Annotated in this window: 88 protein-coding genes, 8 tRNA genes, 30 pseudogenes and 2 CRISPR repeat arrays (2 of these 128 only partly in view); of the genes and pseudogenes, 50 read left to right on the top strand and 76 right to left on the bottom strand. The window is 64.4% G+C overall.

The genetic code is table 11. The features are described 5' to 3' along the window. The 6 genes and pseudogenes from ACFQJD_RS18750 to ACFQJD_RS18725 form a co-directional block, all read right to left on the bottom strand. Positions 1–695, bottom strand: the 5' portion of a protein-coding gene (locus tag ACFQJD_RS18750) for an FkbM family methyltransferase (protein WP_379800278.1). Its footprint begins 7 nt before the window's first position; only the first 695 of its 702 coding nucleotides appear in the window; it begins with the start codon at positions 693–695; the stop codon falls past the left edge of the window. Between the two features lie 519 nt (positions 696–1214). After that, positions 1215–1288: transfer RNA gene (locus ACFQJD_RS18745), tRNA-Phe, on the bottom strand. A 57-nt stretch (positions 1289–1345) separates the two neighbouring features. Next, the gene (locus ACFQJD_RS18740) at positions 1346–1921 is read right to left on the bottom strand and encodes a hypothetical protein (protein WP_379800276.1); all 576 of its coding nucleotides are present in this window, start codon (positions 1919–1921) and stop codon (positions 1346–1348) included. A gap of 67 nt (positions 1922–1988) precedes the next feature. Further along, positions 1989–2540: a DUF7504 family protein gene (locus ACFQJD_RS18735; protein ID WP_379800274.1), complete on the bottom strand. Its 552-nt coding sequence runs from the start codon at positions 2538–2540 to the stop codon at positions 1989–1991. A 61-nt stretch (positions 2541–2601) separates the two neighbouring features. Continuing rightward, positions 2602–4360 (bottom strand): annotated as a pseudogene (locus tag ACFQJD_RS18730) (acyl-CoA dehydrogenase family protein). 322 nt (positions 4361–4682) lie between these two features. Then, positions 4683–4755, bottom strand: a tRNA-Val gene (locus tag ACFQJD_RS18725). 90 nt (positions 4756–4845) lie between these two features. Between ACFQJD_RS18725 and ACFQJD_RS18720 the strand changes: the two are divergent. Together ACFQJD_RS18720 and ACFQJD_RS18715 are read left to right on the top strand one after the other, a co-directional pair. Beyond that, positions 4846–5363: pseudogene (locus tag ACFQJD_RS18720) on the top strand (DUF192 domain-containing protein). 40 nt (positions 5364–5403) lie between these two features. Continuing rightward, a complete protein-coding gene (locus ACFQJD_RS18715; protein WP_379800272.1) occupies positions 5404–5673 on the top strand; it encodes a DUF7538 family protein in 270 nt (89 codons plus the stop codon). Positions 5674–5691: 18 nt separating this feature from the next. Here the strand turns inward: ACFQJD_RS18715 and ACFQJD_RS18710 are convergent, their stop codons facing one another. Then, a complete protein-coding gene (locus ACFQJD_RS18710; RefSeq protein ID WP_379800270.1) occupies positions 5692–6789 on the bottom strand; it encodes a sensor histidine kinase in 1098 nt (365 codons plus the stop codon). Between the two features lie 89 nt (positions 6790–6878). Here ACFQJD_RS18710 and ACFQJD_RS18705 point away from each other — a divergent pair. Next, positions 6879–8797 (top strand): annotated as a pseudogene (locus ACFQJD_RS18705) (ABC transporter ATP-binding protein). A 33-nt stretch (positions 8798–8830) separates the two neighbouring features. After that, on the top strand, positions 8831–9562 hold the full coding sequence (locus ACFQJD_RS18700; RefSeq protein ID WP_379800268.1) for a creatininase family protein: 732 nt from the start codon (positions 8831–8833) through the stop codon (positions 9560–9562). On the opposite strand, the gene ACFQJD_RS18695 is transcribed toward ACFQJD_RS18700, so the two are convergent. The 3 genes from ACFQJD_RS18695 to ACFQJD_RS18685 all read right to left on the bottom strand — a co-directional run bounded on the left by ACFQJD_RS18695 (position 9563) and on the right by ACFQJD_RS18685 (position 10754). Further along, complete coding sequence (locus tag ACFQJD_RS18695; protein ID WP_379800266.1) at positions 9563–9967, bottom strand: DUF5790 family protein; 405 nt, start codon at positions 9965–9967, stop codon at positions 9563–9565. It lies immediately after the preceding gene. A 72-nt stretch (positions 9968–10039) separates the two neighbouring features. Then, a complete protein-coding gene (locus tag ACFQJD_RS18690) occupies positions 10040–10375 on the bottom strand; it encodes a dihydroneopterin aldolase family protein (protein WP_379800264.1) in 336 nt (111 codons plus the stop codon). A 52-nt stretch (positions 10376–10427) separates the two neighbouring features. After that, on the bottom strand, positions 10428–10754 hold the full coding sequence (locus tag ACFQJD_RS18685) for a hypothetical protein (protein WP_379800262.1): 327 nt from the start codon (positions 10752–10754) through the stop codon (positions 10428–10430). Between the two features lie 99 nt (positions 10755–10853). On the opposite strand from ACFQJD_RS18685, the gene azf reads away from it, so the two are divergent. From azf to ACFQJD_RS18640, 9 genes are all read left to right on the top strand, one after another. Further along, positions 10854–11639 (top strand): NAD-dependent glucose-6-phosphate dehydrogenase Azf, encoded by a 786-nt coding sequence (gene azf / locus ACFQJD_RS18680; RefSeq protein ID WP_379800260.1) that lies wholly within the window; start codon positions 10854–10856, stop codon positions 11637–11639. A 2702-nt stretch (positions 11640–14341) separates the two neighbouring features. After that, positions 14342–14797 carry a hypothetical protein gene (locus tag ACFQJD_RS18675; RefSeq protein WP_379800258.1) on the top strand — a complete coding sequence of 152 codons (456 nt, stop codon included), beginning with the start codon at positions 14342–14344 and terminating at the stop codon, positions 14795–14797. A 375-nt stretch (positions 14798–15172) separates the two neighbouring features. Continuing rightward, a complete protein-coding gene (locus tag ACFQJD_RS18670; protein ID WP_379800256.1) occupies positions 15173–15694 on the top strand; it encodes a hypothetical protein in 522 nt (173 codons plus the stop codon). Continuing rightward, entirely contained in the window at positions 15687–16010 is a 324-nt protein-coding gene (locus ACFQJD_RS18665) for a hypothetical protein (protein ID WP_379800254.1), read from the top strand. Before ACFQJD_RS18670 ends, ACFQJD_RS18665 begins: the two co-directional genes overlap by 8 nt. Continuing rightward, on the top strand, positions 15994–16260 hold the full coding sequence (locus tag ACFQJD_RS18660; RefSeq protein ID WP_379800252.1) for a hypothetical protein: 267 nt from the start codon (positions 15994–15996) through the stop codon (positions 16258–16260). The genes ACFQJD_RS18665 and ACFQJD_RS18660 overlap by 17 nt, the downstream gene beginning before the upstream one ends. 283 nt (positions 16261–16543) lie before the next feature. After that, entirely contained in the window at positions 16544–16735 is a 192-nt protein-coding gene (locus tag ACFQJD_RS18655) for a hypothetical protein (RefSeq protein ID WP_379800250.1), read from the top strand. A gap of 22 nt (positions 16736–16757) precedes the next feature. After that, the gene (locus ACFQJD_RS18650; protein WP_379800248.1) at positions 16758–18341 is read left to right on the top strand and encodes a hypothetical protein; all 1584 of its coding nucleotides are present in this window, start codon (positions 16758–16760) and stop codon (positions 18339–18341) included. A gap of 101 nt (positions 18342–18442) precedes the next feature. Beyond that, complete coding sequence (locus tag ACFQJD_RS18645) at positions 18443–18805, top strand: hypothetical protein (protein WP_379800246.1); 363 nt, start codon at positions 18443–18445, stop codon at positions 18803–18805. Positions 18806–18998: 193 nt separating this feature from the next. Further along, on the top strand, positions 18999–20123 hold the full coding sequence (locus ACFQJD_RS18640) for a hypothetical protein (RefSeq protein ID WP_379800244.1): 1125 nt from the start codon (positions 18999–19001) through the stop codon (positions 20121–20123). Between the two features lie 792 nt (positions 20124–20915). Here ACFQJD_RS18640 and ACFQJD_RS18635 read toward each other — a convergent pair. The 3 genes from ACFQJD_RS18635 to ACFQJD_RS18625 are packed head-to-tail and all read right to left on the bottom strand — an operon-like array spanning position 20916 to position 21954. Then, the gene (locus tag ACFQJD_RS18635; protein WP_379800243.1) at positions 20916–21278 is read right to left on the bottom strand and encodes a DUF2085 domain-containing protein; all 363 of its coding nucleotides are present in this window, start codon (positions 21276–21278) and stop codon (positions 20916–20918) included. After that, entirely contained in the window at positions 21279–21728 is a 450-nt protein-coding gene (locus ACFQJD_RS18630) for a zinc-ribbon domain-containing protein (protein ID WP_379800241.1), read from the bottom strand. After that, on the bottom strand, positions 21721–21954 hold the full coding sequence (locus tag ACFQJD_RS18625; protein WP_379800239.1) for a zinc-ribbon domain-containing protein: 234 nt from the start codon (positions 21952–21954) through the stop codon (positions 21721–21723). The genes ACFQJD_RS18630 and ACFQJD_RS18625 overlap by 8 nt, the downstream gene beginning before the upstream one ends. Before the next feature lie 432 nt (positions 21955–22386). Between ACFQJD_RS18625 and ACFQJD_RS18620 the strand changes: the two genes are divergently transcribed. Then, positions 22387–22650: a hypothetical protein gene (locus ACFQJD_RS18620; RefSeq protein ID WP_379800237.1), complete on the top strand. Its 264-nt coding sequence runs from the start codon at positions 22387–22389 to the stop codon at positions 22648–22650. A 1569-nt stretch (positions 22651–24219) separates the two neighbouring features. Here ACFQJD_RS18620 and ACFQJD_RS18615 read toward each other — a convergent pair. Continuing rightward, the gene (locus tag ACFQJD_RS18615; protein WP_379800234.1) at positions 24220–25260 is read right to left on the bottom strand and encodes a tyrosine-type recombinase/integrase; all 1041 of its coding nucleotides are present in this window, start codon (positions 25258–25260) and stop codon (positions 24220–24222) included. Positions 25261–25376: 116 nt separating this feature from the next. On the opposite strand from ACFQJD_RS18615, the pseudogene ACFQJD_RS18610 reads away from it, so the two are divergent. Beyond that, positions 25377–25490 (top strand): annotated as a pseudogene (locus ACFQJD_RS18610) (NAD(P)-dependent oxidoreductase); the annotation flags it as partial. 15 nt (positions 25491–25505) lie between these two features. Here the strand turns inward: ACFQJD_RS18610 and ACFQJD_RS18605 are convergent. The 3 genes from ACFQJD_RS18605 to ACFQJD_RS18595 all read right to left on the bottom strand — a co-directional run bounded on the left by ACFQJD_RS18605 (position 25506) and on the right by ACFQJD_RS18595 (position 28101). Then, positions 25506–26885, bottom strand: a complete 1380-nt coding sequence (locus ACFQJD_RS18605) for a PAS domain S-box protein (protein ID WP_379800232.1) — start codon at positions 26883–26885, stop codon at positions 25506–25508. 48 nt (positions 26886–26933) lie between these two features. Further along, the gene (locus ACFQJD_RS18600; protein ID WP_379800230.1) at positions 26934–27548 is read right to left on the bottom strand and encodes a DUF309 domain-containing protein; all 615 of its coding nucleotides are present in this window, start codon (positions 27546–27548) and stop codon (positions 26934–26936) included. Between the two features lie 480 nt (positions 27549–28028). Further along, positions 28029–28101, bottom strand: a tRNA-Arg gene (locus ACFQJD_RS18595). 157 nt (positions 28102–28258) lie between these two features. Between ACFQJD_RS18595 and ACFQJD_RS18590 the strand changes: the two genes are divergently transcribed. From ACFQJD_RS18590 to ACFQJD_RS18575, 4 genes and pseudogenes are all read left to right on the top strand, one after another. Further along, complete coding sequence (locus ACFQJD_RS18590; RefSeq protein WP_379800228.1) at positions 28259–28726, top strand: hypothetical protein; 468 nt, start codon at positions 28259–28261, stop codon at positions 28724–28726. Positions 28727–28856: 130 nt separating this feature from the next. Beyond that, a pseudogene (locus ACFQJD_RS18585) lies at positions 28857–30280 on the top strand (single-stranded DNA binding protein). A gap of 54 nt (positions 30281–30334) precedes the next feature. Next, positions 30335–30766 carry a histone gene (locus ACFQJD_RS18580; RefSeq protein WP_379800226.1) on the top strand — a complete coding sequence of 144 codons (432 nt, stop codon included), beginning with the start codon at positions 30335–30337 and terminating at the stop codon, positions 30764–30766. Further along, positions 30767–31778, top strand: a pseudogene (locus ACFQJD_RS18575) (histone deacetylase family protein). Here ACFQJD_RS18575 and cca read toward each other — a convergent pair. Further along, positions 31757–33106, bottom strand: a complete 1350-nt coding sequence (gene cca, locus ACFQJD_RS18570; protein ID WP_379800224.1) for a CCA tRNA nucleotidyltransferase — start codon at positions 33104–33106, stop codon at positions 31757–31759. The pseudogene ACFQJD_RS18575 and the gene cca overlap by 22 nt on opposite strands. A 110-nt stretch (positions 33107–33216) precedes the next feature. Between cca and ACFQJD_RS18565 the strand changes: the two genes are divergently transcribed. The 3 genes and pseudogenes from ACFQJD_RS18565 to ACFQJD_RS18555 all read left to right on the top strand — a co-directional run bounded on the left by ACFQJD_RS18565 (position 33217) and on the right by ACFQJD_RS18555 (position 36108). Further along, positions 33217–33289: transfer RNA gene (locus tag ACFQJD_RS18565), tRNA-Asn, on the top strand. 338 nt (positions 33290–33627) lie between these two features. Continuing rightward, positions 33628–33702 (top strand) — tRNA-Ile (locus ACFQJD_RS18560). Positions 33703–34252: 550 nt separating this feature from the next. Beyond that, positions 34253–36108, top strand: a pseudogene (locus ACFQJD_RS18555) (SLC13 family permease). An 87-nt stretch (positions 36109–36195) separates the two neighbouring features. Here the strand turns inward: ACFQJD_RS18555 and ACFQJD_RS18550 are convergent. From ACFQJD_RS18550 to ACFQJD_RS18540, 3 genes are all read right to left on the bottom strand, one after another. Continuing rightward, positions 36196–37317, bottom strand: a complete 1122-nt coding sequence (locus ACFQJD_RS18550) for a DUF3604 domain-containing protein (RefSeq protein ID WP_379800222.1) — start codon at positions 37315–37317, stop codon at positions 36196–36198. Positions 37318–37354: 37 nt separating this feature from the next. Then, positions 37355–37885, bottom strand: a complete 531-nt coding sequence (locus ACFQJD_RS18545; RefSeq protein WP_379800220.1) for a hypothetical protein — start codon at positions 37883–37885, stop codon at positions 37355–37357. Between the two features lie 339 nt (positions 37886–38224). Further along, on the bottom strand, positions 38225–39364 hold the full coding sequence (locus ACFQJD_RS18540) for a site-2 protease family protein (protein ID WP_379800218.1): 1140 nt from the start codon (positions 39362–39364) through the stop codon (positions 38225–38227). Positions 39365–39514: 150 nt separating this feature from the next. Further along, a CRISPR array of direct repeats spans positions 39515–39870; the repeat unit is 30 nt. 115 nt (positions 39871–39985) lie between these two features. Between ACFQJD_RS18540 and ACFQJD_RS18535 the strand changes: the two genes are divergently transcribed. Next, on the top strand, positions 39986–40231 hold the full coding sequence (locus tag ACFQJD_RS18535) for a hypothetical protein (RefSeq protein ID WP_379800216.1): 246 nt from the start codon (positions 39986–39988) through the stop codon (positions 40229–40231). A 15-nt stretch (positions 40232–40246) separates the two neighbouring features. On the opposite strand, the gene ACFQJD_RS18530 is transcribed toward ACFQJD_RS18535, so the two are convergent. The 8 genes and pseudogenes from ACFQJD_RS18530 to ACFQJD_RS18495 form a co-directional block, all read right to left on the bottom strand. Beyond that, entirely contained in the window at positions 40247–40675 is a 429-nt protein-coding gene (locus ACFQJD_RS18530; protein ID WP_379800215.1) for a type II toxin-antitoxin system VapC family toxin, read from the bottom strand. Next, positions 40675–40932 carry an AbrB/MazE/SpoVT family DNA-binding domain-containing protein gene (locus ACFQJD_RS18525; protein ID WP_379800213.1) on the bottom strand — a complete coding sequence of 86 codons (258 nt, stop codon included), beginning with the start codon at positions 40930–40932 and terminating at the stop codon, positions 40675–40677. The genes ACFQJD_RS18530 and ACFQJD_RS18525 overlap by 1 nt, the downstream gene beginning before the upstream one ends. A 120-nt stretch (positions 40933–41052) precedes the next feature. Further along, positions 41053–45097: direct repeats of the CRISPR family, unit length 30 nt; unit sequence GCTTCAACCCCACAAGGGTCCATCTGTAAC. Positions 45098–45281: 184 nt separating this feature from the next. Further along, positions 45282–48890: a hypothetical protein gene (locus ACFQJD_RS18520; protein WP_379800212.1), complete on the bottom strand. Its 3609-nt coding sequence runs from the start codon at positions 48888–48890 to the stop codon at positions 45282–45284. A 163-nt stretch (positions 48891–49053) separates the two neighbouring features. Continuing rightward, positions 49054–49126: transfer RNA gene (locus ACFQJD_RS18515), tRNA-Pro, on the bottom strand. A 143-nt stretch (positions 49127–49269) separates the two neighbouring features. Then, positions 49270–51116: pseudogene (locus tag ACFQJD_RS18510) on the bottom strand (SLC13 family permease). A gap of 124 nt (positions 51117–51240) precedes the next feature. Next, a complete protein-coding gene (locus ACFQJD_RS18505; RefSeq protein ID WP_379800210.1) occupies positions 51241–51837 on the bottom strand; it encodes a uracil-DNA glycosylase in 597 nt (198 codons plus the stop codon). A 24-nt stretch (positions 51838–51861) separates the two neighbouring features. Continuing rightward, on the bottom strand, positions 51862–52428 hold the full coding sequence (locus tag ACFQJD_RS18500; protein WP_379800208.1) for a DUF99 family protein: 567 nt from the start codon (positions 52426–52428) through the stop codon (positions 51862–51864). Continuing rightward, complete coding sequence (locus ACFQJD_RS18495) at positions 52425–52601, bottom strand: DUF5786 family protein (RefSeq protein WP_379800206.1); 177 nt, start codon at positions 52599–52601, stop codon at positions 52425–52427. The genes ACFQJD_RS18500 and ACFQJD_RS18495 overlap by 4 nt, the downstream gene beginning before the upstream one ends. Positions 52602–52684: 83 nt before the next feature. Between ACFQJD_RS18495 and ACFQJD_RS18490 the strand changes: the two genes are divergently transcribed. After that, a complete protein-coding gene (locus ACFQJD_RS18490) occupies positions 52685–53305 on the top strand; it encodes an MBL fold metallo-hydrolase (RefSeq protein ID WP_379800203.1) in 621 nt (206 codons plus the stop codon). On the opposite strand, the gene ACFQJD_RS18485 is transcribed toward ACFQJD_RS18490, so the two are convergent. Then, entirely contained in the window at positions 53302–53451 is a 150-nt protein-coding gene (locus tag ACFQJD_RS18485) for a 50S ribosomal protein L40e (protein WP_379800201.1), read from the bottom strand. The two genes, ACFQJD_RS18490 and ACFQJD_RS18485, sit on opposite strands and share 4 nt — an antisense overlap. Before the next feature lie 91 nt (positions 53452–53542). Between ACFQJD_RS18485 and ACFQJD_RS18480 the strand changes: the two are divergent. After that, positions 53543–53990: pseudogene (locus tag ACFQJD_RS18480) on the top strand (TRAM domain-containing protein). Between the two features lie 54 nt (positions 53991–54044). On the opposite strand, the pseudogene ACFQJD_RS18475 reads toward ACFQJD_RS18480, so the two are convergent. Next, positions 54045–54215 (bottom strand): annotated as a pseudogene (locus tag ACFQJD_RS18475) (cupin domain-containing protein); the annotation flags it as partial. Next, positions 54149–54421, bottom strand: coding sequence for a hypothetical protein (locus ACFQJD_RS18470; protein WP_379800199.1), 273 nt, complete (start codon positions 54419–54421; stop codon positions 54149–54151). The gene ACFQJD_RS18470 and the pseudogene ACFQJD_RS18475, both read right to left, overlap by 67 nt. A gap of 84 nt (positions 54422–54505) precedes the next feature. Here ACFQJD_RS18470 and ACFQJD_RS18465 point away from each other — a divergent pair, with 84 nt between their 5' ends. Further along, on the top strand, positions 54506–55675 hold the full coding sequence (locus tag ACFQJD_RS18465; protein ID WP_379800197.1) for a CBS domain-containing protein: 1170 nt from the start codon (positions 54506–54508) through the stop codon (positions 55673–55675). A 665-nt stretch (positions 55676–56340) separates the two neighbouring features. Here ACFQJD_RS18465 and ACFQJD_RS18460 read toward each other — a convergent pair. From ACFQJD_RS18460 to ACFQJD_RS18445, 4 genes are all read right to left on the bottom strand, one after another. Beyond that, complete coding sequence (locus ACFQJD_RS18460) at positions 56341–57024, bottom strand: metallophosphoesterase (RefSeq protein WP_379800195.1); 684 nt, start codon at positions 57022–57024, stop codon at positions 56341–56343. 395 nt (positions 57025–57419) lie between these two features. Further along, complete coding sequence (locus ACFQJD_RS18455; protein WP_379800193.1) at positions 57420–57698, bottom strand: hypothetical protein; 279 nt, start codon at positions 57696–57698, stop codon at positions 57420–57422. Positions 57699–57704: 6 nt separating this feature from the next. After that, the gene (locus tag ACFQJD_RS18450) at positions 57705–58493 is read right to left on the bottom strand and encodes a type IV pilin (RefSeq protein WP_379800192.1); all 789 of its coding nucleotides are present in this window, start codon (positions 58491–58493) and stop codon (positions 57705–57707) included. 180 nt (positions 58494–58673) lie between these two features. Next, positions 58674–58745, bottom strand: a tRNA-His gene (locus ACFQJD_RS18445). Between the two features lie 110 nt (positions 58746–58855). Here ACFQJD_RS18445 and ACFQJD_RS18440 point away from each other — a divergent pair. Further along, positions 58856–59368: a DUF5814 domain-containing protein gene (locus ACFQJD_RS18440; RefSeq protein ID WP_379800190.1), complete on the top strand. Its 513-nt coding sequence runs from the start codon at positions 58856–58858 to the stop codon at positions 59366–59368. Here the strand turns inward: ACFQJD_RS18440 and ACFQJD_RS18435 are convergent. The 3 genes and pseudogenes from ACFQJD_RS18435 to ACFQJD_RS18425 all read right to left on the bottom strand — a co-directional run. Next, positions 59310–59713, bottom strand: a pseudogene (locus ACFQJD_RS18435) (ribbon-helix-helix protein, CopG family); the annotation flags it as partial. The gene ACFQJD_RS18440 and the pseudogene ACFQJD_RS18435 sit on opposite strands and share 59 nt — an antisense overlap. 63 nt (positions 59714–59776) lie before the next feature. Continuing rightward, positions 59777–60370 (bottom strand): RPA family protein, encoded by a 594-nt coding sequence (locus ACFQJD_RS18430; protein ID WP_379800188.1) that lies wholly within the window; start codon positions 60368–60370, stop codon positions 59777–59779. Further along, positions 60371–61300 carry a replication factor A gene (locus ACFQJD_RS18425; protein ID WP_379800186.1) on the bottom strand — a complete coding sequence of 310 codons (930 nt, stop codon included), beginning with the start codon at positions 61298–61300 and terminating at the stop codon, positions 60371–60373. 142 nt (positions 61301–61442) lie between these two features. On the opposite strand from ACFQJD_RS18425, the gene ACFQJD_RS18420 reads away from it, so the two are divergent. Further along, positions 61443–61724 carry a DUF7091 family protein gene (locus ACFQJD_RS18420; RefSeq protein ID WP_379800184.1) on the top strand — a complete coding sequence of 94 codons (282 nt, stop codon included), beginning with the start codon at positions 61443–61445 and terminating at the stop codon, positions 61722–61724. A gap of 29 nt (positions 61725–61753) precedes the next feature. Further along, a pseudogene (locus tag ACFQJD_RS18415) lies at positions 61754–62765 on the top strand (mannose-1-phosphate guanylyltransferase); the annotation flags it as partial. Positions 62766–62783: 18 nt separating this feature from the next. On the opposite strand, the gene ACFQJD_RS18410 reads toward ACFQJD_RS18415, so the two are convergent. Next, positions 62784–63254 (bottom strand): Tfx family DNA-binding protein, encoded by a 471-nt coding sequence (locus ACFQJD_RS18410; RefSeq protein WP_379800586.1) that lies wholly within the window; start codon positions 63252–63254, stop codon positions 62784–62786. A gap of 83 nt (positions 63255–63337) precedes the next feature. Here ACFQJD_RS18410 and ACFQJD_RS18405 point away from each other — a divergent pair, with 83 nt between their 5' ends. The 6 genes and pseudogenes from ACFQJD_RS18405 to ACFQJD_RS18380 all read left to right on the top strand — a co-directional run bounded on the left by ACFQJD_RS18405 (position 63338) and on the right by ACFQJD_RS18380 (position 70809). Then, complete coding sequence (locus ACFQJD_RS18405; protein WP_379800182.1) at positions 63338–65389, top strand: DEAD/DEAH box helicase; 2052 nt, start codon at positions 63338–63340, stop codon at positions 65387–65389. A gap of 104 nt (positions 65390–65493) precedes the next feature. Next, positions 65494–66181, top strand: a pseudogene (hisH, locus tag ACFQJD_RS18400) (imidazole glycerol phosphate synthase subunit HisH). A 40-nt stretch (positions 66182–66221) separates the two neighbouring features. Next, positions 66222–67026 (top strand): annotated as a pseudogene (gene pheA / locus ACFQJD_RS18395) (prephenate dehydratase). A gap of 159 nt (positions 67027–67185) precedes the next feature. Further along, positions 67186–67509, top strand: coding sequence for an Hsp20/alpha crystallin family protein (locus ACFQJD_RS18390; protein WP_379800180.1), 324 nt, complete (start codon positions 67186–67188; stop codon positions 67507–67509). A gap of 119 nt (positions 67510–67628) precedes the next feature. Further along, positions 67629–70493: a leucine--tRNA ligase gene (gene leuS, locus ACFQJD_RS18385; protein ID WP_379800178.1), complete on the top strand. Its 2865-nt coding sequence runs from the start codon at positions 67629–67631 to the stop codon at positions 70491–70493. 100 nt (positions 70494–70593) lie between these two features. After that, complete coding sequence (locus tag ACFQJD_RS18380; RefSeq protein ID WP_379800176.1) at positions 70594–70809, top strand: DUF7535 family protein; 216 nt, start codon at positions 70594–70596, stop codon at positions 70807–70809. On the opposite strand, the gene ACFQJD_RS18375 is transcribed toward ACFQJD_RS18380, so the two are convergent. Both ACFQJD_RS18375 and ACFQJD_RS18370 read right to left on the bottom strand, forming a co-directional pair. Next, the gene (locus tag ACFQJD_RS18375) at positions 70806–71795 is read right to left on the bottom strand and encodes an ornithine cyclodeaminase family protein (RefSeq protein ID WP_379800174.1); all 990 of its coding nucleotides are present in this window, start codon (positions 71793–71795) and stop codon (positions 70806–70808) included. The genes ACFQJD_RS18380 and ACFQJD_RS18375 overlap by 4 nt on opposite strands. Positions 71796–71864: 69 nt before the next feature. Next, positions 71865–72200 carry a hypothetical protein gene (locus ACFQJD_RS18370; protein WP_379800172.1) on the bottom strand — a complete coding sequence of 112 codons (336 nt, stop codon included), beginning with the start codon at positions 72198–72200 and terminating at the stop codon, positions 71865–71867. A 143-nt stretch (positions 72201–72343) separates the two neighbouring features. Between ACFQJD_RS18370 and ACFQJD_RS18365 the strand changes: the two genes are divergently transcribed. Then, a complete protein-coding gene (locus ACFQJD_RS18365) occupies positions 72344–72550 on the top strand; it encodes a hypothetical protein (protein WP_379800170.1) in 207 nt (68 codons plus the stop codon). A 309-nt stretch (positions 72551–72859) separates the two neighbouring features. Here the strand turns inward: ACFQJD_RS18365 and thsB are convergent, their stop codons facing one another. The 3 genes from thsB to ACFQJD_RS18350 all read right to left on the bottom strand — a co-directional run bounded on the left by thsB (position 72860) and on the right by ACFQJD_RS18350 (position 75379). Next, the gene (gene thsB / locus ACFQJD_RS18360) at positions 72860–74533 is read right to left on the bottom strand and encodes a thermosome subunit beta (RefSeq protein ID WP_379800168.1); all 1674 of its coding nucleotides are present in this window, start codon (positions 74531–74533) and stop codon (positions 72860–72862) included. Positions 74534–74714: 181 nt separating this feature from the next. Beyond that, positions 74715–75113, bottom strand: coding sequence for a DUF7383 domain-containing protein (locus ACFQJD_RS18355; RefSeq protein ID WP_379800166.1), 399 nt, complete (start codon positions 75111–75113; stop codon positions 74715–74717). An 86-nt stretch (positions 75114–75199) separates the two neighbouring features. After that, the gene (locus ACFQJD_RS18350; protein WP_379800164.1) at positions 75200–75379 is read right to left on the bottom strand and encodes a hypothetical protein; all 180 of its coding nucleotides are present in this window, start codon (positions 75377–75379) and stop codon (positions 75200–75202) included. Between the two features lie 127 nt (positions 75380–75506). Between ACFQJD_RS18350 and ACFQJD_RS18345 the strand changes: the two genes are divergently transcribed. Continuing rightward, positions 75507–75878, top strand: a complete 372-nt coding sequence (locus tag ACFQJD_RS18345; protein ID WP_379800162.1) for a universal stress protein — start codon at positions 75507–75509, stop codon at positions 75876–75878. Positions 75879–76065: 187 nt separating this feature from the next. Here ACFQJD_RS18345 and ACFQJD_RS18340 read toward each other — a convergent pair. The 5 genes and pseudogenes from ACFQJD_RS18340 to citZ all read right to left on the bottom strand — a co-directional run bounded on the left by ACFQJD_RS18340 (position 76066) and on the right by citZ (position 79677). Then, a tRNA-Ser gene (locus tag ACFQJD_RS18340) sits at positions 76066–76147 on the bottom strand. Between the two features lie 232 nt (positions 76148–76379). Beyond that, a pseudogene (locus ACFQJD_RS18335) lies at positions 76380–76759 on the bottom strand (Rid family detoxifying hydrolase). A 25-nt stretch (positions 76760–76784) separates the two neighbouring features. Then, positions 76785–78041 carry a threonine ammonia-lyase gene (gene ilvA, locus ACFQJD_RS18330; protein ID WP_379800160.1) on the bottom strand — a complete coding sequence of 419 codons (1257 nt, stop codon included), beginning with the start codon at positions 78039–78041 and terminating at the stop codon, positions 76785–76787. Positions 78042–78115: 74 nt separating this feature from the next. Continuing rightward, positions 78116–78503: pseudogene (locus ACFQJD_RS18325) on the bottom strand (gamma-glutamylcyclotransferase). 37 nt (positions 78504–78540) lie between these two features. Further along, the gene (citZ, locus tag ACFQJD_RS18320; RefSeq protein ID WP_379800158.1) at positions 78541–79677 is read right to left on the bottom strand and encodes a citrate synthase; all 1137 of its coding nucleotides are present in this window, start codon (positions 79675–79677) and stop codon (positions 78541–78543) included. Positions 79678–79808: 131 nt separating this feature from the next. Here citZ and ACFQJD_RS18315 point away from each other — a divergent pair. Next, positions 79809–80999, top strand: a pseudogene (locus ACFQJD_RS18315) (potassium channel family protein); the annotation flags it as partial. Positions 81000–81004: 5 nt separating this feature from the next. Here ACFQJD_RS18315 and ACFQJD_RS18310 read toward each other — a convergent pair. Next, positions 81005–81319, bottom strand: a pseudogene (locus ACFQJD_RS18310) (hypothetical protein); the annotation flags it as partial. 513 nt (positions 81320–81832) lie between these two features. Between ACFQJD_RS18310 and ACFQJD_RS18305 the strand changes: the two are divergent. Together ACFQJD_RS18305 and ACFQJD_RS18300 are read left to right on the top strand one after the other, a co-directional pair. Beyond that, positions 81833–82108, top strand: coding sequence for a PadR family transcriptional regulator (locus tag ACFQJD_RS18305; protein ID WP_379800155.1), 276 nt, complete (start codon positions 81833–81835; stop codon positions 82106–82108). Between the two features lie 67 nt (positions 82109–82175). Further along, positions 82176–82310 (top strand): hypothetical protein, encoded by a 135-nt coding sequence (locus ACFQJD_RS18300; RefSeq protein WP_379800153.1) that lies wholly within the window; start codon positions 82176–82178, stop codon positions 82308–82310. A gap of 67 nt (positions 82311–82377) precedes the next feature. On the opposite strand, the gene ACFQJD_RS18295 is transcribed toward ACFQJD_RS18300, so the two are convergent. Continuing rightward, positions 82378–82515: a hypothetical protein gene (locus ACFQJD_RS18295; protein WP_379800151.1), complete on the bottom strand. Its 138-nt coding sequence runs from the start codon at positions 82513–82515 to the stop codon at positions 82378–82380. A 110-nt stretch (positions 82516–82625) separates the two neighbouring features. On the opposite strand from ACFQJD_RS18295, the gene ACFQJD_RS18290 reads away from it, so the two are divergent. Together ACFQJD_RS18290 and ACFQJD_RS18285 are read left to right on the top strand one after the other, a co-directional pair. Continuing rightward, on the top strand, positions 82626–83582 hold the full coding sequence (locus ACFQJD_RS18290; protein ID WP_379800149.1) for a succinylglutamate desuccinylase/aspartoacylase family protein: 957 nt from the start codon (positions 82626–82628) through the stop codon (positions 83580–83582). Continuing rightward, positions 83582–84652, top strand: a complete 1071-nt coding sequence (locus tag ACFQJD_RS18285; RefSeq protein ID WP_379800147.1) for a pyridoxal-phosphate dependent enzyme — start codon at positions 83582–83584, stop codon at positions 84650–84652. Before ACFQJD_RS18290 ends, ACFQJD_RS18285 begins: the two co-directional genes overlap by 1 nt. Here the strand turns inward: ACFQJD_RS18285 and ACFQJD_RS18280 are convergent. Both ACFQJD_RS18280 and ACFQJD_RS18275 read right to left on the bottom strand, forming a co-directional pair. After that, entirely contained in the window at positions 84649–84867 is a 219-nt protein-coding gene (locus ACFQJD_RS18280; protein WP_379800145.1) for a DUF7511 domain-containing protein, read from the bottom strand. The genes ACFQJD_RS18285 and ACFQJD_RS18280 overlap by 4 nt on opposite strands. 108 nt (positions 84868–84975) lie before the next feature. Beyond that, a pseudogene (locus ACFQJD_RS18275) lies at positions 84976–86243 on the bottom strand (exodeoxyribonuclease VII large subunit). 130 nt (positions 86244–86373) lie between these two features. Here ACFQJD_RS18275 and ACFQJD_RS18270 point away from each other — a divergent pair. Continuing rightward, on the top strand, positions 86374–86937 hold the full coding sequence (locus ACFQJD_RS18270; protein WP_379800143.1) for a pyridoxamine 5'-phosphate oxidase family protein: 564 nt from the start codon (positions 86374–86376) through the stop codon (positions 86935–86937). Then, the gene (locus tag ACFQJD_RS18265; protein WP_379800141.1) at positions 86895–87866 is read left to right on the top strand and encodes a transcriptional regulator; all 972 of its coding nucleotides are present in this window, start codon (positions 86895–86897) and stop codon (positions 87864–87866) included. The genes ACFQJD_RS18270 and ACFQJD_RS18265 overlap by 43 nt, the downstream gene beginning before the upstream one ends. A gap of 6 nt (positions 87867–87872) precedes the next feature. Here the strand turns inward: ACFQJD_RS18265 and ACFQJD_RS18260 are convergent, their stop codons facing one another. The 5 genes and pseudogenes from ACFQJD_RS18260 to ACFQJD_RS18240 all read right to left on the bottom strand — a co-directional run bounded on the left by ACFQJD_RS18260 (position 87873) and on the right by ACFQJD_RS18240 (position 91640). Continuing rightward, positions 87873–88121 (bottom strand): glutaredoxin family protein, encoded by a 249-nt coding sequence (locus tag ACFQJD_RS18260; protein ID WP_379800140.1) that lies wholly within the window; start codon positions 88119–88121, stop codon positions 87873–87875. Positions 88122–88205: 84 nt separating this feature from the next. Beyond that, positions 88206–89606: an NCS2 family permease gene (locus ACFQJD_RS18255; RefSeq protein ID WP_379800137.1), complete on the bottom strand. Its 1401-nt coding sequence runs from the start codon at positions 89604–89606 to the stop codon at positions 88206–88208. Positions 89607–89718: 112 nt separating this feature from the next. Next, positions 89719–90430, bottom strand: a pseudogene (locus ACFQJD_RS18250) (phosphoribosyltransferase family protein). Between the two features lie 72 nt (positions 90431–90502). Further along, complete coding sequence (gene pyrE / locus ACFQJD_RS18245; RefSeq protein WP_379800135.1) at positions 90503–91024, bottom strand: orotate phosphoribosyltransferase; 522 nt, start codon at positions 91022–91024, stop codon at positions 90503–90505. 74 nt (positions 91025–91098) lie between these two features. Beyond that, positions 91099–91640, bottom strand: a pseudogene (locus ACFQJD_RS18240) (CDP-2,3-bis-(O-geranylgeranyl)-sn-glycerol synthase). Between the two features lie 112 nt (positions 91641–91752). Here ACFQJD_RS18240 and ACFQJD_RS18235 point away from each other — a divergent pair. Further along, positions 91753–92589, top strand: a complete 837-nt coding sequence (locus ACFQJD_RS18235; RefSeq protein ID WP_379800132.1) for a proline dehydrogenase family protein — start codon at positions 91753–91755, stop codon at positions 92587–92589. Between the two features lie 57 nt (positions 92590–92646). Further along, positions 92647–93254: pseudogene (locus ACFQJD_RS18230) on the top strand (DUF502 domain-containing protein). Between the two features lie 28 nt (positions 93255–93282). On the opposite strand, the pseudogene ACFQJD_RS18225 reads toward ACFQJD_RS18230, so the two are convergent. The 3 genes and pseudogenes from ACFQJD_RS18225 to ACFQJD_RS18215 form a co-directional block, all read right to left on the bottom strand. Beyond that, positions 93283–94217 (bottom strand): annotated as a pseudogene (locus ACFQJD_RS18225) (branched-chain amino acid transaminase). 62 nt (positions 94218–94279) lie between these two features. Then, positions 94280–94956 (bottom strand): annotated as a pseudogene (ribB, locus tag ACFQJD_RS18220) (3,4-dihydroxy-2-butanone-4-phosphate synthase). Positions 94957–94958: 2 nt separating this feature from the next. Beyond that, positions 94959–95663 (bottom strand): DUF120 domain-containing protein, encoded by a 705-nt coding sequence (locus ACFQJD_RS18215; protein ID WP_379800130.1) that lies wholly within the window; start codon positions 95661–95663, stop codon positions 94959–94961. A gap of 170 nt (positions 95664–95833) precedes the next feature. On the opposite strand from ACFQJD_RS18215, the gene argS reads away from it, so the two are divergent. Beyond that, positions 95834–97582 carry an arginine--tRNA ligase gene (gene argS / locus ACFQJD_RS18210; RefSeq protein WP_379800128.1) on the top strand — a complete coding sequence of 583 codons (1749 nt, stop codon included), beginning with the start codon at positions 95834–95836 and terminating at the stop codon, positions 97580–97582. Here argS and ACFQJD_RS18205 read toward each other — a convergent pair. Continuing rightward, positions 97574–97708: a hypothetical protein gene (locus tag ACFQJD_RS18205; RefSeq protein ID WP_379800126.1), complete on the bottom strand. Its 135-nt coding sequence runs from the start codon at positions 97706–97708 to the stop codon at positions 97574–97576. The two genes, argS and ACFQJD_RS18205, sit on opposite strands and share 9 nt — an antisense overlap. A 38-nt stretch (positions 97709–97746) precedes the next feature. Continuing rightward, entirely contained in the window at positions 97747–98790 is a 1044-nt protein-coding gene (gene minD, locus ACFQJD_RS18200; protein ID WP_379800124.1) for a cell division ATPase MinD, read from the bottom strand. A 107-nt stretch (positions 98791–98897) separates the two neighbouring features. Here minD and prf1 point away from each other — a divergent pair. After that, positions 98898–100141, top strand: a pseudogene (prf1, locus tag ACFQJD_RS18195) (peptide chain release factor aRF-1). Here prf1 and ACFQJD_RS18190 read toward each other — a convergent pair. Continuing rightward, positions 100138–100487, bottom strand: a pseudogene (locus ACFQJD_RS18190) (DUF6276 family protein). The pseudogenes prf1 and ACFQJD_RS18190 overlap by 4 nt on opposite strands. Before the next feature lie 43 nt (positions 100488–100530). Next, positions 100531–101208, bottom strand: coding sequence for a V-type ATP synthase subunit D (locus ACFQJD_RS18185; RefSeq protein WP_379800122.1), 678 nt, complete (start codon positions 101206–101208; stop codon positions 100531–100533). Between the two features lie 94 nt (positions 101209–101302). Between ACFQJD_RS18185 and ACFQJD_RS18180 the strand changes: the two genes are divergently transcribed. Beyond that, positions 101303–101785 (top strand): cupin domain-containing protein, encoded by a 483-nt coding sequence (locus tag ACFQJD_RS18180; protein WP_379800120.1) that lies wholly within the window; start codon positions 101303–101305, stop codon positions 101783–101785. A gap of 1008 nt (positions 101786–102793) precedes the next feature. On the opposite strand, the pseudogene ACFQJD_RS18175 reads toward ACFQJD_RS18180, so the two are convergent. The 9 genes and pseudogenes from ACFQJD_RS18175 to ACFQJD_RS18135 form a co-directional block, all read right to left on the bottom strand. Then, a pseudogene (locus ACFQJD_RS18175) lies at positions 102794–104203 on the bottom strand (ATP synthase subunit B); the annotation flags it as partial. After that, positions 104203–105963, bottom strand: coding sequence for an ATP synthase subunit A (locus tag ACFQJD_RS18170; RefSeq protein WP_379800118.1), 1761 nt, complete (start codon positions 105961–105963; stop codon positions 104203–104205). The pseudogene ACFQJD_RS18175 and the gene ACFQJD_RS18170, both read right to left, overlap by 1 nt. Position 105964: 1 nt before the next feature. Continuing rightward, entirely contained in the window at positions 105965–106288 is a 324-nt protein-coding gene (locus tag ACFQJD_RS18165) for a V-type ATP synthase subunit F (protein ID WP_379800116.1), read from the bottom strand. After that, complete coding sequence (locus ACFQJD_RS18160; protein ID WP_379800114.1) at positions 106285–107334, bottom strand: V-type ATP synthase subunit C; 1050 nt, start codon at positions 107332–107334, stop codon at positions 106285–106287. The genes ACFQJD_RS18165 and ACFQJD_RS18160 overlap by 4 nt, the downstream gene beginning before the upstream one ends. Beyond that, on the bottom strand, positions 107331–107912 hold the full coding sequence (locus ACFQJD_RS18155) for a V-type ATP synthase subunit E (protein WP_379800112.1): 582 nt from the start codon (positions 107910–107912) through the stop codon (positions 107331–107333). Before ACFQJD_RS18155 ends, ACFQJD_RS18160 begins: the two co-directional genes overlap by 4 nt. Before the next feature lie 22 nt (positions 107913–107934). Next, on the bottom strand, positions 107935–108183 hold the full coding sequence (locus ACFQJD_RS18150; RefSeq protein ID WP_379800111.1) for a hypothetical protein: 249 nt from the start codon (positions 108181–108183) through the stop codon (positions 107935–107937). Between the two features lie 186 nt (positions 108184–108369). After that, the gene (locus ACFQJD_RS18145; protein ID WP_379800109.1) at positions 108370–110538 is read right to left on the bottom strand and encodes a V-type ATP synthase subunit I; all 2169 of its coding nucleotides are present in this window, start codon (positions 110536–110538) and stop codon (positions 108370–108372) included. Then, positions 110525–110857, bottom strand: a complete 333-nt coding sequence (ahaH, locus tag ACFQJD_RS18140) for an ATP synthase archaeal subunit H (protein WP_379800107.1) — start codon at positions 110855–110857, stop codon at positions 110525–110527. The genes ACFQJD_RS18145 and ahaH overlap by 14 nt, the downstream gene beginning before the upstream one ends. A gap of 95 nt (positions 110858–110952) precedes the next feature. Then, positions 110953–111946, bottom strand: a pseudogene (locus ACFQJD_RS18135) (radical SAM protein). 119 nt (positions 111947–112065) lie between these two features. Here ACFQJD_RS18135 and ACFQJD_RS18130 point away from each other — a divergent pair. Further along, a pseudogene (locus tag ACFQJD_RS18130) lies at positions 112066–113180 on the top strand (DUF373 family protein). Between the two features lie 26 nt (positions 113181–113206). Here the strand turns inward: ACFQJD_RS18130 and ACFQJD_RS18125 are convergent. Next, positions 113207–113692: pseudogene (locus ACFQJD_RS18125) on the bottom strand (polyprenyl synthetase family protein); it runs 354 nt beyond the window's last position.

Here is a 113692-nt window from a genome sequence, read left to right as displayed (position 1 = left end):
GTATCCGCTTTAATCAGATAAGTGTTCTCTGGAGTGTTTGTATCTTCAGTCTCGGGGTTGTACTTCGGGAGAGCCTCCAGTGACGCCTCTTCCCACGTCGAACCGTCCCGATGGTTCGCCATCCATATCTGATAGTCGTTTTCATGGAGGAGGGTTATAATATCGTCTACCGAGACGCCAAAATTCGAATATACTTGCGGGTGAAGTTCGATGTACAGGATCGGACGGGCAGATCCGATAGTATCCCTCATTCCCTGTAATACGTCAAATTCGCCGCCTTCAACGTCGATCTTAATAATAGACGGATGTGGGTTTGTTGAAACAAAATTGTCTAAACGAATTCCGTTAGAACTCGTTTCGTTTCCAACAAACGCGTTAACTGTTCGGACGCCGTCGTTCCCGTGTACTTCTTCCAGAAATTCATACCGAGTCGAATCTGCTTCGAAGGCGAAGATATTTTCAGCAGGGACGCCGGAATAGGATGCTAATTGCGAATAATATCCGAAATAGCTGCCAATGTCATAGAACACGGAATCAGAAGAGAACTGATCGAATAATTCCTCAGTTAGTATTGGTTCATAATATTTTTGCTTTCGTTGTTCGTTTAATTGATATGACGGATCGACGAAATACATCTCCCGTTTCGCGCCATCGGGTAACTCAACATCTACCAACGAGAGTTCCCGCTGTTCCATCTCCGGGAGATCCTGATCAATAACGTCATATAAGTCGTGTACGATCGTCCCTTTCAGGCTCTTCGTGATACGCGTAGGTGCATATTCAGGGATACGTGAGAGAGCACTGCGAGTTCGTTTTATCATATGCTTGCCTTTTAAGCCACCGAATATCAATCTACTGGTCACGTATTAGGGGCTTCCATACCATGCACAATCGGACGAATCCACGTGGTTGTTTCCGAAATCTGACGTTCTCTCGTGACGATCTTCGCAGACCACCGAGCGCATCTGGCCAGTTGGTATTCGGGATACTATCTGATTTCCTTCTGGGAATTGCCACGTGCTCGGGAAGATTCCTCCTCACGTTTTTGCGACGAGCGGTTCGCAACCGAATGGAGCGAATCCGAGGGAGTAAAAGTGGAATGCCGCCTCCCGGATTGTGAACTACACCCGGAAATGCTCGCTTCGCTGCGCGTTCCCGGTCTCGTTCAAATCCGTTCACGAGCACTTTCACTGCTCACTTCGTTCGCAGAAAAATGCCGCCTCCCGGATTTGAACCGGGGACAGCTCGATCTTCAGTCGAGTGCTCTCCCAGTCTGAGCTAAGGCGGCGCATCTTGGAGGAAGGCGATTGCGGCCAAAAGGATTTCGGAATACGGCGGGGCGCCGCTACGCGACCTTCCGTCGGTCGACGAACGTCGTCGACCCGCCGTCCCACGTCACCGACGTCTCGATGCGGATGTAGCCGTCGTTGGATTTGATGCGCGCGGCGTCGAGATAGCCGATCTTGACCCGACGCGTTCGCGTGACGGCCTCGTCGACGTCGAGGGTGCCGAGATCGCTCTGTCCTTGCCAGATGCGCTTATCTCCGGCGAAGATGCGCGTCGTGACGTGCGTGTTCGACGCGGGGGACTGGCCCGTGTTCGTCAGCGTGACGGTCACGTCCCGGCAGCGTTGCCCGCATCGCTCGATGCGGTCGATAGCGAACGAGAACGCCGCGCCGGAGGCGGTCGTGGTTCGAGACGATCCCGCGGCCGCGGTCGACGGAGCGGACGTCGCTGTCGTCGCACGCACGCTATCGTCGGGCGGCCCCGCTTGTCCCCCGTCGACGCCCGGACCGAACGCCAGCGCGTACGCGCCGATGCCGCCGACGACGAGAAAAACGAGGAACAGGGCCGTGAGCGTCCCCCACTGTCGCGAGTCGGAGTCGGCATCAGGCGCGTCCTCCGCCTCGTTCTCGGACATACGACACGTATGTAGGTCACTGCGCAAAGGCTTACTGGCCAAATCGGAGCGGCGAACGACCGGGGCGCTACGGGGCGTCGTCGAACAGCGTTTCGAGGACGTGTAACGTCTGCTGGTCGTGGGCTGTGGGATCGACGTGGAAGGCAGCCACCCCGCCCACCGCGTCGACTTCGGCCGCCAGCGTGTGCAGGAACCGAAAAACCCGATCGAGGTCGCTGTGTTCGAGAAGCGACGTCACGGAGTCGAAACAGAGGACGGACCGACCACGGGCGGTCCGCCAGTCGTCGAGCGTCTCGCTCACGACGAGTCCGACGTCTGACAGGGCTGCGGGTGAGGGGACGGATCGTACGTCCACCGGGCCGTCAGCCGTGGCGGCGTCGATACGCCGCTGCGCCGCGTCGACGCTCCGGTCGTCAGCGAGGACGAGCACGCGAGCGGGGGCCGTGTCGAACGCGCCGCGGTGGACGTCGAGGAACTCGGAGGACGTGCGCGTGAACGTCACGCCGAGGAGGTTCGTGTGGCGCGCCGGGTCGGCGAGCCGCGGACAGCCGCACGTCTCGCTCCCGGCGTCGAACAGGAGTACGCTCCCCGAGTCGGCCACGCGATCGTATGCGGGCATACGTGCCCCTGCGAGAACCGCGGGGAAAGTTAATCGGGGGTTAGCGAACCACAGGGCGGAGTTACTGCGCCGCCGGCGTGGCGTCGAGGAGGTCCGGTTCGGCCGTCGCGTACCGAACGATGGCGTCGAACGCGTCGATCGGGAGTTCGTCTCCGCTCGTGATACCCCGTTCGCTGCGGGACCGGAGGTACGTCTCGACGAACCGCTCGGCGACGAGCGCCTTGCGGGCGTCGCCCTCGGCATCGAGTCGGGCCTGTGCCTCGGCCAGCAACAGGGCCGCGGTGTAGACGTCGAACACGTAGTGGGTGAGTTCCTTCGAGTGCAGTTCGGCGTAGTCCCGATCCGACGCCTCGATCTCCGCGATGGCAGCCGCGAGGCCGTCGCGTTCGTCTTCGACGGTGGCAGCGAGGTCCTCGAGGGCCGGATGGGTGACGTCGTCGAGGCGGTCGTCGACGATCGACAGCACGGGTTCGTGGGCGTCTTCGCGGCCGATCGCCCGCACGACGTCGAGAGCGAGCATGTTGGTCGTCCCCTCCCAGATGGGATGGACCTGTGCGTCCCGGAAGAGGCGTTCGGTGACGAAGCCGTTCACGTAGCCGTTGCCGCCGAGGATCTCCATCCCGTAGGACGCCGCGTCGACCCCCGTGCGTGCGATGCGGAACTTCGACGTCGAGAGGAGCAACCGCATGGCGCGGTAGGCATCGTCGTCGTCCGCGCGCGCCCATCGGTCGAAGTGGTCGGCCGTGTCGTAGAGAAACGCCACGGCGGCCTCGTAGTCGACGGCCATGTCGACGAGGTCGGCCCGCATCAGGGCGTGTTCGTCGAGTCGTTTCCCGAACGCCTCGCGATTCGCCGCGTGGATTTTGCTCTCGAGCAGCGCCCGACCGATGATACCCGTGCTCCAGGCGGCGACGGCCAACCGCGACCGATTGAGCATGAGCGACATGTACTCGAAGCCGCGGTCAGCCTCGCCGAACAGGTACGCGAAGGTGTCGTCGAGTTCCACTTCGCCCGTGGGGACGCTGATCGTGCCGAGCTTGTCCTTGAGCCGACGGAAGTAGTAGTCGTTGCGCTCGCCGTTGGGCTTTCGACGCGGAAGCAGGAACATCCCCAACCCCTCGGTCCCGGGATCGCCGTCCTCGAAGCGTCCCAGCGTGAAGACGAACTCCGCGTCGAGGTTCGAACAGAACCACTTCTCGCCCGTGAGTCGCCACGTCCCGTCGTCGGCCCGTCGGGCCACCGTCTCGGTCGCGCCGACGTCGCTCCCGCCCTGTTTCTCGGTCAGAAACATGGCCGAGAGCATCGCGTCGTCGTAGTCGCGGGCGGTTGCCCTCGAAATACCGGTCCAGCGTCTCGTCGTGGTCGAACTGCTCGAACACCATCGCCGCCGCCGCCGTCATCCCCGTCGGACAGCCCAGCCCGGTGTCGACGTACGACAGCAGGTGTTCCATCGCGATCGAGTGACCGTGGGGCATGGGCTCGTCCCGGCCGGGCGGGGCGTGGAACACGTCCGCGATCGTCCCGTGTTCGTGCATCAACCGCTCGTTCTCGAACTGCGCCGGATGGTACTCGATCTCGTTGACGACGTCGCCGTCTCGGTCGTACGTCCGTAACTCCGGACCGTGGTCGTCGATGACGTCGGCGTTCTCGGCCATCGTGTGTCCGACGGCCTCGCCGAATTCGGACAGCCGTGGCTCGCCCCAGGCGAACTCGTCGTCGCCGTAGATGCGTTCGAGTTCGTATTGCAGCGTCCGGTCGAGTTCCCAGTAGTTGACGTCTTTGCCCTCGTTGAACTGGCTGTAGTCGACTGGTGTGTCCATACTCCGGTAATCAATGTTTCGTGTCACCTATAAGCATAGGGAGCGGGCGATTGCCCGAGCCGGCGTGTTCGTCGCGCCGGTTGCCACAGGGCTCGGGCGGAGTCGGACCACGGTCACTCCGCTCGCTGCGCTCGCGTCGTTCCCTGATTCGAACGCCCTCACGTACGAACGCACGCTCGCTGTCGTTCGCGAGCGTTCTTATGGGTTCGGGCGGATTCGAACCACGAGGACTCGCTCCGCTCGTCCTCTGGATGTCGAATCCGCGTCAGACACACACTGCGACGACGCTCCTCGCTGCGCTCGTCGGTCGGTCGCAGAGAAGTGGGCTCGGGCGGATTCGAACCACCGACTTCGGCCTTGTAAAGGCCGCGTCATAACCAGCAGACCACGAGCCCGTGACCGAACGTTGCCGCCACGCCCGAATAACCGTTTCCCATTCGCCCCGCGCTCGGAACGTTTACCCGCCGCCGCCGCCAGTCGCCGACGTGGCCTCGCGCGTGGGACTCGTCGCCGTCGTCTGCCTCCTCCTCGCGAGCGGCTGTGCCGCCTTCCCGCCCTCGACGGACGGGTCGGCGACGCCGACCGACGGCGACGGAACGAATCGCTCGCCGGCGGACGGCTACGAGCGGACGACGGTGACGTTCGTCGACGAGAACGGGACGGAACTCGCCGCCGTCCAGGTTCGCGTCGCCGACACGCTGGCGAAGCGTTACACCGGCCTGAGCGACACCGAGTCGCTGGACGACGGCGAGGAATGCTGTTCGTCCACGACTCGGAGGGCACTCACGCCTACGTCATGCGGAAGATGGACTTCCCGCTCGACATCGTCTTCGTCGACGCGAGCGGGACCGTCACCGCCGTCCACCACGCGCCGTTGCCGGCGGGCGACGGCGGGCTAAAACGCTACCGGGGGCGGGGGAAGTACGTCGTCGAAGTGCCGATGGGCTACACGAACGAGACGGGCATCGACGTCGGCGACCGGATGGTCGTCGGCGATCGGTAGCCACCGAAAACCCCACCCGTCTCGACGACGAGCGTCGTCCATGGGCGATCGAATCGACGCGCTCTCCGAGCTGGAGGGGTGGCGAGCGGAGGGGTTCGCCGCGCGCGTCCACTACCGCGGCGTCGACGACAACTACGCCATCGAATACTACGAACCGAGCGACTGCGTCCTCTACTGGAAGGTGAAAGGGGACGGCGAGACGGCGGTCCCCGTCTCCCGCGATACGGTTCCCGACCCGCTCCGGACGCGGATCCGCGAGGACCTGAGCGAGGCCGGCGTCGACCCCGACGCGGAGGCGCACGAACTGTAGGCGTGTGCCGTCCCGGCCTCACGGGTCGCTGGACGGCTTCGTGGCCACCCGCGGGAGTTCGACGACGAAGACGCTCCCCCGTGGCTCGTTGTCCTCGACCCACACCTCGCCGCCGTAGCGCGTGATCAGCGTCCGAACGAGATAGAGGCCGAAGCCCCGCTCCGTGTGGGTCTTCGTCCGGAAGATCTCTTCTTTCCGGTCGTCGGCGACGCCGGGGCCGTCGTCCGCGACGTCGACTCTGACCGTGTCACCCCGCACGTCGACCGCGACGTCGACGTGGGGCGCGTCCGAATCGTTGTGTTCGACGGCGTTCGCCAGCAGATTGTGGACGATGTACGCGAGCGCGTCGTTCGCGCGGACGTACACCTCGGACGGAACGTCGGCGGTGACGTCGGCGTGTGGATAGGTTCGACGGATCGTCTCGATGCGTCGGTCGAGGACGCTCGAGAGATCGACGGCGTCGAGAGAACCATCGGCCGTAAACGTGCGGGCGGCGGGCTGCATCGTCCGAACGAGGTCCGCGAGGTCCTCGCTCCGGGCGAGGATCGCGTCGAGTCGGTCCGCCTCGGCGTCGGGCACGGCGTCGTCGAGTTGGGCCGCGTAGCCGTGGATGACGTTCGTTCCGTTCAGGAGTTCGTGGCGCAGGAGTCGATTCAGGAAAGCCAGCGCGTCCCTGGCCTGTCGTGCGTCGGCCGCTTCGTGGTCGGCACGCACCGTGTTCATCCCGATGAGATAGCCCGCCAGTCCGCCGGCGGCGCTACTCACCAGGAGGTCGAGGACGGCCTCGTCGACGACGCGGCCCTCGGCGAGGCGGATCGCGATGGTCAGCACGGAAACGAGGACGAGAAACGCGCTCCCGCCGAGCGACCAGCCGGCGACCCGCCAGAGCGCCACGGGGCGGAGATTGCTCTCCCGGAGGCGCAACCCGGCGGCGACCAGTCCGCCGGCCAACCCCACCGAGAGAGCCACGGCAACGACGGGTGGCCAGAGGGTGTCGAGAATCCGTATTTCGCGGGCGAAATTGTACAGCGCGACCCCGATGAGTGTACAGCCGACGCCCACGACGACCCAGGGGGCGACCCAGGGTGGTGCTGTTCTCACCGAGTGTAGACTCATAGTGGCCATCGGAGATGGCCCTGGAAAAAGGTGCTGAGTGACGACCGCCGCGAGACAGGCTTTTGCCTGCGGACCCCCGAGAGGGGACGATGGAGGTTCCCGCGGACGAAGACGACCCCTTCGAAGCGCAGCGAGAGCGGACGGCGAACCCGATGCGCCGCCTCTTCGCGGAGTACGGCCGCGACTACGCGCCGCAGTTCGCCGTCGGCGTCACCGCGAGCGTCGTCGCCCGCGTCCTCGATCTGCTTCCGCCGCTCCTGCTGGGCGTGGCCGTCGACGCCATCTTCCTCCGGAACAGCCCGTTCGATCTGCCGCTGGTGCCGCGGTCGTGGCTCCCGACCGATCCCACCGCCCAGTTCTGGTTCGTCGTCGGCATCGTTCTCTTTGCCTTCCTCGGCGGAGCCGTCTTCCACTGGGTCCGAAACTGGGGGTGGAATTCCTTCGCCCAGCATATCCAGCACGCCGTCCGCACCGACACCTACGATCGGATGCAACGGCTCAACATGGACTTTTTCGCCGACAAGCAGACCGGCGAGATGATGTCCGTCCTCTCGAACGACGTGAATCGCCTCGAACGGTTCCTCAACGAGGGGCTGAACGCCACCTTCCGCCTCGGCGTGATGGTCGTCGGCATCGCCGGCATCCTCCTCTGGATGAACTGGCAACTCGCGCTGGTCGCCCTGCTGCCCGTCCCGCTCATCGCCGTCTTCACGTACTACTTCGTCCGAGCGATTCAGCCAAAATACGCCGAGGTGCGCTCCGCGGTGGGGCAGGTCAACTCCCGCCTCGAGAACAACCTCGGCGGCATCCAGGTCATCAAGACGAGCAACGCCGAGGCGTACGAGAACGACCGCGTCGACGACGTCTCGCTCGACTACTTCGACGCCAACTGGGACGCCATCGAGACGCGCATCACCTTCTTCCCCGGCCTGCGCGTCCTCGCGGGCATCGGCTTCACCCTCACCTTCGTCGTCGGCGGCCTCTGGGTGTTTCACAGCGAAGGCCCCCTCTTTTTCACGGGCGACCTACAGCCCGGCAAGTTCGTCGCGTTCGTCCTCTACACCCAGCGATTCATCTGGCCCATGGCCCAGTTCGGACAGATAATCAACATGTACCAGCGGGCCTACGCCTCCAGTGCCCGCATCTTCGGCCTGATGGACGAACCCGGGCGCATCGACGAGCGCGAGGACGCGGAAGACCTGACGGTCACGGAGGGGGCGGTCGAATACGACGACGTGACCTTCGGCTACGACGACGATCCGGTGCTTTCGGACGTCTCGTTCGCCGTCGAGGGGGCGAGACGCTGGCGCTCGTCGGGCCCACGGGAGCCGGGAAGTCGACGGCGCTGAAACTCCTTCTCCGGATGTACGACGTCGACGAGGGGGCCGTCCGAATCGACGGTCAGGACGTCCGCGACGTGAGCATCGATAGCCTCCGGCAGGCCATCGGCTACGTCGGCCAGGAGACGTTCATGTTCTACGGGTCGGTCCGCGAGAACGTCGCCTACGGGACGTTCGACGCGAGCGACGAGGCGATACGCGAGGCCGCGAAGGCCGCCGAGGCCCACGAGTTCGTCACCAATCTCCCCGACGGCTACGACACCATGGTCGGCGAACGCGGCGTCAAACTCTCCGGCGGGCAGCGCCAGCGCCTCGCCCTCGCCCGCGCCGTCCTCAAAGACCCCGAGATACTCGTCCTCGACGAAGCCACCTCCGACGTCGACACCGAGACGGAGATGCTCATCCAGCGCAGTCTGGACCGCCTCACGGAGGACCGGACGACGTTCGCCATCGCCCACCGCCTCTCGACCATCAAGGACGCCGACCGGATCGTCGTCTTGGACGAGGGGCGCGTCGCCGAACGCGGCACGCACGAGGAGCTGCTCGCGAAAGACGGCCTCTACGCCAGCCTCTGGGGCGTGCAGGCGGGCGAAATCGACGACCTGCCCGCGGAGTTCGTCGAGCGGGCGAGTCGCCGACAGGCCCAGACCGACGCGGACGACGACTAAGTTTACACCGCGGGCGAACGCAGACGGCGTACGATGCATCTCTCGAACGCGACGTGGCCGGAACTCCGGGACGCCGAGACGAACCTCGCCGTCGTCCCGGTGGGAAGCACCGAACAGCACGGCCCGCACGCACCGCTCGGAACCGACGCCGTCAACGCGGAAGCCGTCGCGGAGGCGGGCGTCGAGCGAGCGGACCGGGACGTCGTCGTCGCGCCCACCGTCTCCGTCGGCGTCTCCGAGGAACACCGCCACTTCGCGGGCACCCTCTGGGTGTCGCCCGACACGTTCCGGGCGTACGTCCGCGAACTCGTGGAGAGCCTCGCCACCCACGGCTTCGACCGGATCGTCCTCGTCAACGGCCACGGCGGCAACGTCGACGCGCTCCGGGAAGTGTCCGCGGCCGTCTCCCGGTCGGGCGAGGCCTTCGTCGTCCCGTTCACGTGGTTCGACGCCGTCGGCGACCACCGAACCGACATGGGCCACGCCGGGCCGCTGGAGACGGCGCTGTTGCGGGCCGAGCGGCCCGAACTCGTGCGCGAGGGGAAGATCGACGAGGCGCGCGACGGCGCGAGCGACCGCTGGGGTGACTGGGTCGGGCGGGTGAACCTCGCGTACGACAGCGCGGAGTTCACCGAGAACGGCGTCGTCGGCGACCCGGACGAGGGCGACGCCGAACTGGGCGAGGAACTGCTCGACGGAGCGGCCGAGTCGCTCTCGGCGCTGCTGGCGGCCGTCGCCGACCGGGAGCGGACGGAACGACGGTAGTCACTCGTCCTCGTCGGCTTCGAGGTCCTGTAGCGTCCCGCGGAGTTCGGGGATCGCGTTCGTGAGGTCGCCCACGTTCTCTTCGGCCTCGCGTATCGACGCGACGACCGCTTCGAGCTCCTCGATGGCCTCGGACAGGTCGTCGGCGTCCTCGAACGCGTCGGCGCGCTCGCCCATCGTGTACCACTTTTTCGCCTGCCGGAGCTGCTCTTCGGCGTCGCCGACGTCGAGGGCCGACCGGAGGCCGTTCAACACGCCGAGGACGTTGTCGGCTTCCGTCTCCCAGACGGCCGCCGCCGACGGGAGTTCCGCCCGCGCCTGTTCGAGGTGGGACTCGACGTCCTCGCGCATCTCCGCCGCGGCTTCGCCGAAGAGGTCCTCGTCACTGAGCGTCGTCTGACTCATACCCGTACGTTCCCCGCCATGCGATTTAAACGCACGCCCGAAAGCGGAAGTGAAATCGGGGATAACGGCCGTTCAATCCTCGATTTCGACCAGTTTCATCAGCGGATAGCCGTCCTCCAGCTCCATGCGCGTGCGGACGACGACGCCCTCGTACGCGATCCGCATCTCCACGTCCATGAACCGCCCCGTGAGTTCGGTGTAGCCGCGGTCGATGGCGGCCTCGAGTTCGCCGTCGTCGATGTCGACGCTCACCGCCTCGCAGTACGGTTGGTTCTCGATGGCGTCGGCCATCGCGGCTTCCAGACTGCGCGCGCTCTCCGGACTGACGGGCGTGCCCGCGAACTGGTGGTAGAGCGACCCGAACTTGATGCCGGCTTCGAAACAGGCCTGCTGGACGTCGGTGACCATACGCGGGAGTGGGACGCGGGCGAGTAAGGCGTATCGGGTGCGGCGGGGGCGATTACGTCTCGACGCGGTCCCACAGCGACGGCAGGTCCTCGATGCGCTCCCAGCCGGCGGCCTCGTCGACGTCGGCGTCGACGACGGTGAGCGTCTCGAAGTAGTCGTCGAGGACTGCCTCCCGTTCCATCGCCAGCGGGGGCGTGCAGTAGTCCTCTTCGACCCAGACGGCCTCGCCGGTGTCGGGGTCGAATCGCGCGCGTTCCAGCGCGCGGGTCACGGCGTGACCGAACGGGTCCAGCCGTTCGACGTCGCCGCGCTCGAGTCGCTCCCGTAGCTCCGCCAGTCGGTCCCGTTTCGGCGTCGCACGGACGAATCGGTGGGCCATACCACCGATACGCGCCGGACGCGCATAAACGTCGCCGGCGTCCCGGCAGTTGACGGGAACCGGACAATACTTAGTCTCGGTGGCTACATTGACACCTGAATGGACGACCCGGTTCTGCTGACGGGCGCGGGCGGGCGCGTCGGACAGGCCATCCTCTCGGGACTCGCGACGGACCACGACTGGCGGCTCCTCGACCGGGAGCCGCTTCCCGCGGAGAGCGTCCCCGACGGCGTCGACCGGGAGGACGTGTACGTCGCCGACGTGACCGACGCGGAGGCGGTACGGGAAGCGATGGCCGACGTCGGTGTAGTCGTGCACCTCGCCGGCGACCCACGGCCGGAAGCGCCGTGGGACTCGGTCCTCCGGAACAACATCGACGGCACGCAGGTCGTACTGGACGCGGCCGTCGAGGCGGGCGTCGAGAAGTTCGTCTTCGCCTCCTCGAACCACGCCGTCGGGGCCTACGAGACGGACGAGCGAACGCCCGAGATGTACCGAGCGGACGACGACTACCGCCTCGACGGAACGGAACTGCCCCGGCCGAGCAACCTCTACGGCGTGAGCAAGGCGTCGGGCGAGGTCCTGGGGCGGTATTACCACGACGAACACGGACTGAGCGTCGTCTGTGTCCGCATCGGCAACCTCACGAAAGACCACCCGCCGCGGAACTACGAACGCGGACAGGCGATGTGGCTCTCGTGGCGCGATTGCGCCCACCTGTTCGACCGCTGCGTGCGCGCCGACTACGGCTATGAGATCGTCTACGGCATCTCCGACAACGAACGCAAGTACTACTCCATCGACCGCGCGAAGGAACTGCTCGGCTACGAGCCACGGGACGATTCCGCGGAGTATCACTTCGACGGGACGCCGAAGACGGAGTGACCTTCCCTCTTGCGGTTTTCTGATTTTTCAGGATTGTCACGCCACTGGTAAGTGACGGGGTAGTTCCACCCGAAACAGGGGACTCTCTCGAACCCCTGATTTTGAAGCCATACACGCTGTGTCGGTGATGGTTCGCCATCCGTCGGTTCGGGCGTAGTTCATTGGGAACCACTATCATTCTTGGGGTGAGCATATTGGAATTGGCGCGGACGACACCCCGCTGTGGCAAGCTCGCCACAGTCAACTGCCTCCGAGTTACTCTTTCTCGGAAGTAGACGACATACTCGCTGGTTCGTCGTCAATTTCATCCCATGATTTAGTAGTAAATTCGTCCCGATTGCTATCCGAGGTTGTTCGTCGGTCGGGGTGAGGTTTTCTGACGAGAAGGTAGATTACGACACCAAATATTCCGAAAATAATCGCCACTAAGAGCCAGAACAGCTGATTCATACCTCGCTTTCGCGCGTCTTTCGCGGTGAGGATCGCAACGACGAACCACAGGAGAGAAATCACCAACCAAAATTCTGGGCTGAGCATGAAGAACGCTATTTTGACCTGACATTTGGGTGTTTCCCCGTTTGGAATACCAGTACTACCGCGAGAGGGGTATCCCGAGACACAATCAAAAGTCTATTTGTTGTTGAGTTATATACCTACATAGTGAGGACCGTCCGAACAGGGGAAGGACGGTGGAACGATACGCAATCGCTCCGTTCAATAGAAGGTGTATCCCACGGAAGATACACACTTAGTCTATCTTGCCGTGATGTTGGATTACCTATCGTAGATAGTAGATTCACCTCACAGTCCCGCGCCGCACAGCTTCTCGTGGTGGGGTGATGTTGGATTCCCCGTCTGTGCCTTGACGGTCAGTTGCTTCACAATCTCTCACGTTTGGTCTATGAGCAATAATCTGAACCTTCGCGCTTATCCAAGTGGTTTTGGTCCTCCAACTGCTTCAGTCTCGTAGGAACCGTCTATGACCGTTCTCACGAAAGGGATTAGAGAGTCAAAAAATAGGACTGATAACAACACGTTCGCCCAATACCCTTTTTCACCCCATTTAAAATCAACATTCGACGGTTTCGAGGCGGTTAGCCGTCAGAAATCGACTGTTCTGATTTGGCGAATCCCGAAATTATGATGGGGGGATAAGGAGCATTGAGAGGAACGTAATTGCGGCAAAATACCTTTAAATAGGCCCCTGAAAATCACGGAACAGGCGATTTTACTTCTCTCGCGGCTTGAGAGAGTGAAATTAACCGTTCGGAAGACCGTGTTTTGTTCGCCAGATAGGGAGCATTGAGAGAAGGACGACGACGGAGATGGACGGTGAAGTCAATCACTGTCCCTGCCTTGGGACAATCAATCCTACTTCACCCTTTATAAGCCATTGTGAAACCACGAAAACGTCGATTCTGGACGGCTTCGAGGACTGATAAGCCCGATCTACTGATTGAGTATGGCGGATTTTTCGCGCCCTACACGTATAGTGAGAGGTACTGTAATTGCGTCAGATTACCTTTAAATAGGCTCGGGAGATTCACGGAACTGCCGATACGAACCGTCTCGAACCGTAAGACTGTCAAATTACCTGTTCAGAAAGCCCGATTTTAGTTGGGTAGTCTTTAGTATTGAGGGGAAGTGGGGAACGGGCCGTTTAGTGCGGGGGTCGCAGATTCAAGCCCCCAGAACTTGCCCATACCCCTTTTCGGGAGCCACCCCCTTTCTACTCCCATCGGGGATGCCGACTCACCGCGTTCGAGTCGGCGTTTCCGAGTCGGTACGTGATGTCCGACTCGGGGTTTCGGAGTCGATGCGCGGTTTCAGTACGGGGGACGCGGCTTTGCCCCCAATCTATCTCTCTATCGGAGTCTGTTCGGCGCTACGCAACGAACAGCCTGCGTGCGTTTGCTACGCAAACGCAAAAGTCAGTAGCAATTGTATAGCGTTCGGGGTGAAACTCCCCCACCTTTCATACCAGCACCATGCCTGCATCAGAAAACCACTGCACCATTACTGTTCGTAACGAAGACAAACAGCTTCTCGACGACGCCAGTGTCGCCCTGTTTGGGACAGAAGACGTTCCCTATCGGGTGACGATTGAACGGCTAATCGAGGAAAACGACGCGTTCATCTCGAAGAACTGATAAAAAAAGAGCGGGTGACGGTGTAGGGACCGTTACCCCGAAGGAACTACGATTATGGGCAAGTTCGCAAACAGTAGCGACGGCGACGGAGTATCGTTCACCGACGGTAGACTATTCTACTGTCGGGTTAATAAACCTTTCGGATATTTGCTATTTCAGCGGAGGTGGTCGGAGGGATAGTCGATGGCGTCTATCCCCCGCCACTTCCACGGCGACGTATTATCCCCATCGCCCTATCACGAACGGGAGCCAAGTGATCCCCCCGTCCGTTTCATTCAAAGGGAGGAGTGGGAGGAGTGGACCGAACACGAACGGGACGGCGAGACTATATGTGCGACTGGGGAAAAAGACAAACAACCCCGAAGTCCCTCCGACCACAGAGTCCCACCCAGTCGATACGACGAAGGACTGGTCGCACCCCCGACGGTGGATTGCTCCCGACTCCCCGACCCTCTCGTCACCTGCGGGTGCGAGGAGTGGTCGATTGACCATCACGACCCCGAGGGTAAAGGCGAACATACCGTCGACGTATGCGACCATCCGCGCCCCATCATGCGAGGAACAGCGAGGAACGTCTACACCCGTCTCGTCACGGCAAATGACCCCGACCTTGGCGTCGGCGTCGGGGAGAATGACAGTGATGACGGCGGGGACGACGACGGCGACGACGGGCCGTACAGAACGTCAAAACTACGGCAAGCTCGGCAACGGTACGCAAAGTTGCGAGACGCCGATGCCTACTTCAAAATCGACATGACGGGGGTAACGACGGTCATGATCAGCTTGAGACAGTCCCCCGTCGACCCCGAGACGGGGAGGGTGGTTACGCCATATCAACAGGGGGAAGACCTGTTTCAGAACATGACCGCCGTCATGGATTCAATCCGATACGCCCTCTCCCAGAAACGGGGGTTCGACGTGGAATGGGCGCGGATTATCTCGGCCACGAGACAGTGGGCCACCCCCACTGTCACCTGTACCTCTGGGTCGACGATCCCCACGACGTAGTTGATTCCGAATGGTTTCGCCCTGCCGTCGCAAAGTTCGTAGAGAGAACCCCACGGGCCTCCTGGGAGTCACACGACGTTGAGAGAGGGACAGTGACCGTCGAACACGACCCGCCTCGGGCGACGGATACCTACGGAGAGGTAGGCGTAGTCAATTCACTCCGAGATATTCCCCCGACGGCAGGGTGTGTCTATCTTGGGTCGCAGTTACCGCACTTCGCCCTTGCAGGCGATACGGAACCGTGGCACATCGACCGCGCCGTCGGGGCCTGGGTTTCGTCGCGGAACTGGTTCGCAACGTCACGGGGCTTTCCCTCCGACGATGAAGTATTGAAACTCAAACAATCAGAAGACGACAACAATTAATTACAACACAATGTACGCGGAAGAAATTAAACGAATCCGAATCGGTAGCAAAGCGAAGACGAAACTCGATAACACGAATCTCGGTAAAGGGGATGCGAAACGCGTCGACACGCCGCTTATCCTCCTCATCCACCACTACGGTGAGATGGCAGGAGAGGAATGGGAGCGAAATGAAGTCCAAGAGCGGTTAGATGAATCGGGACGCCCCCAACGAGTCCGTTGCTCGAAAGCGACGTGGAGTCGGGCGGCGGATGCGGCAAATCATATCGGAATGAGCGGGGCGAATCGGGAGGATGCTCTGACTTTCCTGGCCCTCGAATACGCAACCGATCTTCGGGAACTGTACGAAGACGCCGAACCCGAAGCCGAACTGAAGGATGCGAAAAAACTGCGAGAAGCATGGCGGGAGTGGCGAGCTTACAATAAGCATTTAGACGAGAATCCCCCGCCGAAGTATCTGAAGGAGAGTGCAATAAAAGAAGAACCCGACTACACCGATGTTTCACTCTCCGTTGAGGTGGCGAATGAGTGAGACGATCACAGAAGTTGAAATCCGCGACACTAATCCGCACAGTTTCACCTTCGATGCGGATTCTCCCCCGCCTAACCGCCTTCAATTCTGTAACGATTTGGACGCGGAAGTGTCCATTTCGATTTCGGCCACCCGCGTCGAAGATGCGACCTTCGAGGACGCTCACGAAATCGCCACAGCGACCCTTCCGAGTGGCGAAAACGAGTATCTCGAAATCGAACCGTGGCCGAGGACCAAACTCCACGTCACCCCCACGACTGAACCGACCCAGAATCAATTTCGCGCTTACCTAATCGACAATGACCGGCTGGAATGAAACTTCGCTCGCGGAGTACGTGTCTGATTTGACCGTCGACCAAATTGCACAACTGCATGACGGCGTTGAGGAGCTTGTCCGATTCGCAGAGGACGCGGGCTTCGATACCGACACCGCCGACGACGAGATGCCGAAATATAAGCACGGTGAGACTTATTCGCTATCGGCAGATGGTGAGTCCTCCTCACAGTCCGAAGACGACGAAACGGAGTACGAATCGGGTGAGACATACGATCTACCCTCGAAATAATGCCCCGAGAACGAGTCGAACGCGTCGGCAAACCGTATACGAATTGGCAGGAAGAATACGGGGATTTAGAGCCGTATCGGAACCATCCCCTCTACCTCGAAGACGAGAAATCGCTGAGTCAACTCCGCCGCGATCCGAGAATCGGGCTTCCGAGCAAAGAGGAAGCCGACCACTACGGTCGCTGTGGCGCGGAGCTTGAGAGTGGTTGGTTCTGTGGCAAACCTCCCCGTGCGGCAGATACGGAGGACGGCGGCGACAAGTGTTGGGAGCATTCAGACAGATCATGAGCGACGACAGTCCAATTCCCGAGGAGTTGGGGCGGCCATTCCCCGAAATGCCCGAACGGTTCTACGAGCAAGACCGCTTCACCATCAGTGACGACGGGAGAGTCTGGGATGATGGGGACGGCGGACGGCAGGTATGGCCTCCCGAAGAAACCGACGACGAAGTAACGGTCGAAGATCAGCGAAGTTGAACGAGTTTATCGAATCTAAATTATGCCTACGGAAGAACTAAACCTTATAGCGTCTGTTGAGGATGAATTTTCGGCAGTTCTCACCGAACTTGAACTGCAACTGTATCGAATCGGCTCCTTGGAGGAAGCCGTCTTCGACATCGAAGTTGGTGTCGACGGCGTCTCTGAAACGTTAGCGGAGCTTCAGGCGGTCGCCGCGACGATGGATACCATCGACAGTGGCGTCGACGTTGACGTGGATACTGATTCCGACGTTTCGGGAACGGTGAGTAGCGCGGCCTCCACTGCTTCGTCTACTGCATCGTCTGCGGGTGAGGCCATGACCAGCGGCGGACAACCCATCCGACTCCCTATCTATCACGACCCAGGGATTCGAGTCCGTGAACGTGATTCTCTCACCGACCAGTTCCTCGATTTACAGTTCGTCATGGGTGACTTCTTCAAGATTCTCGCGGCGTTAATTCCCATGATGGGGACCTTCATCGGTGCGCTCCCCGCCGCCATTGCGGGCCTCGGTGCATTGGCGGGAGCGGCCCTTGCCGCCGCAGGTGGCCTTGCGGCCATCGGGGGACTGGGCCTGTTAGGAATGGCGATGACAGGCGACGGATTATCCGTGAGACGCTTACAACAGCGGATAACCCGCCTCGGAAATACGTTTGTACAGGCATTCCGCCCGATAGCCGAATCCTTCGTCCCCGTCGTCGAAGAAGCCTTCCGTGACCTGAATTTCCTCGTCCGTGATTTGGGTCGCAATGCAGGCGTTCTTCGGTCGTTGACCGACGATTTCACTGCATTGACCCACTTCCTCTCACGGAACACCGCTCCCGTACTGGCGGATGTCGTCGCCTTCGGTGAGATGGCCGTGCCACTGTTCACGATGTTGGGAGAGAGATTCCCCGACGTGAACATGATTGCACTCCTTGGTAGCGTTTTGGCCGATACGTTGCCGCTCCTCGCCGCAATCGTCACCGACCTTGGACGATTCCTTCCGATCATCTACGAGTTATCCCTTGGATTCCTCGCCGCGACTCGGGGGATTATGATGATGTTCGGTGGGTTGGGGCAAATCCTGAACGTTCTCCCATACGGCCTCGAAGTTATGGGCGCTCTCGCTGGCGTCCTCCTAACCCTTCTCTCCGTATCGGCAATGTACACTGTCGTCAACAACTCGCTTCAGGGTGGACTGTTGAGTCTGTTCGGGGCAGTTCAGATGAACGCGGCGGCATTCCAACGAATGACTGCCGCCGAGTTGATGGCTACCCTCCAGTCGTATGCGTTGAGTGCGGCCTTGATGACGCTCTATTCGGTTCTCACCCTCGGTATCGCGGCGGGGATTGGATGGCTTACCTCCCAGTTCGTCTCCCTCGAAGGAGGAATCCGTTCGGCCACCGACGCCCTCCGCGAATTTAACGGAGTGAGTGCGAACACTGGTGGCTTCGGTTCGATGAGCGGATTCAGTGGTGGTGGCGGTGTTGCTGGAGGCAACGTCGTCTACAAGAACTACAACATCAACGCCAACTCCCGCGAAGATGCCACTCGAATTACCGAGACGCTGAGTTACATGGAAGGAACGCGCCGTGACAGTGAATTTGCTTCGGGGATATAATGTCTACATCTGAACCAACTGCTACTGAACTTGCGACGTTGGGGGAAGTCCGTCCAACTATCCGAGATCCAGATCAGGATGAAGTCGTACAACCACCCGTAGTGACTCGCGTCGGCGGAACACTTCCGCTCAATACCGATGTTGCCCATGGCACTGGGGGTCGCACCTACGTCTCGCAGACGGGAGATATGGGTGTAACCTTCACGATGGAAGGGTACCTGTTCCGCCCAGAACTGAAGGAGCTGACTGAGTTGGTTCGCTCCACAGAGAAAGTTCAAATTATAACGGACGGTTATACAGGAATGGCAGTATTTGACCAGTTCAAATGGGATAGAAACGACCAGGAACAGCGAGGCAACTACACATTTCAGGGAACCCCCGTAACGGAGCCGCTATACACGTTTCAATTAATGCAACGCGAGGATACGAACCAGTCGCTCGGCCAATCTCTCCTCGATTCATGAGCGTATCAGACAACACTTCCGCGTTCTCTGCCGAGGGGAGTGGTGGCGACTCGGAGAATATTCCCGACTTCGACCCCCGAATCCAGCACCAGATCGAATCCTCATCGGCAAATCCCGAACCCGCATTCCCTCACTCGGGGTAAACCTCGAACTCCGTAAGACGAAAAACCCCTCAATAAAGGGGTATGCGACGGTGAAAACTCGGTGGCAGGTTGACGGTCACGAGTACGGAAAACTCGTCGACGTTACCTCCCGTGCGGGTCTAATCCCCGTTGAAATCGCCCTTCGCTCCCCGTTGAACAAGGATGGTGACTTCACGCCCGTCTTTCGGGGATGGGTTGGCGGAATCGGCGGCGGAGAGGATTCGGTACAGTTCACCGTCAACGACGTAGCCGACGTGCTTGAAGAAATCCCCGCGAGTCGTCGGTTCACCAATCCGTCCCCAGAAATTCCTCTGGAGTACATAGCGTCCGAATTAGAGGACGCGGGAGTGTTCCCAGAGGTAAACGTCGTCGGCGTCGAATCAGCCGCAGAAAATCAGTCATATACCAGTCTGAATGCGGCCAGCGACGTACAGAGTATCGATCCCGAGATGGGTTCTCTTGGTCGCCGCGAATTTACTCGGAATCGGTCGACCCTTCTCGACGTGTTACGGTGGATTCGTAACCGAGGCGGACCCTATCGGTACTGGCTTCGCCCAAGCGAGGACTTCGAGACGCTGGAAATCGTCGTCGCGCACATCAACTCCCTGCCCGAGATTGGGAGTGAATATGACGCGACGGGAGACGGCGACGTGGCACTCCTCAAGAACAGAGCCTTATACCAAACCCAGTTGCGAAACTCTGTCGTCGCCGTCGGAGCGGCCAAAAAGTCCCGTTCGGCCCAACCCTTAGACAGTCAATGGACTGCCGAATCCGCTCCTTCACGTTACGTCCGCGTTCGGGCAGTGTACGACGACTTGGTACAACGGGCAGGCGGCGAGTATGCGAGTCGGCAAATACAGGTCGATTCGGCTTCCGAGCGAGAGGTTAAAGCGGCGGCAAGGAGCTATCTTGCAGACCTATTGAGCGATTCGGATGGCGGCGGATGGATGTATAGCGTTCTCGCCCCACAACTTGGTCCCTACGACCGAATCCGCGCATTGCCCGCCGACCAAGCTGTCATCGACGTAGACGCCGAACCGCTTACGTGGTCGATCAATTCAGTGGTCCACCGCACCGACCCCGAGTACGAAATTCCGAACACGAAATTAGACGTGAATTTCCACGTCGATGAGTCCGAAATCAAGATTAGCGATGTAGTCTGGGAGGATGCATGACCCGAAATCCCCACGGCCACGCCCAAAGTGTCGGTCGGTTCAACCGTGAAATGGCCTTCGCGGAGCGCGGAACCGTCGTCTCTGTGAAGGCTCACCAACAGGGCGACGACGTGCGTCACCACGTCCAGGTCCGCGCCGATTCGACGGGACAGGATTCGGCGGCAATTGTGACGACTCAGATGGTCGGAGACGCCCATATCCCGTCAGTTGGTGATAGGGTCCTCATGATTCGGCGTCGAGACGGTGTTCCCGTCGTCATCGGAGTGTTGTACAGTGAATCGGATTCACCCCCGAGTACGACCCAGGTGAGCGAGTCATTGGCGTCCCCGACAGTGACGCGGAGGTACGATTGAAGCCGAACGGTAACGCCATCGTACAGGCCCACGGTCACTCGCTGGAAATCGAATCAGACGGCATCCACGTCGACGGCGGGGACCGTGGCGCGGTCGTCGATGTTTCGGCGGCATCGACGAACAGTAACGGCGGGATCACTGCACTCGACATTTCTCGTTCTAATTCCCTGTTCGTCCCATAGCCCTCGAACACGGACGCACCCCCGCTATCTCGGTCCCGCGATAACGGATTCGACTTCCGTGTACTAACACCCCGTACCGTCGCTATTTTCCGTCTCATCCTCCTGCCCCGACTTACTCGGAGTCGGTGGGACTGTCGGTAATTCTCCCTTACAGTTGCATTCGGTTATTCGGCGGGTAGAGGCTGTCTCTCGGGTGGCGCGGAAATTGGATTCTCCGTCACGAACTGTGTGACGGTCAACCACCTCCGCGTCCGATGTTACAAGAGCATCGAAACGACAGCATAGACGGTCGTAACGACCCCACCACCCAATAGAAAGCCAGTAATCGCTCGCAAGGTGTTCGTACTTTCTCGGTCGCCAAACATTTGTGTGGTTCCGTCAACTCCTCCTGGAACCAGTAGCAGACCACTAACCGCAATCAAAACGAGCGGGGAGACGGGTCGCCACATCGGAAATGAGATCATCGTCAGCAACCCACCGAGATACATCGTCGTGCATCGAGCGCACAGTCCGAAATGACGCCCTCGGTAGCAAAACGAGCGGTCGGGTCGAGAGTGACAAAAGGGATACGAGCGGAAGATTTGGGATACTCGAAACAACCTGTCGAGAACGTTGCTCATCTATTCTGAATCCAGTTCAGCACCGCAATCGTGACAATAATTGTTTGCTTTCGGATTTTTCCATCCACAGTTTGAGCATATCTGCTTGGATTTGGATGAAGGCTTCCCCTGCTGTTGTTGCTGATTACCTGTCTCAGCATCCCGTAGGGCACGCCTTGTAGCTACTCCCCACTGGGTAATCGTAAACAATCCTACGCCGCTCACCATCACTCCGAACATAGCCGCTGCTTCGGGTGATGTTGGCATGATTAATGCGCCGAACGCAGTTCCAAAGACCAGAAGCCCGACAACAGCACCACCTCTAATCCTCGGATTGCCTCGTAGATAGAGCGGGCCTGGGTCATTTGTACTCTCAGCTTCTTTTCTGATTTTCTCTAAGTGGTATTCTTTCAGCTCACTGGCTTTCCGTTGATCAACATCATCAAGGGTCAGTTCGGTTTCCTCACTCATCGGCATTTCCTCCGCCCGAGGAGAACGAGAATCCACAGTCCCCACAGTAATCCGCGTCTGTAGGGTTTTCCATCCCACATTCGGGACAAACGCGTTTCGGATCGTCGTTATCGGCGGTCACGATCTGCTGTTGCTGTTGTTGTTGCTGGCAACAACATCCGAGAAATCCCAATAGAAGTAGGGAAATGGGTGAACCAACCAACCAGACGTATTCGGCAACGACCATATGGCAGTATGGTAATTCTTTCTTTAAATAAAATTATGGGTGATTGACTATTCCTAATCAACAGTCTGAAATCCGCCCCGTATTTGCGCGGAGGTTAATCGCCTGTCATGTATCGCGTGACGGCGAATCCAACTTCCGCGCCCCTTTGAAGCCGCGAAACCTCTGGTATCTCGCCAAAAAATTTCTGACCCGATCTGCCCCCTCGGAAATTTCTCCCTCACAGATTTTCGACGGGGTGGGGATACCGTCGAGTCTATTTCCCTTCTTTGGCGGGAGAGGGAATCCCTCCACCCACTGACATAGTCGTCCAACCTTGAGCTAATCTTCACGGGGGCGGGTTCAGGGGGTACAGGGTGTCTATTCGGTTAGACATTATTTCATATCTTTGAAAATTAAAGAATGAAGTAATACCGTCCCCTACGTGAGAGTGCAATGTCTGAAAATGACATCACCGACCTGCTCGAAAGGGTCGGACTCGGCGCAGAACAGCTCGAACCGATGCCTGACGACTACTGGGGGCCGTTCGAGGAAGGCCAGAAGATCGAAACGTCGTCTCTCGGCCAACTGAAAATCAGTCAAATCACCCCCGACGGGCGTGCGCTCCTCACTGACGGCGAGAAACGGTACTTGTTCCCCCGCGACTGGCTTGAGGGCCAGAAGTCCCGTATCCGCGCCCACAAAGTTCTCGAATCGTAAGCAACTCTCTTTTTTCTCGGTCTTAACCAACGTGTAGCGTTCCTGTGTTTGTTGTTGGTTAAGTCCCGTAGCTGATTGACTCAATTGTCTATCCCCCCACCGTGACTGCGGTGTGTGGCGACGTGCGGGGCGACGGCGTCACGATACCCGTGTGTTGCGGTGAGGGTATCGGGGCGACGAGACACGCCGTCGACCACCGTCTCTTTCCCTCCCAGTCGATCTACTATTGAGGTATCCCCGAGAGATTGGCGCGACTATATGGTGGCTAAGAGAAAAGACTGATTCAGTCAATCACCCCAGTTGAATCCAGCCAAGATTGTACTAATACGTGAAAGTCAATCCGTCCTCGAAGGTCAATCCCCGTGGGTCCACAGAGTGAAGTAAGAGATAATATCTCGGTGTATGGTACTACACCGATAGAAAGACGATTTGGCTAATCGCACGACGTAACGGTGATTCAATCCCACCTATCACAATCCCGAAACTAATTTCACTGCCTATTTCGCCCCCTTTCTATCCATGTTTTGATAGAAAATGACCAAATAGAAGGCGCGAAGGTGTATCTGACTGTCCCGCTATGGACGAGAGGATAGGCCCGCAGTGATTGAGAAAGTGGTGTAAGGCCCCCTTGCACACACTCGAACCGAAACTAAGTGGTATCCACCGTGTGTATCTCGAATACCGTAGAATCCCTCACAAGACAATCTCACAGTGATTAGCGCGGAAGTGGGAACAACTGTCCCAACTGTGGACGAGTGGACGGCCTTCCAAATGGCCATGATGAATCTGGATCGCCTTGACGAGAATGGCGTCAACGACGCCGTTGCTACCAGTCGAGGGGGATGGATTCTTCAATTATAATTACTGTTACGCATACAGTATGCACCCCGTCATTACTGTGGCAAAGGCGGATTCGTAGGCAAGAAGGGGTTAGTCTCTTGTCCCCTGGTTTGACCAATTTCGGTTAGCAATCCGAAGATCGAATACCAGTGAATCCCCGTTACGTCAATCTCACAGCGAGATAGCGCGGACGTGTATCCGACTGTCCCGACTGTGGACGGGGGACAACTTCCGAGAAAAGCGTTCAAGAAATCGTGATGAATACAGAGAAATCCACATGATTTCCATTCAATATGACAGTGAGAAGGCCTAAGGAACGGGATTTTACAGAAAGATTGAAAACTCACATTTAGTGCAAAGGTTAATGGGGTACATTGTACTACACCTATATGGGTAGAGTGGGGTTCCGACCGAGACGGTCGGTAACCACCACCTGTTACAACACTCTGAGTAGCCGCAAGGCCGTCAATATCGTCTCAAGGACCAACTTGAGGGTCTGCAATCCCCTCAGAGTGGAAGCGTTCTGACTTTCTTCCTCCTGTTCGTTGCGGGAGGAGTTGGAGTTGGTCATGGATGGGTCTATCCATGTAGCCCTTGCCGAGAATCCCTGGGTAGAGTGGGGTTCCGACGTGGACTACGTTGAGGTGATATGTACGGGTGGTTAAAAATACCCCCGTTCCATGATACGATATGTGATATGAATAAAATTTGATAGGGATGTAATCCGAATTAGACGTTCTTGATGAATTGGCGACGTTGCTCCGCTTTCTCGTCCTCGGTTCGACGGTCGTAAAATTCTTCGAGGACGTCTTGACTGACGTTCATCCTATCAGAGACGACCTTTTCTGGAACGTCTTGGCGTAGATGGTGGGTGATTGCTCCGCGACGGACGGGATGACCCGACACAGTCGACGGGCACAGACTGGCGGCGTTCGTCCGTTCTGCGGCCTCGCACTCGTCGGGGTTCTTGTTGTGTGGGCACCCCTGTCCTGTAGCACAGGGGCGAGTAGCGGCGTAGACGTTCCGTCGAATAGTGTTCTTCGTCGCCCGCCCTTGTTTCGTCGTAAAGAGGGGTTCACGCCCATTCTCGTCGGTCACTTCCTGGCGACACTCCGAGATGTAATCGTCGAGAACGTCCGAAACGTCTCCCGACAGTGCAATATAGCGATTCCCGTTCTCGCCGTTCTTGAGCGGGGTATCCGTCTCGGGACGGTGGCGGATTCTTAGACGGTCCCGTTCGGCGTCGTAATCGCTCACGTCGAGACTGTGAACCGTCCCCGTCCGTATTCCCGTGTGCCACAGAAGCGCCATCAATGCGTGCGTCCGACTCGCGTAGTAGTATTTGCGGAGATGAGACAGTATCGCCGTCGCGTCGTCGGCGTCTAACGTCTCGGAGCGGGCGTTACGGTTTCGGTCGGGAAGGACAATTCGTTCCGCAGTGTTCGGGGCGACGGCGTCAATGCTCTCACAGAATGCGACGAACTGCCGAACAGTCGAGAGATAGATACTGAGCGTCGATTGAGACAGCCGTTCTGCTATCTCAAGCCGATATTCGTGAACTGTTCTGGCAGATACGCCGTTCATGTTGTCGATACCTTCGCGGTCACAGAAGTCGACAAATGACCCGACGTGTTTCTCATGTAGCTCCAGTGAGCGGGCGGCCAGTTCGTCCCGCCGCGACTTGAGATACAGTGATTTCGCTTTGGCTGGTTCGAGCGGTTCGAGTCTCGGTCCCCGTTCGGTCGGGGCGTCAGTGGTTCGGGTGTTCATGGTTCTCCGAACCGACGGGGTGACGTCCACCCACGAACCCGCGAAATCGTCGACGGCGGCGGGCGAGTCGCGTAGCGAGTTGCACGGCAAGCGAGGGCTTCGCCGTCGCGTAATCTTCCGACAACGAACGCAAGTACTACTCCATCGACCGCGCGAAGGAACTGCTCGGCTACGAGCCACAGGACGATTCCGCGGAGTATCACTTCGACGGGACGCCGAAGACGGAGTGAGACGTCGTCGGGACGTCACACCGCCGGCACTTCGACGGTGACGACGTTCCCGTCGTCGCTCGTCTCCACCGACACCGTCCCCCGCGAGTGCGTCACGGACCAGTAGACCAGCCACAGGCCGAGTCCGCTACCGTGATACAGGGGGTCGACGGGGCCAAGTCCGGTCAGCACGTCGACGTCCGCATCCGGGATGGGTGGACCCTCGTCGGCGACCCGCAAGACGGCGATGTCGTCCCGGTGATCGAGACCGATCTCGACGGTGGGCGACTCGCAGTCGCAGTGGACGATTGCGTTCTCGACGAGTTCCGAGATCGCCCGCCAGAAATGGTCGCCGACGGCCGCGGGTGCCCGGTCGGGGAGGTTCAGCCGGATCGTCGCCTCGGGGTGGTCCTCGCGGGCGTCGGTGGCGACGTCGAGCACCGTATCGACGAGGTCGAGCGTCCGGAGGTGAGACGAATCGAGGATGACGTCGACGATCTCGCGCTCCTTGTCCACCGTCTCCAGCAGTCGCCGGGACTTGTCGATGATGGCGTCGGCGTCTTCGGCGAGCGTCCCGGACGTGCGGTTGCGTATCAACTCGGCCCGGCCGAGTATCACCGTCATGTCGTTGTGTAGGTTGTGACGGAGGACCCTGTCGAGGACCTGCAGTTGCTGTTCGCGCGCTCGCCGGTTCGTGATGTTCCGGCCGACGGCGGCGACGACCATCTCCCCGTCCGGATCTTCGAGGCTGTCGAACAGGAGTTCGTACGGGATGTCGGCCCCGCTCCGGGTTCGGAGAGCGAGTTCGCGCTTCGCGCTCCCCGTGTCGAGCGCGTCCTGAAACGTCTCGAGGACGGAAGTGTGGGCGTCCCGGGGGAAGAAGTCCACGACCGTCATCGAGTCGAGTTGGTCTTCGTCGTAGCCCGTGACTTCGGGGAGGCTCCGGTTCCAGCGCTTGAGCGTCCCGTCCGCCGAGAGCACGAAGATACAGTCGTCGACGGCGTCGAGGAGGTCGGTCGTGAACTTCCGATAGCGTTCGAGTTCCGCCTCGTGGGACTTGCGCTCGCTGATGTCGCGGACGCTCGCCAGCACGCGGTCGTCGCCGTCGACGTCGATGACCGTCAGGTGGACTTCGACGGGGAGTTCGTCGCCCGACCTGGCCCGGATTTCCCACTCGAACAGTTGCGGTTCGCGATCGCGGGTCTGCCGAATTCGGTGGAGTGCGCGCTCGTGGTCGTACGGCCCCTCGTCCGGGGTGACGAGGCCGACCGTCCGCCCGAGCAACTCCTCGCGGGCGTAGCCGGTGAGGTCCTCGAACCTGCTGTTGACGTCGAGGATCTCGCCCGTATCGGGGTCGTGGACGACCAGCCCGTCGGCCACGTTCTCGAAAATCTCCCGATAGTCGGCCGACTCCATACGGATGGGCCACGAACTCGAACGCCTTAGGTTCGCGGGATAGCCCCGTCACTCGAACAGGCCCGCGACGTCGTCTTCGCGCTGGACGCGCCGCTCGACGTGTGCGCGCAGACGGCGGTAGACGAGTCCCCGCCGGTCGGCGTCCGCGACGAAGTCCATCACCCCCGCGACGAACTGCGTCCCCGTGCCCGCGAGTTCCTCGCGGGCGTAGCCGACGGCGCGTTCGAGGACCGCCGCGTCGTAGTCGTCGCTCTCCTCGGCGAGGACGACGGCCGCGACCGCCGCCGCCTCGAAATCGAGGCCGTCGAGCGTGACGGTACAGCCGTCGACGGTGAGCGCCGGCGGCGGGCCTCGCTCGGCGAGTTCGGGGTCCGATCCGAGCGCCCCGAGATACGTCCGAACCGTGGCCACGTCGACGCCGCGGTACGTCGCCGGCAGTTCGGCGAGATAGCTCCGCGCGCTCGTCGCGAGGCCGGTCGCCCCGCTCCAGTTCCGGGTGCGGGCGTGATAAATCGCCGCCGTGAACTGGATGAGGCCGTGGAGCAGGCGCTCGTCGGTGCTCCCGGATTCGAGATCCAGCCACACGTCCTCCCAGGCGTCGTGGGCGGCGTGATACCGGCCGGCGTTGTAGACGGCGACGCCGGCGCGGAGGGAGGCGTCCATAGGCGTGGGTTGGGGCCGAGCACACAAAACCAATTCGAGAGACAGTACGGTCGCTCGCCGTCCGACCCCGTGAGAATGACGTCCTGACGGAGGTCGCGCGAGCACCGCAAGCGTGACCACGTCAGGGCGCGAACGAAGTGAGCGTCCTGACGGAGATTTGAACTCGCCGAGACGGACGGCCTCGCTACGCTCGGCCGTTGCGACTCGTCTGCTCAAATCTCCGGAGAGTCAACACACTCGACGGAGGCGAGCGACACAGAGGTCGATCGCCGTCCGACCTCGTGAGAATGACGTCCTGACGGAGGTCGCGCGAGCACCGCGAGCGTGACCACGTCAGGGCGCGAACGAAGTGAGCGTCCTGACGGAGATTTGAACTCGGGAGCAGCTTCACTGCTCCCTGCTCAAATCTCCGGTACCGCATAACCGCAACGGCCGCGAGAGCCACGGAGTGCTCTCGCGGGGTAGTTGTCGGAAATGTAGCGTCCTGACGGAGATTTGAACTCCGGTCCCTGGCTCCGCAAGCCAAGAGGATAGTCCACTACCCTACCAGGACTCATCTACCCATACCCCGGATTGACTTAAGACGGTTACGGTCCGCGGCCGGGGTGAGACGGCGGGACGTGGCAGGGACGCCGTGACCGGAGCGAGGACTGTCAAACGGCCGTTTGACCGTACGACAGGGGTTTCTTCGCGGCGCTCGAACGCCGAATATGGAACGTCGAAGCCTCCTCGCGCTGCTCGCGTCGACGGCACTCGCAGGCTGTTCGAGCGGCGGGCTATCGGGCGATGACGGTGGCGGCGGATCGCCGGAGAACGGCGGCGACGGCAGTTCGCCGGCCATCAACGACCGCACGCTCACCGACACCGGCGAGTGCGCGAACCCGGAGACTGCGACGGTCACCTTCGAGTCGTCGCACGTGGACATCACGGGCTGTATCACGGGGCCGAACGGCTGTTCGACGGCGATTCTTGGATCGGCGACGACAGAGGGCGACGAACTCCGCGTCGTCGTCGACACCGACGACGCCCCGCCGCCGGGCGGTGGGTGTACGCAGGCGCTCGTCCAGCGCGGCTACGACGCCCGCATCTCCTTCGACGGGGGTCTGCCGGCGTCGGTCACCGTCGTCCACGAGAGCGCTCGCGGACGCGAGGTGGCCACGCGGGCCGACCGGCCGTGAATTTATCCCCGAGAGCGCGGCCAAGCGGTCGTATGGACGGACGGCACAAACGAGCAAAATCGGGGGACGGAGCGGCTGTACCCCTGCAAGGACAACGCTTAACCACGGCCTTCGCATGGTGCAGTACACGATGGGCGTCATAGAGGACGTATACGAAGACCTCGACACCGAGGTCGACTTCGAGGAGTTCGAAGCGGCCGTCGCCGAGAAGGTCGAGCAGATGGGCGGCCTCGCCGACGAGGAGACAGCGGCGATGCTCGTCGCACACGAACTCGAAGATCAGGAGGTGAGCGGCATCGCCGACGTCGAACCCGGCATGGACGAGGTGAAGTTCGTCGCGAAGGTGGTGAACGTCGGCGAACTCCGGACGTTCGAACGCGACGACGACGAGGAGGGACGCGTCGTCAACGTGGAGGTAGCGGACGAGACGGGGCGGATTCGCGTCTCGTTCTGGGACGACGTGGCTCAGTCGGTGGCCGACGGCGAACTCGACGTCGGACAGGTACTACGCATCAAGGGCCGGCCGAAAGACGGCTTCAACGGCGTCGAAGTGAGCGTCGACCGGGTCGAACCCGATCCGGACGCTGAAGTCGACATCCAGGTGCTCGACACCTACCGCGTCGAGGACCTGTCGCTCGGCCTCTCGGACGTGAACCTCAAGGGCGCGTCCTCGACGCGGACGACGGCGTCCGGACGTTCGACCGGGACGACGGCACCGAGGGGAAGGTCGCCAACTGCACCCTCGGCGACGAGACGGGGCGCGTCCGGGTGACGCTCTGGGACGACATGGCCGAGACGGTGACCGACCTCGACCCCGGCACGTCCGTCGAAGTCGTCGACGGCTACGTGCGCGAACGCGACGGCGACCTGGAACTCCACGTCGGATCGCGCGGCACGATCGAGGAACTCGACGAGTCGGTGGAGTTCGTGCCCGAGACGGCCGACATCGGCTCGCTCGAAATCGGACAGACGGTCGACATCGCCGGCGGTGTCATCGAGACCGACCCGAAACGCACCTTCGACCGGGACGACGGCTCCGAGGGACAGGTCAGGAACGTCCGCGTGCGCGACGAGACGGGGGACATCCGCGTGGCGCTGTGGGGCGAGAAGGCCGACGCCGACGTCGACCTCGCGGATCGGGTCGTCCTGACCGACGTGGAGATCCAGGACGGCTGGCAGGACGAGCTCGAAGCCTCCGCCGGGTGGCGGTCGACGGTGAGCGTCCTCGACGAGGGCGGGGCGAAGGCGGACGTGGAGGCGGGGACAGAGAGCGACCCGAAGGCGGACGAAGGGGGACTGGCGGCGTTCGCCGGCGGCGACGGCGGGGACGTCGCCGGCGAAGCGGCCGCGGAGGAGACGGCCGCCGAAACCGTCGCCGAAGGCGGCGTCACCGAGTTCACGGGCACGGTCGTTCAGGCGGGCGACCCCGTCGTCCTCGACGACGGCACGGAGACGCGGAGCGTCGAGACGGACGCGAATCTCCGCCTCGGCGAGGAAGTCACCGTCCGCGGCCCGCTGCGGGACGGCCGCATCGACGCGGACGAGGTCTACTGAAAGCGCGGGGGAGCGACGGAAAGGATTATACGCCGGACGTACCCGATAGACGGTATGAGCGTTGAGCTACCGTTTGCTCCGGTAGATACTATCATCCGGCGGAACGCGGGGAATCTCCGGGTGAGTGCCGGTGCAGCGGAGGAACTCGCGCGCCGGATCGAGAACCACGGCGCGCGGCTGGCGGCCGACGCCGCGGAACGGGCGACGGCCGAGGGTCGAAAGACGCTGATGGCCGCCGACTTCGGCGTCGAGCAAGTGGTCGACCGCTCGACGCTCGAACTCCCGGTCGCTCCGATCGACCGCATCGCACGGCTCGACATCGACGACCGGTACCGCGTCTCGATGGACGCGCGCATCGCACTGGCGGACATCCTCGAGGATTACGCCGACAACGTGGCCTCGGCGGCGGCGAAACTGGCGCGACACGCCGACCGGCGGACGATCCAAGCCGAGGACATCGAGACGTACTTCGCGCTCTTCGAATAGATGAGATTCGGCTACAGCGACACCTGTCTGGAACACGATACGGGCGATCGACACCCGGAGACCGCGGACCGTCTGCGAGCGATTCGTCGGCAACTCACCCGCCGTCACGGCGTCGAATACGTCGAGTCAGACCCCGCGACGGCGGACGCTGTAGCCGCCGTTCACGACCCGTCGTACGTCGAGGAAGTGCGCGAGTTCTGCGACCGTGGCGGCGGCAACTGGGACCCGGACACCGTCGCCAGCGAGGAGACCTGGGACGCGGCGATGATGGCCGCCGGCCTCGCCCAGTGGGCGGCCGAACGAGCGCTCGCGGGCGACGACGGCCGGAAGACGCCGTTCGCCCTCGGCCGCCCCCGGGCCACCACGCCGTCGAGGACGACGCCATGGGCTTTTGTTTTTCAACAACGCCGCCGTCGCGGCCCAGCACGCTATCGACCACCACGGCGTCGACCGGGTGGCCATCTTCGACTGGGACGTCCACCACGGCAACGGCACCCAGGACGTCTTCGAGGACCGCCCGGACGTCTTCTACGCCTCGATCCACGAGGACGGCCTCTACCCCGGGACCGGCGACGTGGAGGAACGCGGATCCGGCGCGGGCGAGGGGGCGACGATGAACGTCCCGCTGAGCGCGGGGGCCGGCGACGCGGACTACCTCCACACTTTCGACGACGCCATCGCGCCGGCCGTCGAGCGATTCGACCCCGACCTGTTCGTCGTGAGCGCCGGGTTCGACGCCCACCGCCACGATCCCATCTCACGGATGCGCGTCTCGACGGAGGGGTACGCCCTCCTGACCGACCGCGTGCGAGCGATCTGTGACGAGACGGACGCCGCCCTCTCGTTCGTGCTCGAAGGAGGATACGGCCTCGACACGCTCTCGGAGGGCGTGGCGATGGTCCACGAGACGTTCGACGGGCGCGCCGCCGTCGAGAACGGCGAGGACCCGAACGAGACGACCGACGAACTCCTCCGGAAGGTCCGCACGCTTCACGGTCTCGGGTCGAAGTAGCGTCCGAGTTCGCGACCGAACTCCTCGGCCAGCGTCGCCACCGCTTCCCCGACGAGCACCTCGTACTCCGGCTCGAGGGCGTCCTCGACGTGTGTACCGAGGGCGACGTCGAAGATGGCGTCGCTCTCCAGCAACGCCCGTGCCGACGTGAACTCGCGGTCGCGTTCGACCACGTACCGGTCGCCGTCGAGGAACGGGCCGTAGACGTCGGCGTCGGCGTAGGTGTCGTAGAACCCGGCGGCGTGTTGCCGGACGCTCACGGGCGGGCCCTCGTGTCGTCGTATCGTCGGCAGAGCGGCGACGGCCAACTCGACGAACAGCACGGAGCGCGAATCGGCGAACGTGGCCGATCGAATCGGCTCGAATCCCCGGCGATCGAGTTCGGACGCGACGCCGGAAAGCGATCGGCGCAGTTGCGGGTAGAGCTGGTCCTCGACGAGGTCGGGCGTCTCGAAGACGACGGCGACGGGCGTGGTGCCGCGCCGGTCGAGGTGGTTCCGTATCTCGGCCGCCGACAGCGGCGCGGCCTCGTCGGGCGTGAACAGCGACGCCCGCGGATCGGCGAGGAGGTCGCGGGCGTAATGCTGGAGACGGGCGACGTTCTCCGCCGAGCAGACGGCGGCGACGTTGCGCGTCGGGTCCGTCGGATCGACGACCACGAGCGGGTCGTCGAACGACTCCGTCCCGTGATCCGCGGGGTCGAATCGGACCGGCGGTTGCCAGTCGGCGACGGCCTCCATCAGCGAGACGAAGTCGCCGTATTCGAGGACGAGCAGTTCGGTGAGGTAGCCGGAGAAGCCGCGGGTTCGGAGGTCGCTCCCGTAGGCCCCGATGCCGGTGAGGAACTGCTTGAACAGGCGCACGTCGGCCGCGAGGTCGTCGTCGAGTCGCTCGCGGAGATACTCGTTGTGGAACGGCGTCCGGTCGACCGCCGGCTGGATGTCCGTCGCCGACGCGACGTCGTAACAGGGGACGATATCGACGTCGTAGCCCTCGAAGGTGCCGGTCACGTACGGATGTTCCGCGAACTCCTCGCGGGGGTTCGGGAGGGCCGCCCGCCCGACCCGGAGGCCGTACGCTTCGAGCGACTCGCGGTCGACGTCGGCCGGGAAACGCACGAACACGTCGATGTCTCGGTCCTCGGGGAGCCAGGTTCCGCGGGCGGTGCTCCCCACCTGAAGGACGTCCGCGTCGACCGGGAGGTCGGCGACGGCGTCCCTGACGCGGTCGACGACGTCCGCGGCGGCGGCGTTCAGTCGCTCGCGCTCGGCCGCGTCCGGCGTCACTCGGTCGCGGACTTTCGCCGCGACGCTGTCGAGGTCGCTCATGGTCGCGGCTGGGGCCGGCGCGGCGAAAGAATGTCGGTGTCAGCGCCCCGTCGGCGGAAAAACGAAAGCCCTATCAAATAACTCCCTCTACGAACGGGTGCGAACGACGGGCCGTCGTAGCTCAGCTGGTAGAGCGCCTCGCTGTTAACGAGGTGGTCCCAGGTTCGAGTCCTGGCGACGGCGCTTCTCTGCGACGATCCTCCCGCGAGGAATTCCGTCTCCGAGCGACAGAATCTGTCGCGAGCAGGCACCGCCAGGACTCGGGCAGGCGAGTCGCAGTCGGGGAGCGAGAGACGAACGGCGGAGCCGTGAGCTATCGAGCGACCCGAACCGTCTCGACGAGTTCGAGTCCTGGCGACGGCGTCGAATTGCATTTGACGGCCCATCGAACGTAGTTCGGTGACGGCGCTTCTCCGCGACAATGTCCCGTGAGGCGCTCCGTCTCCGAACGGCGGACGCGACGGAATCGACCGATCGGAAGGAGCAATGCTAAAGGGCGCGCCACCGGTAGGAGACGACGAGGGCCCTTAGCTCAGTCTGGTGAGAGCGCTCGGCTCATAACCGAGTGGTCGTTGGTTCAAATCCGGCAGGGCCCATCGATTTCCTGCGAACGTCAGTGAGCAGTGAATCGTTCGGTCGAGAGGATTTGAAGCAGGGAACGAGAGGTGAGAGAGCGGAGCGAGCGAACGGGTGTGACCGAGGTTCAAATCCGGCAGGGCCCATCCACAGTTTTCACGGTTCTGTGCCGACGGATGCACGACACACGGCGCCTGAAGCCGCTGTTTTCTCGATCGGGGTCACGAATCCGAATCTCGATGGGAGTTGGCACCCGAAAAGGCGGTAGGCGTCGCGATGGCGGGATCGCCAACGGTGTGCTCCTGCTTCGTCTTCGAACGCGGCCACGCCCACGTCCGCTTCGGGAGCGTACTCCTGACGTCGATTCTCGGCCTGACGGGACCCGGTATGGAGGCGTATCCTTCACCGCCGTCGGCGATAACCGTTCCCGGGGAGTGTCACCGATACACGCTCGATCGACGAGTAGTGGGAGTCACGGACGGTTACAGACACTGCTACCGACACCTGATTCGCCAAAACGACCGCCGCGACCAACGGAGGCCTTTTCATAACGGAGAGAGTGTCGACATCATGGCGCTGCCGGCGGTCACGACAGGAATGCTGGTCGTGTTCGGGCTGATCCTCGTTGCGCTCGTGCTGTTCGTGACGGAACTCATCCCGAACGACATCACGGCGATCGGCGTCCTCGTTTCGCTGGCTGTTCTCAAGCCGTTCACCGGCGTTCCAGCACAGGATGCGATCACCGGGTTCGCGAGCCCCGCGACGATTACCATCGTGGCGATGTACATCCTGAGCGAAGGCGTGCAACGGACTGGCGTCGTCGAACGCCTCGGCGTCTATCTGGCTCGACTCACAGGGGACGAAACCCGATTGCTCGGAGCCACTGTCGGAACCACGGGCATCGCAGCGGGCGTCGTCAACAACACGCCCGTCGTCGCGGTGTTCATCCCGATGATAACGGGGCTGGCCGAACGCGCTCGGATATCACCCTCGAAGCTCCTCCTCCCGCTCTCCTACGCGGCGATGCTCGGCGGGACGCTCACGCTCATCGGCACCTCGACGAACATCCTCGCGAGCGACTTCGCCCGCCAGCTCCCGGGACGGGGCCCGATCGGGATGTTCGAATTCACGCCGCTCGGAGTCGTCGTGTTCCTCGTCGGCGCGGTCTACCTCATGACTATCGGGCGGCGGCTCACGCCAGCACGCGTCGAACCGGGCGAGGACCTCACCGAAGAGTTCGACCTCGACAACCGTCTGGCACGGCTCGCCGTCGTCGACGACTCTCCGCTCGTCGGCCGCCGAATCGACGACGTCCTCCAAGAGTTCGAGACGGATTTCGAACACGAGGTCGACCTGCTGCAACTCGATCGGGACGGGGAGTCGTTCCCCGCCCAGGCGTCGGACCAGGCGTTCGAACCGGGGGACACGCTCACGGTGCGGGCGACGCTACAGACGACGAACCGCCTCACCGAACGGTACGGCCTCCGGCAACTCGTCCGCGAGGAGGTGTCCGCGGACGACCTGGTCACCGAGAACAGCACCCTCGTCGAGGGGATGCTCCTCCCCGATTCCCGTCTCGTCGGGGAGACGGTGGCCGAGTCGGACATCGAAGACCAGTTCGATTCGACAGTGCTCGCGGTGCTCCGTGGCGGGGAACTGCTTCACGACGATATCGGCACGATCGAGTTCGAGGCGGGCGATACGCTGTTACTGTACACGACGCTGGACGACGCGGAGTTTCTGCAGGAACGGGGCGATATCTCGATCACGCACGTTCCGGAACAGAAGCTACCGGTCCTCGAACCGGATGCAGACGAAGGTTCCGTCGCACCGCTGAGTCCGAAGACGCCCGTTGCGATCGGTATCATGGTCGCAGTCATCGGCGTGGCCGCACTCGGACTGGTCCCCATCGTCATCGCCGCACTCGGCGGCGTCTTCGCGATGGTCGTCACCGGCTGTCTCACCCCTCGGACGCCTACGACGCCGTGAGTTGGAACATCGTGTTCCTCCTCGCCGGTGTCCTCCCACTCGGGCTCGCCATGCAGCGGACGGGCGGCGCAGAGTTCATCGCTGCCATCCTCGTCAACAGTGCCGACGTCCTCCCTGTCCTCGCAGTCCTCGGGCTCTTCTACGTCCTCACGGGGCTGTTGGCCAACATCATCACGCCGGTCGCCAGCGTCGTCCTCATGATACCCATCGCCGTCGATACGGCCGTTCGAATCGGGGGCGAACCGTTCTCGTTCCTGCTAGCCGTGATGTTCGCTGCCTCCGCGGCGTTCATGACGCCCATCGGCTATCAGACGAATCTCATGGTGTACGGACCGGGTGGCTACAAGTTCACGGACTACCTGCGCGTCGGTGCACCGCTGCAACTCCTGTTGGCAGTCGTGGTCACGTTCGGTATCGCCGTCCACTTCGGCGTCTAACCCGTCTACTACGATGTTACGCGGTGTCCGGACGTCGGTCCGCAGTCGCTACCGAGTCGTAGTATCCGACCGAAAGCGAAAAACGGGTCAGGGAGACTCCACCCATAGCGGCCCGACCCACGCCATCCCCGGATAGCGGCCGGAACTCGTCTGTCGAACCCTGACGACGTAGACGTCGCCGTCAGTACCACGCTCGTCGTCCCACGTCATAGCCGAGAGCGGTTCTTCGTCCGTCCACTCGCCGGAGATGGTGTAAGTGTCGAGTTCGGCGTCAGGATCGTCCGTTCCGTCGGTGGTACGCCAGACCTCGTTGTTCTTGACGACGCTGACGGTCGCGATCGGTGCTGTTCCCGCGACGTCGACGGATATCTCTCGGAGCGCGTCGGGGCTCTCGACGGCGATGGCGTCGGTCTGATTCGCGACGTCGACGCCGTTCACGCGGAAGTCGACGAGGATGCGGTGTGGCTGTATCGTCGCATAGACGGACCGAGAGCGGAGAGCAGAGAAGATCGCATCTCGAGTGAGTTCGGGTGCGAGGAAGGCAGTGAGTCCGCCGGGATAGCTCCGTTCGTCCCACGTTCGCCAGATGTTCCCCCAGCCGAGTCCGTCGCGTCGCCACTCGCGAAGCGACGGGAGATGCGGCCGCGTGTGGATGAGCGAGTGCCCCGGATGCGGACCGTGATAGTCCGCGCTCGCGATCATGCCGACCTTGTGGCCCATTCGGTGGGCGTCCCGCACGTAGTAGCCCTCCTCGTCGATTTCGCCCTGCCCCATCTCCAGTGGATACTGGTTGCCCTCGTCTCCCGGTCGCTCGCTCGACCCCCACTGGGAATAGACTTCGACCAGCGGCGCGAGGTCGTCGTCGTAGTCGACGCTCGCGAAGTCGAAGGGGTACATCGCTTCGGCAGAGTGGTGGGGGATCGTCACGACGCCCGAGTCGTGGGCCCGGTTCCACTCACGGAGTCGTTCCCAGAGCCGTTCGTAGGTGCGTGTCTCTTCGGCGAGCGAGTCGAACAACGTCGCGTCCGAACTGTCCTCGAAGTAGACGTTGATGTGGCCGCCCATGTTGGGTTGTTTCGTCCACTCGTACGCCGGGAGTGTCACGAACTCGCCAGCTTCGTCGAACTCGTCTGCGAGCGAACAGAGTCGGTCGAAATACTCGCGGTGCATCCGCCGTTTTTGCCACTGCGGTGGGATGAAAAATCCCATCGTGTCGTGGTCGGTGTAGGCGGCGACGTCAGGGACATCACGTCGCGGCCGAATCGGTAGCCTCGTTCGGCGTCGCCAGTGCCGTCAGACAGCGTGGAGTGGAGGTGAACGTCGCCCCAGTAGACCTGTCGCTCGTGGTTGGCCGCGACGCGAACCGGGTTCGAGACGAACTGCTGGCCGCGTTCGGTCGTGAGCGTGAGATACTGGATTCCGGGGTCTCGAACCGGACATCCTCGGTTCGGACGACGCCGCCGTCAGCGGCATCGAACGACAGGGTCCGTGGATACGTCGCGTCCGAGTCCGTCGCGTCGACAGTCACCGTCCCATCGAAATCGGAGAAGAGCCGTTCGCACTGATCCCACGCTTGCACCGTGAGCGAGAGGGATTCACCGGGCGTCGCCGTCGATGGCAGGACAGCGTGTAATTCGTCGAACCGCCCGGTACGATTCGCCAACAACTCCCGGGGCGACGGAGCGTTGCGAGCGAAAACGTGTACCGTCTCCTTGGCCTTCACCAGCGGACCGAAAGCGGACCGATTCATCGAAATCCGGCCTCCGCCATCGTCCATCGAACACTCCTACGTCGGACGACGGCAAAGCCGGTGAGTGCAAGCTGGGAGACGACGGTGAGTATTGCCGTGAGGACGACGAGTGTCTGAGAGCTCGTCTTCAGGAATCGAGAGAGACGAACTGATACGCGGTCGAGTGCCGGCCGTTCGTCCCAGGTCGCGATGTCGTCGAGATCGCGACTCTCGTCAAACACACGTTCGAGCGGGCCCCGTCTACGAGTCATGCACTCGCGGTTCTGGGAGGACGGACTTAAGACTGGGCCTCGAAACGGATCGGCTGGTGCAGACAGAACACGGCCACTCACTGGCTCCGTTCCCGGCGTCGTTCCCGACTCGGCCTTATCCGCCGATTCCGCTCCGGAATCCCCGCTGAATCGTCATTGCGTGGGCGTAATCAGATTCCGATAGCACACCGACTACCTCTCCGTTTCTCTGAACGATAGCATAGAGACCACCTGCTTGATTCAGTTGGACGAGCGTATCGAAGGCATCCGCAGTCGGTTCAACACGTGGAACGTCACGCATTATCTCTGCAACCGTCGTCGTCGAGCGATCCTGCCGTCGAACCTTTTTCAAATCCTCGAGTGCGACGAGACCGGCAGTGGCACCGCTCTCGTCTGTCACGAGATGGACGGACTGACGGTCGCTGAGCAACTGGGCTCCGAAGTCGTCGACGGTCGTCGTCGTAACGATCGTCGCTGGGTCACGGGTCATGATGTCGGCGACCGTGATCCCCTTGAGCAGTTCGTCGAGGAGTACCGTGCGCGACTCCGTCGTGGCCGCACCGTAGATGAAAAACGCCAGAAGGATCATGATGATCTGGAAGTTCAGGACACCGACGATCGCGAACAGGAAGGCGAATCCGACGCCGATCCGAGCCGCAATTCGAGTTGCGGTTCCGTACGGGCGCGAGCGGGCGAGAAGGGCGCGAAGGATACGTCCACCGTCCATCGGAAATGCAGGCAGGAGATTGAACGCCGCCAGCGTGACGTTCGTGATGGCGAGCCATCCGACGACGAACCGCGGCACCTGAAGCGAGTTCGGAACGACGAGAACGCCCGCGTAACAGACCACAGCCACGAGAACGCTCGAGAAGGGCCCAGCGATAGCGATCCAGAATTCGCGGTTCCACTCCCGTGGAATCGACTTGAGTGACGCGATGCCACCGAGTATCCAGAGCGTAATCGATTCGATTTCGATTCCGTATCGTAGTGCGACCCACGAGTGTCCGAGTTCGTGTATCGTCACGCTCACGAACAACCCGACTGCCGCAGCGATACCGATCATCCACGACGTCGACCCAGCACGAAGACGAGCGATATCGAAGCCGACGCCAGTCAGCCCTTCGATGAAGGCAGCATAGAGTTCGATCTGTTGCCCGCTTCCGATCAGCCACGCGAGAATCGGGAGAAATATCAACAGCGAGGAGTTGATGCGGATCGGAATCTCCCAGATTTCCGTGACAGTGTAACTTCGCATATAGGTTGGGTTCGGCGAGAGGCACTTAGTTCACCTGCACTGGATTCGTCGATCCATTGGTAACACGCGAGCCGAAACACGAGTTCCGACTATAGCGGTTCGTGTCGCGTCCGAGCGAGCAATACCCACGCCTGCCAAACTCCCCAGCCCGTTTCAACCCCACAAGGGTTCGTCTGTAACAAGTCCTCTATCTGCCGCTCTTTCAGCATCCGGTAGCTTCAACCCCACAAGGGTTCGTCTGTAACATGAGGGCGACGACGTCGGTATCGGAGGAATGTGAGCTTCAACCCCACAAGGGTTCGTCTGTAACCGTATCATCGCAGCCTATCGGTTCGCCGTCCACGACGCTTCAACCCCACAAGGGTTCGTCTGTAACGTTGGCGGTCCTCGACGAGTTCGAGGTCGTCGCGGGGCTTCAACCCCACAAGGGTTCGTCTGTAACGCGGACCGCTACCCGACGAATCCCGACCGCGTCAGCTTCAACCCCACAAGGGTTCGTCTGTAACTATTGACGGGGACCACGCCGGCGACGAACTGAATCTCTCCGAAATCGACACCGAGCCCGGACGAGTCCGGCTGCACACACTCGACGGACACGACGACGTCATCGAGTTCACCGACATGACCTTCGATACCTTCCAGATGGCGCGTCTCGCGTTCGGTCTCTGGAAGAAGTGCGGCCCGTTCGTCCAACCCGAGGGCAACGCCATCCCCATCGAGGTCGCGACGGCCGGACAGGAGGCCATCGCCGCGTTCCTCCGCCTCGGAAACGGGTCCCCGAAATCTCGGTCGTACGTCGCCGAAAAGATGGACGTCACCGAGCAGACGATCTCTAACTACTGTAATCGCGTTCGCTGGACTCCCTAAAAATCTATATACCGTTTATCGATAGGGGCTATCCGGCGTTTCCAGCCGAATTATCCAGTCGACCGCATCGAAATCGTCGTCGAACGAGTACAGATACTCGATACCTTCCCGCTCCATATACGCCGCGATTGTGGCATCCCCGAACGACAGACCCTCGTAGGTCTCGAAGAGTTCCACGGCCCTATGGAAGTCCTTCCGAGCTGCATGTAGGACCTCAAATCCGGAAGACTGATTGAGACGACCGTATGTCTCGACGGCCTTCGCGTACCGTTTCCGGTTGTGTATCCAGTTCAGCGTCTCGAGGACGATATAGTTCGTCACCCGTCCCGTCGGAATGTCGCCGTGATCCATCCCGCGGACAATTTCCATCGCGACGTCGTGGTGTTTGTCATCGGTGTCTGCCATCCCGATGAGTACGCCTGTATCTACGACAGCGACCGCCATCAGCCGCTCTCCGAGAACGCGGGATCGTCTTCATGACCAGCCAGATCATGCGTTTCAGATCCTCCACCTCCCATCGACACCGGCTCGAAGTCATCGAAAGCACCGTATCGCTGCTTGACGACCTTGACCGAGAGGTTCCCTTCGTCGTCGACGTCCCAGCGGAGCTTGTCGCCCGGCTCGATGTCGAGACGTCGCCGGAGATCTGCCGGTATCGTCACCATTCCTCGGTCGCTTACCTTCGTTTCCTCACTCGACATACTCGATAGTATGGCCCCTCATCGTATACATGTTGCTCCACATGTTATCTTACGAACTCCCACGTGTGCATCCCCTCGCCTTCCGGTGGACGTATCTCGTCGCGACGCTCGGCAAGTTCGCGCTTCAACCCCACAAGGGTTCGTCTGTAACTCACGCCCGTCGTCGGTGAGTCGGTTGCCCTTTTCGGCTTCAACCCCACAAGGGTTCGTCTGTAACACCTGTGCGGGCGTGAGTGGTTCGTCGGCGTCTCGCTTCAACCCCACAAGGGTTCGTCTGTAACGCCGAGCGCCTCGATCCCGACGAGCATCCGGCCCTCGCTTCAACCCCACAAGGGTTCGTCTGTAACGTGAATATCAACGTCGTCAGTTCGTTGTCCAGGTCGAGCTTCAACCCCACAAGGGTTCGTCTGTAACCCGTCTCCCCAACCGGGATTGTTCGCCAAATCCCGCGCTTCAACCCCACAAGGGTTCGTCTGTAACGTTGCGGGACGCTTACACACATTCCGATAGAGACGCTTCAACCCCACAAGGGTTCGTCTGTAACGTTTGGTCGGCGGCTGTAATGTCCAACCCGCCACTTGCTTCAACCCCACAAGGGTTCGTCTGTAACGCTGAAGGGGGATCTTCTCAAGATTCGGGTGGCGCTTGCTTCAACCCCACAAGGGTTCGTCTGTAACGATTTTGAGTAAACGCCTTTGGTACTCCGATACAAGCTTCAACCCCACAAGGGTTCGTCTGTAACATGAGTCGGCCATGCGGCGGCCACGTCTTCCCGCGTGCTTCAACCCCACAAGGGTTCGTCTGTAACTATCACTACGCCGATAAGCCCTCCGAGTGCGATAAAGCTTCAACCCCACAAGGGTTCGTCTGTAACAGCATCCGAATTTGTTGTAACTCCATGAGTTGCTGCTTCAACCCCACAAGGGTTCGTCTGTAACCGGCCAGCCCGGTTCGGTGCGACACCGATACACCATGCTTCAACCCCACAAGGGTTCGTCTGTAACGGTGCATTGATTGGGTTGCTTGGCGTCTTCGGCTTAGCTTCAACCCCACAAGGGTTCGTCTGTAACTAGGGCGGCCAAAGAGTTGCGGATACAACGGCTCCAAGCTTCAACCCCACAAGGGTTCGTCTGTAACTGTCGAGCGTGAGCGTCCCCGCTTTCAGGAGTTCGAGCTTCAACCCCACAAGGGTTCGTCTGTAACCGCACCCCCTGATCCAGCCCGGACCCAAGTGGCTTCGCTTCAACCCCACAAGGGTCCATCTGTAACGAGAGTTTCCCCGACGCCCTCCGGGATCGTGTACTGGCTTCAACCCCACAAGGGTCCATCTGTAACTTCGCCTCGCGGAGTGTGCGCAGGTCGGCGTTGTGGCTTCAACCCCACAAGGGTCCATCTGTAACCAGAGCCTCAAACTATCAGGTAGACGGTAGTAATATGCTTCAACCCCACAAGGGTCCATCTGTAACCATCCTCTACCTCGCCGGTGGACCAGTCGTCATCGCGCTTCAACCCCACAAGGGTCCATCTGTAACTCGCCGCCCACGACACGTCGGACTTGACGGCCGAGGACGCTTCAACCCCACAAGGGTCCATCTGTAACGGGTGGAGCAGATCCATGACTGATACAGGAGAGCCAGCTTCAACCCCACAAGGGTCCATCTGTAACGGGTGGAGCAGATCCATGACTGATACAGGAGAGCCAGCTTCAACCCCACAAGGGTCCATCTGTAACCGCTCTCGTTTCGTATTTCGATGATGCCGGGCGTTGAGCTTCAACCCCACAAGGGTCCATCTGTAACATCGACGACCTCGAAGCCCAGAACGAGCGCCTTCGGCTTCAACCCCACAAGGGTCCATCTGTAACCATCTTCTCCGCCCAAGCGGAGTTCGTTGAGAGCCGCTTCAACCCCACAAGGGTCCATCTGTAACCGTCCGTGTGGTCGGTGTTCGCGGTATTCTCGTGCTTCAACCCCACAAGGGTCCATCTGTAACCCTCAAGACGTTCACGACAGATTGGCGCGGATGACGCTTCAACCCCACAAGGGTCCATCTGTAACCGCCGTACCCGGCAGTCCGCAGCGAGGGCTACTACCCGCTTCAACCCCACAAGGGTCCATCTGTAACCCGTGACCGTGACGAGCTGGTTCCGCTCGCCGGTGTGCTTCAACCCCACAAGGGTCCATCTGTAACTCGGTGGGTACTTGACGACATTGAGCGGCTTGTCGAGCTTCAACCCCACAAGGGTCCATCTGTAACATTCACGCGGCATGGTCGACACCGAGGCCGTCCTCGCTTCAACCCCACAAGGGTCCATCTGTAACAGGGGGCCCGGGCGGATGGCGGCGACTCGGAGCTCGGCTTCAACCCCACAAGGGTCCATCTGTAACGATTCTATATCGATGTCTCCGATGTATCGAATCCTGGCTTCAACCCCACAAGGGTCCATCTGTAACGTTCCGGTGGTCGTGTCTCCCGGGTCTGGAGACGCGCTTCAACCCCACAAGGGTCCATCTGTAACCAGCGTGTTGCTGATCCAGTCCCAACCGAGCACCAGGCTTCAACCCCACAAGGGTCCATCTGTAACGATTCTATATCGATGTCTCCGATGTATCGAATCCTGGCTTCAACCCCACAAGGGTCCATCTGTAACGAGGAGCGACCGGCCGCTTTCGGTTGTCTTGCTCATGCTTCAACCCCACAAGGGTCCATCTGTAACCGCCGGCGCGACGGCCCGCGAGACGGCCGACATCCTCGCTTCAACCCCACAAGGGTCCATCTGTAACGCGACTCCCCGACCGTGACGTTCGGCGGGCAGATTAACGCTTCAACCCCACAAGGGTCCATCTGTAACATGCCGACCTGGGTCGAGCATTACGACGTGCGCAGTTGCTTCAACCCCACAAGGGTCCATCTGTAACATCCCATTCGGGTCTGCGGACCGCCCTTCTCGTCGTTGCTTCAACCCCACAAGGGTCCATCTGTAACAATACTCGAAGGCTCTTAGACCAAGCATCTGTAACTGCTTCAACCCCACAAGGGTCCATCTGTAACGAGACAAGGCGCGAGACAGGCCGGAAACCTACGAGGCTTCAACCCCACAAGGGTCCATCTGTAACCGGCCAATACAAGGGCTAAGAGCAATAGTCTACCCAAGCTTCAACCCCACAAGGGTCCATCTGTAACCCTAACAATGTCCTGTAAAAACTGCGGCGGCGTATTAGCTTCAACCCCACAAGGGTCCATCTGTAACGGCGTCCTCGACGGCGTCGAGCGCCATGTAGCCGACGCTTCAACCCCACAAGGGTCCATCTGTAACCGGCGGATACGACCTGGTGGAACTCCCCGACGGCCGGGCTTCAACCCCACAAGGGTCCATCTGTAACCGCCGGTGATGCCGAACTCGCGGGCCTCCCGGAAGCTTCAACCCCACAAGGGTCCATCTGTAACACGACTTCGAGGCGGGCGAGGCGTTCGATGCGCCCGCTTCAACCCCACAAGGGTCCATCTGTAACCAGCGATGTACTCGATGAGCTACGACGACGAGCGGCTTCAACCCCACAAGGGTCCATCTGTAACATTCGAGAACGTGATGAGCGGCGCGTCGTACTGGCGCTTCAACCCCACAAGGGTCCATCTGTAACGCGAATCAAGTGCTATCCAGCCTGTCGACGCGACAGCTTCAACCCCACAAGGGTCCATCTGTAACACAGCAAGACGACGTCGAAGGAAACGACTACAACCCGCTTCAACCCCACAAGGGTCCATCTGTAACACTCGGTAATGTCCGGTAAGAATACGTTACGGGGGCTTCAACCCCACAAGGGTCCATCTGTAACAGTTCCGGGCAGTACAGGCCGATGCTCTCCAGCAGGCTTCAACCCCACAAGGGTCCATCTGTAACGTCGTACTCCCAGACGCCGAAGGTCTCGTTGTATTCGCTTCAACCCCACAAGGGTCCATCTGTAACCGCTTCGGAGGATGAGTTCTGGATTGTTGCCAAGCTGCTTCAACCCCACAAGGGTCCATCTGTAACCAGCAGCCTACCACGCGTATTCGCGTAACGCCCGAGGCTTCAACCCCACAAGGGTCCATCTGTAACACTCCGAAACGACATTCACCACATTTGTCACAAGTAGCTTCAACCCCACAAGGGTCCATCTGTAACTATGCCCGATTTCGGGCCCACAGAGCGTGTGTCTACTGCCTGGCTCAAGTAATTTCCGTCGACCTCCAATACCCTCTGAACCCCCGGGGGTCGACGGATGGGATGCATCTATTTCGCGAACGAATCTTGAGCTGCCGACATCCACGGCTGTCCGAGTCGCCCTTCGCGATCTTTGCTGGAGCAGTCAGTCAGCCTCGAAGGCGTCTAACCTCGAGTCGTTCTCCTTCCCCGTCTTCCCACTTGCTTGGGCCACATGGCTACCAGCCGTCCTCGGTTCCTCTTCGGGGGAGTAGAGAGAACGGATCGCGAACGACCACGTATATGTATCCCATACGTGGCTGTTCTCGATTTCGTCGATATCGAGGTCGACTAACCCCGAAGGTAGTGCTCCGTCGTCGGTGTACATAGTTGCCCCATGCGCCCCCAGTCCTTCACGCGCCGAGGCTCTCCCGTTCTCGACGAGACGTTTGAGAGTCTCGGCTACGTGGCGTTTGGAACAGTCGACTGTTTGGTGAATTTCGCGGGCAGTTGCATGGTTCCGATTACGGAGTTCCTCGACGATTCGGCGCTGGGTATCCGTCGCAACCCACTCGACACCGGGGACCTGGAGGTCGGCGAATCCCTCGGGAATCGCATCGGTACGGACGAATACTGTCGCCGTGTTCGTCGGATCATCCGCATTCCGGGCATAGCGCCCAGCGGCCTGGGCGGCGTGATTCTCTCGAACGCTGGCGAGGATTTCACGCGCTGCGTCGGCGTCGCTGCCGACGAACTCCCGGCCGTGGGCACGTCGCACCTCTCCGGCCTCCGTCTCGACAGTCTCGGGTTTCGCGTCGAGCGCACACTCGGCTAAGAGATCGAGCACGTAGTCATCACCGGGATCGATGCTCCCGTTGACCAACCCGACTTTCTCGTCGCCGAAGTCGTTGCGGCTCTTCTCCTCGCCGTAGTGCATCGTCTCGGCATCCTCAACCCCAGCCTCTCGCAGCAACTGCTTCGTCCGTCCTTCGACGCTCGACGCGGTGATGACAGTGCGGAACTCGTCGTATGTCTCGTGCAGGTGTTCGAGCACGGCACGAGTCCCGTCCTCGTCGAAATATTCGCCTGACGCGAGGGGGCGCGTTGCCTCTCCAACCTGTACGACGGTAAGCCCACGTTCGAAGCGCCGCCACAGACGCCGCTCCTCGGCGTCGAGCAGCGATTCGGTGGTGATGTCCGGTTTCGTGTTCCGCCGCCACAGCGGGGCGCTGGGATGCGCGTCGAGGCCGATGACACACCGGGCGAGCGAGAGATCGGGTGCTGCACGGATAGTGCGAACACGGTTGTCCTCGTCGACGACAGCCGTCACCCACACGCGATTCCAGCCGTCGGTTTCGTGTGCGGACCCATCGAGGCGCGGGGGTTCGTGTGGAACCGTCGCCGACTGCCGACCGTTCGCGTCCGGCTCGTCACGGAGTGCGTACCAGATCGCTCGGGTGAGGGCGGGAGCGACAGTGTGGGCGTCGGCGTTCTCTAAGTACCACTCTCGGTTCGGGTTGTGGTCGAGTTTCCCCTCCGTGGCATCACGTTCGTTTGCTGCGTCGGTTCCCGTTCCAGTGTGCTGTGCCAGCTCGACGAACGATTCCCACGTCCGAACTGGCGTCCCAGCATCCTTCAGGAACGCCGTGACACCGCGCTGTATCCGGTCGTTCGAGATGTCGAGGGTGAAGTCGGGGCGCTCGTCGAAGACGACGTTGCAGTTGCGAACGAGGCTCGGGACGTGAGCGAACTGGTGCGTCGCGTGGACGACATCGGTCGTCGTCTCGCCAGTCTCGTCGTCACGGGGCACGCCGTTCCATTGGGTCTTCGCCGGACACTCCGTCTCGTCTTCACAGCACGGAAGCTCGATGCCCTGATCGTTACTTTCGGCGAGGTACGCGTGCGCCGTCGAGAACGGCACACCGCGCCCGTCACACACTGCATCGAACCACGCCGAGGCTGGGGTCCCATCCATCGTGACGACGATGTCCGGCTCTTCTTCCTCGTCCTCGGCCGGGTCGTGGTTCCCACCAGCGACGGGACACCGCTCTTTTCGCCCCTTCAACGTCGCCGCCGTGACGCCCGTCGCCTTTCGGCTACTCTCTGCCGCGTCGTCACGGGCTTCGCGAGTCTCGGAGAAGTGGATGACCGGCGATTCGTCGGTCACGTCGCTGTGGTTCAACCACGGCTCAGTGGCCACGGTGTACATCTTACCGAGGGCTGTTGGGGCGTCGACGACGACGTTCTCGCCGTGGCGCATGGCCTGAAACACTCGGTCACGCAGACGGTCGCGGGCCTCGGGCGTCGTCGGCCAATCGAGGCCTCTCTTTCGTGCCGCACGCTTACGCTCTGACGGGTCGAGCGCAGCGAGTCGTACGAGAGGAAGCGTCGATACGGGTTCGCCTTCCACTGGCTCGTATTCGGGGACGTGCGCACCTCGTTGGCGGAGAGCGTCGACGGCGTCCCAGAAATCGTCCCCGTTCGGGTACTCGTCGACGTGAGTGATGATTCGCTCTTCGAGCGCGACGATCTGCAGTGCGTCGAGGCCGTGCATCCCCTTTCGGTACACCCATCCGCCGTCAACCTGAGCGAGCCGTGTCCCGGATTTCGACTGCGCCCACGAGGGATCGAGTGACTTGGTACCATCGGCACGTTCGTGGGTAACCGTCGACCGAAGGTGGATATCTCGCGGTCCCGTGTGCTGAATCGCGTCGAGGACGTCCTGGACGTCGTGGGTCGTCTCGACGTCCGAGAGTTCCTCCTTCGACTTCTCCGGCTCCCGTAACATTTCGTACGGCGTGCCTTCCGCGACGGTGGCGAATTCGTCGGCGAGGTCGTCGACGAACTTCTGGCAGTCGCGGGTGGTGCGAGGTGTGTTGGCGATGTGGTCTCCCGTCATCGCCGAGAATCGCCCGGAGTCGTACACCTCGATTTCCGCGCCGGGGAAGCGTTCGTCTTCCGGAAGCTCGGCCCCAATTGCCTTTACGCCGTCAGGTAGTTCTCCTCGACAGAAGATGTGGATGCCCGTGCCAGACGTCGAAACGTCCGCGTAGGACGTGGCGCGTTCGACGTGCTCGCGAACGACCGGATGGACCTCGCCGCTCTCGGGATCACGTGCGTCGTCGTAGTCGACGAGGACGAATTCCTCGTCCGGATAGTCCTCGCGGTTCCGGATGTTGAACGCGGGCTCGTATCCGTCGAGCTTGTCGCACCAATCTACGACGGTTTCGTAGTCACGCCAGACATCGGGATCCTGTGCGGAGACGAACTTGTCTGGCCAGTCGGGATTCTCGTAGGGTGCGCGAGGGACCTTTCGGCCGTCGTCGGTGGCCTTCCAGGCCAACCATTGGGAGACGTCCATCAGGTCCTCGGGAAAGACGCCCGATTCGATTTCGGGAGCGGCGTCGAGATTGGCGAATTCATGATTTTCGCTTATTTCGGAAGCCTGAGAGGCCGTTTTCTCGTCGTCGACCCCTGGGGTAGCGTTCTCGGTATCGGCTTCCTCGGCAGTGGTCTCGGTGTCTTTCTCCTCGAGAACTACTTTCGGCTCGTCGAGTGTCCCGACGTTCGCTAATTCGTCGCCCTCGCGCTTGGCTTCGCGGAACTCCTGTTCGGACCAGCCGTTCGCTTTGGCCGTCTCCCGGAGTTCGCCGAGGGGAACAGGATCGTTGGCGTCGAGACCGAGGTATCCACGGGCCTCCCAGAGGAGGCCCTCCCAGTCGAGCCGGGGGCTCCCCGACTCATGGGTAACACCGCCCTTCGTCCCGGGCCGCACACTGTTGGTCGGAGTCGGTGATGTAGCAGCCGCAGAACTCGCAGATGGGCGGGTCGAGTTCGATGGTGCGGCTCACCGCGACCACCTCCAGCCACCGCTCGCTGGACGTGACGCGATACCCCCGAATACCGGCGTCTCAGGGGCTGATTCCTTTATAACTGAATGGGACCGCCCGGATTCGAACCGGGGTCACGGGCACCCAAGGCCCGAAGTATACCAGGCTAACCCACGGTCCCGTGTCCGAACTGTGCGGGCCGACCGGTAAAGGATTTCGCTCCGCTTGACACACCGCCCGGCAATCGAGATTTCGCCTCGAAATCCCCGGTCGTAGCTGTGCGCTCGTCGCCGACAGACGGAACTGACTCACGGCCGCCCGGTGTCACAGTCCGAAGAAAAAGGCAATGCCGAGCGGCGTCACGAGGGTGAAGATGAACTGGAGCGGCGCGCCGACGCGGAGGTAGTCGGTGAATCGGTAGCCGCCGGGGCCGTAGACGAACAGGTTGGTCTGGTAGCCAACCGGCGTCATGAAGGCCGTGCTGGCGGCGAAGGTGACGGCGAGGATGAACGAGAACGCGCTCGCGTCGAGTCGCTGGGCCGCTTCGACGGCGACGGGCACCATCAACACGACGCTCGCGTTGTTGCTGATGACGTTCGTCAACAGGGCGGTGACGAGATAGAAGACGCCGAGCACCGCCAGCAGCGGCAGGACGGTCGACGTTTCGACGACGGCGTCCGCGAGGAGTCGGGCCGCACCCGTCTCTTCCATGGCGATGCCGAGCGGGATGACGCCCGCGAGGAGGAAGATGACGTCCCACTGGACGGCGTCGTACACCTCGGTCGGGCGGAGACACCGCGTCGCGACCATCCCGAGCGAGCCCGCGAGGGCGGCGACGACGATAGGGACGACGTCGAAGGCGGCGAGGGCGACGACGCCGGCGACGATGCCGAGCGCGACCGGAATCTTCCCCTCGCGGAAGTCGTGGCGTTCCACCTCCTGGGCGACGATGAAGTCGCGGTTGGCGTCGAGGCGTTCGACGCTGTCGGTCGTCGCCTGGACGAGGAGGGTGTCGCCGACGCGGAGGCGGACGTCGTCCAGACGCTGGCGCATCAGCTCGCGGCCGCGCCGGAGAGCGAGCACGGTGGCGTTGTAGCGCTGACGGAAATTCGCGGACGAGAGCGACTCGCCGACGAGCGACGACCCCGGAGAGATGACGACTTCCACGAGGTTCTGTCCCGACTCGGCGGCTTCGAGTTCCGACTCGTCGACGGTCACTTCGGGAACGAGATCGAGTCCCTCCACGTCGAGCAGTTCGACGAGGGTGTCGCGGTCGGTTCGGAGCGCGAAGACGTCGCCGGCGTGGATCTCCTTCGGGGCGAGGGTTCGAGAAACACCTCGCCGTCGCGGACGAGCTGGATGAGGTCGACGTCGAAGTCGGTGTCGACGAGGGCGTCGTAGACGCGCCGTCCGACGAGTGGCGAGTCCTCGCGGACGGTGACCTCGGTGAGATACTCGCCCATCTCGAACTCCTCGGTGAGGTCCTGTTTTGGTTTGATGCGTGCGGGCGTCAGATACCGACCGACCGTGAGCAGATACGCCGTGCCGACGACGGAGACGACGATGCCGAGTTGGGTGAATTCGAACATCCCGAACGGGTGACCGATGAGGCGGTCAGAGAGTTCGCTCGCGAGGATGTTCGTCGAGGTCCCGATGAGCGTCAACATCCCGCCGAACATCGACGCGTAGGAGAGCGGCAGGAGGAGTTTCGACGGCGAGGTTTCGCCACGCTCGGCCAGGTCGGTCACCATCGGCAACAGGATGGCGACGGTGGCGGTGTTGTTGATGAACCCTGAGATGGGGCCGACGACGCCGATGGTCGCGCCGAGTTGGCGCGTCTCGCTGGTGCCGGTGAACGCCGCGATTTTCGCGCCGAGCAACTGGACGACGCCCGTCCGCTGGACGCCCTCGCTGAGGATGAACATCGCCAGCACGGTGATGGTCGCGGCGTTGGCGAACCCCGACAGCCCTTGCTCGGGCGTTATCATCGGAACCGGTGCGGGAACGAGTCCCAGGGCCGCGAGTTGGGTCGTCACGGGTTCGACGAGCATCAGCGTCACCATCACCGCGATGGCGGTGATGTCCACCGGCACTGGCTCCGTGGCGAACGCCACCAGTGCGAGGAGAATGATGGCCGTGACGACGGCGATTCCCGGCGTTATGGCGACCACGCTCGCACCGACGGAGTCACCGACAAAAAGGATACGGGATTTTGGGTTTCAGTCGCGCTGCGTAGCCATCCGAGGCGGTCTCGCCGCCGTCTCGATAGTTGGCTGAGACGGCCTCGCCGCCGTCTCAGTAGTCCCCGAGGCTGGTCTGTCCGCCGTCCGTCTCGCGAACGCCCGCGAGATCGGCCGCGCGGGCGATGGCGTCGGTGAACGTCTCGCGTTGGCTCCGGTCGTAAAGTGTCGCCGCGGGGTGAACCGAGATCAACACGCGGCGCGACGAGTCTCCGATGCGGGCGTCGACGACGTCGCCGGCTTCCTCGGTCACGGCGACGGACCGGTCGAGCAGGCGTTCGCTCGGGACTTTCCCCAGCGTGACGACGAGTTCGGGGTCGATTCGGTCGAGTTCGGTCTGGAGGTAACCCTCGCAGTTGTCGAGTTCGTCGCTCGTCGGGTTGCGGTTCTCCGGCGGCCGACACCGGACGCAGTTGGTGATGCGCACGTCGGCGCGCGCGAGGCCGACGTCGCGGAGGGCGTCGTTCAACACGTCACCGGACCGGCCGACGAACGGTTCGCCCCGCTCGTCTTCCTGTGCGCCCGGTGCCTCGCCGACGAACACCAGGTCGGCGTCGCCGGGGCCGACGCCGTTGACGATGCGACTGCGCGAGTCGACCAGTGCCGGACAGCGCTCGCAGTCGGTCACGCAGAGGTCCTCCATCTGGCTCATACCGGACAGGCGTCCGGCGCGGGCTTAACTGTCCGCCATCCATCGCCGCTCGGCGCGGGCGGCGAGCCGGGCGACCCGGAGCGGTTCGGGACGGCCGCCCTCGGGCGTGAACGCGCGAACGACGTCCGCCGCGCGGTCCGCGTCGACGCCGACGGCGCGGACGAACACCGTCTCGTCGCCGACGGTCACTCGCTGGCGCGCCGGTTGCGCCCGGTAGGTCGCGAGCCGCCGCCGTAACGCCTCGCCGTCGAACTGCTTCCGGAGGGCGGCGTCGAGTCCGGGGCTCGCCTCGAACGAGACGGAGACGACGGGGCGGTCCAGCGACTGGTGGAGCGCGCGCAAGTCGACGACGTTGAACCACGCGGGTGCGATCCCAGATATGAGGACGTACTGGACGTCGTCGCGGTTCAGGTCGGCAAAAAGCGACTCGATCGCGTCGGTCGCGTCGGTGCCGCCGACGCTGCAGGCTTCGAACGCGAAGCCGTCGGCGACGCGGTCGGCCCGAACGAGGGCCCCGCACAGGACGCTTCGCCCGGCGTCGTTACCCCCGTACGATTCGGCGACGCCGAGCGCCCGAGCGCCCGATTTCAATCGTCCTTTATCTCCTGTAACCGGTTCAGCAGTTCGTCGTTCGACGCGCCGATCTCGAATTCGACGTTGCCGTCGTGTTTGGCCTCGGACGTTGCCACGCCGTCACCGTCTTCGAGGTCGGCGTCGATCTCCTGCTTTTCTTGTTCGGACTCGTCGTAGCTCCCGAAACCCATACATTGTAACCTAATAGCTGCGGCCTCAAAAAGGGTTTGCAGGAACGCCCGGGTTTTTGCAGGTCGGCCTAATAGGGTGGCCCATGGAGATTATCGACGTCACCGCCGACGCCGAGGAGTTCACCTGCAACGCCTATCTGGTCACGGGCGACCGACCGACGCTCGTCGACGCCGGGACGATGCCGGGCGTCGAGGACGTCGTCGCCGACCACACCGACCGCCTCGACGCCGTCGTCCTCACACACCAGCACCACGACCACGTCGGCGAGCTCGACGCAGTCCTCGACGCGTTCGACGCCGACTGTTACGCCTACGCCGACCACCCGCGCCGGACCCACGAACTCGACGACAGCGACGCGGTACGGATGGGCGACGAGACGTTCGACGTCGTCTACACCCCCGGTCACGCCGACGACCACGTCTCACTGGTGAGCGAGACGACCCTATTCAGCGGCGACGTCGTCGTTTACAACGACGCCGCGTTCGACGACGGGAGTTTCGGGCGGACCGACATGCCGGGCCAGTCGCGCGACCGCCTCGTCGAGAGCCTCCGGCGGCTCCTCGATCGGCTGCCGGAGTCGGTCGGTTCGATGTACGCGGGCCACGGCGACGCCTTCCACGCGAACGAAGAGTCGGTGCGTGAGGTGATAGAGCGAGCGCTCTCGCGAGCGGCGCGGCGAGAACCGAAATATCCGGAGGATTAAGCCGACCGCGGTTCCTTGGCCTTCGGGCGGAGGTTCTTGTAGCCGCACTTGCGGCAGCGCTTCGCGCGCGGCGGGTTTCGGGCGTTACAGCGCATACAGATCTGTTTCTCCAGCGTCCGACTTTCCGCTTCTTCGAACTTAGCCATGGGTAGAAATTCCGGAGGGACGCCCATAACGCTTGCGAGACGGAGTCTGCGAGACGCAAGTGTTTAGACTGCCGCCCCAGTATCGCTCTCCATGGCGAACTGTCCACTCGCCGACGACTGCCCGAGCTTCTCCGAGCGCATCTCGGGGATGGGCTGCCAGCACTACGGAGACCGCGGCGGTGCCGAGTGGTGTAACCACTACGACATGCCCATCTCCGATCTGAAACAACAGCCGGTCAAACCGGGCGAGGAAGTCGTCGTCGACGTGACCGACATCCACGAGAGCGGTGCGGGCGTCGGCCGTACCGAAGACGGCTTCATCGTGATGGTCGACGGCATCCTCCCCCGCCCGTGCCCTGGTCCGCATCGATCGAGTGAAGTCGAACCACGCCCGTTCGAAGGAGATCGTCGAACGCCTGCCGATGGAGGAAGACGAAGCGGAGACCGACGACTCCGAGGCCGAATCCGAATCCGAAAGCGAGTCGACGCCGACCCGTCCGGACCGCCTCGGCAGCCGAGAGAACTTCTGGGGCAAGTGACCGCCGCGCCGACGTGGACAGTTCCCCGAGAGCCTGCAGCGGTTCGTTTCTCGACTATTCGACGAGTTCGATAGCGTCGTCGCCGTTCGGCACCGCGCAGATGAACGCACCGGCGTCGTCGCCGTCGTTTCGATACCAGTGGACCGCCCCCGAGGGAATCAGCAGCGAATCGCCGGCCGCGACGGTGTACTCCTCGTCGTCGATGCCGACGACGTACTCCCCTCGAGGACGTACTGTTCGTGTTCGACTTCGTTCGTGTGGCTGGGCACTTCCGCCCCCGGTTCCAGCACGAACCGGCGGATGGCGAAGTGGGGCGCGCCGTCTTCCTCGTCGATGAGAACGCCCTTTCGCATCCCCGTGGCGGCGTCGACCGTCTCGTACTCGACGTCGTCTGCGCGACGTACGACCGGCGTCGGTGACTGCTCACTCATAGATTGTCCCACGGCGGCCCGTACCTAAGCGTTGGCGATGCGCGTCACGCCCGTCTTTAAGAAGCCCCCGTCCATAGGGAAACTATGCGCGGCATCCGAATCGGGAGTCTGTTCGGGATTCCGATCAAACTCGACCTGACGTTCCTCATCGTCTTGCCGTTGTTCGCGTGGCTCATCGGGTCCGACGTGGCGAACCTCGTCGTCGTCCTCAACGACGTGTTCGGCGCGTCGCTCCCCGTCGAGACGCTCACTGCTGACTCGACGCCCTGGCTGTTGGGCGCTGCCGCCGCGATCGGCCTCTTTCTCTGTGTCCTCTTTCACGAGTTCGGCCACTCGCTGGTGGCGATGCACTACGGCTACGAGATCGACTCCATCACGCTCTGGCTGTTCGGCGGCGTCGCCCGCTTCACGGAGATGCCCGAGGACTGGCGGCAGGAACTCCTCATCGCCGTGGTGGGGCCCGTCGTCAGCGTCGCTCTCGGCGTCGTTTCCTACGTCGCCTTCCGTCTCACTCCCGTCGAATTCGCCACCGTCGACTTCGTCTTTGGCTACCTCGCCATCACCAACGTCGCACTCGCCGTCTTCAACATGCTCCCCGGATTTCCGATGGACGGCGGGCGGGTGTTACGCGCGATTCTCGCCCGCAATCGGTCCCACGCGCGAGCGACCCAGATCGCCGCCGAAGTCGGCAAGGGCTTTGCCTTCATGCTCGGCATCTTCGGGCTCTTTGCCAACCTGTTTCTGGTCGCGCTCGCGTTTTTCATCTACATCGGGGCCTCCAGCGAGGCCCAGCAGACCGTGTTGAAAGCGGCGCTCCAGGGCGTCACCGTGCGCGACGTGATGACGCCCGCGGACGAACTCAAAACCGTCTCCGAGGACACCTCCGTCGCCGACCTGATCGAACGGATGTTCCGCGAACGCCACACCGGCTACCCTGTGATGCGGGGCGACGACCTCGTGGGAATGGTCACCCTCGACGACGCGCGCGAGGTCCGGGAAGTCGAACGCGACGCCTACACCGTCGGCGACGTGATGTCCCGCGACGTAGCCGACATCTCCCCCGACGCCGACGCGATGGAGGCCATCTCGACGATGCAGCAACACGGCGTCGGTCGACTCCCGGTCGTCGACGACGGCACTCTCGTGGGCCTCATCTCTCGGACCGACGTCGTGACGGCGTTCAACGTCCTCCAGTCGCGCAGTGAGAGCGGGTTCGGCACGTCCGCCGACTCCTCGCTGCCCGACGTCCGGTGACGGAGCGGCGATAGAGCGTTACTCTCCCCTCGGCCGTCGTCGGTCTCGGTCGGCATCAGGTCTTCGGGGTCGCGGTCGTACTTCGGCTTCTCGAGGTACGTTCGAATCCGGTCGATATCCTCCGGCGTGAGTCCGCTATCTCCCATTCAGTACCCCCGTCGCGAGACGGGCAGTTCGGACAGTCGGTCACTCGCCCCTCGTTGTCCCCGAACACGCGAGAGTACTCGCTCGTTACGAACAGGCCGCAGTTTCCACAGGTCGGCATCTGTGGTGATTGGTACCACGGCACACTCTTTGAAGTTATCCCTTCGATGACGAACGCTCTTTTATATAGATTCGCTCTCCCGGACCATAATATCTGTATCGAACCCGATAACGGTTATTCTATCATTTTCCAACATTTTCTTGTGGTAGAACGTTCGAATGTGGGGTTCGAGAGCGCCGTGGCGTAGACGGCGCGGCCGGGGGCGAGAGTTTACCGTCGCTCCGTTCCCGGGCGGACGTGAAAGCAACTCCTCCGAGCGACGTGCTCGCACCGCTCCGAATCCATCAGGGAATCTCGTACCGTTCGGAAGAGACGGACTCGTTTTCGACGGTCAGTATCCACGCCACGCGATCGGTCGGGTTCTTGTTCGTACTCATTCTCTCAGCGGCTCCCACGTACATCACCGTCGTGCCCCGCCAATCCCCCGACTCGCGTCGTGGTGATGGCCCGAGATCACGAGGTCGAACTGGCTCCCGGATCGTCGCAGGACCCGACCGAGATCGACGCTCCTCGGGCCGCGACCGGAAAGCTGTTCGAGCGTCTGGTGCACGACGAGGACGTTGACGGGCTCGCTGACCGAATCGGGAAACGCGAGAGCGCTCCACGGGAGGCGTCCCTCCGCGTGGTGGTCGATCCCGAACACGCGAGTCGACGCGCCGACGGCGACGCCCTCGGTGTCGAGGTGGAACACCGTCTCGCCTCTCTCCGACAGGACCTCGTCTCCCGGCGTCGCCGTATGGTTACCACGAACGTAATAGAAGGGGATTTCGGCGTCTGTCAGGGGATCGAAGACGTTCACGTCGACGAACGCCGCCTGCACTGGTGTGGCCGTGTCGTGGAAGATGTCACCGACGTGAACGACTGCGTCGACTCCCTGTTCGATGCCGTAGTCGACTGCTGTAGCGAACGCTCCGATCGGGTCGATCTTCTCCCCGGTTCGGGGGTGTTCCGTGCGACCGACGTGCGTGTCTCCGATCACCAGCAGTTTCGTGCACTGCTCAGCCGGGCCGAGCGGTTCGATTCGCGTTTTCTTGCTCGGAGCGAGTTCGAGGGCGTATCCACCGCCCCCGTCTGCACTCGACACCGAGAGATACGGTAGCGGTGTCGTTCTTTCCAGTCGGTCGGATTCTCGGCTCCTTCGTAGTCGACGAGTCGGAGAGGAGTACCGGCGGTATCGACGAGCGCGACTTCGGCCCGACGGGATTTCTCAGGGTTCCAATCGACGTTCGTGACCTCGACGGCCATCGGCCCCGGGAGCCAGCGTCCCGGCGAGAGGTCATCAACTGTAACCAACGAGCGTCACCACTCTCCCCCGATTCGTGTTCTCTGTAAGACCGTATCGATTCACCGACGGCACGGTGAGGAGCGGTCGCTGTCCACGAACCTTCGATTCTTGTCCCCGGACTCACGGAATTTGGACGGTCCGCACCGTAGCTGTAGACTCCCGTGAAATCGGCGTTCAGGATTTCTGCGTGCCTCTCACTCCGATTCGAGCGTTTCCGCCCACAGCATACCTTTCTCGAAGCCGAAGAATACAGCGAGGAACACGACGACGAACACGAACCACTCGCGCACATCGAACTGTCCGGTGAAAGCTAATGCGCTGAATATATACGACGTCGACGCTCCGACAAAACCTGCTACGTAGAGCCTCCTTCGGGCTTCTGTAATCCAGTATAGATTGCGAGAACGATAGTCGTTCTGCCGACGGACGCAACGCTCTGCCCCAGCGCTGACTGGCACGGCCCACTGCGCCATTCGGCGTCAGTGGACCGCCTTCGTTTCGCTGGTCGTTGCCCCATCGTTGTCCGTGACCACGAGGGTCACTTCCGTCCCCGCCGGAACGTTCGCCCCCGAAATCGTCTCGCCGGTGTAGTCTACTCCGCCCTCACTACCGACGTACCACTCGTACCTGACGATAGTGCCATCCGGGTCGCGCGACGAAGACCCGTCCAGGCCAACGTTGGAAGACCTGCCCCTGCGGGAAGCCGCGAAGTCCGCTGTCGGGGGCTGATTCGACGGAGTCGGCGTCGCTGTTGCAGTCGGCGTTGCGGTCGGAGTCGGCGTTGCAGTCGGAGTCGGCGTTACAGTTGGCGTCAGGGTCGGCGCAGGGGTAGGTGTCGCCGTTTGTGTGATCCATTCGATCCCCGGCCATCTGGTGAGGACGGTTTCCCTACTGGGGGTCTGCCAGATCACGTAGAGGGTTTCGTCGGTCGCGTTCGGTACGCGACATACCGTTCCCGGATTCACCTCCGAAATCGTGGTTCGACACGCTCGCCCATCTGTTCCGGCATAATTCCCCAGCGTCCCACGAGACCCTGACGCGATGTACAATCGGTCGCCGTCGATCGAATCCCCACCTGTGTGGGTGATCGCTACTGTCGTTCCCTCCGTACTTAACGAAAACATCACTAACGGTTCGTCTCGTTCCATCTCGCTAACAGAACCGAGAACGTACGCCCCGACGACAGACGTCAGAATCACGGCCAGAGCGATCAGCAGAATCACGCCGATAATGGACGTTACTCCACGCCGTGATTCGGCCAGAGACATACCGTACGTCTCTCTTCCCAGCGGTTTCAGTTTCCATCCAAATGACGGGGCGTTCGAGCTATCGAAACCCCGTAGATTATCGGGCGGATGCCCGAGTCGCTGTCCGTCTCCCTGTTGCTGACGGTGATTCGATTCTCGCCTTCCGGCTTTTCCACTCCTCCCCGCGGTCGTCGTGAAAAAGTCCGGGTGCGAGAATCGAACCCGCGTCTCAGCCTCCACAAGGCTGAAGGATGACCACTACCCTAACCCGGACACAGTTTCGGATACTTCGCTGTGACCTAAGTACGTTACGACTCCGTGTGCTTCCCCCTCGTCGCTCGCGTCCGGGAGTCTTTTTACCGAACGTCGCCTACCACGACACAGTGGCCATCACCGACAAGATCTACCTCAAAAACCACCGCCAGATCGTCTCCCAGCTGGACGTGAACATCCCGAAAGGGGCGTTCAAGGGAGCGACGATGGAGGTGCTTTACTCGGGCGAGGGGCTCACGAACGTCGACGACGCGACCCGTGAGCGACTGCTCGATTTCGCGCAGGACTTCCTCGACTGCGACGATCCCGACGACATCTACACGGGCTACCCGGAGCGGCAGTTCGTCCGCTATCTGCTGGACCTTCGGGCACAGGGGCTCGGCCCCGACGCCATCGTCGACGTGATGTCCGACGACTACATGGTCTACGCCTACCCGGGCGACGTCCTCTCGTTTCTGGACCAGTCGATCCGCCGTCTCGAAGCGGTCGAGTCGCTCGCGGCGGTCGAAGGGAGCGACGAGATGGAGCGGCGGGCCCGCGAGGCGCGACAGGCGCTTTCGGGCAGCCGAGTCGGAAGGACGGTTCGTCGGGCTCGCTACCGTCGAGGTCCTCGAGTTGGATGACTTCTTCGTCGCCCTCCTCGAGTTTCTCCCGGAGGTGGTTCACGTAACGTTTGTGCTCGTCGAGTTGCTCGCGGAGATGTTCCGCCTCCAGTTCGAGGCGTTCGTGCTCGCGGATGAAACTCTTGGGCACTTCCACTTTCGGGGGAAACTGTTGCCCTCCCCGCCCATGTTCTCCAGCTCGTGTTCGGGGACGACCCGGACCTGACCGTCGTGGGCAACGAGCATGTCCACGTAGTCGCGAAAGACCGCCGAGAGCGAGATGTCACGCTCTTCGGCGATCTCCCGCAGGGTCTCGAACGCGTCTTCGTTGACGCGAAACGAGATCGTCTTGTTTTTGTTGCCCATGGTACCCACAGCTGACGGTCCGCTCCTACTTAACGGTTTGTCAGACGCTCGTGGGACGGGGCGTCAGGCCTCGGCTTCGAGTTCGTCCGTCTCGTCGAGGCTCTGGAGCGCCGACACGGCCGCCTCGCGGTACGACGCCACGTCGAGGTCGTACTGCTCGTCGACCATGCGGGCGTACTCGTTGGCCTCGTCGTCGAACGCCTCGATGCGTTCGAGCGTCCGGGTCGCCGTCTCGATCACCCACCGATCGCGAGTCGCGGCGTCGACGGTGGTGATGGACTCGGGGCGGACCGAGACGTTCACGCCCCCGTCGTCCGTCTCGTAGGTCCGGGGTTTGCCGACGATGGCCACGTACGCCGGCGGCTCGAGGTCACGCAGCGCCGAGGCGGCCTCGGGCTGGTACTGCCCGGCGTAGACGAAGAACGTCCCCGTCGGATCGACGATGCGCCCGCGCCAGTACTCGTTGTCCTCGCCGACGTCCTCCTTCTCGGTGAGCGTCCCGACGAGGAAGACGCGGTTCGCGCGCTCGCCCGTCGGCAGGAGCAGGTAGACCGGTGCGCGTTCGTCGTCCGATTCCTTGAACGTGTAGCTCGCGTCGTTGAACTCGCGTGCGAACACGCGGCGAGCGACCTCTCGGGAGGGAACTGCTTGGCTCATTTAAATCGACCTCGCTTTGATGAGGGCGGCCTCGGCGTCGACCGGCCCGTCCTGTCGTTCGAACTCGTCGACCAGTACGTAGCGGCCGAGTTGCGGACCCGACACCCGGTAGTAGCGACCGAGCGTGTCGGCGCGCATCTCCTCGGCGACGACGGTGGTGTCGAGGGCGTCCATCGCCATATCCTTGGCCTCCTCCAAGGCCAGGCCGGTGAGTTCCTCGGTCGACTCCCGGTCGAAGATGACTTCGTGGACGTCCTGGCCGTCATCGAGGACGCCCTTGATGCGCAGGTCGAACTCGCCGTCGACCTCGCCGTGTTCGGAACACCGGCCGTTCTGGAGGACGCGCGTACAGCCCTCTTCGGGACAGCGCTTGATGAGGCCGCTCCCGCTCTGGATGTCGACGAGTGCGCCTTCGACTTCGACGCTGTCGTCCCCGACTTCGACGTCCTCGTCGAGTTCGGTGATGGTCGTCGTTCGGTTGAGTTTCACGGAGAAGTTCCCCTCGTACTCGTCGGTGACGACGTTTTTCAGTTCGTACACCGCGCCCTCGTCGAGGTCGGGCAGATCCGACGTCTCGAAGGCGACGAACTTCGTTCGACCGGACTCGTCGCCCAGCAGTCCCACCTGCGCGATGGCCTCGTTTCGGGGCTCCCAGAGTTCGACGACCTTCGCCGTCACGTCGATCCACTGCTCGTCCTCGTCGATGTCCGCGAGGGCCACGGCCCGACTCTCGCCGCCGCCGAGTTCTTCGCGTTCGAGGTCGGCCTCGTCGAGGTAGCTGTTGACGACGCTCCGCCGCGCCTCCTCGACGGGGACGCGGTACTCGTTGACGAGGTTGTCGAGTCGCGACTCGACTTCCTCGACGTCGAGGTCGAGATGGTCCGAAAACTGCTCTACGATCTCCGCTGCGTGGGTTCGCAGTTCTGACATTGGTCTCACTCGCCTCCGGCTTGATTTCGTCGGGAGGCGTACGACGGTTGGTTCGCGATGCTATAAAAGGTTCCGCGAGCGCGGTGGAAGTGAACGGTCGTCGCGGCGACGGGCCTTTGGGCCGTCGGACGCAACGCCGAGTATGGTCGACTTCGAACGGTTCGTCCAGCGGACGGCCCGGTCCGCCGGCCGGCGGTTCGCCGAACTGCGGCGGACCTACCACGAGGGCCGCGACTCCGCCCCCGCCGTCGCGGACCTGCCCACCGACGAGGAGGGTCGCGCCCGCATCGTCTGCCGTCGCCACGCCGAACGCCGGGCGGTCGAGGTGGACGACGCCGGCCGGCCGTCCTGTTTCGACCCCGACCACCCCGACTGTCGGGGCTGTGTCGAGGACATCCGCGAGGGCGTCGTCGAGACGTGGTGACTTAACCCTCGCCGCCCGAGAGGACGACTATGGACCGACCGCTCGTCGCCGTCGTCCTCGCCGGAGGCGTCGGGACGCGTCTCTACCCGGCGAGTCGGAGCCACCGCCCGAAGCAGTTTCTCGCCCTGGACGGGGAGGAGTCGCTCCTCGCCCGGTCCGTCTCCCGCGTCACCCCCTCGCCGACGACGTCGTGGTCGTCACGCGCCCGGACTTCGCGGACGCCGTCCACGACCACGCGCCAGAGGCCCGCGTCCTCGTCGAACCCGACGGCAAGGACACCGGCCCGGCGCTGACCTACGCGACCCACCGCGTCGCCGGGGAGTACGGGGACGAAACCACCGATCCCGTCGTCCTCGCTCTCCCGAGCGACCACCACGTCGGCGACGACTTCCCCGCGGTCGCCCGGCGCGGCGCGCGCGTCGCCGCCGACACCGAGTCGCTCGTCACCTTCGGCGTCTCGCCGTCGCGTCCCGAGACGGGCTACGGCTACATCGAACCCGGCCGGGATCGCGGATCGTATCGCGACCTCGCGGCGTTCCACGAGAAACCCGACGAAGAGACGGCCGTCCGCTACGTCGACGCGGGCTATCTCTGGAACGCCGGCATCTTCGCGTGGACGCCCGACGCCTTCCTCTCGGCCGCTCGCGACTCCCCCTCGCGCCCCTCGTCGACGCCCTCGACGACGGCGATCCGGACGTCGGATTCGACGCCGTCGACCCGGTGAGCGTCGACTACGCGGTCATGGAGCGAACGGAGAACGCCGTCGTCGTCCCGGTCGACGTCGAGTGGGACGACCTCGGGTCGTGGGACGCCCTGGCGCGCGTCCTGCCGACTGACGGCGACGGCAACGCCGTCCTCGGCGACGCACACCTCCTCGACGCCGAGGACTGCGTCGTCGCCAGCGACGACAAACGCGTCTCCGTCGTCGGCGTCTCGGACCTCGCCGTCGTCGCGTGGGACGACCGGGTGCTCGTCGTTCCGAAATCCGAGGCACAACGCGTCCGCGAGGCGGTCGCCGACCTGGAGCGCCGGGGGAGTTTTAGCCCTCCGACGCCCCGTTCAGGCGCGGGCCGAGCGACGAACGCGAACGGTGCCGTCGCTGGTCACGCCGACGAGAATCGACTCCCTGACCTCTCGCCCCTGTACCGCGTCGCCCGCCTCGTCGCTGACGAGTTTCATCAGGTCCGGCGCGGTGTGGTTGACTTTCACTCCCGTCGCGTCGCAGGCGTCGTAGACCATCTTCGGCACGTCGTAGAGGTCGGTCTCGGCGTCGACTTCGACGCGGACCGGCGCGGTCAGCGCCTCCGCGAACGCCACGGTTTCGTAGGCCTTCTCGACGTTCGCCCGGGCGCTCGCTTCGATGCTGGAGACGTTCGCGCGCGAGGTCCCGAGCAGGTCGGCGATGGTCGATTGTCGGACGTCCCGTTCGCGGAGGACCAGCACCTCCGCCTGCCGGCGCGTCAGGACGCTCTGTTCGGGGTCGAACCCCGCTCGCTCGAGCAGCGCGTCCACGTCCGGGGCGTCGTCCATGCACATCCGTACGAGCGTCTCCGCAAAAAAGGCACTACTCCGGAGACGAATCGCTGAAATACCTCGTCCACGTAGCGACAGTCGTGTCACAACAGGTCGGACGGGTCGACACCCTGTTCCTCCACGAGACGAACGGCGACTACCTCGCCGTCGTCCGGCGCGACGGCGACCGCGTCTTTCGGGCGAAACTCGAACTGAAGGAGACGAACGCCGGCCCTCGCCCCGCGAAGTTCCGCATCAAGCGCGGATCGAGCGAGGAGCCGCGCTCGCCGGATCAGTTCGTCGAACTCGCCCGCCGAGCGTCGCGTATCCGCATCTCCCAGCAGACGTCGTCCGAGGGCCGCGAGGAGCTGGCGTCGATGCTCGACGCCTACCAGCTGGAGGCGCTGACCGTCCGGACCTGCCGCTACTGCGCCAACGAGGGGCGGTACTCTCCGATCACCGAGGACACCGCCATCGAGACGTCCAACGAGTACATCTGTCCCGACTGCGCCAAACGCGAACTCGAACACGAACTCTCCTTCGCCGGCGACCTCACCGGTGCCGCACAGGGCCGCCTCGAAGATCTCCTGATGGAGGTACAGGACCTCGACCGCATCGTCAACCTCCTCTCCGGTGGCCTCGACCCCGACCTGACGAAGTTCGACGAAGTGAGCGCCACCGTCGACGACGTCGATCCCGTTCCCACCGACGAACTCGACTTGCATCCCGACCTCGAGTCGCTCACCGAGGAGCGGTTCGAGACGCTCCTGCCGGTCCAGAGCCTCTCGGTCCGAAACGGCCTCCTCGACGGCCGCGACCAGCTCGTCGTCTCCGCGACGGCGACCGGCAAGACGCTCGTGGGCGAGCTCGCCGGCATCGACCGGGCGCTGAAAGGCGAGGGGAAACTCCTCTTTCTCGTCCCGCTCGTCGCCCTCGCGAACCAGAAACACGAGGACTTCGAACAGCGCTACGGCCACCTCGTCGACGTGACCATCCGCGTCGGCGCGAGTCGCGTCACCGACGGCGGGTCGCGCTTCGACCCCTCGGCGGACGTCGTCGTCGGCACTTACGAGGGCGTCGATCACGCCCTCCGGACCGGCAAGGACTTGGGCGACGTCGGCACCGTCGTCATCGACGAGGTCCACACCCTCAAAGAGGAGGAACGCGGCCACCGTCTCGACGGGATGATCTCCCGACTCAAACACTACTGCGAGGACCGCGCGGGCCGGGGCGGCTACGAGGGCGCACAGTGGATCTACCTCTCGGCGACGGTCGGCAACCCCGAGTGGCTGGCCAAACAGCTCGGCGCGACGCTCATCGAGTTCGAGGAGCGCCCCGTCCCCATCGAACGCCACGTCACCTTCGCCGACGGCCGCGAGAAGATGCGCATCGAGAACCGCCTCGTCAGACGGGAGTTCGACCGCAAGTCCCCGCAGGGCTACCGCGGCCAGACCATCATCTTCACCAACTCCCGGCGGCGCTGTCACGAGATCAGCCGGAAACTGGAGTATTCGTCGGCTCCCTACCACGCCGGCCTCGACTACAAGCGTCGTAAGCAGGTCGAACGCCGGTTCGGCGATCAGGACCTCGCCGCCGTCGTCACCACGGCCGCCCTCGCCGCCGGCGTCGACTTCCCGGCCTCGCAGGTCGTCTTCGACTCGCTGGCGATGGGCATCGAGTGGCTCTCGGTCCAGGAGTTCGAGCAGATGCTCGGCCGCGCGGGGCGGCCGGACTACCACGACCGGGGCGTGGTCTATCTCCTCGTCGAACCCGACTGCACCTACCACAACACGATGGAGATGACCGAAGACGAGGTGGCATTCAAACTCCTCAAAGGGGAGATGGAGGACGTCGCCACCGTCTACGACGAGGCCGCCGCCGTCGAGGAGACGCTGGCGAACGTCACCGTCGCCGGGCGCGGGGCCAAACGTCTCAACGACCGGATGCTCGGCGACGTGCCGACGAAACACGCCGTCGGCAAACTGCTGGAGTGGGAGTTCGTCGACGGCTTCTCGCCGACGCCGCTCGGTCGCGCCGTCACCACTCACTTCCTTTCGCCCGACGACGCGTTCACGATGCTCGACTGCATCCGCAAGGGGATGGACCCCTACGACGTCGTCGCCGAACTCGAACTGAAAGACGAGCAGCGATAGCCGACGATCGCCCGCCGCGTCGGCCGACGTTGCACGAACGGAAACCCATTTGCGCGCCCCTCCCGAAGTGAGCGTATGAGCCTCTCAGAGCCCCCTCCGAGACGCTGGCCGACGTGCTCATCGTCGACTACGGTCTCGGCAACCTCCGGAGCGCGAGGCGCGGCCTCGAACGCGCCGGCGCGGCCGTCACCGTCACCGACGACCCGGACGACTTCGCCGCCGCCGACGGCATCGTCCTCCCCGGCGTCGGGGCGTTCCGCGAGGGCATGGAGAACGCCGGCCCCTACCGCGACGCCCTCGCCGACGCCGTCGACCGCGGCCAGCCGGTCTTCGGCATCTGCCTCGGGATGCAGATGCTGCTCACGACGAGCGAGGAAGCCGACCACGCCGGCGAGGGCGAGGTCGAGGGTCTCGACTTCATCCCCGGCCGCAACGTCCGGTTCGACGAGGGACGGAAGGTGCCCCACATGGGCTGGAACGAACTGTCGGTAAAGCGCGACCACCCTCGTCGAGGGCGTGGACGGCGACGCGTCGTCGACGCACCGAGCGGACGGCACCGCCCCGCGGGGCGGTTCCGTCGACGGCGAGTACGCCTACTTCGTCCACTCCTACTACGCCAGACCGGACGCCGAGAGCGCCGTCGTCGCCACCACCGACTACGGCGTCGAGTTCCCCGCCGTCGTCGCCAACGACGCGGGGAACGTCTTCGGGACGCAGTTCCACCCCGAGAAGAGCGGCGAGACGGGACTGCGCATCCTTCGCAATTTCGTCGAGTTCTGCGCCGAGGGGTAATCCCGAATCCCTTTTCCCCCGGACCGGCGAACGAGGACGTATGGAGGCCATCACGCTCGGCCCCGCGGGGACGTACTCCCACCGCGCGGCCCGCGCCGTCGCGGACGAGGTGACGTTCACCGAATCCGTCACCGCGATCGTCGAAGCCGTCGCCGACGGCGAGTACGACCGCGGCGTCATCCCCATCGAGAACAGCATCGAAGGGAGCGTCACGGAGACGCTCGACGCCCTCGCCGACTTCGACGTGAGCGTCGTCGAGGAGATCGTCACGCCCATCCGCCACGCGTTGCTCGCCCAGGACTCCGATTTCGACGTCGTCGCCAGCCACTCGCAGGCGCTCGCCCAGTGTCGGACCTACCTCGAAACCGAACATCCGGCCGCGAAACTCGAAGCCGTCGCCAGCACCGCCCGCGGCGTCGAACGCGCCCGCGGAGACCCAAACGTCGCCGCTATTGGCCACCCCGACAACGCCGACGACACCATCCAGGTCCTCGCCGAGGACATCCAGGACCGCAGTTCCAACGCCACCCGGTTTTTCGTCATCGCGCCCGTGAGCGAACGCTCCGACGCGGGGGAAATCCACAGTCATCGTCAATCCGAACGCGAACTACCCCGGTCTCCTGCTCGAACTTCTGGAGGCGTTCGCCGACCGGAACGTCAACCTCTCGCGACTCGAGTCCCGCCCGACCGGTGACCGCCTCGGCGACTACCTCTTCCACATCGACTTCGAGGCCGGCTTCTACGAGGACCGGACGAAAGAAGCCCTCGAAGACGTCGAGGAGATCGCGGCCGGCGGTTGGGTCCGTCGCCTCGGATCCTACGACACGCGGCACGTTCTCTACTGAGTTAAACCATTCCTGTGGGGTTTTCGAGGCCTGTACCGTGTGGTTTGCTGTCTCGGTTCCTGCTGTCTTTAATATCTCAGCGGCCGTATCTGGAGACGGTGAATCAGCATGATGCGACGAACTAATCCCGTCGGCGAATTCGAAGCGTTGTTCGAGCGAATGACCGAGCAGTTCGAGGAGATGGGCCGCCTCGACGGCGGCTGGATGCGCGGTTCGGAGTTCGCCGTCGACGTCGCCGAGAGCGACGAGGAAATCGTCGTCACGGCCGACTTGCCGGGCTTCGAGAAGTCCGATATCGACGTCTCCGTCTCCGAGCGCACGCTGACGATTCGCGCCGACAGCGAGACGGACGCGGAACGCGACGACGGGGCGTATCTCCGCCGCGAACGCCGCCACTCCTCGGTCCGTCGGAGCATCCCCTCCCCGGCGACGTCGTCGACGACGACGCCAGCGCGGCCTACAGGAACGGCGTCCTCACCGTGACGCTCCCCGCCGGCACGCCGACGCCGGCGAGGATTCGCGACAGATCGACGTCGAATAGCCGTCCCTCGGCGGCCTGTCGTATAGGAGTTATTTTAGGCCGCGAACCCACAAGGACCCGTATGGACTACGACCCGCAGGAACTCGAAGCGCGCTGGCGGGAGCGCTGGGCCGAGACCGGCCGGTACGAGGCCGACCCCGACGGCGAGGACGTGACGTTCATCACCGTCCCCTACCCGTACCCCAGCGGCGGGATGCACATCGGGCACGCCCGGACGTACACCGTCCCCGACGTCTACGCTCGCTACCGTCGCCAGCAGGGCGACAACGTCCTCTTCCCGATCGCGTGGCACGTCACCGGGACGCCCATCATCGGGGCCGTCGAGCGCCTCAAGAAAGGCGAGGAGAAACAGCTCTCCGTCCTGCGCGACACCTACGACGTCCCCGAGGAGACGCTCAAGGACCTCGAAACGCCGATGGGCTACGCCCGCTACTTCATCGAGAATCACTACAAGAAGGGGATGAAGTCGCTGGGGCTCTCTATCGACTGGCGACGCGAGTTCACCACGAACGACGACCGCTACTCGAAGTTCATCACGTGGCAGTACGAGACGCTCCGCGACCGGGGCCGACTGGAGAAGGGCCTCCACCCGGTCAAATACTGCACGAACGAGGAGCAACCCGTCACGACCCACGACCTGCTGGAGGGCGAGGAAGCCGAGTACCAGGAGTACACACTCGTCCGCTTCGGCTACGACGACGCCGTTGCGCCGATGGCGACGCTCCGCCCCGAGACGGTCCACGGCGTCACGAACGCCTACGTCGACCCGGACGCCGACTACGTCCGCGCCGACGTCGACGGCGAGGAGTGGGTCGTCTCCGCCGCCGCCGCCGAGAAACTCCGCCTGCAGGCCCGCGACGTCGAGGTCAGAGAGACGTTCACGGGCGAACGCCTCGTCGGCGATTCGGTCACCAACCCCGTGACCGGCGACGAGGTGATTATCCTGCCCGCCTCGTTCGTCGACGCCGACAACGCCACGGGCGTCGTCATGTCCGTCCCCGCCCACAGCCCCGACGACTACGTGGCCCTGCAGGAGGCGAAAGCCGACGCCGCACGCATGCGCGAGTACGGCATCGACCCCGAAACGGTCCGGACGATCGAGCCCGTGCCCATCCTCGACATCGAGGGGTACGGCGAAATCCCGGCCAAAGACGCCGTCGAGGAGTACGGCGTCGAGTCCTCCGACGACCCGGCACTGGAGGAGGCCACCCAGGAACTGTACAACCGCGAGTTCCACGCCGGGGAACTGAAAGCGATGTACGGCGAGTTCGCGGGCGAAGTCGTCGAGGACGTCCGCGAGTCGTACCGCGACGCGGGCAGAGAGCGGGGCTGGTTCGACTCGATGTACGAGTTCTCCGAGGAAGTCGTCTGTCGGTGCGGCGGCGGCGTCGAAGTCGCCAAACAGGACACGTGGTTTCTCTCCTACAGCGACGAGGACTGGAAGGCGGCGACCAAGAGGGTCGTCGAGAACATGGAGTGCATCCCCGAGAACACCCGCGAGGAGTATCACCACACCATCGACTGGCTGAACGAGTGGCCCTGCATCCGCAACTACGGGTTGGGGACGCGCCTGCCGTGGGACGACGATTTCGTCATCGAACCGCTGTCGGACTCGACCATCTACATGGCGTACTACACGCTCGCGCCACGCCTGCGCGAAATTCCCGTCGAGGACCTCGACCGGGACTTTTTCGACGCCCTCTTCTACGGCCCCGAGGCGGTCGAGGACCCCGACGAACGCGCCCTCGAACTCCGCGAGGAGTGGGAGTACTGGTATCCCGTGGACTACCGCTTCTCCGCGAACGACCTCATCAGCAACCACCTCACCTTCTATCTCTTCCACCACGCCGAACTGTTCGACCCCGCCGAGTGGCCCGACGGCATCGTCATCATGGGGATGGGCCTGCTGGAAGGCGAGAAGATGTCCTCCTCGAAAGGCCACGTCGTCCTCCCCGGCGAGGCCATCGAGAGCTACGGTGCCGACACCGTCCGCTTTTTCCTGCTCAACTCCGCCGAGCCGTGGCAGGACTACGACTGGCGCGCCGAACAGGTCGAGAGCACCCGCGACCAGCTCGAACGCTTCTGGAACCGAGCGGTCGAGATCGTCGACGACGCGGACGAGGGGACCACCTTCGACGTCGACGCGACCGAGAAGGACCTCGACCACGCCGACCGCTGGCTGCTCTCGAAACTCCAGGGCACGATTCGCGACGTGACCGACGCGATGGAGCGTTCGGAGACACGGTCGGCGAGCCAGGCCGCCTTCTACGGCTTCGAGGAGTCGTTGCGCTGGTACCGGCGGCGGACCGACCCCGACCGTCCGGGCGCGCAGTGGACGCTCCGGCGGGTGCTGGAGACCCGTCTCCGACTGCTCGCACCGTTCGTCCCCTTCCTCGCCAACGAACTCCACGAGCGCCTGACGGGGACGCCCGCCGAGGACGCCCCGTGGCCCGAGGCCGATCCCGACCTGGAGAGCACGGCGGTCGAAGTCGCCGAACGCCAGATCGAGCGACTCACCGAGGACGTCCGCGACATCGTGGACGTGACCGACGCCGACCCCGAGACGATTCGCCTCTACGTCGCCGCCGACTGGAAGCGCGAGGTGTTCGACGCCGTCGCCGAGACGGGGCCCGACGTGGGCGCGGTCATGGGGACGGTCATGCAGGACGAGGACCTGCGCGAACGCGGCGACGAGGTGAACGACCTGGTGCAGGAACTGGTCGAGATGGTGCGCGGACTCGACTCGGAGACGCTGGACGCGATGGCCGACGCCGACGAGACGGCGCTGTACGGGCGCGCAACGTCGTTCCTCGAACGCGAGTTCGACGCCGACGTGGAACTCTACTCCGAGGACGAGGACCCGTACGATCCCGCGAACCGCGCCGAGAACGCGGTGCCGTTCCGCCCGGCGGTCCACCTGGAGTGAGGACGTCCCCGCCGTCGACGGCGGGGTCCTCGCCCCGAATCGCGGCCCCGCCAAATCACCTCGAATCAACGCTTTTCCCGTCGGCCGTCGTAGACCGAATATGAGCAGCGAGGCCCAACCCGAGGGCGAGCCCGGAGCGTTGACGAAGGCCTACGGCGCGCTCTCGCCGGAGTACCGGCCCCACCCCGACGCCGAGATGGACGCCATCGGCTGGAGCATCTTTCTGGCGATGCTGGTCCTGCTGGTTCCGCTGTTGCCGTTTCTCGTCCTCGTCTGGCTGGTGACGAAGGCGATGGACGCCCTCGCCGGTCGCTAGTCGGTCGAGACCAGCGAGAAGGGCGTGCCGTTGTCGTTGTCGTCGGCGCGTTCGTAGACGACGCGCGCGGCGGCGACGTCCTGAATCGCCAGTCCGGTGCTGTCGAAGACGGTGACGCCGTCGTCGTCGGTGCGGCCCGCCTTCTCTCCGACGACGACCTGTCCGAGTTCGGCGTGGATGTCCGCGTCCGTGAGGACGCCCTCACCGTAGGGGACGTTGATCTCCCCGGAGTGGGTGCACTGGTCGTAGTCGTCGATGACGAGTTTCGCCTCCTTCAGGAGTTCGTCGGCGAGTTCGTGTTTGCCGGCGGCGTCGGCTCCCATCGCGTTGACGTGGGTGTGTTCGCCGACGTCCGCGGCGGTGACGATGGGCGACTCGACGGGCGTCACCGTCGAGAGGACGTCACAGGCCCCCGCTTCGGCGATGGAGCCGCCGCGGACGTCGAAGCGGTCCTCGAACGCCTCGACGAACCGTCGGACCCGGTCTTCGTCGACGTCCGCGACGACCACCTCCTCGATGGGGCGGATCTCGGCGATGGCCGCCAGCTGCGTGTACGACTGGACGCCCGCGCCGACGATGCCCAGCGAGGCGGCGTCCGCGACGGCGAGGTGGTCGGTGGCGACGGCCGCCGCCGCGCCGGTCCGCTTCATCGTCAGTTCGGTGCCGTCCATGAGAGCGAGGGGGAACGCCGTCTCGGGATCCGAATAGATCATCGTTCCCATGACGGTGGGGAGCCCGTGGCGTTCGCGGTTCTTCTCGTGTGAGTTCACCCACTTGACGCCCGCGGCGTCCCACGACTCCGTCTCGAGGTAGGCCGGCATCGACCGGAAGTCCCCGTCGTACTGGGGGAGGTCGATGTACGACTTCGCCGGCATCTGTGCGCGGCCGCGTTCGTAGGCCGCGAACGCTTCCTCGATGGCGGGGATGAGTTCCGACATGCGGACGTTCTCGTCGACGTCCGATCCGTTCAGGAGCAGCGTCTGCATACGCACCAGTTTTGGCGGCCCGTATTTATTCGTGTACTCTCGCCGCCGGGAGCGCCGCAGCGGGGACTCTCACCCCTGCGGCGTTCCCGTCGCCGTCCCCGTCGACGTGGTGGCCGTCCCGCCGTCCGTTTCCGCCTCGAGACGGACTTCGAACGACCGCTCGCCCGCCGCGGAGACGACGGAAAACTGGAGCCGATCAGCCGAGAATCCCGCCTCTCGGTGGTAGCTGATGGACTCCTCGTGCGTTCTCGACTCCCCGGAACCGAGGGCGAACGCGAAGTCATTGGCTCCGTACAGCGGGCCCTGGTGGTTGATAGCGCCGCGGAACGTGCCGCCGCCGTCGCCCTCGTTCGTCACGTCGAGGGAGACGGGAACCGCTTCGTCGGGCGCGACGGCGTCGGGCACGTCGTACTCGACGGTGAACGACGGCGGCGGGGACCGGAGCGGCGCGAGCGCGGACTCGGGGATCGTCCACCGGGCACCGTCGTCGAGGACGACTGCGACCGAATCGGCGTCGAGGGGGCGGGGATCTCGAATCCGAGGTAGCCGTGGGGATCGTCCGTCGCGTACTCCGACTCCGCGACCGGGAGGTCGCCGGCGGGGCCGTACGCCCTGTACGTGGTCGCGGCGTGTCGCGTCCCGTCGAGCGCAAGGGCGAACGCGTCCGGCGCGGGCGGGTCGTCGCCGCCGGCGTCGACGGTGACGAACGCGAACTGGCCGTCGGCGACGGTGACGCCGAAGGCGTCGGGAGCTGAGAGGTAGAGAAAGGAGTGGGCGTCGACGAGGTCCGAGACGGTGACGGAGACGCCGTCGACGGTGACGGCGTCACCGAGCGTCGCCGGGGGCGTCCCTGTCGAGTCGGTCGGCGTCGATCCGATGGGCGTCTCATCGCCCGGCGCGGCGTTACATCCCGCGAGACCGGCGAGGCCCGCGCCGAGGCAGCGAGCAACTGGCGTCTGCTGGAGGGCATGGATCGACCTACCGGTCTCTCCGGCAAGGGTTTTGTGCCGAAAAAACGGGTCGCGTACGGGGCGGGAGCGTGTGGTGGTGTCGGTGGCCGACGTTTACATCATGCCGCCCATGCCGCCGCCCATGCCGCCCATGCCGCCGGGCGCACCGCCGGGGCCGCCGGGGCCGCCTTCTTCCTCTTCGCCTTCGGTGGAGAGGTCACCGGCGGCGATGATGTCGTCGATTTTGAGGACGAGGTTCGCCGCCTCGGTGGCGGAGGACACGGCCTGCTCTTTGGCGTGGGCGGGTTCGACGACGCCGGCGTCGAAGGTGTCGACCACGTCGCCGGAGAAGACGTTCAGTCCGGCGCGGACCTGGTCCGCTTCGTGGGCGGCCCGCAGGTCGACCAGCGTGTCGATGCTGTCGAGGCCGGCGTTCTCCGCGAGGACGCGCGGGACGAGTTCGAGCGCGTCGGCGAACGCCTCGACGGCGAGCTGCTCGCGGCCGCTCACGCTGTCGGCGTAGTCGCGGAGGCGATCCGCGACTTCGACTTCGACTGCGCCGCCGCCCGCGAGGACGCGCCCGTCGGCGACGGTGGTCGACACCACGTCGAGGGCGTCGTGGATGCCGCGTTCGAGTTCGTCGACGACGTGTTCGGTCGATCCGCGGAGCAGGAGCGTCACGCCGTGGGAGTCACGGCCTTCGACGTAGAAGAGTTCGTCCTCCTCGTCGCGGCGGACGGACCCGCGGCCGAGGTCGGCCTCGGTGGCGCTGTCGAGGTCGGAGACGACTTCCGCACCGAGGATCTCCTTGAGGAAGCGCACGTCGGATTTCTTCGTCCGGCGGACCGCGAGAATGCCCTGTTTCGCGAGGAAGTGCTGGGCGAGGTCGTCGATGCCTTTCTGGCAGAAGACGACGTTCGCGCCCGTGGCCGCGATCCGGTCGACCTTCTCGCGGAGCTGCTGTTCCTCCTGATCGAGGAACTGCTGGAGCTGGTCGGGGCTGTCGAGGCTGACTTGCGTGTCGACGTCGGTCTCCTCGACTTCGACGGGGTCGTTCAGCAGCAGGACGTTCGCGTCCTCGACCTCCGTGGGCATCTCGTCGTTGACGGGGTCCTTGTCGATGACGGCTCCCTTGAGGAGTTCGGACTCGCCGACGCCGCGACCGGTCTGTGTCTCGATCTCGACGAACTCGAGGTCGACGATGTGGCTCCCGTCGTCGGCTTCGACGGTGACCTGCTGGACGGCGTTGACGATGAGGTCGGCCAGGAGTTCCTTGTTCGTCTCGGCCCCTTTGCCGGTCATCGACGTCTCGGCCACCTTCTTCAGGAGGTCCTCGTCGTCGGGGTCGACGCGCTCGGCGATGGCGTCGATCTCGTTCCGGGCCTGCTCGGAGGCCATGTGGAAGCCCTTGATGATGGCCGTCGGGTGGATGTCCTGTTCGAGGAGGTCCTCGGCGTTCTTCAGGAGTTCACCCGAGATGGCGACGGCCGTCGTCGTCCCGTCGCCCGCCTCGTCCTCCTGTGTCTCCGCCACTTCCACGATCATCGACGCCGTGGGGTTGTCGATGTCCATCTCCTGGAGGATGGTGACGCCGTCGTTCGTGACGGTGACGTCGCCCATCGAGTCGACGAGCATCTTGTCCATTCCCTTCGGTCCGAGCGTCGACCGTACCGCGTCCGCGACGGCGCGGGCCGCTGAGATGTTGTGCTCCTGCGCGTCTTCGTCTTTCATGCGCTGGGAGTCCTCGCCGAGAATGATCATCGGCTGACCCTGCATTCGCTGACTCATGGTTCAGAAGAAGGATTGTCTACGGTTCTATATAAACATTCGGCTTCCGTCCCGAGCAGTCGCCTCGGCGTATCGGGAGTTTTCGCGCGGGAAATCGGGGGATAACGGCGATTCGAACCGGGGCGTCCCGCGGACGCATCGAAACGTCGTCGCGACGGCCGTCGCGTCGCTCGTCCGTCCTTTAAGGCCGCTCCTCGACCGGCTCCTTCCAGTGGACGGTCACGTTCCCGACGGCGAACGAGTCGCCGGAGTCGGGGTCGCGGCGGATCTGGAGGGTGTTCGTCCCCTCGTGGAGTTCGACGTCGGTGAGGGTGTCGACCCAGTACTGCCACCCCTCGCTGGGCGGGACGTCGAACCCGCTCGTCGGATCGCCGTTGACGACGATTTCGTGACCGTACTCGCCGACGTCGAACGCCTGTATCCCGATGTAACCGTCCGTCGCGTCGGCCGTCGGGACGGTGAACTCGTAGACGTCCGTCGCGTCCCCGGCGTCGGTGGCCCAGTCGAGGTCGAGTCGCCGGCCGCCCGCGGTCAACTGCGCACCGACGTACACGGTCGCGTAGTTCGCGCGAAATCGCACGCCCGGGCGTTTCTTCGCCGGCGGTATAAGTTCGCCGACCTCACGCGGTCAGCGGGGTTCCGGGGATTCCAGCGAGCGCGCCGTGGTTACCGACCGTCTCGCTCTTCGGGTGGCGCGTCGGCCAAAAATTCGCTCTCGTCGTTCGCCAACTCGGGCAACTCCTCGTCGCCGTCGAGCGTCTCGAGTTCGCGGTCGTACAGGCGCTCCCGCAGCTGTGCGCGCTTGTTCTTCCCCGTTTTCTCTCGCCCGGATTTCGTGTCAGGCATTATCACGCATAGACGGGGGCGGTCCGCATCAATCTTTCTCCCGTTCTCGGCGATCGAAACGCGTTTATCTCGTTTCGAATTCATAACCAAAATTTAATATCTTTGGAATTAGACAGTACGATGACGTATGACAGTACTTGCCGCAGTAGATGAGGGCGATGGGAGTACGAGCGTGGTTCAGCGAGGCCACGAACTGGCGACGGCGTTCGACGAGGAGCTGGTGGTGCTCCACGTCGAACCGGAGACGGAGTCGTTGGACGCGGCCGAATCGGTCGCCGCGGACGCGATACGGGCGGCACTCGACGACCGGGAAGGCGTCACCGCCGTGGGTGCGCTCGGCGACTCGTCGACTCGCATCCTCCGGGAGGCCGACGAACGCGACGTTCGCTACGTCGTCCTCGGCCCGCGCAAGCGGACGCCCGTCGGCAAGGCGCTCATGGGGAGCGTCGCGCAACTCGTCGTACTGAACGCCGACCGACCGGTCGTTCTCACCGACTGACGCCGGTGTCGCGTCCGAACCACGCCGTCGCAAGTGGTGGGGCTCCCCGTTAATTCCGTCGGGCCTTGGCACGCCGACAGGCGGTCGTTCGCTCGCGCTGCGATTTCTGCTCAAATCCCTTCGGCACGGGTCACGAAATCGGGACGGTGCAGCGCGACGAGACGTACCACTGAGGAAATTAGAGACACGCCGGGACAGGGATTTGAACCCTGGATCCCGTGAAGGAACACGCTTTCCAGGCGTGCGCCTTACCACTCGGCCATCCCGGCTCAGTAGATTCTACCTCGCTCCCGTTGTTAAGTCCTTCCTTTCGGGTGCAGACGGTGCTCGACTGCGTAGGTCACGCCGGCGACGACGACGCCGACGACGGCGGCCAGGGCGACGAGGGCGACCGGGTCGAGACCGAGTGATCCGACCAGCAGTTGGTAGCCCTGTGCCGCTACGAGGACGGTGAGCGTCCCGGCCGCCCCCAGAGGAGGCTGGATTTGCGTCGGGGGTGCACTACTCCACGGACGCGACGGCTTCGATCTCGACGCCGACGCCCTTCGGGAGGTTCGCCACCTCGACGGCGCTCCGGGCCGGCGGCTCCGTCTCGAAATACGTCGCGTACGTCTCGTTCATCGCCTCGAAGTCGTCGATGTCGTCGAGGAAGACGGTCACTTTCATCACGTCCGTCGCGTCGGCTCCTCCGAATCGAGGATGGCCATCACGTTGTCGAGCGCCTGCTCGGTCTGGTCGGCGACGTCGGCGTCTGCGAGGAGTTCGCCGTCCGGCGTCAACGGGATCTGGCCGGCCGTAAAGAGGAGCGATCCGTTCGTCGTCGCCTGACTGTACGCCCCGACCGCCGCCGGTGCGCCGTCCGTGCTGATGGTCCGCTTCATAGCCGAGGCGTCTGCGGCCGACCGCTTAATGGTTCGCGTGTCGGGACGGGATGCCGACGCCCATCTCGTAGCCGTTGACGATTTCGACGTCGTAGCCCGCCTCCCGCAGGGCGTCGAGTAGCTCCTCGACGTGGTCCGGGCCGCGCGTCTCGACTTCTAACTCGACGCGGGCGTCGTTCATCGCCACGTCGCGAGAGGTCCGGTCGTGGTGGAAGGCGGTGATGTTCGCGCGGTGTTCGGCGATGATCTCCCCGAGATCGACCAGCGCGCCGGGCTGGTCTTTGAGAATGGTCTGGAAGCGGAGGTAGCGCCCGGTGGCGACGAGGCCGCGCATGACGACGGTGGTCAGCGTGTTCAGGTCGATGTTCCCGCCACAGCAGGCCGGGACGACGACTTCGTCCTCGGCGTAGTCGAACGCCTCCGAGAGAACGGCCGCGATCGGGATGGCACCCGCCCCTTCGGCGAGCGCCTTGTGTCGTTCGAGCAGGTACGTGAGCGCGACCGCGATCTCCTCGTCCGTCACCGTCACCACCTCGTCGACGCGGTCTTTGATTATCTCGAACGTCAGGTCGCCCACGCGGCGGGTGGCGATGCCGTCCGCGATGGTGTCGACGCTCTCGCGTTCGTAGATCGCGCCTCGCTGGAGCGACTCGACCACGCTCGACGCGCCTTCGGCCTGCACGCCGACGACGCGGACGTCGGGGTTTTTCTCCTTTAGCGCCGTGGCGATGCCGGCGATGAGGCCGCCCCCGCCGATGGGCACGACGACGGTTTCGACGTTCGGGCAGTCCTCGATAATCTCGAGGCCGATGGTCCCCTGACCGGCCATCACCACCGGATCGTCGAAGGCGTGGACGTAGGTGCGCCCCTCCTCGTCTTCGAGTTCGTGGGCGTGCGCCTGCGCTTCGCTGTAATCCGTGCCGTGGAGGACGACTTCGCCGCCGTAGCGTTCGGTCGCTTTCACCTTCGAGACGGGGGCGTGTTCCGGCATCACGATCTTCGAATCGACGCCCGCCCGCGTCGCCGCCAGGGCGACGCCCTGGGCGTGGTTGCCGGCGCTCGCCGTCACCACGCCCGCGTCCTGCTGTTCGCCCGAGAGCGTCGCGATGCGGTTCATCGCGCCGCGGATCTTGAACGCGCCGGTTCGCTGGAAGTTCTCCAGTTTGAGATGGACCTCCGCATCGGTCATCTCCGAGAACGAGTGAGAGTACTCGAGCGGCGTGTGCCGCGCTACCTCCATGACGCGCTGGCGGGCGTCGAGTACGTCCGATAGGGACAGCATAGCGGTCTCTTTCCGGTCGACGTGGTTAACGGTTTATCTCCGGCAGTCGCGTCTGTCGCTCGGACCGGGGACACTCACTCGATCGGCCGGACGACCACGTCGTGTTCGCCGACGTAACGCTCCACGCGCGCCGCCAGCGGCCCGCCCCCGGCCAGGCCACCGGGTCGTCCACGCCGAGTGCGTCCGGATCGCCGACGTAGACGGCGACGGGGTCGCCGTCGGCACGCGGCACGGAGACGCGAACGTAGAGGCCGGCGTCGACGCCCTCGTACGCGTCGAGTCGGTCGACGCCGTCCGTCCGGAGGAGGCGACCCCCGTCTCCCCGCCGGGGGCGAGCGTCGGATACCGCCCCTCGACGGGGTGGAGACCGACGAGGACGGCACCGCCGACGAAGGCGAAGGAGTCGACGACGCTCGCGACCCGGTCGGGTTCGGTCAGCGATCCGTAGACGAAACAGTCCATACCTCCGATGGCGGCCGCGCGGAGTTCGGCCTTTCGGCTACCGTTCGTCGAGCGGGACGAACGTCCGGTCTACGGGGCCGGTGTACCGGGCGCGCGGACGGATGAGACGGTTGTTCTCGTACTGTTCGAGGACGTGAGCGATCCAGCCGCCGACGCGGCTCATCGCGAAGATGGGCGTGTAGACGTCGACGGGGATGCCCATCTGGTAGTACATCGACGCCGAGTAGAAGTCGACGTTCGGCGCGATGCCTTTCGCCTCTTTCATGTACTCCTCGATGGCGACGGAGTACTCGTACCACTTGCGGTCGCCCGACGCCTCGCCCAGCGCCTCGGAGTACTCAGCGAGGATTTTCGCGCGCGGGTCCTTGACGTCGTAGACGCGGTGGCCGAAACCGGCGATGCGGCGGTCGTTCTCGAGGGCGTCTTTCACCCACGGCACCGGCTCTTTCTCGCTCTCGTCGATCTCCTTGAGCATCTGCATGACGTTCTGGTTGGCCCCGCCGTGGAGCGCGCCCGAGAGCGTGCCGACGGCGCTCGTGAGCGCGCTGTGGAGGTCCGCGAGCGTCGACGCCGTCACCATCGCGGAGAACGTCGAGGCGTTGATCCCGTGGTCGGCGTGGAGGACGAGCGCCGTGTCGAACGTCTCGGCGGTCACCTCGTCGGGCACCTCGCCGTTGAGCATATAGAGGAAGTTCTCGGCGTGGTCGAGGTCTTCGCGCGGCGCGACCGGTTCGTCGCCGTGGCGGAGGCGGTCGTAGGCTGCGAGCGCCGTCGGGATCTTCGCGGTGATGCGACAGCCCTTCGCCACGTTGGCGTCGCGGGCCTGCGGGTCGGCCTCCGCGTCGGGATCGTACGCCGAGAGCGTCGAGACGACGGTCCGAACCACGGCCATCGGATTCTCCTCCTGCTCGGCGAGTTCGCGCACGGCGTCGTAGACGCCAGCGTCGAGTTCGCGCTCGCCCGCCATCCGCTCTCTGAACGCCGTGAGTTCCTCGCGCGTCGGAAGGTCGCCGTGCCAGAGCAGGTACAGCACCTCCTCGTAGCTCGCCTGGCGCGCGAGGTCGTCGATGGCGTAGCCCCGGTAGATGAGCCGCCCCTCGTCGCCGTCGATGTAGCTCAGGTCGGACTCGGCGACTAGCACGCCTTCTAATCCCCGCTTTAGCTCGTCTGACATATGACTCAGCTACCTTTCCTTCTCAAAAAAGCGTTATCGTTTGTCCCCCGACGTGTCACTACCGTCTCGTTTTATCTTGCTGGGATCGAACGCCCGGTACTCCTTTGTGTACCGGACCGGAACCCGGACGTATGGACCCCGGAGACGCCGAGTACGAGCCGGTCAGCGTCAAGGAGGTGTTGGCGGAGATGAAAGACACCGCGGAGCTCCTCATCGACCTCTCGTACTCGGCGGTGTTACACGGGAGCGACGAAGTCGCGGCCGAGGTGCTCGAACTCGAAGAGCGGATGGACGTCCTCCAGCTCCAAGCCCGGATGAGCCTGCTGATGGCCGCCCGGAACCCCGAGGACGCCGAGGAACTCGCGCCCGTCCTCGGCGTCGTCGGGGCCGCGGAGAAGATCAGCGACGCCGCCGGCGACATCGCGAAAATCGTCCTCGAGGACATCGGCATCCCCGAGGAGATGCGCACCGCCATCCCGGAAGCCGTCGAAGCCGTCGTCCGCGCGGAGGTGTCGAGCGACTCGCGGTTCGCCGGCCGGACGCTCGGCGACCTCAACCTCGAAACCGAGACGGGCGTGCGCGTCATCGCCATCCGCCGGGCGGGCGAGTGGATACCGAACCCCGACGAAGAGACGACGCTCGAACGCGGCGACGTGACCCTCCTCCGTGGGACCCGCGACGCCCTGCCTCCGGTGTACGAGTCCGTCACCGGCGAGACGTACGAACCGCCCGAGACGATCGAGCCGACCATCGAGGACCTGGAACGCGCCGTCGACTCCATCGTCCTGATGAAAAACATGAGCGAACTCGCCGTCGACCTGGCTTACGGGTCGGTGCTGTTCGACAGCGAGGGCGTCGCCGAGGAGGTGTCGGAGCTCGAAGCCGAGGTGGACGCGCTCAAATCCCGCTTCGAGGCGTGGGTGTTGCGCGCCGCGACCCGCGTCGAGGACCCGATCTCGCTGCGGGGGCTGATGCATCTCGCGAGCGCCACCGAAGTCATCTCCGACGCCGCGCTCGAAATCAGCGAGGGCGTCCTGCGCGGTCTCGACACTCACCCCGTCGTCGCCGCCGCCGTCGAGGAGTCCGACGAGGTCATCGTCCGCCTCGCCATCGACGAGGGGAGCACCCTCGCGGACGCGACGCTCGGCGAACTCAGGGTGAAGACCGAGACGGGGATGCGCGTCATCGCCGTCCGGCGAGGCGACGGCGACTGGGTTCTCTCGCCCGGTCCGGAGACGGAACTCCGCGCCGGCGACGTCATCGTCGCCAAGGGGACGCGGGCGGGCGCGGACCGACTCCGCTCGCTGGCGGGCGACGAACGAGCCCAGAGCCGTTTCGCCAGCCGATACGCCGAGACGAGACTCAGCAGCGTCGCCACGAGCAACGCCGTCGTCGCCGCGAGGACGAACGCCAGGACGAGGAAGTAGCCCTCCTGTCCGAACACCGGATACTCGCGCGCCCCCTCGAACGGCCCGAACACCTCGAAGACGCGGGCGAGATAGAGGGAAACGCCGAGACAGACGCCCACGGCGACGCCGGCTTTCGCGTTCCGGCGGACGGACAGCGCGTCGACGACGCCCGCGACGGGCAACCGGTCGGGTGACTCGTCGCTCACGGTGGGTCGGACGACCCACGGACCCAAATCCCCGTCGTTCCCGCCTCACTCCGTGATAGACAGTACCACCCAAATTTCAAAAGATTTATTGTTTGGGGCGTCGTATCCCGTACTCCCGCGAGAGTCACGGGGACCGATCGAACGACTCGGCCCGAACCGACCGGATACGGTCGAGACGGGCGAGTTAGGGGCTACAACCGAAGCACCCATCACACGGTGGAGAGGTCAACGCTCCGAAGGAGAACCGAACCGTCCCGGCGTCTGGCCGCCATGGCGGCCGGAGGCGAAGGCACGAACCGGAGTACGCGCAAGCGGACTTCGGGAGTACGGCGCGCGCGGCGGTGACAAACGCTGGTGGGAGTCCAGCTAAAGCCGGCGTTCACGCCGGCAAGGCCGGTGCGAGGCCGGCTACAGTCACCGTCGCGGCGTCGGGCCGTGTGGGACGGGGACAACGTCTCCCGTTCGAGTCCAAACCGCGGCGCTCGCGGCCCGCCGCTCGAACCGACAGCCTCTTTCGCGGTTCGAGCCATCGGAACGACCATGAAGTGGCTACGCAGCGGACTCCGGCGCGACATCTGTGCCGTCGTCTACGCCGCCGACGCGCCGACGGGCCAGCGGTGCAAGACGTCGCTCGAAGCGCACTACGACGACCACCTCGAACCGCGACGGTTCTACGGCGCACTCGACGCCCTCGAAGACGCGGGCTTTCTCGACGCGGCGACGGAGGGGATTCACGACCACTACGAACTCACCGACGCGGGCGAACGGGCGCTGCTCGCCCACTACGAGTGGCTGACCGACTGCCTGAACGACTGACGCCCGGCGCTAAACGCACGCCTCGCCGAAGGCGAGAAACGACCCCGTCCCGCCGAGGCCGACGACGGTGGCCGTACCGAGGGGGACGTCGGCGAGCGGGCCGGCCGCGTACCAGAGGAAGAAGCCGATCGTCGAGGTGACTCCGAACAGCGTCAGCGCCGTCCGCGACCCGATGCGGTCGGAGAGCGCACCACCGGAGTAGACGGCGCTGACGAGGTCCTCGAAACTCCCGTAGAGGCCGATGGCGAGGCTTCCCGCCCCGAGGACGCTCAGACGCCGCGGCGGTACCGTCCGGCCATCTGGAAGCCCGGACTGAACGCGGACGTGGCGAGCGAGAGGACCAGCACGTCGCCGTCGAGCGCGAGCAGTCGCCGAAACGTCGAGAGTGCACCGACGTCGTCGCTCACATCCACCAACGGGGGATCACATAAACGGTGGACGGGGCGTCTCCCCCGCGCTATCGGCCCGTGGTCGGACGGACCGAACCCCTAAAGGGGGTGGGGTCCTGTCTCGGACAATGACGACGGTCGGAACCGCGAACGCACCGCCCGGATCGGTGGACACGGGCAGACTCGACGTCGGGGAAACGCGTGACGGGAGCACGTTCGGTCTCCCCGTGGCCGTCATCAACGGTGCCGAGAGCGGGAAGACGCTCTACGTGCAGGCGGCGAGCGACGGCGACGAACTCAACGGGATCGGCGTCGTCCAACGGATCGTTCCGCGACTGAGCCCCGCGGAGCTCTCCGGCACCGTCATCGCCGTCGGCATCGTCAACTACCACGGCTTCCAGGTGGCCGAACACCGAAATCCGATCGACGACACGAAGATCAACCGGACCTACCCCGGCGCGGCCAACGGGACGTCGAGCGAGCGAATCGCGGCCGCGACCTACGAGATCGCCGAAGACGCCGACGTCGTCCTCGACCTCCATCAGGGGTCGACGAGCCGGATGCTCGACGAGGTTCGCGTCCGGTGTGGCCGCCGACATCGCCTCTACGACGACTGCCTCGAACTCGCGAAGACCTTCGGCTGCGGACACGTCTTCGATCAGAAGGGGCCGGACGGCCAGCTCGCCCGCGTCGCCCCCGACGACGGCATCGTCGCCGTCGATCCGGAACTCGGCGGGGCGGTCGGCTGGGACGAACGGAGCATCCAGAACGGCGTCGACGGCGTCTTCAACGTCCTCCGTGGATACGGATTTCTCGACGGCGACGTCGACACGGAGCCACAGACCCGCGCGAAGAACTTCGATCAGTACGGCACGCCCGTGGGCGGTCTGGTCCGCTTCGAACACGAACTCGGCGATCGGGTGAGCGCCGGCGAGACGCTGTTCGAGGTCACCGACGTCTTCGGGACGCTGAAGAGCCGTATCGCCGCCGACAACGACGGCGTCTTCTGGCGGGCGCGCCGGCTTCCGCAGGTCGCCACGGGCGAGTACGTCTGCTCGGTCGGCACCAACGTCGACACGTACTGATGACGCTGCGCTGTACCGTCTGTGGCGAGGAGTACGCGGACCGCTGGCGGTGCGCCTGCGGCGGCCCGCTCGACTACGCCGATCCACCGCGTCCCGACGGTCCCGCCCCCGACTTCCGCGACGTCGACACCCGGCGAGGCCTCTGGGCGTTCGACGGCTTCCTCCCGATGGACGCCCACGCGACGCTGGGCGAGGGGTTCACCCCGCTCGTCGACGCTCCCGCCTGGGACGCCGCGTTCAAACTGGAGTACGTCTTCCCGACGGGGAGTTTCAAGGACCGCGGCGCGACGACCGTCGTCTCGCGGGCCGTCGACCTCGGCGTCGATCGGATCCTCGAAGACTCCTCGGGCAACGCCGGCGCGGCCGTCGCTACCTACGCGGCACGGGCCGGCATCGACGCCGACATCTACGTCCCGGCGTCGGCCAAACAGTCAAAACTGCAGGCGATCGAGCGGACCGGCGCGACGCCCGTCCGCGTCGAGGGGAGTCGGGCGGACGTCACCGACGCCTGCGTGCGCGCCGTCGAGTCCGACGAGGGGTGGTACGCGAGTCACGCCTGGAACCCCGCCTTCTTCGCGGGGACGGCGACGTTCGCCTACGAGGTGGCCGCCCAGCGCGACTGGTCGGTGCCGGACGCCGTGGTGACGCCGCTCGGCCACGGGACGCTCTTTCTCGGGGCCTACCGCGGCTTCCGGGCGCTCCGCGACGCCGGCTGGACCGACCGGCTGCCCCGACTGCTCGGGGCGCAGGCCGCCGGCTACGCCCCCATCGCCGCCGAACTCCACGGGGAGGAGGGTGGCCGAAACGACGTCGCCGACGGCATCCGGATACGCGACCCGGTGCGGATGTCGGGCGTCCTCGACGCCGTCGAGGCGAGCGACGGCGACGCCATCGCCCTCTCGGCGGACGCCGTCGAACGCGAACGCGACGCCCTCCACCGCCGGGGGTTCTACGTCGAACCGACGTCCGCCGTCGCGCCTGCGGCCCTCCGCGCCTACCGCGAGCGGGGCGTCCTCGACGCCGACGACGACGTGGTCGTCCCCCTGACCGGAAGCGGCCTGAAAACCTAACGCCGCGAGACGACGCTCACGTACGACCCCTGTTCGGCGGTGATCCACGTCGTCATCTGGTCCTCGTCGGCGGCGTCGGCCGGATACATCGTACATCGGTCGGGTTCGTCGTCCTCGACCTCGACGGCGTACCGCACGTCGAACGTCGGCCACTCCGTGAGCGACTCGTCGGCGACCCGTATCTCGTTCGCGGCCCGTTCGTCCGAACGTTCCATGATACCGCCACTCGTCCCCGTCGACTTCAGTATGATCCGATTAGCGGAGCGAAACCGCGGCCATCCCTCGCTTATCGGCCGATTAACCGCACGAAAGGGGTGCTTATCTCAGCGCTCGGGATGTATCGGCGCGTCGAAGCCGCCACGGACGAGCGGTTTGGCGATATGTCGGCGCGCACAGGGCGGGACTTCGTACCAGCCCCGTTCGAGTTCGCGCGAGAGGGGGCCGTCGCTTTCTCGGCCGCCGTCGTTTCACAGTCCCGACAGCGATACCCCTGTCCTCGCCCCGCGCTCTCCATCGAGCGGTCGCACTCGGGGCAGGTCGGAACGACCGGTTCCGTCTCCACGAGGTCGCGGACCGCGAACTTCTCGAGTTTGAGCGTCCCTCGCCCGACTTCGCCACAGACGGTCACCCGGTCGCCGGGGCGGAGCGCTCGCACCCGGTCGCGGAACCGTTTGGTCGGTTCGAACGCGACACAGGACAGCGACGCCTCCCCGTCGCGGAGGGTGACGAAGACGTGACCGCCGGCCCGCGTCTCGGGCGCTGCGGCGACGACGCCGTCGACCCAGTAGGCCCGCCCGTCGCGGACGGCGTCGATGGGGGCAGATCGGAGGTGTGCGTCGGTCCCCTGATTCGTCAGGAACGTCGCCTCGCGGTCGACCGGTTCGCTCTCGATCGCAGCGGCCACCTCGCGGACGGCGTCGGCGTCGTCGCCGCGGACGCCGAAGAGGATCGGTCCCGGCGCGTTCGGGACGCAGACGGCCTCGCCCTCCACGCTGTCGACGGTGTCCCAGGCGTCGGGGTAGGCGGCGTCGGCCGCCTCGAAGACGGAGTCGGCGTCGACGTCGCGGGGCGTGCCACAGCGGTCGAACTCGCGGTAGCAGATGTGTTCGTAGGTCCAGTCGTCGAACGCCCGCCACGCGCCGACGGCCGCGAGCGCGCCGACGCGGCCGCGGCCCTCCTTCCACCCCCGGTGTCGGTAGCCGACCGACTCCGCGAGGGCGACGGCGTCGCCGATGGCGTGTTTCTCGCGGAGCGACCGGCGAGCGAAGTCGGCCACTGCGTCGGGGACCGACGCGGCGTCGCCCTCGGCGACGACGACGCCCGGACTCGTTCGTTCGTCGCCCGTCTCGGCCAGCGGTTCGAGCTCCGCGCGCGCGAGTTCGAGGGCGTCGGCCGCCGGCAGGTCGGTCTCGAGCGCGAGGGCGGCGTTCCCCCGCGTCTTGTACTCCACGGCCGGATTGAGGCGCACGAGTAGCCGTCGATCGATCCGGCCGCCGGCGGCCGCGACGGCCTCGGCTACCCGCGTCGCGAGGTAGGTCGTACACATCCCGCGCTCGCGGGAGTCGGTGTCGTCGAGGCCGATCAGCGTCACACTCCCCAGTTCCGCTGGGGAGTAACGCCTTTCGAGTGCCGGCCGCTCCCGTCGCTCCGCGCGAACGCGCTCCACCGGCCCGTGCGATTAGTCGACGTATAGAAATGCCTGGCTCTACGACCGTCTCGCGATGGAGACCGAATACGGGACCGAGATGGCCGACGCCGAGGCCGAGGCGTATCTGCGAGAGCAGGGCCACGGCGTCCTCTCGCTCTCACGGGACGGAGTCGCCTACGGCATCCCGATCTCGTTCGGCTACGACCCGGACGAACGGCGGTGCGTTCTCCAGTTCGTCTCTGCCCCGGAGAGCGACAAGGAGGCGTTCGTGGCGGAGACGACGACGGCGACGCTGACCGTCTACGACTGGGAGTCACCGGACGAGTGGCGAAGCGTCGTCGTCTCGGGACCGATCGAACCGATCCGGGACGCCGATCTCGTGGAGGCGGCGGACGTCTTCGCCGAGACGGGTGCGGCCATCGGACTGACCGTCTTCGGTCGATCGCTCGCCGAACTCGCAACGAACTGGTATCAACTCCGGATCGCCGAGGCGTCGGCGCGGAAGGCCCCGCGCTCGGCTGAGTGGCGCGAATCGAGGGACGACGCGTCGTTTCGACACAACCTATATATGTGCCGGATCGCTTACGTTCCGGTATGTCACGGTCCGCACTGGTCGGAAACGTCACCGCGATGTTAGAGGACGCGGGGTTCGTGGTGAGCGACCGGTGTGCCATCCGTCCCAAGAGCTTCGATCTGGCCGCCCGACGGGGTGAGGACCTCCTCCTGGTGAAGATCCTCGCGAACATCGACGCGCTGGACGGGGCGACCGGCGCGGAGATGCGTCGGCTCGGCTCGTATCTCGACGCGACGCCGATGGTCATCGGTCTGCGAACCCGAGACGAGGACCTCGATCCCGGCGTGGTGTACTTCCGCCACGGCGTGCCGGTCATCAACCCCGACACCGCCCTCGACCTGTTCATCGAGGGCGTCCCGCCGCTCATCTACGCCGCCCCCGGTGGCCTCTACGTCAACATCGACGGCGACCTGCTGGCCGACGAGCGACGCGAACGCGACATGAGTCTGGGACAGCTCGCCACGGAACTCGGCGTCTCACGCCGGACCGTCTCGAAGTACGAGGACGGCATGAACGCCAGCATCGACGTCGCTATCCAGCTCGAAGAGATGTTCGACCAGCCGTTCAGCAACCCCGTCGACGTTTTGGACGGGGCCGACGAGGTGCGCGAGGCGGAGCCGACGCCCGAAGATCCCGCGTTCGACCCGGCCGACGACCACGTGCTGGCCGTCCTCACCCGGGTCGGCTTCACCGTCCACCCCACCTCGCGCGCGCCGTTCAAGGCCGTCAGCGAGGACAGCGACCAGCGCTCGGAGAACATCCTCACCGGTCACTCGGCGTTCACGCGGAGCGCCGAAAAACGGGCGCGCATCATGTCCTCGCTCGGCGAGGTGACTCGGACTCGCTCCGTCTACTTCACCGAGGAGCGCGCGAAACGCGACTCGGTGGACGGCACCGCCCTCGTCAGCGCCGAGGAACTCGCCGACCTCGACGACCCCGACGAGATCCGCGACCTCCTGCGGGACCGCGCTCGCGAACCCGCGGAGAGTTAGCGCGTCTCAGGCCCCGTAGGTCTCTTCGAGGTAGGCCACGATGTCGTCGCTCTCGGGCATTCCGTCGACGTCGTGGTCCGCGTCGACGACGACGGGCACGCCCGTCTGGCCGCTGATCTCTTTCACTTCCGTTCGGTCGGCGTGTGAACTGGGCACCTCGTGCGTTTCGTAGTCGACGCCGAGTTCGTCGAGTTTGTGTCGTACCTTGGCGCAGTACGGACAGCCCGGGAGCTGATACAGTTGAAGTGTCGTCATCGGAGCACGGTAGTCGCCGAAGCGTAAAGAGAGCGACGAATGCGGACCCCCGCGCGGCCGAGCGGACGGTCGAACGCGGACGGATCAGGCCAGCGTCCGGGTCCGAACGACGTAGTAGAGGACGAACGCGAGGGCGAGAATCCACTGGCCGATGCTGACGTCTCCCCACTCGCCGCGGGCCGCCTTCACGATGGGGTAGGAGACGATGCCGGCGGCGATGCCGTAAGCGATGGAGTAGGTGAGGGGCATCACGAGAATGGTCATCCCGGCGGGGATGGCGTAGGTGATGTCGTCCCACGCGATGTCGACGACGTTGCGGAGCATCACGACGCCGATGACGACCAGCGCGATGTGGGAGGCGTAGAGTGGGACGGCCGCGGCGAGCGGGACGACGGCGAGCGAGAGCACGAAGAGGACGGCGACGACGAGCGCCGTCAGTCCGGTGCGGCCGCCCTCCTCGACGCCGCTGGCGGACTCGATGTACGTCGTCACGGTCGAGGTCCCGAGCATCCCGCCGACGGTGGTCCCAACGGCGTCGGCCATCAGCGGTCGGTCGATGTCGGGGAGGTTCCCGCTCTCGTCGAGGAAGCCCGCGACCTGCGAGACGCCGACGAGCGTCCCCGCGGTGTCGAAGAAGTCCACGAAGAAGAACGTGAAGACGACGAGGGCGAACGTGAACGCCTCGACGTTGGCGAACCCGGTCAGGAACGCGCCCGCGAGCGGCGTGATGTCGTAGGTAGTGTTCGTACTGGCGACGACGAGGCCGGCGTCGGGGGCGACCAGTCCGGCCTGCGTCACGATCCAGCCGGCGATCGTCGTCAGGACGATGCCGAGGATGACCGAGCCACGAATCCCGCGCGCGTAGAGCGCGAACGTCAGGAAGAGACCGAGCGTGGAGACGATGGCGACGGGGTCGGAGGCGACCGGTCCCAGCGTCACGAGCGTCGAGGGGTCGTTCGCGACGATGTTCATCGCCTGCAGGCCGATGAGGGCCAGAAAGAGGCCGATACCGGTGCCGACGGCGAATTTGACGGGCTCGGGGAAGAGTTTGATGACGTACTCACGTGCGCCCACGGCAGTCAACAGGATGAAGATGATCCCTTCGACGACGACGGCGGCGAGCGCCGTCTGCCACGGGATGCCTAATGCGCCGACGACGGTGAACGCGAAGAAGGCGTTCAGGCCGAGGCCGGGTGCCTGCCCGAACGGCCTGTTCGCGTACAGCGCCATGATGAGCGTCGCCACCGCGGCGGCGATGATGGTGACGACGGCCAGCATTGCCTCCACCTCGCCGACGGAGTAGCCGGAGATGGCGATGCCGTCCGTGAAGTTGTTACCGGGTTGGTCGGCGAGAATCGACGGGTTCACCACCACGATGTACGACATCGTGAGGAACGTCGTGATGCCCGCGAGGATCTCCGTGCGAACGGTGGTTCCGTGTTCGTGCAACTCGAAGTAGTCGACGAGTGTGTCGCGCAGCCCCATATACACGGTTGAGCATATCTGCGATACGGCACTTAACTTTTCCCATGAAACCCACCACGAACATGCACGAACGAGGCGCTTGGGGACCGTCGTCAGCGCGCCGATCGGGACGTCACTCGAACGTCGTCAGCGCGCCGACCGGTGCCTCCACGAGTTCGCGGGCCCGGTCGATGCCGACGTCGCCGACGGCGATGAGCGTGAACACGCCCGCGAGGTCGGCGTCCGCCTGTTCCGTGATGTCGAGCAGGAGTTCCTGCGTCTCGCCCGAGCGGATGAGGTCGTCGACGACGAGGACGCGGTCCCCGCCGAGACGGCCTTCGCCGGGAGGTAGTAGGTGAGTTCGATGCCGGAGGTGAGGCGCTGGCGTGACTCGATGAACTCCTCGATGGCGGTCTCTTTGGACTTTTTCGCGTACGCGAGGCGGGCGTCGAAGTAACTCGCCATGGCGGCCGCGAGGGTGATGCCGTCGGTGGCGGCGGTCAACACCACGTCGGGACGGTCGAAGCCGAAGGCGTTGGCGGCGACGGGAGCGACGAGGTCGAGAAACGGCTGGTCGAAGACGACGCCGGAGTTGTCGACGTACCCCTCCTCGTCGAAGGCGACGCGCGCCTCCAGTTCCGCCGCGAGGGCGTCGCGACCGACGTCCTCGACGACGGTGCGGGCGCGTTCGATCCCCGGGAGGACGTGGCCGTTGACGTAGCGGTTGAGGTCCCCGCCGGCAGCCCCGTCAACTCCGAGAGTTCCTCGTAGGTTCGGGTCTCCTTGAGCATCCGGAGGACGGCCACCGCCTGCAGCTGGAGGGCGGCCTTCTCTGCCCTGTTCATAGCTCACCTCATGGTCGCACAAACATGAGTATTCCGGTATCTTCGACGTATGATGTGGGCACGGACGTGTAACTACTGGTCGGCGAGGAGGTCCGCGGCCGTCAGGAGCGCTTCGAGTTCGACGCCGTGGTCCGCGAGCAGTTCGCGCGCGCCCTCCTCGCGGTCGACGACGACGATGACGCGGGAGACGACGGCCCCCGCCTCGCGAAGGGCCTCGACGGCTTCGAGCGCGCTCTTGCCCGTCGTGGCGATGTCTTCGAGGACGACGACTTCCTCGCCCTCGGCGAGGCGGCCCTCGATGCGGTTGCCGGTGCCGTACTCTTTGGTCCGTTTCCGGGCGATGACGTAGGGCGACCCCGTCTCGACGCTCGTGACGGCCACCAGCGGAACGGCACCGAGGGCGACGCCGGCGAGTTTCGTGTCGCCGACGCGGTCGGCGAACGCCTCGGCGACGAGGCGCAGACAGTCGGGGTCCGTCTCGAAGAGATACTTGTCGACGTAGTACTCGCTGGTCCCGCCGTGGGCGAGTTCGAACTCGCCGAATTTCACCGCGTCCGCCGCCCGCAACGCGTCGATGAGGTCCTGATTCGCCATTAGCGGGTGTGGGGCCGCGAAGCGACATAAACGGGACGATTACGCCCCCGGCCTCTCGCGGCAGGCCGGAGGCGTCACCAGGGTTCGGTCTTGAGTCCGAGCAGATACGCGCCGACGTTCGTCAGGACGTGTAACAGCGGCGTCGCCACGACGACGACGACGAGGCGCGGCGGCGTGAACGTCGCCGCGAACCACGCCGGCGCGACCAGCAGCGTCAGCGCCAACGCGCCGACGACGAAATCGAGCTGGTCGACGCCGGGGAAGGCGGCCCCGCGTTCGCGGCCCGTGCGGCGCTTGAGAAACGACGCGCCGACGTCGCCGGCCATCGCCCCGAACGCGAGCGAGAAGCCGACGCGCAGGGGAAACGCGCGAGTTCGACGCCGACGACGGCGGAAAGCGGGTCGTTGACGGCGTTCAACGCCAGCGCCAGCAGCGTCCCTGTGAGGGTCCCCACGACGGTGCCCCGCCAGGTCTTCCCCGCGCCGAGGAGCCGCCGGTTGCCGAGCGTCCGTCCGGCGTCGATGGGGCGGCCACCGCCGGCGAGGACGGCGGCGTTGTTCGGGACGTACGCCGGCAGCATCGCCCACAGCGCGCCGACGACGAGCGAGACGACCATACCGGCCGTTACCGGCGCGGGGGTTAAGTACCGCCGATTTCGGCCGACGGACCGCCGGTGCGTGGCAGTTCTTGCCCGGCAGTATATACGTCGCCGCGACCTACTGGCATCTATGCTTCCGCCGGTCGCGAACCGGTTCGTCGCTGGCGAGACGACTCCCGTCGCCCTCGACCACGTCCGACGGATGAACGACGCCGGCGTGAAGGTCATCCTCAACCGCCTCGGCGAGCATTACACCGACGGGGCCGCCGCCGCCGCGGACGCGGACGCCTACCGACAGTTGCTCCGCGACCTCGACGGATCGGGACTGGCGGCGTGTCTCTCGGTCAAGCCCTCGCAACTCGGACTGCTGGTGAGCGAGTCGTTCTACCGCGAGCGCTACCGCGCCGTCGTCGAAGCGGCCGCCGACCACGACGCCTTCGTCTGGAGCGACATGGAGGATTCGACGACGACGGACGCCACCCTCGACGCCTTCGAGACGGTGGCGCGGGAGTTCCCGGGCCGCGTCGGCCAGTGTCTGCAGGCGAACCTCCGGCGCACCCGGCGCGACGTCGAGCGTCTCGCGGACGTGCCGGGGAAGATTCGCCTCGTCAAGGGCGCGTACGACGAACCGTCGGACGTGGCCTACACCCGGGCCGAGGCCGTAAACGAGTCGTTTCGCGAGAACCTGGAACTGCTCTTCCAAGAGTACGACGGCGGGATCGCCGTCGCCACCCACGACCCGGAGCTGATCGACTACGCCAAGCGACTCGGCGAGACCTACGACCGCGACTTCGAGTTCCAGATGCTCATGGGCGTCCGCGAGGACGCCCAGCGCGAACTCGCGGCCGGGGGCTACGACGTCTGGCAGTACGCGCCCTACGGGCGGCGGTGGCTGGCGTACTTCTACCGCCGGATCCGCGAGCGAAAGGGGAATCTCGTGTTCGCCCTGCGCGCCCTCGTCTCGTAGCCGCGTGACCGGCGGCCCTCGAAACCCCCATTACCCAGGCGCACACACGTCTACTCGATGTCCTCGTGGAGACGTGATTTCGCCAGCGGTCTGGTCGTCCTCGTGCCCGTCCTCGTCATCCTGGTCGTGTTGAACTGGCTCTACTCGAAGATCGCGGACCTCCCGATAATCGACACGCTCCCTCCGTACTACGGGGTACCCGTCGCCATCGTGGTGTTCGTCATGCTGGTTCTGTCGGTAGGCTACCTGATGCGGACCACCGCGGGCCGCCTGGTCGAACGCGGCCTCGACGGCGCGATGAACCGCGTGCCCTCATCCGCGTCCTCTACAACGCCTCGAAACTCGCCGTCGAGACGGCGCTCACCGGCACCGAGGACCTGCAAAAGCCCGTCCGGCTGGAGGTGTGGCCGGGCGTTCGCATGACGGCGTTCAAGACGGGGAAACGCACCCGCGACGGCCGGGAAGTGCTGTTCATGCCTACCGCACCGAACATCACGACGGGGTTCGTCATGGAGGTCGAGCCCGAAGACATCGAGGAGACGGGTGAACGCGTCGAACAGGCGCTCACGCGCATCCTGAGCGCCGGCTTCGCCGAGGAGGAGACTGGCATCGACGTCGACGTCGAGGAGGAAGGGACCGATTCGGACCCGTCGGCGGACGAATGATCGTCGCCTCCGGCGAACTGCCGGGGCGTTACTCGTAGACGTAGGTGAACCACTCGGAGTGGTCGTCGATGCGGCGTTCCACCAGATCGAAGAACGTCCCCTGGATGTCCTCGGTGACGGGACCGCGCGTGCCCTCGCCGATGACGACGTTGTCCACCTTCCGGATGGGCGTCACCTCGGCCGCCGTGCCGGTGAAGAAGAGTTCGTCGGCCGTGTTGAGTTCGCCCCGGGAGATGGTGGCCTGGTCGTGGACGGTGTATCCCAGCTCGCGGGCGAGCGTGATGACGGTGTTACGCGTGATGCCGTCGAGGATGCTCTCGGAGAGGCCGGGGTGTAGATCTCGCCGTCGCGAATCATAAAGAGATTCTCGCCCGGGCCCTCGGCGACGTCGCCCTCCTTGTTGAGGACGATGGCCTCGGTGTAGCCGTTGCGGCGAGCCTCCTCGCCGGCAAGCATCGAGTTCACGTAGAGGCCCGTCGTCTTGGCGTTGGTCGGGATCTGGCTGGAGGCGTGTTTGCGCCACGAGGAAACCATCACTTCGACGCCCTCTTCGAGGGCTTCCTCGCCGAGATACGCGCCCCACGGCCACGCGGCGATGGCCACCTTGACCGGGCAGTCCTTGGGACTGACGCCGAGCGAATCGTAGCCGTAGAACGCCACCGGGCGGATGTAACAGCCGTCCAGTTCCTGTCGGCGGATGAGTTCCGTCGTCGCCGCGGTCAGCTCCTCCCGTTCGAACGGGATGTCCATGTTGTAGGGTTGGCCGGAGGCGTAAAAGCGGTCCAGATGCTCGTCCCACCGGAAGATGGCAGGGCCCTCTTCCGTGTCGTAACACCGGACGCCCTCGAAGACGCCCGTGCCGTAGTGGAGGCCGTGTGTCAGCACGTGGACCTGGGCGTCGTCCCAGTCGACGAACTCGCCGTCCATCCAGATCGTGCTCACGTCCATTTCGTCGAATCCCATACTCCCGGCTTGGTGGGGATTGACATAAAAGCATAAGTCTCGGCAGTCGGGGCTGCCGACGGTCAGCCCAGTTCGGCGACGAGTTCCGTGCCGTCGACGTACGGCAGGCCGTGCCGGCGAGCGTACGCTCTCGCGTCGGCCGTCGAGAGCGCACCGCCGGATTCGTCGTCGAGCATCTCGCACCCGGCCACCGCCGGCGGCAGGTCCGCCGCCTCGGCGAGGGCGAGGCCGAGTTCCGTGTGGCCGCGCCGGTCCGAGAGGAGACCGGGTGCGGCCTTCAACAGGTGGACGTGGCCCGGCATTCGGAACTCCGCGGCGAAGTCGTCCGCGTCGTAGTCGGCGTCGGCGCGGACGCTCGCGGCGACGTCGCCGAGACGCCGCATCGTCAGCGCCCGGTCGTCGTCGGTCACGCCGGTGTAGGTGTCGCGGTGGTTGACGGTGAACGAAAAGGACGGGTGGGCGTCGTAGCCCAGGTCCGAGTGGTCGTTCGCGGGTGGTCGACGACGTCGTGTCGGAAGGGGAGATCGAGGCGGTCGGCCACCTCGTGGGCGAACGCGACGAAGACGAGGCCGCCGCCGTCGTTGCGGAGGCGGGAGACGGCCGCCGGCGTCACCGCGCCGGCGGGGTAGAGGAGGTCCGTCTCGCCCTCCCGTTCGTCGAAGTCGTGGACGAGGACGGGTTCGCCCGCGCGGAACGCGGCGATCGCGCGGGAGACGGCCCCGGTCGCGTGCTGGCTCATGCTCACACCTCCTCGACGTGGATGTCGAGTTCGTCGCCGTCCGCGAGGTCGAGGGCGTCGCGGAGTTTCACCGGCGCGATGAGTTCGAGTTGCGTCGAATCGTGGTGGGTGCGCTCGGGGACGATGATATGCGCCTGCTCGTACGTCTCGCCGCCCGCGTCCAGGTTTGCCGCGTAACAGGTCGCCGGTCCGTACGTCCGTTCGTCGCCCTCCCAGCCGTCGATGGGCACGGCGTCGAGGGCGGCCATTTCGCCGCGGGCGTGGACGCTCTCCTCGTCGAGTTCGACGTTGAGCGTCCCCGGGAACGGTTCGTATCCCAGTCGCTCTTCGAACTGGCGTTTGTAGCCCGGGAGCGAGATGTAATGTCGCCCCTCGCCCATCCCGCTGGTGACGGCCCCGACGAGCGTCAGCGAGGCGTCCCCCTCGAAGATGCGGCGGTAGTCGGCGTACTCGCGGCGAAGCGCCGCCTCGCCGTCCTCCGTCACCGAGACGAGCTGGCCGTCGGCGACGACGTTCCGTTCGAGGAGGCCGGTCTCGTCGAGACGGCGGAGCCGGCGGGACGCGGTCTGTGTGGAGGCGTCGAGGCGGTCGCCGAGGCTGGAACAGGAGACTTTCACCGACCCCGACAGCCCGCCGTCGAGCGCCACGAGCTTCAGCGCGGCGAGTTCGTCGTACCCGACCGCGGGCGCTGCTGTCGTCTCTGCCATACTGGCCGTTGGCCATCGCTTCCCATAAGCGTATCGAATATGGGAAGCGTATCAAAATTGGAACGGGTGGAGCGCTCTCGTCTCACCTTCGGCATCTCGTCTGGTAAGTGCGTCGGTTCCGGCGACGCCGTTCGGAAACCCATTTACCCGCCGGCCGAAAACGGACGCCCATGTTCAGAGCATTTCGCTCGGAGGTCGAGACGGCGGTTTCTGACGCCCTCGCCGCGCTCGATCTACCGACCGACGACCTCGGTATCGAGGAGCCGCCGGAGGACGTCCCCGCCGCTCTCGCGTCCAGCGTCGCCTTCCGGCTGGCCGACGAGGTCGGAGCCCCGCCGCCGAACGTCGCCGGCGACGTCGCCGCCGAAATCGACCCCGCCGAGTTCGACTACCTCGGTGACGTGGACACGCAGGGTCCGTACGTCAACTTCCACGTCACCGACGCCTACTTCGCGGACACCCTCGACGCCGCCCAGGCCGGCGACTACGGGTCGCTCCCCGACCGCGAGACGAGCGTCGTCGTCGAGCACACGAGCGCGAATCCCACGGGGCCAGTTCACGTCGGCCGCGCCCGCAACCCGATCCTCGGCGACGCCATCGCCCGACTCCTCGAATACGCGGGCTACGACGTCAATCGCCACTACTACGTCAACGACGCCGGTCGACAGGTCGCCGTCTTCACGTGGGCCTACGAGACGTTCGACGAGTCGGACCTACCCGACCCCGAACGCGACCGCGCCGACTACGAACTCGTCCGCTACTACCGCAAGGGCAACGACTTCCTCGAAACCGCCGACCCGGACCGCGTCGAGGAGGCCGAAGCCGAAATCGAGGCCATCATGCAGGGGTTAGAGGAAGGCGACGAGGCGGTCTACGACCGCGTCGCGCGGGTCGTCGACAACGTCCTCTCGGGGATGAAGGAGTCCCTCGCTCGCCTCCCCGCCGAGTTCGACGAGTTCGTCAAGGAGACGCGCTTCATCCGCAACGGCGACGCCGACGACGTCGTGTCCCGCCTCAAGGAGTCCGACCACTCCGTCTACGAGGAGGACGCGTGGCAACTCGACCTCTCTGCGTTCGGCTTCGAGAAGAACCTCGTTTTCCTCCGGTCGGACGGGACGACCCTCTACACGACCCGTGATTTGGCCCACCACGAGTGGAAGTTCGACAACTACGACCGCGCCGTGACGGTGTTGGGAGAAGACCACAAACTGCAGGCCGAACAGCTCCGTACCGCCCTCGAAATCCTCGGTAACGACACCGACCAGCTGCGGTCGACGTTCTACTCGTGGGTGAACCTCCCCGAAGGCGGGATGAGCACCCGAAAGGGGACCGGAATCGATCTCGACGACCTGCTGGACGAGGCCGTCCGTCGCGCCCGCGAGGAGGTCGAATCTCGCCTCGACACCCGCATTCGGAGCGACGAACTCACCGAGGACGACGTCGACCGCATCGCCCACCAGGTCGGCATCGGAGCCGTCCGCTACGACATCGTCTCGAAACAGCCGACCAAGGGCATCACCTTCGAGTGGGAACGCGCCCTCGACTTCGAGGCCCAGAGCGCGCCGTACGTCCAGTACGTCCACGCGCGGTGTTGTGGCATCCTGGAAGAGGCCGACGAGTCGCCGGCGGCCGACGTGGACGCCGACCTGCTCGACGAACCCGAAGAGCGCGCCCTCCTGCATCGCATCGCCCGGTTCCCGGCGGTCGTCGAGGAGGCGGCCGACGACCTGGAACCCCACGTCGTCGCCACCTACACCCGTGACTTCGCGGAGACGTTCAACGCGTTCTACCGCGAGTGTCCGGTCCTCACCGCGTCCGCGGAGCGCCGGGCCGCTCGCCTCGCCCTCGTGGCGGCCGCCCGCCACACCGTCGCCAACGCACTCGACGTCCTCGGCGTCGCCGCCCCCGACTCAATGTAGCGGCAGGAGAACCGCCCCGGCGACCAGCGACCCGCCGACCGCCTGTACCGCGTACGCACCGGCACCCAGCGCCAGCAGTAGAAACAGGACGATCCACCAGAACGGAACGGTATTCGTGTTTGCCATACCGGGACTCCGAACAGCGGCGTAAAAGAACTTCCCGTTCAGCCCAACAACCAGCCGAGAAAGCCCCCTCGACCGCTCGAATCGTCGTCGGTCGCCGTCTCTCCTTCGGCGTCGTCGGTCGTCGATTCCCCGTCGTTCTCGTCGGGCCGCTCCCCTCCGGTGGCCATCGAGTCGGGCGTCTCGGATTCGGTGGTCGCTTCGGAGTCGCTGGTCGCTTCGGAGTCGTCGGCCACGTCGACGTTCGCTCCGCTCTCGGCGTCTTCGATCGTCACCGACGACGCCTCCCGTTCGCCCGTCGCTTCCGCCGTTTCGCCGTCGCTCGGTTCGCCTTCGTCCGGCCCTTCGGAGCGACGCTCGCCGGGCGCGGTCGCCGGCTCCTCGGGCGCGAGACTCGGGTCGAACAGGTCGGCGGCGAGCCGGCGGTACGCGAGTGCGGCCGGACTCTCGGGCGTCCGGACGACGGCCGGTTCGCCCGCCGCGACGGCCGCCCGCATCTCGGGGTCGTCGGGGATGCGTCCGCGGATCGGTGCGTTCACGACGTCGCGGACGGCCTCGTCGACGGCCTCGTCGACGTCGGTCAGGACGAGCCCCGTGACGGGCGTATCGAGGCGACCGGCCACCTCGCGCGTCTTCTCCGTGTCACGGAGGGCGTTCGGATCCGGCGTGGAGACGAGGAGGACCTCGTCGGCCAGCCCCAGCGGGAGGACGCTGTCGTGGCTCAGGCCGGCGGCGGTGTCGAGGAGGACGTAGTCGTAGACGTCGAGGGTATCCACGATGGCGTGCAGGCCGGCGGGGTCGGCGCGGCCGAACGCGTCGAGGGCCGCCGCGCCCGGAACGACGTCGAGTCCGGCCGGTCCCTTGTGGACGGCGTCCGCCGTGTCGGCCGTTCCCGCGAGGACGTCGTGGATCGTCGCTTTCTCGGGGGCGACACCGAGCGCTCCTCCGAGGTTGCCCATGCCGAGGTCGGCGTCGACGGCGATCACCTCGTAGCCACCGGCTGCCAGTGCCGTCCCGAGGTTGGCGACCGTCGCCGTCTTGCCGACCCCGCCCTTGCCGCTGGCGACTGCGTAGACCCGTCCCATAGCTCGCCTAAACGCATCCGCGACTGCAATATAAATGTAGGCCCCGAAACGGCCGAACCCCGGCCCAGTCAAAGGTTACTTACCCGCTGGAGGGCCTATATCCGGTAATGAGTACCGACGCCGAAGAGGCGGGTGAGGACCGCCGGAAATACGAGTTCCGGAAGGTCATCGAGGACCTCAAGGAGTACGAGGGCTCGGGCACCCAACTCGTCACTATCTACGTTCCTCCGGACAAGCAGATTTCCGACGTCGTCGCCCACGTGACACAGGAACACAGCGAGGCGAGCAACATCAAATCGAAGCAGACGCGGACGAACGTCCAGGACGCGCTGACGAGCATCAAAGACCGCCTCCGCTACTACGAGACCTACCCCCCGACAACGGGCTGGTCATCTTCAGCGGGGCCGTCGACGCCGGCGGCGGACAGACCGACATGGTGACCAAGGTGCTGGAGAGCCCGCCCCAGCCGATCGAGTCGTTCCGCTACCACTGCGATTCGGATTTCCTGACCGAACCCCTGGAGGAGATGCTCTCGGACAAGGGGCTGTTCGGGCTCATCGTCCTCGACCGGCGCGAGGCCAACGTCGGCTGGCTGAAGGGCAAACGCGTCGAACCCGTCAAGAGCACCTCCTCGCTGGTCCCCGGCAAACAGCGGAAAGGCGGCCAGTCCGCCCAGCGGTTCGCCCGCCTCCGCCTCGAGGCCATCGACAACTTCTATCAGGAAGTCGCGGGCATGGCGGACGACCTGTTCGTCCCCAAGCGCCACGAACTCGACGGTATCCTCGTGGGCGGTCCCTCGCCGACCAAGGACGAATTCCTCGACGGCGACTACCTCCACCACGAACTGCGGGACGACGTCGTCGGCAAGTTCGACGTCTCCTACACCGACGAATCCGGCCTCTACGACCTCGTCGACGCCGCACAGGAGGTGCTCGCGGACCAGGAGGTGATGAAGGACAAATCCGAGATGGAGGAGTTCTTCGAGAAACTCCACACCGGCGAACTCGCGACCTACGGCTTCGAGCAGACCCGGCGCAACCTCGTCATGGGTTCGGTCGACCGCCTGCTCATCAGCGAGGACCTCCGGAAGGACGTCGTCGTCTACGACTGCGACGGACAGGAGGAGTTCGAAGTGGTGGACCGCCGCCACTCGACGCCGGACCACGAGTGCGAGGACGGCGGCGAGGCCGAGGTGCAAGACCGCGAAGACGTCATCGAGCATCTGATGGCCATCGCCGAACAGCGCGGCACCGAGACGAAGTTCATCAGCACCGACTTCGAGAAAGGCGAGCAACTGCACGACGCCTTCGGCGGCGTCGCCGGCATCCTGCGGTACTCGACGGGCGTCTAATCTTCTAACGTCCCCGCCAACTGCGGGCGACGCCGGTCGATGTCGAAATGCGGTTCGACGCTCCCCGCGACCGCGAGTCTGTCGAGCGTCAGGAGGACGTCCGCCCCCTCCCGTTCGGCGCGTTCGCAGAGCGAGACGACGTCCGCTCGGTTCAACGCGAGCGACCCTAACTTCCCGAGCGCGAGCGCGAGTGCGACGCCCGCGTCGCCGGACGGGAAATCGTCGAGAACCGCGTCGAACGAGGGGTCCGTCTCCCCGCGTCCGCCGGATGGGTTCGGAGACAGACCGTACAGATAGCGGCGTGGGCGCTCTCCTCGGGGGCGTACTCGAGCAGGTCGGACGGCACCGAAAACGAGACGGTCGGGCCGTCACACTCTGGGCAGGACACGTCAGTCGGCCGTAGCCGCTTCGGCTTCCGCTTTCTCCGCTTCCTCTTCTTCCTCTTCTTCCTTCTTTGCCTTGATCTTCTTGAGCCGGAAGATCTCCTCGCGCTCCTGTTCTTCGAGTTTCTGCTCGATGTACTCCTTGTTCTCGTGGAGGTCGGGCAGGAGTTTGAACTCGAGGGCGTTGACGCGGCGTTTGGTCGTCTCGATCTCCTCTAGCATCTTCTTCATCGCCGTCTCGACCTCGGCGGCGAGGATGATGGTCTCCAGGAGTTCCTCGTAAGCGTCGGCCGCCTCGTCGATGCGGGCCGACGAGCCGAGCAGGCCGTAGCCGCGCTGGTCGAGGCTCTTTTTGACCCGCGAGGACTCGATCTGCGGGACGACCACGCCCATGATGTTTTTCGACTGCGTCGTGATCTCGGGATGTTCTTTCAGCGCCGCGGCGGCACCGCGAACGGCCACGTCGCCCTCCATGGCGCGGGCCATGTTGATCTTCTCCTGGGCCGTGTCGTAATCTTCGTCGAGTTTGGAGCGGATGTCCTGGGCCTGATCGAGGATGTCCATGAACTCCATGATGAGGCCGTCACGTTTCTGTTCGAGCGTGTCGTGGCCCCGCTCCGAGAGTTCGATGCGGTCCTCTATCGCCATGAGGTTCTTGCGGGTCGGTTTGACGTCCTCGGCCATGTCGTCGGAGGATTCGAACTGCAGGCGGATAACTTTTGCAGTTTCCCGACTCCACGAGACCAACGGTTAAGTCCGAGATAGACGTTGACGGCCCATGGCTCCCGTCAACGAGGCCGATCTCGACTGGACCGAACTCGACCACGGCGAGACGAACTTTCGGCGCAAGCAGTTGGGCGAAGCGGCCGGTGGCGACCGACTCGGCTGTAGCCTCTACGAACTCCCGCCGGGACGTCGATCGTGGCCGTACCACTACCACACCGCCAACGAGGAGGCCATCTACGTCCTCTCGGGGACCGGAATACTCCGTCTCGACGGCGACACTCATCCCCTCCGCGCCGGCGACTACGTCGCCTGCCCCGCCGACGAGTCCGGCGGCCACCGCGTCGTCAACGACGCCGACGAACCGCTCCGCTATCTCGCGGTGTCGACGATGAACGATCCGGACGTGACGGTCTACCCCGACTCCGGCAAAGTCGGCGTCTTCGTCGGCGCGCCGCCCGGCGGCCGGGACGAGCGGTCGCTCCACGGCTACTACCGGCTAGACGACGCCGTGGACTACTGGGACGGGGAGGCGTAGCGCGGGACTCGGACCGGAGCGTCAGGCGGGCCGCACGCCCAGCTCGAAGGCGACGATCACGGCGTAGTTCGACACCGAGAGGCTCAGGTACGCGAGCGCGGGGACGGCGAGCGAGTCGCTTCGCTCGTAGGCGTCCGCCGCGATGGCGAGGACGGCGAGCTGCGTGAGGGTGAAGACGCCGTCCGCGAGCGACTCGGTCTCCGCGACGCTCGAGACGAGGACGACGGCGACGAACAGGACGACGGGAACGTACGCCAGATACCGGAGCCGCCTCCGGTCGACGTACCCGCTCACGAACTGGGCGACGCCGAGGAGGATCACGAACAGTATCGCACCGGCGAGCTTTCCCCGGTCGGGAACCGGCGTGAGGCCGCCCGTGTCGCTCGTCATCGCGAACCCCGTCACGAGCGTCGTGACGACGACCGCTCGCCGCCCGCCGACGACCCGCTCGAAGCTCCGCTGGACGAGCAGCTGACACGTCAGCACCAGGCTCGGAACGGTGACCAGGACCCCGACGCCGGCGACGAGGAGAACGGGCGTCAGCGACGCCCCGCCCGGTAGTACGTCGCGAGCAGCGAACTGTAGGAGACGCCGGTGAGGACGCCGACGAGTTTGGTGACGCCGACCAGGACCGGCGGCGCGAGCGCGGCGAGACCCACGATCGGCAGGTCGGTTCGCGACGGCGCTTCCAGCCCCACGTCGCCGTCGCGGTAGGCGACGTAGCCGCCGACGAACAGGGCGAGGCCGGCGACGAACAGGCCGCCGGTGAGGAGGCCGGCGAGTAGCAGAGACCTCGGCCCGTCGAGTGCCGTCACGAGGACGTCGGTGAGACGGCGGACCAGACGCTGCCAGACGAACACGCCGACGAGCGCGCCGGCGACGAGGCCACACTCCACGACTATCGGGCGGACAGCGTCGTCGGCGCGTGCGCTTCGGAGGGACATTCGTCTTCCGACTGGGGGCGCGGGGCCTTGATTCGCTCGGCGAGACGGAAAGGGAGAAGAACTGGGCTTCGGCTTCGACCGCTTCTTCCTCTTCTTCGCGGTAGTACTTCTCGATGAGTTCCTCGTCGACGCGGTTGAGTTCTGCCTTCGGGAACATCGAGAGGAGGTCCCAGCCGATGTCGAGCGTTTCGTCGATGGAGCGGTCGGTGTCGAAGCCCTGGTCGACGAACTCCGCTTCGAAGCGGTCAGCGAAGTCGAGGTACTTGTTGTCGCGTTCGCTCAGCGCCTCGCGGCCGACGATGTTCACCAGGTCGCGCAGGTCCTCGCCCTCCGCGTACGCGGCGTACATCTGGTCGGAGACGTCGGCGTGGTCCTCGCGGGTGAGGCCCTCGCCGATGCCGTCGTCCATCAGGCGCGAGAGGGAGGGGAGCACGTTGACCGGCGGGCGGACCCCCTGCGAGTTGAGGTCGCGGTCGACGTAGATCTGCCCTTCCGTGATGTAGCCCGTCAGATCGGGAATCGGGTGGGTGTCGTCGTCGCCGGGCATCGTGAGGATGGGAATCTGCGTGACCGAGCCCTCGCGTCCCTCGATGCGGCCGGCGCGCTCGTAGAGCTGTGCGAGGTCGGTGTACATGTACCCGGGGTAGCCACGGCGGCCCGGAACCTCCTCGCGGGCGGCACCGATCTCGCGCAGCGCCTCGCAGTAGTTGGTCATGTCCGTGAGGATGACCAGCACGTGGTAATCCTTCTCGAAGGCGAGGTACTCGGCCGTCGTGAGGGCCATCCGCGGCGTGACCGTCCGCTCGACGGCGGGGTCGTCCGCGAGGTTCATGAAGACCACGGAGCGCTCCAGCGCGCCGGTGCGCTCGAAGTCCTCCATGAACTCGTTTGCCTCCTCCTGGGTGATACCCATCGCGCCGAAGATGACCGCGAACTCGGAGCCCCCTTCGTCTCCCTCCTCTTCTTCGGGCACCGTCGCCTGGCGGGCGACCTGCAGTGCGAGCTCGTTGTGCGGCAGGCCGGAACCGGAGAAGATCGGTAGCTTCTGTCCGCGGACGAGTGTGTTCATGCCGTCGATGGCGGAGACGCCCGTCTGGATGAACTCCTCGGGGTACTCCCGCGAGACGGGGTTGATCGCCGCGCCGACGATGTCGTGGCGCTCTTCCGGAACGATCTCCGGGCCGCCGTCGATGGGGTTGCCCGAGCCGTCGAGCACCCGTCCGAGGAGGTCCTCGGTGACGGGCATCTTCAGCGTCTCGCCGAGGAATCGGACGGACGCGTTCTTGTCGATACCGGTGGTCCCCTCGAACACCTGGATGGCGACGACGCCCTCCGAGGATTCGAGGACCTGTCCGCGCTTGGTTTCGCCCTGCGGCGTCTCGATCTCGACGATCTCGTCGTATCCGATCGCCTCGTCGACTTCGGCGAACACCAGCGGACCGCTGATCTCGGTGATGGTCTGGTACTCTTTCATCAGTACTTCTCCCGGAGTTGCTCCGTGATGTCGTCTTTCAGCGCTTCGATGTACTCGTCCCAGTCTTCCTGCACGCCGATACGGTTCAGACGCGGCGCGGCGTCGATGTCCGTGATCTCCTCGACGGGGACGCCCGCTTCGAGTGCGCGGAACGCCTCGTCGTTGAACGCCTTGATGGCCGTCAGGATGCCGTAGGTCTTGGCCGGCTCACAGTAGGTGTCGGTGTCGTGGAACGCGTTCTGCTGGAGATACGCCTCGCGCAGGTAACGCGCGACTTCCAGCGTCAGCTGCTGGTCTTCCGGCAGGGCGTCCTTGCCGACGAGCTGGACGATCTCCTGCAGTTCGCCCTCCTCGTCGAGGACGTCGACGGCCCACTGGCGGATGTCCGCCCAGTCCTCGGCGACGTTCTCGGTGAACCACGGATCGAGCTGTTCCCGGTAGAGCGAGTAGGACTCGTTCCAGTTGATCGCCGGGAAGTGCCGGCGCTCGGCGAGGTCGGCGTCCAGCGCCCAGAACGTCTTGACGATGCGCAGCGTGTTCTGCGTGACCGGCTCCGAGAAGTCGCCGCCCGGCGGCGAGACGGCCCCGATGACGGAGACCGACCCCTCGGTGTCGTTGATGTTCTCGAAGTAGCCGGCGCGCTCGTAGAACTCGGAGAGGCGCGCGGCGAGGTAGGCGGGGTAGCCCTCCTCGCCGGGCATCTCCTCCAGTCGGCTGCTGATCTCGCGCATGGCCTCGGCCCACCGCGAGGTGGAGTCGGCCATCAGCGCCACGTCGTAGCCCATGTCGCGGTAGAACTCCGCGATGGTGATGCCCGTGTAGACGCAGGACTCGCGCGCGGCCACCGGCATGTTCGACGTGTTGGCGATGAGCGACGTGCGGGCCATCAGCGGGTTGCCCGTCTTCGGGTCTTCCAGCTCCGGGAAGTCCTCGATGACCTCCGTCATCTCGTTGCCGCGCTCGCCACAGCCGACGTAGACGACGATGTCCGCGTCGGCCCACTTGGCGAGCTGGTGCTGGGTGACTGTCTTCCCGGAGCCGAAGGGCCCCGGGATGGCGGCCGTCCCGCCTTTCGCGATGGGGAAGAGACCGTCGAGGATGCGCTGGCCGGAGACCAGCGGCGTCCGCGGCGTCTTCTTCTCCTGGGCCGGGCGCGCTTCGCGCACCGGCCACTCCTGGTGCATCGTCACTTCCTCGCCGGTGTCGAGTTCGACGATCGCGTCGGTGACGGTGAACTCGCCCTCCTCGACGGCGACGACTTCGCCGCCCTCGAAGTCCGGCGGCACCATGACCTTGTGCTCGATGGTGACCGTCTCGGGGACCGTCCCCACGACGTCGCCGGGTTCGACGATTTCGCCTTCCTCGACCTCGGGCGTGAACTCCCACTCCTCGTCGAGGTCGATGCCGGGGGCGTCGACCCCGCGGTCGAGGAACGCGCTGTCCATCTTCTCTTCGAGGACGTCGAGGGGCCGCTGGACGCCGTCGTAGATGGCGTCGAGCATCCCCGGTCCGAGGTCGACCGTCAGCGGCTCGCCCGTGTTCTCGACGGGTTCGCCGGGGGCGACGCCGGACGTCTCCTCGTACACCTGAACGGTCGTGATGTCGCCTTCGATCTCGATGACCTCACCCATCAGCCCTTCGTGTCCGACGTACACGACGTCGTTCATCCGGGCGTCGAGGTCCTTGGCGGTCACGACCGGACCACTCACGCTGTTGATGATGCCGTCCTCACGGACGGTCTCTTCTGTTGCCTGACTCATGTTAGTCTTCCTCCATCAGATCGATACCGATGGCTCGTTTGATCTGCTCGCGCAGTCCGCCGCTGCCCGCGCCACCGCCGAGGGTGACGAGGACGGGTTCGACGCTCCCCTCGACCGACTCCCGGACCTGCCGCGAGAGGTGGTCCATGTCGTCGTCGTGCATCACGACGATGCCGACGTCGTCGTCTTCGAGGGTCGTCTGGACGGCGTCGTCTAGCTGTTCGTCTTTCTGCTCTTCCGGGACGTTCTCGCACTTGCGAACGCCCGCGAGTCGGAAGCCCGTCGTGAACTCGGGGCTCCCGACGACGGCGATTTCCTGGCTCATAGGATCACCAGCTCCTCTTCGATCTCCTCCTCGGAGAGGCCGGCCTCGCGTCCGCGAGCGATGGCCCGGATGTTGTCCACCTCGCGCTCCTTGGCGAGGATGTACGAGATGACCGGGGCCACCGACAGCGGGTGGACGATGCCGAGGCGGTCCGAGTATTCGAGCAACGCTGCCTCCAGCGCGCGTTCGAACTCGATGAGGCTCTCTGCGGTCTCCAGTTCGTCGAGCGCCTGCGAGAGGTCGTCACCGTACGGGCTGTCGCGGAGGTGCTGGACGAGTTCGTCCGGGTTCGCCGCGAGCGAACTCAACTCCGCGGCCGAAAAGAGCCGGCCGCCCTCGATGTAATACTCCGAGGGGTCGATGTCCGCCCCGCTCCGCGCCAGCCGGAGCGCGTTCCGGACGTTCCGGAAGTCGATCTCCGCCTGCAGGAACTCGTGGTAGAGCTGCGTCGCCTCGTTGACGTCGAGCCCTTCGATCAACTGCTCGTAGAACGCGCGGTCGACGGCGTTCTCCAGGGGCACCAGCACGCCCGACTCCTCGTACTCGTCGTAGGCGTCGCGCAAGGGCTCGGCGAAGATCGTCCCGTCGAGCAGTTCGGTGACGTCTTCGATGCTCCCCGCGTCGAGGAGCTGGTCGAGCAGCCGGCCCGAGAACTCCCCCGCGCGGATGAGGTCGGTTTCGACCTCCTCGCGGGCGGTGTCGGAGTAAATCCCCCGAATGACCGTCTTCACGTTCCACGCGTCGAACTTCCGCAGGTACCGGGCGATCAGGTCGTAGAGACGCCCCTCGGCCCAGTCGAGGAGGTCGTCGAAATGCTTCGCGAGATTCCGGTTCAACGCGTACTCGATGAGGTCGACGCCCGAATGTCGAGCCCCGAGCGCGTTGATCTCCGTCTCGTACTCCGACTCCTCCATGAAGCGGGCGATTTCGGCCGGCCCCATTCGAATCAGTTTCCGATACTCCTCGTCGCTGAACAGCGCGGCCCGCCGCGACCGGACGCGAGCGGTGACGTACTCCGGGTTCGAACCGCCGGCTGTGGTACTCATCGCTCGAACAGTCGGTTACTCAGTTCCTTCAAGTTGTCCTCCCAGACGTCTTCGAGAACGGAGTCGAAGGTGTTGTTCACGCGGACCCTGGACTGTTCGCTCTCGACGACGACGCCGCCGAGACAGTCGTACGGCCCCGCGTAACTGAACCCCTCGTACTCGTCGAGGACGTCTTCGAGCAGGTCGGCGTCGGACTCCCGGCCGCGGACGGCGACGTCTTCGTCGCCTTCGAACTCCTCGGCCGCGGCGTCGAGCAGCGCCCGGGTCAGCTCCTCGCGTTTCTCGCCGTCGATGTCGGCGACGGCCTCCTCGACGCGCTCGCGCACGTCCTCGAGGATGTCGCGACGGGCTTCGAGGCGCTCCTGTTTCGCCTCCAGCTTGGCGCTCGAGATCGTCTGCTCGCGCTCCTGCTCGATCTTCCGTTCGATCTCCTGCTCTCGCTCCTCGCGGAGCTGTTCCGCGTCCTGTTCTGCGTCCTCGATTATCTCCTCGGCGCGTTCTTCTCCCTCTTCGCGGATTTCCTCCGCACGCGCGCGGGCTTCGTCTCGAATGTCCTCGACAACTGTATCCAAACTCATTGGTAAGGGGGAGAGACGGTGTTCAGACCAGGAACACGACGACGAGCGCGAGGATGACGAGCGTCTCGGGCAGCACCGTCAGGATGAGCCCGTTGACGAACAGACTCTCGTCCTCTGCGATAGCCCCCATCGCCGCCGCCCCGATGCCGCGCTCCGCGTATCCCGCACCGAACGCCGCGAGCCCGACCGCGAGCGCCGCTGCCGCCGTCGGTTCGAGTGCCGGTGCCGCTCCCTCTGCTTGCAGTGCGATTTGGCTGAATGTTTCCATCATAGTATGTGTCTCCTCTGGTACCGGATTCGTCTCCGAACGTGCGTATGTGCCGAGAGATGACTCATAAAGCTTCCCAAACCGTCCGGAGGTTACGATCGAGACGTACGGCAGGCTGTACGACCGTTTTCTCCCCTGATAGGAGGGGACGAAGACGGGCGACGCCGGGTCGGACGTCGAGCGCGCCGGTCAGTCCTCGGTGGTGTAGGTCCGCTCGTAGCCGAACGGGTCGTACGCGCGGCCGCCACCCTCGAAGAACTTCCCGAAGAACTCGACGTACTCGAGACGAATCGCCTGCAGGCCGGCGCTCGTCACGCCGAGCGCGAGGACGAGCGCGTGGCCGAGCACCAGGACGACGAGCCCGACGAGGAGCGTCGCGGCGTCGCCGTGGACGAGCCCGCCGAACATGATCTCGGTCACTTCGTGACCGTGCGCCATGTCGCCGACGTGGGGCATGTGGCCGAGGCCGAAGTGCCACTCGGCGTCCTGCCCGTGGCCCGTGACGTAGACGCCGAAAAACAGGAGGTTGACCGTGAAGGCCATCCCTGCCTTCGCGAGCAACACGGCGGCGATCCGCGTGTACGACAGGACGTTCACGAGGACGTTCAGGAACTCGACGGCCTCGATGGGCTCGCCGACGGCGAGCAGGACGAGGCCGACGGCGAAGACGCCGAGACCGGCCCAGCCGACGATGGCCGGGAAGCCGGCGAATCCGATGGGAATGACCCCATCGGCGGCGAACGTCGTGTACAGGAACGCCGGAGCCGTTCCCTGGACGACGTCGCTGAAGATCCAGACCCAGAGGCCGTTCAGCATCAACAGCCACGACCCGCTCTCGTAGACGGCGTGTTTGGCGTCGTGGAGGTTGAAGTTCTCGACGAAGTCGAGGATCCAGCCGACGTTGAGGTGGAAGATGCCGGCGAGGACGCTCACGACGAGCCAGCCGCGGGCCCACTCGATGCCGGCGGGCGAGAGCCCTTTCTCCATCGGCGGGTGGCCGGCCCAGACGTACTCGGAGATGAGATGCAGCCCGAAGATTTCGCCGTAGAGGATTCCGAACAGCGCCGTGAACGCGCCGGCGAAGAGGGTGACCCCACCCATGCTCTTGAACGCGGGGTTGTCGCCGTACTTCGTATACAGGACGTATCCGATTCCGGCGTAGATGAGGCCGTATCCGAGGTCACCGATCATGAAGCCGAAAAACGCCGGGAACGTCAGAAACAGGAAGACGGTGGGGTCGAACTCGGAGTATTTCGGGCGGTTGACCGCCTGGACGAGGAGTTCGAACGGCTTGACCACGCCCGGGTTGTCCTGGACGACCGGCGGCTGGTCGTCTTTCATCGTCACGGCGTCGCCGCCGTCGGAGATGGTAGTCACGCCGCCGTCCGCGGCGACGTCCTCCCGGTGGTGAGTGCCGTTGCTCGTGTACTCGGCGCGTTCCAGCTCCTCGATCTGGACGCGGTCGCCGACCGACTCTTCGAGCGCGGTGGCGAGGTCGTCGTATCGCTCGGTCGGCACCCATCCCTCGGCGACGAACGCGTTGGTCGTCGTCGCGAACGAGAGCGGCGCTTCCGTCTTCTGGACGTCGATGGAGAGTTTCTCCTCGGCCGCGAGCAGGAAGCCGGCCGCGTCGAGTTTCAGGTCTTCGAGTTCGTCCTCGACGGTGTCGAGCTTCGACCGGAGCTGCTGTTCCCGGTGTTCGAGTTCGCGGATGTACTCCTCCGGGCTGCCGTCGGCGTCGGGAATCTCGACCGACTGGAAATCGGCCCCGACGAGGGCGTCGCTCAGCGCCGACTCGTCCGCGCCCTCGACGGGACGGACGAAGACGCCGAGCGTCCGGTCGCCCTCGAAGATTTCGAACGTCCGAACGTCGTCGGCGTCGACGAGCGCCTCCTCGACCGAGTCGCGCCGGCCGGTGCCGACGGCGACCTGCAGCGTCTCGTAGCCGCGCAGCAGATCCAGGTCGATGCCGAGGTCGACGAACGGCTCGGTCGCGTCGAGTCGGTCTTCGACCTCGCGAAGCTCAGTGCGGAGGTCGTTGCGCCGGTCGTCGAATTCGTTCACGCGTTCGCGGATCTCCTCGAGCTCCGCCTCGATGGCCTCGTCGGTGACGATGCGCGTCGGCCCCGCGTCGTCCCCGTCGACGTCGAGGATGCTCTCGATGGCGCGGACGGTGACGAGTTTGTCCGACGCCTCCTCGGCCCCCTCGATGGGGCTGCCGGGATCGAAGCCCTCCCACGATCCGTCGTAGTCGGTGACGTGGAGCAGTCGCAGGTCGTGGGCGACTTCGATGACGTCGTCCATCACCTGTTTCGACCCCGTCACCGATATTTTGCTCATCTGCTCAGGTCTGAGCATACACCGCCTCCTCGAACCGTTCGAGCGCGAATTCGACTGCCTCGTCGACGTTGTCCTGTGCCTCGGCGGCGAGTTCCTCGCGGGCCAGCTCGCCCTCGGCGAGGATCTCCTCGCGGCGGGCCTCGATCTCGCTCCGTGCCTCCGCGAGGCGACTCTCCTCTAACTCGTCGGCCTCCCGTTCCGCCTCGTCGCGGATCTCGTCGGCCCGCTTTCGCGCCTCAGCGATCGTCTCCTCCCGGTCGGCCTTGGCCTCCTCGACGATCTCGTCGGCCTCGTGCTCGGCCTCCTTGATCCGTTCGAGAACCTCTGGTCTCGGCATAGTTACTAATCGTTGGGACGTTGCGTAATCGGCCTATAAGGTGTTTGCGAAAGCCAGCGGCGACGTTCGGTTCGGGTGTTATCCGCCGAACTGCCTCAGGCCAGCGGCGTCCGCTCGACGACGGTGCCGTCGACGGTCGGATACTGCTCGACGATTTCGCCCTCGTCGACGTCGCCCGACTCGATCATCTCCTCTAGGAGCCACCACGCGAGTTCGACGTGGTCGGATTTGACCGTGTAGAACTCCTCGGGAACGCCGAGTTCGCGCAGGCGTTCCTCGGGGGCCCACGTCTTGCCGTAGACGAGGGTGCCGTCGTCGGTGACGTCGTCGAACTCGCGACGAATCTGCCGGGCCATCCGCTTGAGGCGGCGGCGGTGCTGGGCGGCGTCTTTGAAGACGGAGGTACAGAAGTAGACGCGCTCGTGGTCGCCCATCGTCTCCAGGATCTCCTCGCGGGAGCCGTCGACGGCGCTCATGTGTCCCTCCTTCAGTTCGAAGCCCTCCTCCTGCATCCGGCGGTAGTTGCCGTCGGACATCTCGAACTCGTTGACGTTACAGAAGTCGGCGGCCCCCTCGTCGAGGAAGTCCAGAAACTCCGTCTCGGCGCGAATGCCGGGGATCTCGAAGGCGGGCGTCATCCCCTCCTCGCGGGCGACGTAGAGGATGTCCTCCCACTCGGTGCCGTGCAAGTCGCCCCACTGTTCGTAGGGGGTGGAACCGTATCTCGTCGAGTCCGGCCTCGGCCAGCCGGCGCATGTTCTCGCGCCCGCCCGTAATCCCGGTGTAGAGGTGGATGTGGTGGTCCTCGCCGAACTCGTCTTTGAGCAGCGAGATGTAGTGGCAGGTCTTGTCGAGAGCCTCCTGTGGTTCGCCGCCCGTGATCGACGACCCGAGGGCGTCCATCCGCTCCGCCTCGGCGACGACGTCCGCGTCCGACTCGACGGCCCGCTCGTTGGCGTACACCTGCCGGACGTTCTTCCGGTTCTCGCCGAGCGGGCAGTAGAAACAATCGCGCTGGTCGCAGTAGCCGTAGACGAACAGCACCATCTTCCCGCCCTTGGCGCACTGTTCACATCCCTTCGAAATCATTCGGTGTCACCGGCTACGTCATCCACCGTCAAAAGGGACGCGACTCGTGGCGACCAGCGGTCGTTCGGCGTCCCCGCTCTCCCGAAAACAGATATAGCTCCCCGGCCTAGAGTCCGTCGATGCTGCTCGTCCTCTGTGTGGACCTCGACGACGACCTCGGCCGAAAGACCGGCGTCGAGACGCCGGTCGTTGGCCGCGAGGCCGTCGAGGACGCCGCCGTCGCCCTCGCCACGGCTGACCCGGAGGACTCCGACGTGAACGTCCTCTTCCAGGGGTTACACGTTCTCGACGACCTTCGGTCGACCGAGGACGAGGAGATCGAAGTGGCGGCCGTGACGGGCGTGGACGGGAGCGACGTGCAGGCCAACCGCGTCGTGGGCAAAGAGGTCGACACCGTCCTCGCCGGCCTCCGGACCGGCGAACCCGTCCACGCCGTCGTCATCTCCGACGGCGCACAGGACGAGTCCGTTCTCCCGGTCATCCGGTCGCGAGTCCCCATCGACAGCGTCCGCCGCGTCGTCGTCCGGCAGGCACAGGACCTCGAATCCATGTACTACACGATGAAACAGGTGCTCGCCGACCCCGAGACCCGGGGACCATCCTGGTTCCGCTCGGCGTCCTCCTGCTCATCTACCCGTTCGTCACCATCGCCAGCCTGTTCGACGTCCCCGGTGCGGCCGTCCTCGGCCTCATCTCCGCGCTCCTGGGCCTCTACTCGCTGTTTCGCGGCCTCGGCCTGGAAGCCGTCGTCGACGACGCGGCCGACCGCGCGCGGAACGTCCTCTACGCGGGGCGGGTGACGCTCATCACGTACGTCGTCGCCGCCGCCCTCATGGTCGTCGGCGGCGCGCAGGGCGTCGAGATGCTCCGGACGGTCGAGGGCGGTCTCCGGGCGTCGCCGTCGGCGGTCCACATCCTCGCCGCCCTCGTTCACGGCGCGATCCAGTGGTTCGCCGCCGCGGGCGTCACCAGCAGCCTCGGCCAGGTGACCGACGAATATCTCGACGACCGCTTCAAGTGGCGCTATCTCAACGCGCCCTTCTACGTGCTCGCCATCGCCATCGTCCTCTACGCCGTCTCCGGGTTCCTGCTCCCGCCGGTCAGCGGCGTCGACACGCTGACGCTGACCGACCTGGCCGTCGCGCTCACAGCCGGCACGCTGATGGGCGTCCTCAGCACCCTGACGTTCGCCGTCGCGGAATCGCGGTTCCCGAGCGCGTCGACGGCGCACTGACGGCCGCGATCCGGGTCGTCTCGTGGCTATCGCTCCCTGACGACGACGAACTCGGCGAGGTCGCGGAGGTAGTCCTGAGCCTCCGTCTCCGGCGCGTCGGCGGCGTCGAGGGCGGCCAGCGCCCGGTCCGACTCCGCGCGCGCCCGGGCGTCGGCCTCTTCGGGAGTGAGGTCCGTCACCTGCACCAGCGAGGGGCGGTCCATCTCGGCGTCCTGCCCCGTGGGTTTGCCGAGGTCGCCCTCGTCGGCCGTGGCGTCGAGGACGTCGTCACGGATCTGGAAGGCGACGCCGACCCGTTCGGCGTAGTCGCCGAACGCCTCGACGGTGAGGGCGTTCGCGCCGCCCGCGACGGCTCCGAGTTCCGCCGCCGCGCGAAGAGCACGCCCGTCTTGCGCCGCGCGAGTTCCATATACTCCGCCTCAGTTTCGGGTCGGGCGACGAGCTCCGTCGCCTCGCCCTCGCCGAGTTCGACCATCGCCTCGGCGACGATGCGCATCGCCCGTTCGTCCGCG

The sequence above is a fragment of the Haloplanus sp. GCM10025708 genome, from assembly GCF_042663985.1.
GTDB lineage: Archaea > Halobacteriota > Halobacteria > Halobacteriales > Haloferacaceae > Salinirarus > Salinirarus marinus.
The sequence above is the reverse complement of the archived record's forward strand: the minus strand, read 5'-3'. Positions and strand labels throughout refer to the sequence as shown.

What these genes read in the sequence shown, in the direction of transcription:
- ACFQJD_RS18740 (WP_379800276.1), bottom strand. Translation starts at nt 1,921, where the DNA reads ATGTCCGAGAACGAGGCGGAGGACGCGCCTGATGCCGACTCCGACTCG.
- ACFQJD_RS18735 (WP_379800274.1), bottom strand. Translation starts at nt 2,540, where the DNA reads ATGCCCGCATACGATCGCGTGGCCGACTCGGGGAGCGTACTCCTGTTC.
- ACFQJD_RS18715 (WP_379800272.1), top strand. Translation starts at nt 5,404, where the DNA reads ATGGGCGATCGAATCGACGCGCTCTCCGAGCTGGAGGGGTGGCGAGCG.
- ACFQJD_RS18710 (WP_379800270.1), bottom strand. Translation starts at nt 6,789, where the DNA reads ATGAGTCTACACTCGGTGAGAACAGCACCACCCTGGGTCGCCCCCTGG.
- ACFQJD_RS18700 (WP_379800268.1), top strand. Translation starts at nt 8,831, where the DNA reads ATGCATCTCTCGAACGCGACGTGGCCGGAACTCCGGGACGCCGAGACG.
- ACFQJD_RS18695 (WP_379800266.1), bottom strand. Translation starts at nt 9,967, where the DNA reads ATGAGTCAGACGACGCTCAGTGACGAGGACCTCTTCGGCGAAGCCGCG.
- ACFQJD_RS18690 (WP_379800264.1), bottom strand. Translation starts at nt 10,375, where the DNA reads ATGGTCACCGACGTCCAGCAGGCCTGTTTCGAAGCCGGCATCAAGTTC.
- ACFQJD_RS18685 (WP_379800262.1), bottom strand. Translation starts at nt 10,754, where the DNA reads ATGGCCCACCGATTCGTCCGTGCGACGCCGAAACGGGACCGACTGGCG.
- azf (WP_379800260.1), top strand. Translation starts at nt 10,854, where the DNA reads ATGGACGACCCGGTTCTGCTGACGGGCGCGGGCGGGCGCGTCGGACAG.
- ACFQJD_RS18675 (WP_379800258.1), top strand. Translation starts at nt 14,342, where the DNA reads ATGCGAGGAACAGCGAGGAACGTCTACACCCGTCTCGTCACGGCAAAT.
- ACFQJD_RS18670 (WP_379800256.1), top strand. Translation starts at nt 15,173, where the DNA reads ATGTACGCGGAAGAAATTAAACGAATCCGAATCGGTAGCAAAGCGAAG.
- ACFQJD_RS18665 (WP_379800254.1), top strand. Translation starts at nt 15,687, where the DNA reads ATGAGTGAGACGATCACAGAAGTTGAAATCCGCGACACTAATCCGCAC.
- ACFQJD_RS18660 (WP_379800252.1), top strand. Translation starts at nt 15,994, where the DNA reads ATGACCGGCTGGAATGAAACTTCGCTCGCGGAGTACGTGTCTGATTTG.
- ACFQJD_RS18655 (WP_379800250.1), top strand. Translation starts at nt 16,544, where the DNA reads ATGAGCGACGACAGTCCAATTCCCGAGGAGTTGGGGCGGCCATTCCCC.
- ACFQJD_RS18650 (WP_379800248.1), top strand. Translation starts at nt 16,758, where the DNA reads ATGCCTACGGAAGAACTAAACCTTATAGCGTCTGTTGAGGATGAATTT.
- ACFQJD_RS18635 (WP_379800243.1), bottom strand. Translation starts at nt 21,278, where the DNA reads ATGAGCAACGTTCTCGACAGGTTGTTTCGAGTATCCCAAATCTTCCGC.
- ACFQJD_RS18630 (WP_379800241.1), bottom strand. Translation starts at nt 21,728, where the DNA reads ATGAGTGAGGAAACCGAACTGACCCTTGATGATGTTGATCAACGGAAA.
- ACFQJD_RS18625 (WP_379800239.1), bottom strand. Translation starts at nt 21,954, where the DNA reads ATGGTCGTTGCCGAATACGTCTGGTTGGTTGGTTCACCCATTTCCCTA.
- ACFQJD_RS18620 (WP_379800237.1), top strand. Translation starts at nt 22,387, where the DNA reads ATGTCTGAAAATGACATCACCGACCTGCTCGAAAGGGTCGGACTCGGC.
- ACFQJD_RS18615 (WP_379800234.1), bottom strand. Translation starts at nt 25,260, where the DNA reads ATGAACACCCGAACCACTGACGCCCCGACCGAACGGGGACCGAGACTC.
- ACFQJD_RS18605 (WP_379800232.1), bottom strand. Translation starts at nt 26,885, where the DNA reads ATGGAGTCGGCCGACTATCGGGAGATTTTCGAGAACGTGGCCGACGGG.
- ACFQJD_RS18600 (WP_379800230.1), bottom strand. Translation starts at nt 27,548, where the DNA reads ATGGACGCCTCCCTCCGCGCCGGCGTCGCCGTCTACAACGCCGGCCGG.
- ACFQJD_RS18590 (WP_379800228.1), top strand. Translation starts at nt 28,259, where the DNA reads ATGGAACGTCGAAGCCTCCTCGCGCTGCTCGCGTCGACGGCACTCGCA.
- ACFQJD_RS18580 (WP_379800226.1), top strand. Translation starts at nt 30,335, where the DNA reads ATGAGCGTTGAGCTACCGTTTGCTCCGGTAGATACTATCATCCGGCGG.
- cca (WP_379800224.1), bottom strand. Translation starts at nt 33,106, where the DNA reads ATGAGCGACCTCGACAGCGTCGCGGCGAAAGTCCGCGACCGAGTGACG.
- ACFQJD_RS18550 (WP_379800222.1), bottom strand. Translation starts at nt 37,317, where the DNA reads ATGGGATTTTTCATCCCACCGCAGTGGCAAAAACGGCGGATGCACCGC.
- ACFQJD_RS18545 (WP_379800220.1), bottom strand. Translation starts at nt 37,885, where the DNA reads ATGGACGATGGCGGAGGCCGGATTTCGATGAATCGGTCCGCTTTCGGT.
- ACFQJD_RS18540 (WP_379800218.1), bottom strand. Translation starts at nt 39,364, where the DNA reads ATGCGAAGTTACACTGTCACGGAAATCTGGGAGATTCCGATCCGCATC.
- ACFQJD_RS18535 (WP_379800216.1), top strand. Translation starts at nt 39,986, where the DNA reads ATGACCTTCGATACCTTCCAGATGGCGCGTCTCGCGTTCGGTCTCTGG.
- ACFQJD_RS18530 (WP_379800215.1), bottom strand. Translation starts at nt 40,675, where the DNA reads ATGGCGGTCGCTGTCGTAGATACAGGCGTACTCATCGGGATGGCAGAC.
- ACFQJD_RS18525 (WP_379800213.1), bottom strand. Translation starts at nt 40,932, where the DNA reads ATGTCGAGTGAGGAAACGAAGGTAAGCGACCGAGGAATGGTGACGATA.
- ACFQJD_RS18505 (WP_379800210.1), bottom strand. Translation starts at nt 51,837, where the DNA reads ATGAGCCAGATGGAGGACCTCTGCGTGACCGACTGCGAGCGCTGTCCG.
- ACFQJD_RS18495 (WP_379800206.1), bottom strand. Translation starts at nt 52,601, where the DNA reads ATGGGTTTCGGGAGCTACGACGAGTCCGAACAAGAAAAGCAGGAGATC.
- ACFQJD_RS18490 (WP_379800203.1), top strand. Translation starts at nt 52,685, where the DNA reads ATGGAGATTATCGACGTCACCGCCGACGCCGAGGAGTTCACCTGCAAC.
- ACFQJD_RS18485 (WP_379800201.1), bottom strand. Translation starts at nt 53,451, where the DNA reads ATGGCTAAGTTCGAAGAAGCGGAAAGTCGGACGCTGGAGAAACAGATC.
- ACFQJD_RS18470 (WP_379800199.1), bottom strand. Translation starts at nt 54,421, where the DNA reads ATGAGTGAGCAGTCACCGACGCCGGTCGTACGTCGCGCAGACGACGTC.
- ACFQJD_RS18465 (WP_379800197.1), top strand. Translation starts at nt 54,506, where the DNA reads ATGCGCGGCATCCGAATCGGGAGTCTGTTCGGGATTCCGATCAAACTC.
- ACFQJD_RS18455 (WP_379800193.1), bottom strand. Translation starts at nt 57,698, where the DNA reads ATGGCGCAGTGGGCCGTGCCAGTCAGCGCTGGGGCAGAGCGTTGCGTC.
- ACFQJD_RS18450 (WP_379800192.1), bottom strand. Translation starts at nt 58,493, where the DNA reads ATGTCTCTGGCCGAATCACGGCGTGGAGTAACGTCCATTATCGGCGTG.
- ACFQJD_RS18430 (WP_379800188.1), bottom strand. Translation starts at nt 60,370, where the DNA reads ATGAGCCAAGCAGTTCCCTCCCGAGAGGTCGCTCGCCGCGTGTTCGCA.
- ACFQJD_RS18425 (WP_379800186.1), bottom strand. Translation starts at nt 61,300, where the DNA reads ATGTCAGAACTGCGAACCCACGCAGCGGAGATCGTAGAGCAGTTTTCG.
- ACFQJD_RS18420 (WP_379800184.1), top strand. Translation starts at nt 61,443, where the DNA reads ATGGTCGACTTCGAACGGTTCGTCCAGCGGACGGCCCGGTCCGCCGGC.
- ACFQJD_RS18410 (WP_379800586.1), bottom strand. Translation starts at nt 63,254, where the DNA reads ATGGACGACGCCCCGGACGTGGACGCGCTGCTCGAGCGAGCGGGGTTC.
- ACFQJD_RS18390 (WP_379800180.1), top strand. Translation starts at nt 67,186, where the DNA reads ATGACCGAGCAGTTCGAGGAGATGGGCCGCCTCGACGGCGGCTGGATG.
- leuS (WP_379800178.1), top strand. Translation starts at nt 67,629, where the DNA reads ATGGACTACGACCCGCAGGAACTCGAAGCGCGCTGGCGGGAGCGCTGG.
- ACFQJD_RS18380 (WP_379800176.1), top strand. Translation starts at nt 70,594, where the DNA reads ATGAGCAGCGAGGCCCAACCCGAGGGCGAGCCCGGAGCGTTGACGAAG.
- ACFQJD_RS18375 (WP_379800174.1), bottom strand. Translation starts at nt 71,795, where the DNA reads ATGCAGACGCTGCTCCTGAACGGATCGGACGTCGACGAGAACGTCCGC.
- thsB (WP_379800168.1), bottom strand. Translation starts at nt 74,533, where the DNA reads ATGAGTCAGCGAATGCAGGGTCAGCCGATGATCATTCTCGGCGAGGAC.
- ACFQJD_RS18350 (WP_379800164.1), bottom strand. Translation starts at nt 75,379, where the DNA reads ATGCCTGACACGAAATCCGGGCGAGAGAAAACGGGGAAGAACAAGCGC.
- ACFQJD_RS18345 (WP_379800162.1), top strand. Translation starts at nt 75,507, where the DNA reads ATGACAGTACTTGCCGCAGTAGATGAGGGCGATGGGAGTACGAGCGTG.
- ilvA (WP_379800160.1), bottom strand. Translation starts at nt 78,041, where the DNA reads ATGCTGTCCCTATCGGACGTACTCGACGCCCGCCAGCGCGTCATGGAG.
- citZ (WP_379800158.1), bottom strand. Translation starts at nt 79,677, where the DNA reads ATGTCAGACGAGCTAAAGCGGGGATTAGAAGGCGTGCTAGTCGCCGAG.
- ACFQJD_RS18305 (WP_379800155.1), top strand. Translation starts at nt 81,833, where the DNA reads ATGAAGTGGCTACGCAGCGGACTCCGGCGCGACATCTGTGCCGTCGTC.
- ACFQJD_RS18290 (WP_379800149.1), top strand. Translation starts at nt 82,626, where the DNA reads ATGACGACGGTCGGAACCGCGAACGCACCGCCCGGATCGGTGGACACG.
- ACFQJD_RS18285 (WP_379800147.1), top strand. Translation starts at nt 83,582, where the DNA reads ATGACGCTGCGCTGTACCGTCTGTGGCGAGGAGTACGCGGACCGCTGG.
- ACFQJD_RS18280 (WP_379800145.1), bottom strand. Translation starts at nt 84,867, where the DNA reads ATGGAACGTTCGGACGAACGGGCCGCGAACGAGATACGGGTCGCCGAC.
- ACFQJD_RS18270 (WP_379800143.1), top strand. Translation starts at nt 86,374, where the DNA reads ATGGAGACCGAATACGGGACCGAGATGGCCGACGCCGAGGCCGAGGCG.
- ACFQJD_RS18265 (WP_379800141.1), top strand. Translation starts at nt 86,895, where the DNA reads ATGTCACGGTCCGCACTGGTCGGAAACGTCACCGCGATGTTAGAGGAC.
- ACFQJD_RS18260 (WP_379800140.1), bottom strand. Translation starts at nt 88,121, where the DNA reads ATGACGACACTTCAACTGTATCAGCTCCCGGGCTGTCCGTACTGCGCC.
- ACFQJD_RS18255 (WP_379800137.1), bottom strand. Translation starts at nt 89,606, where the DNA reads ATGGGGCTGCGCGACACACTCGTCGACTACTTCGAGTTGCACGAACAC.
- pyrE (WP_379800135.1), bottom strand. Translation starts at nt 91,024, where the DNA reads ATGGCGAATCAGGACCTCATCGACGCGTTGCGGGCGGCGGACGCGGTG.
- ACFQJD_RS18235 (WP_379800132.1), top strand. Translation starts at nt 91,753, where the DNA reads ATGCTTCCGCCGGTCGCGAACCGGTTCGTCGCTGGCGAGACGACTCCC.
- ACFQJD_RS18215 (WP_379800130.1), bottom strand. Translation starts at nt 95,663, where the DNA reads ATGGCAGAGACGACAGCAGCGCCCGCGGTCGGGTACGACGAACTCGCC.
- argS (WP_379800128.1), top strand. Translation starts at nt 95,834, where the DNA reads ATGTTCAGAGCATTTCGCTCGGAGGTCGAGACGGCGGTTTCTGACGCC.
- ACFQJD_RS18205 (WP_379800126.1), bottom strand. Translation starts at nt 97,708, where the DNA reads ATGGCAAACACGAATACCGTTCCGTTCTGGTGGATCGTCCTGTTTCTA.
- minD (WP_379800124.1), bottom strand. Translation starts at nt 98,790, where the DNA reads ATGGGACGGGTCTACGCAGTCGCCAGCGGCAAGGGCGGGGTCGGCAAG.
- ACFQJD_RS18185 (WP_379800122.1), bottom strand. Translation starts at nt 101,208, where the DNA reads ATGGCCGAGGACGTCAAACCGACCCGCAAGAACCTCATGGCGATAGAG.
- ACFQJD_RS18180 (WP_379800120.1), top strand. Translation starts at nt 101,303, where the DNA reads ATGGCTCCCGTCAACGAGGCCGATCTCGACTGGACCGAACTCGACCAC.
- ACFQJD_RS18170 (WP_379800118.1), bottom strand. Translation starts at nt 105,963, where the DNA reads ATGAGTCAGGCAACAGAAGAGACCGTCCGTGAGGACGGCATCATCAAC.
- ACFQJD_RS18165 (WP_379800116.1), bottom strand. Translation starts at nt 106,288, where the DNA reads ATGAGCCAGGAAATCGCCGTCGTCGGGAGCCCCGAGTTCACGACGGGC.
- ACFQJD_RS18160 (WP_379800114.1), bottom strand. Translation starts at nt 107,334, where the DNA reads ATGAGTACCACAGCCGGCGGTTCGAACCCGGAGTACGTCACCGCTCGC.
- ACFQJD_RS18155 (WP_379800112.1), bottom strand. Translation starts at nt 107,912, where the DNA reads ATGAGTTTGGATACAGTTGTCGAGGACATTCGAGACGAAGCCCGCGCG.
- ACFQJD_RS18150 (WP_379800111.1), bottom strand. Translation starts at nt 108,183, where the DNA reads ATGATGGAAACATTCAGCCAAATCGCACTGCAAGCAGAGGGAGCGGCA.
- ACFQJD_RS18145 (WP_379800109.1), bottom strand. Translation starts at nt 110,538, where the DNA reads ATGCTCAGACCTGAGCAGATGAGCAAAATATCGGTGACGGGGTCGAAA.
- ahaH (WP_379800107.1), bottom strand. Translation starts at nt 110,857, where the DNA reads ATGCCGAGACCAGAGGTTCTCGAACGGATCAAGGAGGCCGAGCACGAG.